Origin of the sequence: Mariniradius saccharolyticus AK6 (assembly GCF_000330725.2) — a bacterium.
GTDB classification, from domain to species: Bacteria; Bacteroidota; Bacteroidia; order Cytophagales; family Cyclobacteriaceae; genus Mariniradius; species Mariniradius saccharolyticus.
Genome location: NZ_AMZY02000009.1, coordinates 172123 through 287465, shown reverse-complemented (window position 1 = coordinate 287465; position 115343 = coordinate 172123). Strand labels below are relative to the sequence as shown.

At 46.4% G+C, this 115343-nt stretch carries 99 protein-coding genes (2 of these 99 only partly in view); 49 read left to right on the top strand and 50 right to left on the bottom strand.

Annotation, left to right across the window (positions count from 1 at the left end; all coding sequences use genetic code 11):
* The 7 genes from C943_RS21405 to C943_RS09005 all read left to right on the top strand — a co-directional run.
* Positions 1–336, top strand: partial view of an NAD-dependent epimerase/dehydratase family protein gene (locus C943_RS21405; protein WP_081610467.1) — the 3' end only. It extends 648 nt beyond the left edge of the window; 336 of the gene's 984 nt are visible here — the last part of the coding sequence; its start codon lies off the left edge, out of view; it ends in the stop codon at positions 334–336.
* A complete protein-coding gene (locus C943_RS09030; RefSeq protein WP_008626833.1) occupies positions 326–1138 on the top strand; it encodes an SDR family NAD(P)-dependent oxidoreductase in 813 nt (270 codons plus the stop codon). The genes C943_RS21405 and C943_RS09030 overlap by 11 nt, the downstream gene beginning before the upstream one ends.
* Before the next feature lie 253 nt (positions 1139–1391).
* A complete protein-coding gene (locus C943_RS09025; protein ID WP_008626827.1) occupies positions 1392–3677 on the top strand; it encodes a PD40 domain-containing protein in 2286 nt (761 codons plus the stop codon).
* A 701-nt stretch (positions 3678–4378) separates the two neighbouring features.
* The gene (locus C943_RS09020; RefSeq protein WP_008626822.1) at positions 4379–5119 is read left to right on the top strand and encodes a DUF3667 domain-containing protein; all 741 of its coding nucleotides are present in this window, start codon (positions 4379–4381) and stop codon (positions 5117–5119) included.
* 115 nt (positions 5120–5234) lie between these two features.
* Entirely contained in the window at positions 5235–5597 is a 363-nt protein-coding gene (locus C943_RS09015) for a DUF2200 domain-containing protein (protein WP_008626820.1), read from the top strand.
* 261 nt (positions 5598–5858) lie between these two features.
* A complete protein-coding gene (locus C943_RS09010) occupies positions 5859–8564 on the top strand; it encodes a phosphoenolpyruvate carboxylase (protein WP_008626814.1) in 2706 nt (901 codons plus the stop codon).
* A 371-nt stretch (positions 8565–8935) separates the two neighbouring features.
* Complete coding sequence (locus C943_RS09005) at positions 8936–9805, top strand: LamG domain-containing protein (protein ID WP_245545527.1); 870 nt, start codon at positions 8936–8938, stop codon at positions 9803–9805.
* A 58-nt stretch (positions 9806–9863) separates the two neighbouring features.
* On the opposite strand, the gene C943_RS09000 is transcribed toward C943_RS09005, so the two are convergent.
* Positions 9864–10862, bottom strand: coding sequence for a Gfo/Idh/MocA family protein (locus C943_RS09000; protein ID WP_008626809.1), 999 nt, complete (start codon positions 10860–10862; stop codon positions 9864–9866).
* Between the two features lie 169 nt (positions 10863–11031).
* Here C943_RS09000 and C943_RS08995 point away from each other — a divergent pair, with 169 nt between their 5' ends.
* The 4 genes from C943_RS08995 (at position 11032) to C943_RS08980 (ending at position 14561) form a co-directional block, all read left to right on the top strand.
* The gene (locus C943_RS08995) at positions 11032–11757 is read left to right on the top strand and encodes a 3-keto-disaccharide hydrolase (RefSeq protein WP_040479780.1); all 726 of its coding nucleotides are present in this window, start codon (positions 11032–11034) and stop codon (positions 11755–11757) included.
* A 117-nt stretch (positions 11758–11874) separates the two neighbouring features.
* Positions 11875–12687, top strand: coding sequence for a LytR/AlgR family response regulator transcription factor (locus C943_RS21400; protein WP_051069555.1), 813 nt, complete (start codon positions 11875–11877; stop codon positions 12685–12687).
* Positions 12688–12784: 97 nt separating this feature from the next.
* Complete coding sequence (locus C943_RS08985) at positions 12785–13405, top strand: hypothetical protein (RefSeq protein WP_008626804.1); 621 nt, start codon at positions 12785–12787, stop codon at positions 13403–13405.
* 4 nt (positions 13406–13409) lie between these two features.
* Entirely contained in the window at positions 13410–14561 is a 1152-nt protein-coding gene (locus C943_RS08980; protein ID WP_157198492.1) for a serine hydrolase domain-containing protein, read from the top strand.
* An 18-nt stretch (positions 14562–14579) separates the two neighbouring features.
* Here C943_RS08980 and C943_RS21395 read toward each other — a convergent pair whose 3' ends face one another.
* Together C943_RS21395 and C943_RS08970 are read right to left on the bottom strand one after the other, a co-directional pair.
* Entirely contained in the window at positions 14580–15437 is an 858-nt protein-coding gene (locus C943_RS21395; protein WP_008626788.1) for a PIG-L deacetylase family protein, read from the bottom strand.
* Entirely contained in the window at positions 15437–18853 is a 3417-nt protein-coding gene (locus tag C943_RS08970; RefSeq protein WP_008626785.1) for a HEAT repeat domain-containing protein, read from the bottom strand. Before C943_RS08970 ends, C943_RS21395 begins: the two co-directional genes overlap by 1 nt.
* A gap of 143 nt (positions 18854–18996) precedes the next feature.
* On the opposite strand from C943_RS08970, the gene C943_RS08965 reads away from it, so the two are divergent.
* Positions 18997–20106, top strand: a complete 1110-nt coding sequence (locus C943_RS08965) for an alanine racemase (RefSeq protein ID WP_008626781.1) — start codon at positions 18997–18999, stop codon at positions 20104–20106.
* Positions 20107–20182: 76 nt separating this feature from the next.
* Here the strand turns inward: C943_RS08965 and C943_RS08960 are convergent, their stop codons facing one another.
* The 5 genes from C943_RS08960 to C943_RS08940 form a co-directional block, all read right to left on the bottom strand.
* Complete coding sequence (locus C943_RS08960) at positions 20183–21571, bottom strand: arginine decarboxylase (RefSeq protein WP_008626779.1); 1389 nt, start codon at positions 21569–21571, stop codon at positions 20183–20185.
* Positions 21572–21695: 124 nt separating this feature from the next.
* Positions 21696–22187 (bottom strand): hypothetical protein, encoded by a 492-nt coding sequence (locus C943_RS08955; protein ID WP_008626775.1) that lies wholly within the window; start codon positions 22185–22187, stop codon positions 21696–21698.
* Between the two features lie 150 nt (positions 22188–22337).
* Positions 22338–22748, bottom strand: coding sequence for an RrF2 family transcriptional regulator (locus tag C943_RS08950; RefSeq protein ID WP_008626774.1), 411 nt, complete (start codon positions 22746–22748; stop codon positions 22338–22340).
* 61 nt (positions 22749–22809) lie between these two features.
* Positions 22810–23685, bottom strand: coding sequence for a sulfite exporter TauE/SafE family protein (locus C943_RS08945; protein WP_008626773.1), 876 nt, complete (start codon positions 23683–23685; stop codon positions 22810–22812).
* A 238-nt stretch (positions 23686–23923) separates the two neighbouring features.
* Positions 23924–26479, bottom strand: a complete 2556-nt coding sequence (locus C943_RS08940; protein ID WP_040479875.1) for a TonB-dependent receptor — start codon at positions 26477–26479, stop codon at positions 23924–23926.
* 283 nt (positions 26480–26762) lie between these two features.
* On the opposite strand from C943_RS08940, the gene glgX reads away from it, so the two are divergent.
* Entirely contained in the window at positions 26763–28868 is a 2106-nt protein-coding gene (glgX, locus tag C943_RS08935) for a glycogen debranching protein GlgX (protein ID WP_008626771.1), read from the top strand.
* Between the two features lie 3 nt (positions 28869–28871).
* Here the strand turns inward: glgX and C943_RS08930 are convergent, their stop codons facing one another.
* From C943_RS08930 to C943_RS08920, 3 genes are all read right to left on the bottom strand, one after another.
* Positions 28872–32072, bottom strand: coding sequence for a UvrD-helicase domain-containing protein (locus C943_RS08930; RefSeq protein WP_008626770.1), 3201 nt, complete (start codon positions 32070–32072; stop codon positions 28872–28874).
* Positions 32073–32180: 108 nt separating this feature from the next.
* On the bottom strand, positions 32181–32618 hold the full coding sequence (locus tag C943_RS08925) for a DoxX family protein (RefSeq protein WP_008626769.1): 438 nt from the start codon (positions 32616–32618) through the stop codon (positions 32181–32183).
* A gap of 81 nt (positions 32619–32699) precedes the next feature.
* Positions 32700–33416 (bottom strand): hypothetical protein, encoded by a 717-nt coding sequence (locus tag C943_RS08920; RefSeq protein WP_040479777.1) that lies wholly within the window; start codon positions 33414–33416, stop codon positions 32700–32702.
* Positions 33417–33656: 240 nt separating this feature from the next.
* On the opposite strand from C943_RS08920, the gene C943_RS08915 reads away from it, so the two are divergent.
* Positions 33657–34718, top strand: coding sequence for an alkane 1-monooxygenase (locus C943_RS08915; RefSeq protein WP_008626764.1), 1062 nt, complete (start codon positions 33657–33659; stop codon positions 34716–34718).
* A 10-nt stretch (positions 34719–34728) separates the two neighbouring features.
* On the opposite strand, the gene C943_RS08910 is transcribed toward C943_RS08915, so the two are convergent.
* Together C943_RS08910 and C943_RS08905 are read right to left on the bottom strand one after the other, a co-directional pair.
* Positions 34729–35241 carry a glutathione peroxidase gene (locus C943_RS08910; protein WP_008626763.1) on the bottom strand — a complete coding sequence of 171 codons (513 nt, stop codon included), beginning with the start codon at positions 35239–35241 and terminating at the stop codon, positions 34729–34731.
* A 60-nt stretch (positions 35242–35301) separates the two neighbouring features.
* The gene (locus C943_RS08905) at positions 35302–36354 is read right to left on the bottom strand and encodes a M42 family metallopeptidase (RefSeq protein WP_008626762.1); all 1053 of its coding nucleotides are present in this window, start codon (positions 36352–36354) and stop codon (positions 35302–35304) included.
* 189 nt (positions 36355–36543) lie between these two features.
* Between C943_RS08905 and C943_RS08900 the strand changes: the two genes are divergently transcribed.
* Positions 36544–36897: a response regulator gene (locus C943_RS08900; protein WP_008626761.1), complete on the top strand. Its 354-nt coding sequence runs from the start codon at positions 36544–36546 to the stop codon at positions 36895–36897.
* 49 nt (positions 36898–36946) lie between these two features.
* Here C943_RS08900 and C943_RS08895 read toward each other — a convergent pair whose 3' ends face one another.
* Positions 36947–38830 (bottom strand): amidophosphoribosyltransferase, encoded by a 1884-nt coding sequence (locus C943_RS08895; RefSeq protein WP_008626760.1) that lies wholly within the window; start codon positions 38828–38830, stop codon positions 36947–36949.
* A 284-nt stretch (positions 38831–39114) separates the two neighbouring features.
* Between C943_RS08895 and C943_RS08890 the strand changes: the two genes are divergently transcribed.
* The 3 genes from C943_RS08890 to C943_RS08880 all read left to right on the top strand — a co-directional run bounded on the left by C943_RS08890 (position 39115) and on the right by C943_RS08880 (position 41060).
* On the top strand, positions 39115–39273 hold the full coding sequence (locus C943_RS08890; protein ID WP_157198491.1) for a hypothetical protein: 159 nt from the start codon (positions 39115–39117) through the stop codon (positions 39271–39273).
* A 41-nt stretch (positions 39274–39314) separates the two neighbouring features.
* Positions 39315–39632: a hypothetical protein gene (locus C943_RS08885; RefSeq protein WP_008626758.1), complete on the top strand. Its 318-nt coding sequence runs from the start codon at positions 39315–39317 to the stop codon at positions 39630–39632.
* An 81-nt stretch (positions 39633–39713) separates the two neighbouring features.
* Positions 39714–41060: a sigma-54-dependent transcriptional regulator gene (locus C943_RS08880; protein ID WP_040479771.1), complete on the top strand. Its 1347-nt coding sequence runs from the start codon at positions 39714–39716 to the stop codon at positions 41058–41060.
* Between the two features lie 8 nt (positions 41061–41068).
* Here the strand turns inward: C943_RS08880 and C943_RS08875 are convergent, their stop codons facing one another.
* The 4 genes from C943_RS08875 to tsaD all read right to left on the bottom strand — a co-directional run bounded on the left by C943_RS08875 (position 41069) and on the right by tsaD (position 45803).
* Positions 41069–43573 carry an ATP-binding response regulator gene (locus C943_RS08875; protein WP_040479769.1) on the bottom strand — a complete coding sequence of 835 codons (2505 nt, stop codon included), beginning with the start codon at positions 43571–43573 and terminating at the stop codon, positions 41069–41071.
* Positions 43574–43638: 65 nt separating this feature from the next.
* Positions 43639–44145, bottom strand: coding sequence for an HNH endonuclease (locus tag C943_RS08870; protein WP_008626755.1), 507 nt, complete (start codon positions 44143–44145; stop codon positions 43639–43641).
* Positions 44146–44203: 58 nt separating this feature from the next.
* Entirely contained in the window at positions 44204–44674 is a 471-nt protein-coding gene (gene smpB, locus C943_RS08865; RefSeq protein ID WP_008626745.1) for an SsrA-binding protein, read from the bottom strand.
* 124 nt (positions 44675–44798) lie between these two features.
* Positions 44799–45803 (bottom strand): tRNA (adenosine(37)-N6)-threonylcarbamoyltransferase complex transferase subunit TsaD, encoded by a 1005-nt coding sequence (gene tsaD, locus C943_RS08860; protein WP_040479766.1) that lies wholly within the window; start codon positions 45801–45803, stop codon positions 44799–44801.
* A 13-nt stretch (positions 45804–45816) separates the two neighbouring features.
* Here tsaD and C943_RS08855 point away from each other — a divergent pair, with 13 nt between their 5' ends.
* The 6 genes from C943_RS08855 (at position 45817) to C943_RS08830 (ending at position 55241) form a co-directional block, all read left to right on the top strand.
* A complete protein-coding gene (locus C943_RS08855; RefSeq protein WP_051069553.1) occupies positions 45817–50460 on the top strand; it encodes a translocation/assembly module TamB domain-containing protein in 4644 nt (1547 codons plus the stop codon).
* 26 nt (positions 50461–50486) lie between these two features.
* Positions 50487–51791, top strand: a complete 1305-nt coding sequence (locus C943_RS08850) for a cryptochrome/photolyase family protein (protein ID WP_008626738.1) — start codon at positions 50487–50489, stop codon at positions 51789–51791.
* On the top strand, positions 51788–52732 hold the full coding sequence (locus tag C943_RS08845) for a Smr/MutS family protein (RefSeq protein WP_008626736.1): 945 nt from the start codon (positions 51788–51790) through the stop codon (positions 52730–52732). Before C943_RS08850 ends, C943_RS08845 begins: the two co-directional genes overlap by 4 nt.
* A gap of 3 nt (positions 52733–52735) precedes the next feature.
* On the top strand, positions 52736–53569 hold the full coding sequence (locus C943_RS08840; protein ID WP_008626734.1) for a hypothetical protein: 834 nt from the start codon (positions 52736–52738) through the stop codon (positions 53567–53569).
* 86 nt (positions 53570–53655) lie between these two features.
* Complete coding sequence (locus C943_RS08835) at positions 53656–54657, top strand: bestrophin family protein (RefSeq protein WP_040479757.1); 1002 nt, start codon at positions 53656–53658, stop codon at positions 54655–54657.
* 35 nt (positions 54658–54692) lie between these two features.
* Positions 54693–55241, top strand: a complete 549-nt coding sequence (locus C943_RS08830; RefSeq protein WP_008626732.1) for a GNAT family N-acetyltransferase — start codon at positions 54693–54695, stop codon at positions 55239–55241.
* Positions 55242–55532: 291 nt separating this feature from the next.
* On the opposite strand, the gene hisIE is transcribed toward C943_RS08830, so the two are convergent.
* The 4 genes from hisIE to C943_RS08805 all read right to left on the bottom strand — a co-directional run bounded on the left by hisIE (position 55533) and on the right by C943_RS08805 (position 59625).
* The gene (gene hisIE / locus C943_RS08820) at positions 55533–56138 is read right to left on the bottom strand and encodes a bifunctional phosphoribosyl-AMP cyclohydrolase/phosphoribosyl-ATP diphosphatase HisIE (RefSeq protein ID WP_008626731.1); all 606 of its coding nucleotides are present in this window, start codon (positions 56136–56138) and stop codon (positions 55533–55535) included.
* A gap of 31 nt (positions 56139–56169) precedes the next feature.
* Positions 56170–56928, bottom strand: coding sequence for an imidazole glycerol phosphate synthase subunit HisF (hisF, locus tag C943_RS08815; protein ID WP_008626730.1), 759 nt, complete (start codon positions 56926–56928; stop codon positions 56170–56172).
* 125 nt (positions 56929–57053) lie between these two features.
* On the bottom strand, positions 57054–58472 hold the full coding sequence (locus C943_RS08810) for a Glu/Leu/Phe/Val family dehydrogenase (protein WP_008626729.1): 1419 nt from the start codon (positions 58470–58472) through the stop codon (positions 57054–57056).
* Between the two features lie 58 nt (positions 58473–58530).
* Entirely contained in the window at positions 58531–59625 is a 1095-nt protein-coding gene (locus tag C943_RS08805; RefSeq protein ID WP_040479752.1) for a serine hydrolase domain-containing protein, read from the bottom strand.
* Positions 59626–59876: 251 nt separating this feature from the next.
* On the opposite strand from C943_RS08805, the gene C943_RS22020 reads away from it, so the two are divergent.
* From C943_RS22020 to C943_RS08790, 4 genes are all read left to right on the top strand, one after another.
* Positions 59877–60041, top strand: a complete 165-nt coding sequence (locus C943_RS22020; protein WP_157198490.1) for a hypothetical protein — start codon at positions 59877–59879, stop codon at positions 60039–60041.
* Positions 60042–60090: 49 nt separating this feature from the next.
* Entirely contained in the window at positions 60091–60879 is a 789-nt protein-coding gene (locus C943_RS21390; RefSeq protein ID WP_051069551.1) for a hypothetical protein, read from the top strand.
* Positions 60880–61048: 169 nt separating this feature from the next.
* A complete protein-coding gene (locus C943_RS08795; RefSeq protein WP_157198489.1) occupies positions 61049–61654 on the top strand; it encodes a hypothetical protein in 606 nt (201 codons plus the stop codon).
* A gap of 186 nt (positions 61655–61840) precedes the next feature.
* Complete coding sequence (locus C943_RS08790; RefSeq protein WP_157198488.1) at positions 61841–62440, top strand: hypothetical protein; 600 nt, start codon at positions 61841–61843, stop codon at positions 62438–62440.
* A gap of 273 nt (positions 62441–62713) precedes the next feature.
* Here the strand turns inward: C943_RS08790 and C943_RS08785 are convergent, their stop codons facing one another.
* Genes C943_RS08785 through C943_RS08770 form a run of 4 tightly spaced genes read right to left on the bottom strand, consistent with a single transcriptional unit; the run spans position 62714 to position 66880 of the window.
* Complete coding sequence (locus C943_RS08785) at positions 62714–64039, bottom strand: TolC family protein (RefSeq protein ID WP_008626722.1); 1326 nt, start codon at positions 64037–64039, stop codon at positions 62714–62716.
* Positions 64040–64051: 12 nt separating this feature from the next.
* Positions 64052–65191: an ABC transporter permease gene (locus tag C943_RS08780; protein WP_008626721.1), complete on the bottom strand. Its 1140-nt coding sequence runs from the start codon at positions 65189–65191 to the stop codon at positions 64052–64054.
* Between the two features lie 3 nt (positions 65192–65194).
* Positions 65195–66136: an HlyD family secretion protein gene (locus C943_RS08775; RefSeq protein ID WP_008626718.1), complete on the bottom strand. Its 942-nt coding sequence runs from the start codon at positions 66134–66136 to the stop codon at positions 65195–65197.
* A 45-nt stretch (positions 66137–66181) separates the two neighbouring features.
* Positions 66182–66880: an ABC transporter ATP-binding protein gene (locus tag C943_RS08770; protein ID WP_008626715.1), complete on the bottom strand. Its 699-nt coding sequence runs from the start codon at positions 66878–66880 to the stop codon at positions 66182–66184.
* Positions 66881–67003: 123 nt separating this feature from the next.
* Between C943_RS08770 and C943_RS08765 the strand changes: the two genes are divergently transcribed.
* Positions 67004–67684: a MarR family winged helix-turn-helix transcriptional regulator gene (locus C943_RS08765; RefSeq protein WP_008626713.1), complete on the top strand. Its 681-nt coding sequence runs from the start codon at positions 67004–67006 to the stop codon at positions 67682–67684.
* Between the two features lie 827 nt (positions 67685–68511).
* The gene (locus tag C943_RS08755) at positions 68512–69408 is read left to right on the top strand and encodes a hypothetical protein (protein WP_245545526.1); all 897 of its coding nucleotides are present in this window, start codon (positions 68512–68514) and stop codon (positions 69406–69408) included.
* A 287-nt stretch (positions 69409–69695) separates the two neighbouring features.
* Here the strand turns inward: C943_RS08755 and C943_RS08750 are convergent, their stop codons facing one another.
* The 9 genes from C943_RS08750 to C943_RS08710 form a co-directional block, all read right to left on the bottom strand.
* Positions 69696–70379, bottom strand: coding sequence for an ABC transporter ATP-binding protein (locus C943_RS08750; protein ID WP_008626707.1), 684 nt, complete (start codon positions 70377–70379; stop codon positions 69696–69698).
* Between the two features lie 2 nt (positions 70380–70381).
* Positions 70382–71641 carry an ABC transporter permease gene (locus C943_RS08745; RefSeq protein ID WP_008626705.1) on the bottom strand — a complete coding sequence of 420 codons (1260 nt, stop codon included), beginning with the start codon at positions 71639–71641 and terminating at the stop codon, positions 70382–70384.
* Positions 71638–72726 (bottom strand): efflux RND transporter periplasmic adaptor subunit, encoded by a 1089-nt coding sequence (locus C943_RS08740; protein ID WP_008626704.1) that lies wholly within the window; start codon positions 72724–72726, stop codon positions 71638–71640. Before C943_RS08740 ends, C943_RS08745 begins: the two co-directional genes overlap by 4 nt.
* A gap of 89 nt (positions 72727–72815) precedes the next feature.
* Entirely contained in the window at positions 72816–73604 is a 789-nt protein-coding gene (locus tag C943_RS08735) for an SDR family NAD(P)-dependent oxidoreductase (RefSeq protein ID WP_008626703.1), read from the bottom strand.
* Positions 73605–73672: 68 nt separating this feature from the next.
* Complete coding sequence (locus C943_RS08730; RefSeq protein WP_008626702.1) at positions 73673–75241, bottom strand: NFACT RNA binding domain-containing protein; 1569 nt, start codon at positions 75239–75241, stop codon at positions 73673–73675.
* A gap of 1 nt (position 75242) precedes the next feature.
* On the bottom strand, positions 75243–76004 hold the full coding sequence (locus C943_RS08725; protein WP_040479739.1) for an MBL fold metallo-hydrolase: 762 nt from the start codon (positions 76002–76004) through the stop codon (positions 75243–75245).
* The gene (locus tag C943_RS08720; RefSeq protein WP_008626700.1) at positions 76001–76279 is read right to left on the bottom strand and encodes a hypothetical protein; all 279 of its coding nucleotides are present in this window, start codon (positions 76277–76279) and stop codon (positions 76001–76003) included. Before C943_RS08720 ends, C943_RS08725 begins: the two co-directional genes overlap by 4 nt.
* A 20-nt stretch (positions 76280–76299) precedes the next feature.
* On the bottom strand, positions 76300–76677 hold the full coding sequence (locus C943_RS08715) for a response regulator (protein ID WP_008626699.1): 378 nt from the start codon (positions 76675–76677) through the stop codon (positions 76300–76302).
* Positions 76674–77429, bottom strand: coding sequence for an Hpt domain-containing response regulator (locus C943_RS08710; protein WP_008626698.1), 756 nt, complete (start codon positions 77427–77429; stop codon positions 76674–76676). Before C943_RS08710 ends, C943_RS08715 begins: the two co-directional genes overlap by 4 nt.
* Positions 77430–77495: 66 nt before the next feature.
* Here C943_RS08710 and miaA point away from each other — a divergent pair, with 66 nt between their 5' ends.
* Positions 77496–78407, top strand: coding sequence for a tRNA (adenosine(37)-N6)-dimethylallyltransferase MiaA (miaA, locus tag C943_RS08705; protein ID WP_245545525.1), 912 nt, complete (start codon positions 77496–77498; stop codon positions 78405–78407).
* A gap of 6 nt (positions 78408–78413) precedes the next feature.
* Here miaA and C943_RS08700 read toward each other — a convergent pair whose 3' ends face one another.
* The 3 genes from C943_RS08700 to C943_RS08690 form a co-directional block, all read right to left on the bottom strand.
* Positions 78414–78788: a hypothetical protein gene (locus tag C943_RS08700; RefSeq protein ID WP_008626696.1), complete on the bottom strand. Its 375-nt coding sequence runs from the start codon at positions 78786–78788 to the stop codon at positions 78414–78416.
* A 3-nt stretch (positions 78789–78791) separates the two neighbouring features.
* Positions 78792–79766 carry a 6-phosphofructokinase gene (gene pfkA / locus C943_RS08695; RefSeq protein WP_008626687.1) on the bottom strand — a complete coding sequence of 325 codons (975 nt, stop codon included), beginning with the start codon at positions 79764–79766 and terminating at the stop codon, positions 78792–78794.
* Between the two features lie 219 nt (positions 79767–79985).
* Positions 79986–80333, bottom strand: a complete 348-nt coding sequence (locus tag C943_RS08690) for a single-stranded DNA-binding protein (protein ID WP_008626685.1) — start codon at positions 80331–80333, stop codon at positions 79986–79988.
* 408 nt (positions 80334–80741) lie between these two features.
* On the opposite strand from C943_RS08690, the gene C943_RS08685 reads away from it, so the two are divergent.
* Together C943_RS08685 and C943_RS08680 are read left to right on the top strand one after the other, a co-directional pair.
* Complete coding sequence (locus C943_RS08685) at positions 80742–81056, top strand: protease inhibitor I42 family protein (RefSeq protein ID WP_008626673.1); 315 nt, start codon at positions 80742–80744, stop codon at positions 81054–81056.
* 207 nt (positions 81057–81263) lie between these two features.
* Complete coding sequence (locus C943_RS08680; RefSeq protein ID WP_008626671.1) at positions 81264–82772, top strand: S10 family peptidase; 1509 nt, start codon at positions 81264–81266, stop codon at positions 82770–82772.
* A gap of 219 nt (positions 82773–82991) precedes the next feature.
* Here C943_RS08680 and C943_RS08675 read toward each other — a convergent pair whose 3' ends face one another.
* The 7 genes from C943_RS08675 to C943_RS08645 form a co-directional block, all read right to left on the bottom strand.
* Complete coding sequence (locus tag C943_RS08675) at positions 82992–83654, bottom strand: hypothetical protein (protein ID WP_008626669.1); 663 nt, start codon at positions 83652–83654, stop codon at positions 82992–82994.
* A gap of 288 nt (positions 83655–83942) precedes the next feature.
* Positions 83943–84335, bottom strand: coding sequence for an HIT family protein (locus C943_RS08670; RefSeq protein ID WP_008626666.1), 393 nt, complete (start codon positions 84333–84335; stop codon positions 83943–83945).
* Positions 84336–84382: 47 nt separating this feature from the next.
* Complete coding sequence (gene greA, locus C943_RS08665; RefSeq protein WP_008626664.1) at positions 84383–84856, bottom strand: transcription elongation factor GreA; 474 nt, start codon at positions 84854–84856, stop codon at positions 84383–84385.
* A 166-nt stretch (positions 84857–85022) separates the two neighbouring features.
* Positions 85023–85952 carry a 2-hydroxyacid dehydrogenase gene (locus C943_RS08660; RefSeq protein WP_008626654.1) on the bottom strand — a complete coding sequence of 310 codons (930 nt, stop codon included), beginning with the start codon at positions 85950–85952 and terminating at the stop codon, positions 85023–85025.
* Between the two features lie 227 nt (positions 85953–86179).
* A complete protein-coding gene (locus C943_RS08655; RefSeq protein WP_008626652.1) occupies positions 86180–86929 on the bottom strand; it encodes a TerC family protein in 750 nt (249 codons plus the stop codon).
* Between the two features lie 115 nt (positions 86930–87044).
* Positions 87045–87953, bottom strand: coding sequence for a KPN_02809 family neutral zinc metallopeptidase (gene ypfJ / locus C943_RS08650; protein ID WP_008626650.1), 909 nt, complete (start codon positions 87951–87953; stop codon positions 87045–87047).
* A gap of 119 nt (positions 87954–88072) precedes the next feature.
* Complete coding sequence (locus tag C943_RS08645; RefSeq protein ID WP_008626649.1) at positions 88073–93217, bottom strand: adenylate/guanylate cyclase domain-containing protein; 5145 nt, start codon at positions 93215–93217, stop codon at positions 88073–88075.
* A 218-nt stretch (positions 93218–93435) separates the two neighbouring features.
* Here C943_RS08645 and C943_RS21385 point away from each other — a divergent pair, with 218 nt between their 5' ends.
* Positions 93436–94992 carry an SRPBCC family protein gene (locus tag C943_RS21385; RefSeq protein ID WP_008626647.1) on the top strand — a complete coding sequence of 519 codons (1557 nt, stop codon included), beginning with the start codon at positions 93436–93438 and terminating at the stop codon, positions 94990–94992.
* Positions 94993–95088: 96 nt separating this feature from the next.
* On the opposite strand, the gene C943_RS08635 is transcribed toward C943_RS21385, so the two are convergent.
* Positions 95089–96543, bottom strand: a complete 1455-nt coding sequence (locus C943_RS08635; RefSeq protein ID WP_008626645.1) for a Dyp-type peroxidase — start codon at positions 96541–96543, stop codon at positions 95089–95091.
* An 8-nt stretch (positions 96544–96551) separates the two neighbouring features.
* Complete coding sequence (locus tag C943_RS08630; protein WP_008626643.1) at positions 96552–97814, bottom strand: hypothetical protein; 1263 nt, start codon at positions 97812–97814, stop codon at positions 96552–96554.
* A gap of 518 nt (positions 97815–98332) precedes the next feature.
* Between C943_RS08630 and C943_RS08620 the strand changes: the two genes are divergently transcribed.
* From C943_RS08620 to C943_RS08595, 6 genes are all read left to right on the top strand, one after another.
* Entirely contained in the window at positions 98333–98761 is a 429-nt protein-coding gene (locus C943_RS08620; protein ID WP_040479724.1) for a VOC family protein, read from the top strand.
* A gap of 5 nt (positions 98762–98766) precedes the next feature.
* Positions 98767–99246 (top strand): DUF4199 domain-containing protein, encoded by a 480-nt coding sequence (locus C943_RS08615; protein ID WP_008626639.1) that lies wholly within the window; start codon positions 98767–98769, stop codon positions 99244–99246.
* A gap of 17 nt (positions 99247–99263) precedes the next feature.
* On the top strand, positions 99264–99812 hold the full coding sequence (locus C943_RS08610) for a DUF4287 domain-containing protein (protein WP_008626637.1): 549 nt from the start codon (positions 99264–99266) through the stop codon (positions 99810–99812).
* A gap of 42 nt (positions 99813–99854) precedes the next feature.
* Complete coding sequence (locus C943_RS08605) at positions 99855–100544, top strand: hypothetical protein (RefSeq protein ID WP_008626635.1); 690 nt, start codon at positions 99855–99857, stop codon at positions 100542–100544.
* Positions 100545–100752: 208 nt separating this feature from the next.
* A complete protein-coding gene (locus C943_RS08600; RefSeq protein ID WP_169334614.1) occupies positions 100753–102255 on the top strand; it encodes a PQQ-dependent sugar dehydrogenase in 1503 nt (500 codons plus the stop codon).
* Positions 102256–102775: 520 nt separating this feature from the next.
* Positions 102776–103192: a response regulator gene (locus C943_RS08595; protein WP_040479721.1), complete on the top strand. Its 417-nt coding sequence runs from the start codon at positions 102776–102778 to the stop codon at positions 103190–103192.
* Between the two features lie 35 nt (positions 103193–103227).
* Here the strand turns inward: C943_RS08595 and C943_RS08590 are convergent, their stop codons facing one another.
* Complete coding sequence (locus tag C943_RS08590; RefSeq protein ID WP_008626625.1) at positions 103228–103668, bottom strand: nuclear transport factor 2 family protein; 441 nt, start codon at positions 103666–103668, stop codon at positions 103228–103230.
* A gap of 147 nt (positions 103669–103815) precedes the next feature.
* On the opposite strand from C943_RS08590, the gene C943_RS08585 reads away from it, so the two are divergent.
* The 7 genes from C943_RS08585 to C943_RS08555 all read left to right on the top strand — a co-directional run bounded on the left by C943_RS08585 (position 103816) and on the right by C943_RS08555 (position 110065).
* Positions 103816–104271, top strand: a complete 456-nt coding sequence (locus C943_RS08585; protein ID WP_008626623.1) for an SRPBCC family protein — start codon at positions 103816–103818, stop codon at positions 104269–104271.
* A gap of 285 nt (positions 104272–104556) precedes the next feature.
* Entirely contained in the window at positions 104557–105417 is an 861-nt protein-coding gene (hisG, locus tag C943_RS08580) for an ATP phosphoribosyltransferase (RefSeq protein ID WP_040479718.1), read from the top strand.
* 36 nt (positions 105418–105453) lie between these two features.
* Positions 105454–106746 carry a histidinol dehydrogenase gene (hisD, locus tag C943_RS08575; RefSeq protein WP_008626610.1) on the top strand — a complete coding sequence of 431 codons (1293 nt, stop codon included), beginning with the start codon at positions 105454–105456 and terminating at the stop codon, positions 106744–106746.
* Complete coding sequence (gene hisC / locus C943_RS08570; protein WP_008626608.1) at positions 106746–107819, top strand: histidinol-phosphate transaminase; 1074 nt, start codon at positions 106746–106748, stop codon at positions 107817–107819. Before hisD ends, hisC begins: the two co-directional genes overlap by 1 nt.
* Complete coding sequence (gene hisB / locus C943_RS08565; RefSeq protein WP_008626606.1) at positions 107816–108910, top strand: bifunctional histidinol-phosphatase/imidazoleglycerol-phosphate dehydratase HisB; 1095 nt, start codon at positions 107816–107818, stop codon at positions 108908–108910. Before hisC ends, hisB begins: the two co-directional genes overlap by 4 nt.
* Before the next feature lie 171 nt (positions 108911–109081).
* Positions 109082–109870: a tetratricopeptide repeat protein gene (locus C943_RS08560; RefSeq protein ID WP_040479715.1), complete on the top strand. Its 789-nt coding sequence runs from the start codon at positions 109082–109084 to the stop codon at positions 109868–109870.
* Between the two features lie 57 nt (positions 109871–109927).
* Positions 109928–110065, top strand: coding sequence for a hypothetical protein (locus tag C943_RS08555; protein WP_157198486.1), 138 nt, complete (start codon positions 109928–109930; stop codon positions 110063–110065).
* On the opposite strand, the gene sppA is transcribed toward C943_RS08555, so the two are convergent.
* A complete protein-coding gene (gene sppA / locus C943_RS08550; RefSeq protein ID WP_008626595.1) occupies positions 110044–111801 on the bottom strand; it encodes a signal peptide peptidase SppA in 1758 nt (585 codons plus the stop codon). The genes C943_RS08555 and sppA overlap by 22 nt on opposite strands.
* Before the next feature lie 66 nt (positions 111802–111867).
* Here sppA and folK point away from each other — a divergent pair, with 66 nt between their 5' ends.
* Positions 111868–112356, top strand: coding sequence for a 2-amino-4-hydroxy-6-hydroxymethyldihydropteridine diphosphokinase (gene folK / locus C943_RS08545; protein ID WP_008626594.1), 489 nt, complete (start codon positions 111868–111870; stop codon positions 112354–112356).
* Between the two features lie 30 nt (positions 112357–112386).
* Here the strand turns inward: folK and fabD are convergent, their stop codons facing one another.
* Complete coding sequence (gene fabD / locus C943_RS08540) at positions 112387–113262, bottom strand: ACP S-malonyltransferase (protein ID WP_008626592.1); 876 nt, start codon at positions 113260–113262, stop codon at positions 112387–112389.
* Between the two features lie 161 nt (positions 113263–113423).
* Between fabD and C943_RS08535 the strand changes: the two genes are divergently transcribed.
* Positions 113424–115343, top strand: partial view of a penicillin acylase family protein gene (locus C943_RS08535; protein WP_008626589.1) — the 5' portion only. The gene runs 258 nt beyond the window's last position; the window shows 1920 of its 2178 coding nt (coding positions 1–1920); it begins with the start codon at positions 113424–113426; its stop codon lies off the right edge, out of view.

The window sequence follows — 115343 nt, the reverse complement described above, 5'->3', positions numbered from 1 at the left end:
GAAAAGGGGAAACCCGGTGAGCGCTATATTCTTGGCGGTGAGAACCACAGCTACAACAGCTTTTACAGCATCCTTGAATCCCAACTGAAACTCAAACGAAAAAGCTTCGGTATGCCCCAAGGAGTCATGAAGGCGGTTGGTTCGGTCTCCGAACTGATCACTAGGCTCTCTGGGCGGGCACCCTTCGTCACCAGCTCGATGGTACGCAAGCTGTATTCCAACCGCATGCTGTCGATAGAAAAAGCAGTTAAGGAACTCGGCTATCGGCCGATACCGCTGTCAGAGGGCCTGCGCAGAACGATTGAATCAATTCAAGGACAAAACCATGGAAAATAATACATACGCCATCATCACCGGTGCCTGCGGTGGACTGGGCACTTCCTTTGCACTCGAATGTGCCGAGCGCGGCTATAATCTTCTCCTCGTTGACCTGCCTGCCGCCCATCCGGAGAAACTGGAGCGGTTTCTGCAAGAAAACTATCCTGTGCGGGTGAAATCCATCGCCTTGGACTTGACCGCTCCCGAGGCTCCTGCGCAGCTATTGCAGCGGGTGAGGAACGAGGGAATGGCTGTAAGCCTGCTGGTGAACAATGCTGGACTGCCCCAGAATGATTTTTTTGAAAATACAGACAGCGACTACATGCGCAAGATGGTTGAGGTCAATTGCATCTCCTATGTCTCGCTGACCAGTGCCTTGCTGCCTGATTTGAAAAAGCATCCGCAATCCCATATCATCAACGTAAGCAGTTTGGGCGGATTCTACACGCTTCCGCGAAAGACCTGCTATTCGGCCACGAAAGGTTTTGTCAGACAATATTCTCAGGCATTGAATATGGAGATCAACCGCTATGGTGTGCATGTCAGCTCCCTATGCCCCGGCCCGATGACCACCAATATCAACAACTATATGCTGCACCGTGATTTGAACTGGTTTTCGCAGCAGATGCTGGTGCATCCCAGGGAAGTGGCCCGCTACACGATGGACAAGGCGCTGAAAGGAAAAGAAATCATCATCCCCGGTCGGCTGAACAGGATTTTGCACCGATTTTCCTCCGCGATACCATCAGCCATCAGCAAAAGAATGATCATAAATTCCATGAAGCAGCTGGATAAAAAAGGAAAGGTAAGCCCTGCTTGATATTAATTGGGATGGATGGATCCAACCGGTCCGGGAAACCAAAACATTGTCAGCAAGTGAATAGATTCCTTTTTTGGCAGGAAATCGAAGGGACATACTTGTCCAAAAATCGGGTCACATGGAGAACGTTGGTGGCAAAAATCCACGCGTGTAAAATGCAGGAATATCGACAATGTCTTTGAATAAATACCAGAAAGGCTTAATTTCTACAATTAATTGAAAAACAGAATGTTATCAACTAATTTATAACAGAATGAAACAAAGCATCTGCTATTCTCTCCTGCTGACCTTTGCCCTTTTTAGCAATAGCTTTGGACAGTCTCTCGAAAGGATCTTTTATTCGACATTTAGCCCACAAGGTTGGGATATATACATTTCAAAAGACAAAGGAAAAAGTTATAAAAATTTCACTGACAATCCTTCTTTAGATTATGATGCCGTTATCAGTCCGGATGGCAAATGGGTTGTATTTACGTCCGAAAGGTCAGGCATACCTCAACTCTATGTACAGGCCATCGATGGGAACTACCCTCCTTCGCTTTTGATCAAAAGCAAGTCCTTTCAGGACCAGGCAACATTTTCGCCTGATGGCAGTCAATTAGCATTTGTGGCTTCCCATGAAGGAAACTCAGAAATTTATCTCATCCCTTTCCTTCCAGACTCGATTCAGGATATCCAGATAGCCAAAAATCTGACCAACCACCCAAGTGGGGATTTTCGGCCCGCATTTTCACCGGATGGACAGCGAATTGCCTTTAGCAGTGACAGGGATCACGAGATTGTCCCACACCCCCAATTTCCATTCGCCCGTCAGCGAATAGGAGATATATATTCGGTAGACATATCTGGCGAAAACCCCACTCGGCTGACTAATTCGGAATTCTGGGACGGCAGTCCGAGATGGTCAGCCGATGGAGCAAAGATCATTTTTTATTCGGGCCGCAATGGTCAGAATTCAATTTTTGAAATGGATGCCGACGGATCCAATCAACATCAAATCATCGAGTTTTCCGGACCGGCTGTTTCGCCAGACTATCTGCCGGATGGGACCATCGTATTTACGACTTGGCAAAACGAGAAAGACTTCAAAGTCATGAAGTTTGACCCCAATTCGAAAGAAATTACCCCTTTGATTTCCAACGGCCCCGATTTGATGTTCAATTTAGACAGTCATCTGAATGGCACGATGGTGTTTCACGGTGGCCCCTATGCGGCCAACCATGGGGTACCGGGAAATTTCGGTTTTGACGGAAATGTTCTTGCTAAGCTTCCAGACACCGTTTCATTTGCTGGTCGGCAGGTGAATGTATACGGAGTAAGAAGGGCTTTTGTAGCTCCCCCACAAAAAGGAAATACTTTACTCTTCTATGATGCAAATGATATTCAAAGTTTTTGGGAATTTCTCAAGCCACTGGGCTACGGTGTTTTTTGGCTCCCGATTCTTGTGCTTGGTATGTTTCTTTCAGGCTTATTTTTAGGAGTTAGACATAGGAAAAAGATTTCGTTTTGGAGATTTCTTTTGTTCAGCCTATTGGCCATTGTCTTTGGATTGATTACAGGAGGCATTTTCCTTTGGGTAGATACCATCAGCCCCATGCCTATCAGTTCGATTCGGTGGATAATGGGCTTGATGACAATTGTTTTGCTTGGTTTAACATTGTGGGCATACAAAAGAGCGATTCGAAGTAGGAGGAACGGAAACGAGGCCTACATTCTTTCCCTGTCATACAGCGTTCTTTTCGGAGGATTATCACTATTCTCAGTATTCTGTACAATTTTCATCAATCAAATGGTAAATTCTACCTTACATTTTTATCAAGTTGATTACGTGACAGGGGAAAAAAAGCAACTATTCGTTTTTGAGAAAGAATCCGACACAAATCCAGCAAATTTTTCAGTATTGGACAGCAAAGTCAGCCATGATGGAAAAGCATTTATCTTCACGACAGGGAGCTTTCGAGCCAATGCAAGGATGCAGGGTGACCTTTGGAAATATGACTTTGAAACCAGACTTATTGAAAAACTATCTGACTCGCCGTACAATGATGGATTTGGAGATATCAGCGAAGACGGCAAAATGGTTTTTAGGAGCGGCAGAAGCGGTTACTTTGACATCTACTTAAAGACAAATGACGAAACCATAAATCTGACTCAGGATTCCCACCGGGATAATTTTCCAGCCATTTCCAAACAAGGCGATAAAATTGTATTCTCTTCCGACCGGCTAAGAACGGAACAAGAATACAAAACAATGGACATTTTCCTCATGAGCTTAAAGCCCGATGGTACTTGGACCGAGCCGGAAATCATTTCAATCGGCAGCGGACAAAATGCACATGCACATTTCTCACCCGATGGCGAATGGGTAATTTATACCACCGAAGGATACGGTATAAATGATGAGCAAGCTTTGATTCAACCCATCATTTTTTCACCGCAGATGTATGGGGAAATCGTGGCATACAACGTTCAGACAAAAGAACGAATACGGCTCACTCACAATAAATGGGAAGAAGGGACTCCACTTTGGGTTGAATGAAATTCATTCGAAATGGCCGTCTTTTGATTTAGCGCTTCCTGCTTGCTGAGCAAAGCATAAAACAAACCTTTCAGCTGTTGCATACGACGATAATGACCACGCTTGGTGCGTGTATGGTACCCGATGAACCAAACAAGGGAGACCAGGAACAAAAGCAAACAACCTACCAATGCATCATCCATAAAAAGTCATTGTATCGTCCACAAAGGTGGGGGCTCGAAGTAGTTTCCCCAATACGAAAAAATGCGTAATTATCGGAAGCTGTTGGCCTCGTCGAATACATGGATAACGAGAATCGCGTTTTGTGTTATTGGATTTTTAGGAATAAAGCGTCAAAGTTAACATCGGTTGCCGTTTCGTAATCTACCTTTGAACCTTGGAAATGGCCATTTTTGGAGAACTGGAGGATTTTTGAATTTTCGATTCTCCAAGCGGGCAATACAGTAGCCTCCCGTGGTTTGGCATACGGAAAATCAAATCCTCTTCTGAAAAGACCCTGATATTATTTCACTAAATTCAGCAGATCGAAGAAAAGGGTGTGCAGTGAATTCTTGGGGCTTTTTCTCCACGTTCTGCACCAGTACAATGGATCTTGAAGCCGATACCTATCGGATACAATTCGAGAAATTATGGAAGCAAAGATCAAAACCTTCTCGGTCTAATTCGCTTGAACGGTTTCGGACAAACTGACGAAGAAAAAAATGCACTGCAAAAACTGTGGACATACAATAGATGGAAATTACTGTAGCCAATGTGGCCAAAATTCAAAGGTTGCCCGAATTACATTCGGTATCATTGCCCAAGAGATATCCGAAAGTCTATTCCAAGTCAACCGAGGGCTGTTTTTCACCATCAGGGAACTGTTTCTAAGCCCGGGGCAGAGTATCGATGATTTTCTCCACGGCAAAAGGAAAAACCACTTCAAGCCGATTGCCTACGCGCTTACCTTGTCGACCCTGTATTTTTTGGTCACGAAACTCACCGGTCAAAACACTTATTTGGATGATTTTATCGCTGGTCTAAGATCAGGCGTTTCCGAAACCACTTCGGGTTTTGAATTACTCGACATCGTGACTTGGCTGGCGCAAAACTACGCCTACGCTGCCTTGTTGCTTTTACCGGTTTTTTCGCTCGCTTCCTATCTGGCTTTTTTTGGTTTTGGGAAAAACTATCTCGAGCACATCGTCCTCAACTCTTATGTCACGGGACAGCAGGCGATTTTCTACGCGGTCTTCGCGATTGGGGGCAAGTTGATCGACTATTACATCTTGGAGTTGTTTCCATTTGTGTTTTCAATCGGCTACGCTTATTGGGTCTTTTGGCAGTTTTTTTCCAGGGGAAGTCGATGGGGAAATCTCCTGCGATCTACTGCGTCCTATCTATTGTACCTGCTCTTCAATTTGGTGTTTTTCTTTTTGATCGCGCTTGTGGTGAGGTGGTGAATAAATTACCCAGATTGGTTCGAGGAAAAATATGCCTTTGAGATAAAAATGTGAAGTTTTAAATTCAGCGAAATTCCGTTTAACCCGATTACCGTACTGTGTAAAAAAAACCACTATGAACTCCACAGCCCATCACGACGAGCGCATCGCTAAAATGACTTTCTCTTCAGTCTATCCGCACTACGTAACGAAGGTGCAGAAAAAAGGTCGGACGAAGCAGGAATTGCATGAAGTCATCGAGTGGCTGACGGGCTTTGATGAGTCTAGGCTGCAAAACCTGATAGAAAGCAGGGCGACTTTTGAGGAATTTTTCGGCCACGCCAAATTGAACCCCAACGCGAAGTTGATCACGGGCCTGATATGCGGGTATCGCGTCGAGGAAATCGAAAATCCCCTGACCCAGCAAGTGCGGTACTTGGACAAGATCGTCGACGAGTTGGCAAAAGGAAAGCCTTTGGAGAAGATCATGAGGGGGTGAAATGGGCACTCTGGAAAAAAAAAAAGTAACCTCTATTCTCCTTTTCCAATCCATCCAATCAGTTTTTAAGGCAGCGCTCGGCAGACATCAAGAAGTGAGTGTCCAGAAAAGCGATTAGATAGAAACTTCTTATCCCAGGCAGAATAATCTCTTATCCATTTTGCCAAGGGAAAAATTACGATCCCAATTTTTTGTTTTCGAAATTGCGTACCGACGCCAGCCAAAAAGTCAATTTTTCCAAAAAAGCCACAGAATCAAGCCATGCAAAGCATCAAGGACCCATTTCAAAAAATCGCCCAGGACAGGAAGTTCATAATCGAGTGCTACGGCGAGATGCTGACCAGAATTCAAGAAGAAAAGGTTGCCGCACAGATCATTCAATCGGAACCTGAGGGTAGCTGGGAATCAAGTGAAATCCCCATTGAGAAAACGATCCAATCCCTGAGCATTTACTTCCAGTTGATGACATTGGTGGAGGAAAATGCTGCAACCCAATACCGGAGAAAATTGGAGGATAGGGAAAGCATCGCTTCAATCAGAGGTTCTTGGGCCGAGGCACTGTCAATTTGGAAATCGCAAGGAGTATCTGAAGATGAAATGTTGAAGGCCATTTCGGCAACTTCCGTCAATCCTGTACTTACGGCACATCCCACCGAAGCGAAGAGGATTACAGTCATCGAAATACACAGAGAGCTTTACCTGCTGCTCGTCCAGCGGGAAAACCCCTCGCTCAGCCAATTGGAGCAGCTTGCAATCCGGGAAAAAATCATTCAACTACTGGAGCGGTGGTGGAGGACTGGTGAAATCTATCTAGAGAAACCCGACATCAGGGATGAACGCGCAAATGTCATCCACTACCTCAGCAAGGTATTCCCGATGGTAATCCAAAGAAGCGATCAGCAGTTGAAAAATTCCTGGATTGCCTTGGGTTTTGACCCCAAAAAGATCAAGGATGTCGACGCTTTTCCAAAAATAAAATTCGGCAGCTGGGTCGGGGGTGATCGGGACGGACATCCCTTTGTCACGCCTTCGGTAACCCAAGAGACTCTTTTGATCCACCGCAAAACCGCATTGGGCCTCATTCGGGAGGAATTGATGGTATTGGCAAAGAAACTCTCGATATCAGGCATCACCAATCCCCCTCCCGCGCAGCTTCAGGAAGCAATTGCCCAAAAATCCAGAACGCTCGGCGAGTCGGCGACAACCGCAATTAAAAGAAACCCCATCGAACCCTGGCGCCAGTTTGTCAACCTGATCATCCTACAATTAGAAAACACAGTTTCTGAAAAAAATGCTGACTCAGGTGCCTATTTCAAATCAGCCCAGGCATTGGAAACTGATCTTGCTGTTCTTAAAGAGTCTTTACTGCAAAATGGCATGGCCATGATAGTAGAGGACTTGATTTTCCCGGTGGAAAGGGCATTGAAGTGCTTTGGATTCCACTTGGCCAAATTGGACATCAGGCAAAACAGCGCATTTCACGACAAGGCGATTTCCCAAATCCTCGCTGGAGCTGGCTATACAAATGTAGATTTTGCAAATTGGGCCGAGGAAGAGCGGGCTGAGTTCCTGAGCGAACTTCTTAGCAGGCAAACCCCAATTACAGACATTACAATATCCTATGGCGCTGAAGCAGACAATATCCTCGACTGTTATCGGGTAGTCCGTCAGCACATCAACGCGTATGGTTCTGCAGGTATTGGATCGTTTATCGTCAGTATGACAAGAAGCCTCAGTGATCTTCTTGCGGTTTATTTTTTTATGCAGGAGACGCAATTACTGCAAACGGATATTCGCGTAGTGCCATTGTTCGAAACGATTGAAGACCTGCAACACGGACCTGTGATTTTGGAACAATTCCTACAACACCCGATCACCCAACTGCGTGCCGGCAAGCTTCATCGTCAGCAAGAGGTAATGCTGGGCTACAGTGACAGCAACAAAGATGGTGGCACGATTGCGAGCAAATGGAATCTTTACAAAGCAGAACAATCACTTTCGGAAGTGGGACGAAGAAATAACTTTGAGGTTCATTTCTTCCACGGCACCGGGGGTACCATCAGCCGAGGAGGGGGAAAATACCACCGTTTTTTGGAGAGTATGCCAAAAAATTCTGTCAATGGGAGCATCAAAATCACGGTACAAGGCGAATCCGTGGCGCAGCTTTTTGGAAACCCACTTACAGCTACCCATAATATCAATGCGCTCGCCTCGGGAGTTGCACGTCATATTGTCACTAGCAAAAAAGGCACTGCAGAAAATGGGACTGCAAGCACCACGATGGAATTTTTGGCTGAGAGGTCCTTTAGACACTACAGGGAATTGATCGAAACGCCCGGCTTTATCAACTTCTATGGAAAGGCTACTTCCATTGATGTATTGGAGCGCAGTAAAATAGGTTCCCGCCCCGCTCGAAGGACAGGCACCAGAACACTCAATGACCTGAGGGCCATTCCATGGGTCTTTAGCTGGAACCTTTCCAGAATTTCCCTCACAGGATGGTATGGACTTGGCCAGGCTTTACTGGAATTAAAGACCGAAAAACCAGATGCTTTCCGAGAGTTAAAGCGAAGCGCCATTGATTGGAGTTTTTTGAAATTCCTGTTGATACAAACCGAAACCAACCTGATACTTGCAAACGATGCGGTAATGAACTGGTACGCCGCGTTGGACGAAAATGAGTCAGAAAGGAACCTTTTCATGCAGAAGATTTTGAATGATTATCGAAACGGACTGGCAATGATCGAGGAGGTATTTGATGAGCCTGCCGCAAGCCGGCGGGACGGACAATACGACAATCTCAAATGGAGGGAATCCAAGTTGCGGCTTTTGCACCAGTTGCATATCCATTACTTAAAGGAATGGAGAGCAATTCCAGATGAATCCAGCGCAGAAAAGGAAAAATTACTTACCACGCTGTTGAGTCTGGTAAATGCGCTGTCCAGTGGATTGAAAAATACGGGGTGATTACTGTCCCTTGATTTTGATTTATCCGAAATTAGGCAGATTAAGGAATCCAAAGAACCAAGGATATTGTGCTGTCCGCGACGTGGAAAGAAAATCGTTTTCAGGTTTGGTTCGGAAATACGGCATTCATTTCCGGGTTCTTCAAGATTGCGATACTGGAGGAGGTGACCGTAAATGGAGGGATATTGATCTCGATCGGATAGGCTGGTTGCGCCTTCATCAAATTTACATTAGCTAATTCCTATCGTAAATTGAAACGCGTCAGATTATCGATCTCGGGAATTCGAGTTCACTTTCCTGGCCGCTTGATTAAAAATGTACCTAGGCTTTAAAAAGGGGATTTTCCTAGACTTCGAAACAATATGGAAAAAATGAGCTGGATCTTGACCACAACGATCATCTGCTTTTTCACCCTATGCACGATCTCTGCACAAGGACAGAATCAGGCTCTAGAAAAGACAATTCAATCCACGCGAAATCTGGTTGCCCTGTGGAAATTTGATGAGCCCAGCGGCAAACCCCGAAAAGCCAGGGGAAAGGGGAAATTTCGGCTTTATGAACAGGGTGGAAAGGTGGAAAGAGTGGAGGACGGTCCAGTTTCCGGATATTCGATCAAGCTTGATGGCACAAACTTCCTTAGCCTACCAAACGACAAAACCGGAAAATTGAATATTCATGGACCAGGCAGTACGGTGACCGTAGTCGCTTGGGTAAAATGGAGCGGCGAACAAACCGGCTTTGTAGGCGGCATGTGGAACGAATATCAGGACGGTGGCAAACGCCAATATGGTTTGTTTATATCGTTGCCGCACTACAACGGAAGAAACCAGGTCTGTGGGCATATTTCCAAAACAGGTAAACCAACTCCCCCATTCCCCTATTCAATTGACTATTCCGCAAGTGCCCAAGAAGTGCCTGCAGATGAGTGGTGCTTGGCTGCATTTACCTATGATGGCACCCATATCAGATCATATCTCAACGGGAAGTTTATTGCCCGTGATCCCGAACTGATAGAACATACCGCCGGGTTTGAAGGGTATCCGGATGGATTGGTCCAAAGTAAAAATCCTTACTTTTTTCCCGAGGGGCTTGGCAACAATGGATCGGATTTCACCGTCGGCGCTGTTCTGCTACGAAGGGGCATGGGCAATTTCTTCAAAGGGTCTATCGGAGGGCTTGCGGTTTTTGATCGAGCACTAGAGGAAGAGGAATTGCAAAAATTCGCTGATCTTAGTTTTTAATCCACTATCCTGCAGCAGGTGATGAGGGAAAAGACCTATGCTGCCTTCCCTTTTATTGCTAGTCTCTCCCCACCAACCTATCCATCACCAAATTGGTCCTGGCTGCACTGTGACCCGTCGATGGACAATTTCCCGTCCCCAAAAGATCGGACACAATGCTGCTGATCAATGGCTGCTGGATATGTTTTGGCAGCTCCAACTCGTGAATGGTGGGAGAATCCCCTTCGTCCCAAAGCTCAAATGCTCCTTTCCCAAAGGTTTCAAATCTGATCATGCCCTTGTTTCCGTAGATGAGGATTTCATCCACCTCGGAATGACGGGAAGTGGTAAAGCACCAGTTTCCTGTACCGAGCACGCCATTTTGGAATACAAAAGAGCCCGTGACAATATCTTCGGCGGCATAGGCTTTGGCTTGGTTGGCAGAAAATCCCTTTGCTGAAATGACTGGTCCAAAAAAGAAATCCAGCAGGTCCAACTGGTGGGAAGCCAAATCGAAGAAATACCCCCCTCCTGCTATCTCGGGATCAACCCGCCAATTGTTTTCCAAATGGACGATCAAATCGGGTTTCAGGACCTGCTTGAGGTTGATATGGACGCTGCGGACCTCGCCAATCGAACCCCTGTCCAAAAGTCCCTTGATCTTCAGAAAATGGGGCAAGGCCCTTCGGTAGTACGCCACATAAAGCGGCACATGTGCCTTTTCACAAGCGGCGATCATTTCCACACATTCGGCATAGTTCCTCGCCATCGGTTTTTCGACATAGACTGGCTTACCTGCCCCAGCGACCATTTTGGTCAGGGGAAGGTGCATGTGCGGGGGTGTAGCGATGTAGATGGCATTGACTTCCGGGTCCTCCACCAATGCCTGGGCATCGGTATACCATTTCTGTACGCCATGGCGAAGGGCATAATCCCGTACCTTCTCCTCGCTGCGGCGCATGACAGCGACCAATTTGCTATGGGGGACGATCTGCATGGCAGGTGCGGACTTGACCTCACAGACGTTGCCAACACCCAAAATACCCCAACGGACTTCCGAATCTTCGATTTTTTTCATGGTATACCAATCTAAAATGAAATCCACATTTTTCTCGCAATCAATTTAAATTTCTGAAGGAAAAATTCCTGTACATCACCTTCCCGATGCCCATCTACCCGTGTAAATTGGATTTGAATTTCCCTCAAACCTAATTATCCTTGCCATCATCCCTAACCCAGACCGAAAAATGAAATGTACAACAGGCCATCGACTCCTACTTTTGTCGACCATCCTCTTGCTCCATGCATGTGGAAAAAAGGCAGAAGGCCCCAATTCCCTCAGCAAAGCGGAGATAAACGAAGGCTGGGAATTGCTTTTTGATGGAGAAACCACCAATGGCTGGCATGTCTACAACAAAGGCAAAGTAGCCTCTATCTGGCAGGTAAAGGATGGCGAACTCTACAGCAACCCTGAAAACATGTCCTTGGAGACGGGCGACTTGGTCTCAGATCGTCAGTTCGAGGATTTTGAGCTGAAATTTGATTGGAAAATGACCGAAGGCGGCAACAGCGGCGTCTTCATCAACGTGCTCGAGCGGGAAGATATCCCAACGCCTTGGGCTTCAGGTCCAGAGTACCAACTTTTGGAAAATTCCCATCAGGACTACACCAATGATGTCAAGCGTCCGGGTTGCTTATATGGATTTGATGCGCAGAAAAACAGGGTAGAATCCCTCCCTTTTGGACAATGGAACCAATCCCGCATCCGGCAGGTCGACGGTAAAATCGAGTTTTACCTCAACGGTGTCCTCACCGCGGAGAAAGACCTTACCTCCGCAGAATGGCAGGCAAGCGTGGCTGAAAGCAACTTCAAGGGATTTCCGGAATTTGGGAAACGGATCAGCGGACATATCGTGCTGCAGGATTGGGCAAAGGGTGTTGCGTTTAGGAACATCAAGGTAAAGGTTCTTTAGAATGAGGACCTGAATTGGGAATTCACTATCAAAGCTTGGTCGAACCTGTTTTTGGGTATCAAAATTCATCATTTTTATCTCCTAAATTGCCCAAAAATCGATTGACCTCTAAGACCAATGGAGAAAAACTCGGCAAATAGGCGATTCTACTCACCGGAAGTATGGATCTTCCTGCTTGCCATTCCCGTGATTTCCGCAATCAATTTTTACCTCACCTATTCCAATATCAAGTTCAACAGCTTCTTTGCAATCCGCTATCTCATAGATACGCTCCAAGGCTACGCCGCTTGGCTGATTGTCCGCGAGATTATCTTTTGGTTGGATCGCAGGCTCCCCTACCAAGCCGGCATAGGTAAACGAATCCTGTTACAGGTTATGCTCACGACGCTAGCGGGTCTGGCATTTATTGCCATTTCGACGGAGATCCTGAGTATCCTTATCAAAAACGAACCTGCCCCGATCGACTTCTACTCCATGGACCTGGTTATCATCGGGATTTGGTTTTTTGTGATCAACGGTGTGTACATTGGGATTTACTTTTACAAAAGCCTGGAAATCGCCGGGCAGAAGAAGCCCGAAAGTGAAAAAAAAGGGATTTTGGTCAAGACTGGCAATCAAAGCCTGTTGGTGCAGGACTCGGAAATCGCCATGCTCATCGTTGAAGACGACTATGTCAGCCTCGTTTCCTTTGCAGGGAAAAAATACCTCCTCGACAAGTCACTCGACAATTTGGAACAAACGCTTCCGCCCGATTCATTTTTCCGCATCAACAGACAGGCCATTCTCCATCGGCAGGCGATCAAAGGATTTTCCCGCATTGACAATGGAAAATTGAAAATCCAACTTGCCATGGAGACCAAATCCCTTCCAGAACTCAGCATCAGCAGGATCAAAGCAGCTGCATTTCGGGCTTGGTTTATTCCTGCATGATGCATTTCAGGGTGAAAATCCTATCATTTCAAGCTTTTCGACCATTCCGGTCCTGCATCGGGCTATTTTCAGCTTTTACTTTTGGGGAAAAAATACAATGAAAAAAACCCTCATTTTAATCTTGCTCCTCGCGGGCAGCCTCCTCCCGGAAGTTTCCGCACAAGCGGATTTTCAAAAAGATTGGCGCAATTTCCCCATTGTTGTATCGCTGCAATTCCACGCCATCAGCATGCCGTTCCGGAATATGGGCTCCAACTTCAAGAACTTCGGCCTGGGCATCGGAACCGAAGTCAGCCACAACGGAAGCCAAAATTGGGTACAGCAATTTGAAGTCGTTTGGTTCAAAAACAAAGCGAGCGGCAATGGTATCCACCTGAGCACCCAAGTTGCTTGGAGGCCAGGTTTTGGATCGGGTGTATTTGGCGAGCTGAAGGCCGGTATAGGGTATCTGATTGCCAAGCGGCCGGGCGATGCTTGGGCAATGAAGGATGGTCAATGGGAAAAACTATCCCACGGCAGAAAAGGCAAGTTGACGATTCCGATCGGTATCGGCGGCGGATATTATTCCTACAGCGACAACACCTTTGTTTCTCCATTTGTAGGCTATCAGGTATTGTTTGTGTCCAAATACAACGCAAGCATTCCCATCATGCCGCAATCCCTGGTCCAATTTGGCGGCCGCATCCATCCCAACTATTCCAACACCATTGTTGACTAGATCCATGAAAACATACGCTATTTCTATCCTATTGAGCATTTTTTGCATGCAGGTACATGCGCAGGACTGGTCTGTCAGGGCCTGTGCCGACAAACCCAACGAAGCTGCCAATCCGGCCTTGCAGGATGCGCTGGAAACGCTGGTGAAAACCGGGATCCCCGGAGCTGTAGCGGTCGTGTACAAAAAAGGGAAACTTGAGCACTATGCCGCAGGATATGCCAGCATTGAGGACAGGGTTCCCATGGGGACTTGCCAAGGCCACTATCTCCAAAGTATCGCCAAGCTCTACCTAGCGGTCACCGTGATGCAACTGTCGGAAATGGGAAAGGTGGAATTGGACCAAAAGATCGGCCAATACCTTCCTGCGGAGGTTTTGGATTTGCTGCCCGATTCGCAACAAATCACGGTGCGCATGCTCCTCAACCACACGTCTGGACTTCCCGAATACAACGACGTACCGCTGTATGTCACCCGATTGCTTCAAAACCCCGACAGAGTCTTTGAGCCCATGGAGCTATTGGGCTATGTAAATTCGAAAAAGCTCGATTTCGAGCCGGGAAGCAGGTATTCTTACCGGAATACCAACTACCTCGTATTGGCACTGATGATGGACCACTTGACCTTAGACCATGTAGCTTTCATGAAAACCCAAATCTTCGACAAATTGGGTCTTCAAAATACATTCTATCGGATTTCCCCTGCATCACCAGCCAAAGAGGCCATTGTCCAAAGTTATTGGGACCGGTTCAGTGATGGAAAAATCGAGAACATCTCCCAATTCCAGTGGAACAATGTGGCTTCCATGATCGGCGACGACGGCATTGTCAGTACGCCCGAGGATGCCATTCTATTCTTGAGAGCGCTGATGGAAGGAAGATTGATTTCCGAAAACTCCCTTCGGGAAATGAAGTCTTGGGTCAAAACCGCAAAGGGCGTCGAAGAATACGGTCTCGGCTTGGACTTGGGGAGATTTGCTGGACAGGAGGGAATGGGTCACAGTGGCGGAGGTTTAGGATCCGGAACACAGCTCTACTATTTTCCAGAAAAAGACCTGTATGTATTTATGGGCATCAACCTGGGCACCGTGACTGCGAGCCCTATTCATGAGAAAGCCGAGGAAATTTTGGAGCATATCTATCAAGTCCTTCTCAAGTAGGGGAATTGATAGCGCGCCTTAAGGTTTCTTTCCGAATTCCCAAAAGTACTCCCGATCAAATACCCTGGAGTAGACAAACTGAGGCAATTCTTCGCGATACGGCATCAAGTCCCTGAATACCTGCTGCTGTGTGGCATGGGCTTCCATCATATGGACCAAGGTCGGAAAGTACTGGGTCGTACGGACCGAAAAGTCTGGAGGGGGCAATCCCCTCCCCTCCTTTTGATAGTTTTTTTGGAAGCCCGGGGAGATTTCCAGTGCGATGGCAATCTGCTTGGGAGAGAGCGTCAGTTGAAAATACTGTTTCGGAGAAAATCCGGGATGCCCATTTCCTTCCAGGTACACTTCTTCCAACGCCCTGGAGGCTGCCCGATGATCGGGATGTCCATACAAACCCACCTCGCTGTCAAAACTCAACAGGATATCGGGCAGGTGTTTGGTGATCATTTCCCGTGCTACCTGCTTGATGGTGTCCATCGAGACATCCTTCAGCCCGCTGTCGGGAAAATCAAACAATTCGAGTGCATGTAGGCCCAAAATCTTGCCCACCTGTTGAATTTCATTTGTTCTCGTGGACCCCAATTCGGATTGAGGTACGAGGCCGTTGGTAGGACCCGCCTCACCCCGAGTCAGGTATACCAACACGATCTCATGCCCAGCTTCCGAAAGCCCGATGAGGGTGCCACCCATCGCAATCTCATCATCGGGGTGGGCAAAAAACGCCAAAAACCGTTGTTTGGGCTCATCAGGTACCAAGCTGGCCTTCACCGGAATATCGCCCGGGTGAAGCATCCAGCGCCCCAGAAGCATTCCGCCCGCTGTCAGCAGGATCATCACCAAGACGGCAATGAGGAATATCAGCCCGACAGATTTCATCAGAAATCCTCCTTCAGGGTGGCGAGGTAGCTGACCAAATCCCGGATTTCCCTGCGACTCAGTACCGCCTTCATATCCGGCATGCTGGATGGTGCGTCTTTTCTGGTTTTGACATTTGCCTTCATGACAAGGGTGTCAGGACTTGCACCTTTTTTGACCAAAATAGACTTACTGTTTTCCTCGGCAAGGACACCTACTACCTTTTTTCCGTTGTCAAGTTCCAAGGTGACCACCCCGTATCCCGGTGCAATCCGCTTGCTCGGGTCGATAAGAGATTCCAGGATTTCCTGCTTGCTCAGCCGCTTCGCAATTCCATTCATGGCTGGACCTACATTTCCGCCCATGTCATCATACGCATGGCAGCGCATGCATTGTCCAGTTTGGGATTGGAAAAAGATGCTGCGTCCTTTGGCGATATCACCCCCATTGAGGCTGCTTTGATAGGAAGCCAGAGCGTCACCCTTCCAAAGTTGGTTGGAAGCGTGCTCGTACTTCTCCATTAAAACGCTATCTTTTGTAGAATCCACAGCCTCCGACAATTCCAACAAGATATCTGTCGGCAATTTCCCGGCGGACATTTGTGCCAATAACTTTTCGAAACTAGCCGAGGTGTTTTCTACGGGTACTTTACCCAATGCGACCAAGGCAGCTTGCTTCTCTTCTGTAGTCCGCTTTTCGATGACTTCCATCAACAGCTTGACTTTGAGTTCCTTATCCAAGTCCAATTGATCCAACAACGTAAGTCCGGCCACCCGCACCGATTTGTCCGTATCAGCCAAAGCCGATTCAATGCCTTTTGCGGTCGTACTTGCATTCATCTTCGCGAGGGATTGAATGGCTGCGATTTTCACCTCGGGGAAACGGTCGGATTTCACCATGGCCAACAGCGGCTCAGCACCTTCTACGATACCCAGTCTCCCGATCGCCTTTGCAGCGGAAATCCGCAACTGAGGTTCTTTGTTGGCCAACATTTGCAGTAATGCCGGCGATGAAGCAGTTCTGACCAAAGCGCCATCCCGTGTCACCTCGCCCCGGTAGTGGCCGTCCACCCTATCCAAAACGGAGGGCTTGGTCCAAGTGCCCAAAGCATCGATCGCCTCCTGACGCAGTGGCAAGGGTACATCCGGCTTTTGGATGTAAGCCACCAGGTTTTGCATGGATTTCTCCGTCCCGACACGCAGGTTGGCGCTGATCGCGCGACGGATAAGGGCTTCATTGGAAAAGGAAGTCGTCACCAACAGGTCGCCCAATGCAGGGAGTGCGGCTTCGATGGAATAATCATCGTTGATGGCTCGGGCAGCTTCAGTCACGATGTATTCATTTGGATCTTTGAGGAATTGCTCAATCCCCGGATGTTCCAGCCGTCTCAATGCCAATACAGCACCCAACCTGACCGCATTGCTGGGTTCAGTGGCCAATTTCACCAATTCATCAGGCTGATTCAACCTTGCCAAAGCCAAGGAAGCTGCATGACGGATATAGGCATCTTGGTCGTCGTTGTTTTCCAAGAGCGCAACCAAGGATGGAAAACCGGGTTGATAACCGATTCTACCGATTGCCTCCGCACCAAAGAACCTTGCCCTCGGATACTCATCTACCAAAAGTGCCAGCATAAATTGGCCAGCAGGTTCATATTTGATATCTCCGAGCCACTTGGCAGCTTGGGCACGGATTTCAGGATCCGAATCCTTCAACAATGGGATGATCTTTTCCGCGTATTTCTTGTCCTTCATCCTAGCGATTTGGCTCATACCTACGATCGCATTGACCCGGGCAAGTTGGTTGGAAGTCTGGTTCATGGCTTTTTCAAAAACCTTGGCACCTTTGTCTCCCCTTTTTGCCAATTCAAACTGTGCCTTGCGACGGATCCGCATGTCTTCGTAGTACAGATGGTCTTCCAATTCGGCTTCGTCCATTTTCGAGTAATCCAACTTGATGCGGCGTTCAGTTTCTTTTCTTGCGGCCCAATTTTGTCCTTCCTCATCGTCGAGCTTCCAGATTCGGCCGTAATTCTTGGCTCCCCAGCCATTGATCCAGTCCGCCACATACATTGATCCATCTGGTCCAAAATCAATTCCAGTTGGCAACACACCTCCTCTTTGAATCGCTTCGGTCTTTGCCAATTCGAAGGTGGCCCCGTTGGGTTTCAGCTGGAATGCATGGATTCCCGAACGAACGGGGTTCCCGACGAACTCTACCACGAAAAAGTGGTTTTTCCAGCGCTCAGCAAGCGCGGTGCCCGGATTGTAGATCATCCCCGTGGGTCCGTTGACATAATTGATGATACACGGCGTAATGTAGGCAGCCTGACCCTCGTGTCTTGGCGTGTACATTTTCTCGTCCATCCAGACTTTGTAGGTATTGTTGTCAGGATCACGGTACTTGCCAAACTGCCAATTGATACGCCACCCGGTGTCTGAACCATTGACAAGGTAGACCAAGCGCTCGCTTTCGCCGCGATGGTCTCCATCGTTGTCGACTGAGATGAGGTTGTTGTACTCATCCCAAGTGAACTCGTGGGTATTGCGCACACCCATCGCGAAAACCTCAAAGTCGCTGCCATCAGGATTGGCCCTGACGACGACACCGCGGTTGGGATACTTGTGGACATTGCCGTCCTTATCGGTGCCATTGAATCCAATATCGCCGATTCCCCAATAGATCTTTCCGTCAGGGCCGACTTTTGCACCCGACATGCCATGTGAACCAAAGCCCACATGTACACCATAGCCATTGGAAATCGATGTTTTCTTCTCAAAAATACCGTCGCCGTTCTCATCCTGAAGTCTCCAAAAATCGGGAGCGACACCGACGAAAAGATCGCCTTCGTGTTTGGTGACCGCAAGCGCCAAGTCCGTGATTTCCTCATGAAAATCATATACCGCCCGCTGTGTCCAATCTGCCCGTCCATCGCCGTCAGTGTCCCTGACCTTGAACACGCTCTCCTTCTCGATCATCAAATCCTTCCAATCGTGAGAGCCGTCTTTATTGAGATCCGTGAGCCATTCGTTTTCAGCGCTTCTCTCTGGTGCAAATTCCTTCCGTAGAAAAGCCCTCCGATCCTCAAAGGTCTGCCAGCTGATCGAGGGGATTTCCCACTTTTGATGGCCGCGGATGTCAAATTCAGATATTCCAAGGCGCTCAGAGCTTACATAGTACAATGCACCTTCCTCGTCTACATAAATGGAAACCGGATCGATAATCATCGAATCCACTGCCCAAACAGACATTTTGAGGCCTTCCTTCAGCGTCGGTACAACGGTCGCCTCTAATTCGGAGGCCCTTTGATTCACAATTCCTGAATCAAATTGGGTAATTCTTAGATCAACTGGCTCTTCCTGCTTTTTCTTGCAAGAACCAAACATGGATCCGACTACAACAAAAATGGAAACGACTAAGGGTAAATTGGGTCTCATAGGTTTTTGGATGTTTTACGATGGATTTCCGAAAACAATTTACCAAAATAGGAAAATGGCAGTTGACAATTTTGATAATCGGCGAAGAAATTCATTTTCTGATTGCCATGATTTTCCTACTTTCAAACCAATCAACATGAACTATGTCCTATCTGAACCATATCACTTCGCCCACGCTCCTGATCGATGAGCAGATTTGCCGAAAAAACCTCCAAAAAATGGCCGAAAAGGCCAAGAGAAATGGAATGAAACTCGTGCCGCATTTCAAGACAGCGCAATCTCACGTCATTGGTGAATGGGCCAAGGATTATGGAATCAAGGAAATTACCGTCTCCTCCATCAAAATGGCGGAATACTTCTGTGGGCACGGTTGGGAAAATATCCACATTGCATTTCCGTTTAATCCGCTCGAGGCGAAACGGCTGAACAGATTGGCCAAAAACCAATCCCTTTCCGTCCAACTGATCAACGAAACCACGACCCAAACACTGGTCGACGCACTCGAAAACCCCGTGGGATTTTTCATTGAAATCGATGCGGGCTACGGCAGGACAGGCGTGCAGTTTTCGGATTTTGGGAAAATGGAAGCCATCCTGCGTACCGCCAAAAAATCCGACAAACTCAAGTTCAGGGGCTTCTATCTGCATGCTGGACATACCTATTATGAAAAAGACAAGGAAGCGGTCTATGACCAAACCCGGGCAGCTTTGGGCATGCTCAAAGCCAAATACCGCAGCGAGTACCCAAACCTAATCACCAGAACTGGAGATACGCCGGGATGTGCGGTGATGGAAAACTTTGGGGACATTGACGAAATGGGTCCTGGCAATTTTGTATTCTTTGATATGATGCAAGTGGCTTTGGGCAGTTGTACAAGAGAGGAAGTCGCCGTCGCTCTTGCGGTTCCCGTGGTGGATATCCAGAAAGAAAGGGGTGAAATCCTGGTCCATGGCGGCGGAGTGCACCTTTCAAAAGACTATCTCCCTGGGCCTGACGGAGGAAAAAACTTCGGCGAAGTGGTATTCTTGACTGAAAACGGCTGGACAATTCCCAAGGAAAGATCGTATCTGAAAAGTATCTCCCAAGAACACGGCCTGATAAAGGCCTCATCGGAGCTTTTGAAAAGAGTCAAAATCGGGGATTTGCTAGGCATTCTTCCGATCCATTCATGCATGACAGCGGATTGTATGGAAAGCTACATGAGTATTGGCGGGGAGGTGATTGACCATGCCGAAGGCGCACGTCAAGGCTGATTAAAATACGCTCGATAAAAAAGAATGCGTGCTGATTGGCGGCACGCATTTTTTTTGAATCGTCTTTAACCGGATGCTAATAACCCAGGATCTTGAGCATGCTTTCGCTTTTTTGCTCCGGAGCAAAAAGCCAATGCTTGATGCTGCCGTCCTTTTCCCGGTCAATGATAACGTGCTTCGGCGCTGGAATCAGACAATGCTGAATCCCTCCGTAGCCGCCAAGTGATTCTTGATAAGCGCCAGTGTGGAAGAAGCCGATGTATTGTTTTCTCCCCTGTTCGATTTTTGGAAGGTAAATGTTGAATTGGTGCGCCTCGGAGTTGTAGTAATCCATGCTGTCGCAAGTCAAACCGCCGAGGTTGATGTTGTGGTATTCCTCATCCCAATTGTTGACCGCAAGCATGATATACTTTTGGTTCAAACCCCAGCTATCCGGCAATTGGGTGATGAAGCTCCCATCAATCATGTACCAAAGTTCCTTGTCGTTTTGGAGCTTTTCATCCAAAATCGAATACAAGACCGCACCGCTCTCGCCTACCGTGTAGCTGCCAAATTCGGTGAAAATGTGCGGCTCGTCCGTATGGTTTTTGGCACACATCCACTTGATGTTTTTGACGATCTGCTCTGCCATATATTGGTAGTCATAGTCAAAAAACACGTTGTACTTGATCGGCCAACCTCCACCGATATCCATCGTGTCGAGGCTCGGCGCGATCTTCTTGAGGTCCACGTACTTTTGAATAAACCGCGTCAACTCTGACCAATAATAGGCAGTGTCCTTGATGCCTGAGTTGATGAAAAAATGGAGCATTTTCAAGGATACCTTTGGGTTATCCTTAATCTTTTCTTCATAGAGTTTGATGATGTCGTTGTATCGGACTCCCAAGCGGGAAGTATAGAAACCAAATTTGGGTTCCTCGTCGGCAGCGATACGGATACCAACTTGGAATGGCACTTTGACATGCTCGAGGTAATAGTCGATTTCAGTCAGGTTGTCCAAAACTGGAATGCAGTTCACAAATCCGTCGTTCAACAACTCTGTTATGTATTGGCGGTAAAGCTCGCGCTTGAAGCCGTTGCAGACGATGTAGGTCTCTTTTGTGATTTTCCCTTTCTCATACAGGCTACGCACCAATGGGATATCAAAGGTGGAGGAAGTCTCGATGTGGATGTCGTTTTTCAAAGCCTCATCCAATACAAAGCTGAAATGGGATGACTTTGTGCAATAGCAGTAGGTATAGTTTCCCTTGTAGTCGTGCTTCTCGATCGCGTTGTTGAAGTAGGTCTTTGCATTCTGGATATTCTCGGAAATCTTGGGCAAATACGTCAACTTCAACGGAGTTCCATAAGCCTTGATAATCTCCATCAGGTTCACACCGTTGAAATGAAGCTCATTGTTTTCAACGTGAAATTCTTTTGTGGGGAAATCAAAGGTCTGCTGGATGAGATCAATGTACTTGTTCATGGGAAATGGGGGAACGGTTTGAAAACGAGTCGCAAAAATTGCGGATTATGATGGTTATTCCAATGAAAAAAGGGAAAATCCCGCAGGACTTTCCCTCAATTTAACATTCAGATCATATGTCCAATCAGTTACCTGCAAACAGCTCTCTTTTCAGAAGTTGGCTTTCCCTACCAAACCGCTCCTGATTTTCGATCACGCGCTTCAGAATCTGCTTGAATCTCATCTCCTCTTTCAGTACTGAAAAAACTCTTTCCAAAAACGCTACTGTGTCTTGCTCCTCAGATTGATAGAATTTGACAGCAAACGTATCCAATTCACTGTAAAACTCCACTGACCCTTTACCAGGCTGACCAATCGCCAACAATCCATTGAGCAATGGCTGTATCGACTTGTAGGACTCACTTACTTTGAAATATGCTACCTGGAATACTTTCTTCGACTCGGGGAAATTTGGGAAGCCAAATCCAGCGAGTCCAGCAATCTCGACCATAGACTCTTCAGCGAGTATATCCCTGACACCTTTAGTAGTCTTGCCGGAAAAGTCTTTTTTGGAAATCTCCCTGAATGGGTATGTTTCTTGGATTTGGGTGCCGGATTGGAGATGCTGAACTGCCATGACGCTAATCTTTTTGTGGAATCGAATAGATGTTTCAAATGTAGAAAAGGATTTTTTATTATCCTAATTACCCTATAATTTTTATAGGGTTATTATCCATTTTTTTTTCCTTCCATGAAAAAGAGTTCGCTAAATGTGCGAAAATTCGGCTCAAAGGCCCGCCAACTCCACGATGGACTTATCGAGCACGGGCAGCATCTCGGTACGTAGTTCCGCAAAAAGCTTTCTGATTCGACAGGTATCTTCGTCCACGCATTCCCCGCAGGCCTCATAAAATCGCTCGGACACGCAAGGTATCAATGCTATCGGCCCATCGATGATGCGCATGAGGTGGGCTACGGTGATCTGTTTTGGATCTTTTGCCAAAGAGTACCCCCCTTCAGCCCCGCGAAGGCTTTTCACCACCTGATGGGTTTTCAGCTCGCGTAGGATATTCTCCAAGAATTTATAGGGAATACGCTCGTTTTCGGCAATTGTCTTTGCCGAAATCGGGACATTTTGTTGGTGCTCGTACAAATACAAAATGGTCTTGATGGCGTACTTGGCTCTTTTTGACAGCATGAGGTAGATCTTGTGCCGCCAAAATAACAAAAAATCACCGCCGATCAGTCCATCCCATTCATTATTGAACCGCTAGGTAAAATGTGCGGATGCTCAAGATGATCACAAGCAAGCCGACCAAAGTCAACAACACTCTTGGATTAATCACTTTAACAATCCTTGCAGCAAAAGGTGCAGCCATCACACCGCCTAAGATAAGGCCTAAAACCGGAGCCAAACTCAATTCTTTCACAAAAAACAAGAAAGTGCTGGCACTAGCCAATGAAACGAATATCTCTACAAAATTGCCTGTACCGATCGCGAATCTGGGAACGTGGCCTTTGCCCAACAAAGTCGAGTTGACAATTGGACCCCAACCTCCGCCGCCAATGGCATCCGCAAAGCCTCCAACTCCTGCCAAATAGGGCAAGCTCCTGCTTTGGGCATTGAATTCGCGCTTTTTTCTCCGGATTACTTTTGAGAGAATGATCAAACCCATCAAAAGCAAATAGGCGGCTATAAACGGCTTGATTGCGTTGCCGTCGATATTTGAAAGGAAATAAGCGCCGAGAATCGCTCCAACCACACCAGGAATCAACAGCTTTTTTGCAAGAGACCACTGCACGTTGCCCAATCTCCAATGTGAAAACCCGGAAGCAAGGCTTGTAAATACCTGTGCAAAATGTACCCAAGCACTTGCCACTGCCGGCGGGATTCCAATCCCCAATAAAATGGAATTAGAACTCACTCCATACGCCATACCCAAAGCACCATCTATAGTCTGAGCTACAAATCCTACCAACAAAAACCAGAAAAACATCTCGTAATCCATACCGGCAAACCCGTCAATAGCCCCTGAGAAGGATTTGAAACTGATGAGGATGACAAGTACAAAGCAGAAAGCAAAGAACGCTGACCATAATGGTTCCTCTTTCAGTTTGATGATTACTTTTTCCATATATCCGATTTTTTTGGTAGGAATTATTCTCCAAATGTAAAGCCAAAAAAAATTCAAAACAACATTTCCTATAATTTTTGTAGGGAATTAATTTACCAGGAAGTTTAGCCTTCACCAAATACGAAGTATTCAAATCGTCAAACTATTGTTATACAACGTATTAAAGGATCAAAAACAAAATAAAAACCCCGAAATCCATCCGGGGTTCTTTTCCCAAATTAAAAACCTATTGAATCAATTATTGTGTCAAAATATTGAAGCGAACCGTGAATCCGAAAGTCCGCGGATCCCCGAGTACAGCAGCATACTGTCCCGAATTGCCTGCGCCCGGCAACAGCTGCTCGAAGTATTGGGCATCAAAGAGGTTTCTGGACCAGACAAAGAAGGATAACCCGGAGCTGGCTCTAAAGCCGGTTCTTGCATTGACCAGGGCGTAACCGTCTATGTTCATGAACTCCGAAGGTGATGGGCTCGAAGAAAACTCAGACCTGAAAAACAACTCAGAACCGATGAAATACTCACCACTCAATCCGAGGAACCTGCCCTTGGTTGATGACCATTCGGTCCCAAAGGATCCAGCCCATTTGGAAACTCCGGGCAAGCGGCCACCTGAGATGTCTTTGTAAGTCTCACCTCCCACTTCCTCCAAAGGCACAGGCGCATTGGTGAACTTGACATATTTGGCATCAGTGTACGCCAAGGCACCGAAAAAGGAAAGGTTTTTCAATGCCCTCCAATTGGCATCCAACTCGAGACCATTCACATTCACTTCCTCGGCATTGGCCAGATAGCCTCTGTTGACGGAGAGATCAGGTGTCTGGACCAAGGTTTGGTAATTTTTGATATCGGTGTTGTGGTACACCAAGTTGAGGGTTGTATTCTTGGTGGGGCTTGTCTTCAGCCCAAATTCGTAATGATATACTTCCTCTGGGGCAATCCGGGCAAGTTCGATCATGGTCCTTCCGTTTTCCCTAGGTAGTCCACCCAGGTTGACGCCCACGGGCTTGTAGCTGGAAGAATAGGTACCAAAGGCATTGATCCGCTCGTTTGGTCTGTATGAAAGGGTAATCTGACCCGAGAAATTGGATTCATCCACATCCACGATAAAGTCCTGGTCATTGTACACGGAGTTTTTCAAAGCCAGTAAGGCAGGGTCTGTTGTCTGCAGCCCGCCGTATGTTTCGCGGTCATATACCACGCTTTTTTCGTCATAATTCCACCTCAACCCAGGCAATACGTGAAACTTGTCAAACACCTCCCAATCCAATTGACCAAAAACAGCACCGCCAAAGGACTCCAGCACACTGGTGGTCCTGATGCCGTATCCGTCCAAAAGGCCCGGTGTTCTCCACAGTGGATTTTGGTTGTTTTGTACGAATCGCCACTGGTGAATCCCTGATTCTTCGGTATGGTAAGGACTGGTCTTTAGGTTTTGCCACAATCCAAACACGCCAATCACACCGCTCAGCTTGGAATTGAAGTCTCCGGCATACCTGATTTCCTGTGACCATTGGTCATGTCGGGAGGGTGCTTGTGAAAGGGCCAAGGCCTGGAGGCCGGTAAAATCCCGGTCATTGGATGGACCCCAATTCCAATACCGCCAAGCGGAGGTTGAAGTCAGGGTACCGCCGCCGACTTCAGCGTCGATGTTGAGCGAAACACCGCCAATGTCGTTGTTGGACCGCCAAGGCGTATCATGGTCAATCACACGATCAAAGGGATTAGTCGTCGGAAGCTGGTAGTCGAATTCGGCTATGATTTGGTCAAACTGTCTAAAAGGCGCACGCTTAGTCTGAACTACTCCCGCGACGACTTGTGCATATCCATCAGGTCGCTGCCGGGTAGCATCTGCTGCCAACAGGATCTCCAATTTGCTCGAGGGGACAAAAAGCAACTGACCGCGCACACCCAGGTTGTTCAGCGTATTTGTGTTTTTCTGCGTCGCCTCGTTGTAGACCAAGCCGTCCCTGGTAGTTCCCGAGAATGAAAGCCTTGCCGCCATGGTTTTTGACAAGGGTCCGGTGACAGAGCCTTTGGTCTGGATAAATCCGTAATTGCCGAAGCTTGATTCTACCGTAGCATCATTTTGGAACCTTGGCCTTCTGGTGCTGATATTGAATGCTCCGGCTGTCGTGTTTTTCCCGAACAAAGTACCCTGTGGCCCCCTCAGCACCTCAATCTGATCGATATCGATAAAGTCAAGGGTAGTCACGGCAGGTCTCGCATAATACACACCGTCCACATAGAATCCTACCCCCGGATCGATGCCATCGTTGGTCAATCCAAAAGTGGATCCCAAACCTCTGATGTTAAGCGTAGTGTTTCGGGGATTTGAGGTGTAAAGCTGAACCGAAGGAACAAGCTCCTTCAATCTGTTGACGTTAAAGGCCTGGGTTTCCTCGAGCAATGCCCCGCCTACCACGGTGATCGGGATTGGCACGGCTTGGATTTCTTCCTGTCGACGGCGGGAAGTCACCATCACCTCGGCCAAAATCAGGTCTTCTTCCAACAAGAAATCAAGGGCACTTGCGGCGGGCGCATTCAAAATCAGCGACTGGGCCTTGAAGCCCACAAAGCTCACCTTTAAGGAAAGTGGAAAGGATTTGGAGGTGGTGATCGAAAACTTGCCTGTATCGTCGGAAATACTGAAGTCGTTGGTTCCCTCCAAGACGACTGCCGCCCCGATGATGGGATTTCCCGCGGTATCCTTTACTGAACCCTCGATGGCCTGCTGCGCGATCGCATAGCCGAGGATGAATTGGCTGAGCAAAAATGAGAGTATGGTTCTTTTCATATTGGAAGATTTTGAATAGTTGATGGCCTTGAGAGACATAGTTATAATTTATATATATTATATCTTTTTAGTATGATATTGATTCAGTATTAGTGGAAAGTTTTGATAGGCCCAAAAGTAATTGGTGAAAATTTATTTTCCTACATTTCCTATAATTTTTATAGGATTTAAAATAACATTTTTAACCAGCCTTGGAACATGAGTATCATGGACGAACCGATTTAAACTCATAAACATTTGTTTTGCTCGGTTTTTCTCCAATATTTACATGATTAATCACACCATGCATCGGCAACAATCAGGTTTTTTGGTCCACAAAGGACTCAGTTTCCCAATCGGGCCTTCCATCCACCACGAATCGTTCAATTTTTGCCTTTTCTCCAAAAATGCAGAATGGGTAGAATTGCTGTTCTTCGATTCGGTCGAAGATATGGAGCCCAGCCATGTGTTCCGATTGGATCCAAATTTCAACAAAACCTACCACTACTGGCATATTGGCATCCACGGATTGAAAAGCGGGCAACTCTATGGATACCGCATCCAAGGTCCCTATCAGCCTGAGAAAGGACATCGGTTTGATGCTTCTAAGGTTCTTTTGGATCCTTACTCCAAAGCCGTTGCCATCCCAAAAAATTACAACCGCAAAGCGCTCAACAAATTTGGCAACAGTGACGCACCGTTTTTGAAAAGTGTCTTGGTGGATCTTTCGACTTACGACTGGAATGGAGATGTCCATCCAAGGCGTCCTTTTTCCAAGACCGTTATATACGAAATGCATGTCGGCGGATTTACCAAAAACCCCAACTCCGGGCTTCCACCAGAGAAGCGTGGGACGTTCTTGGGTTTGATAGAAAAAATCCCTTACCTCGTAGATTTGGGTATCACTGCTGTGGAGCTCTTGCCTGTATTCCAATTTGACGACCAGGATGCGCCCGAAGGATTAACCAATTATTGGGGATACTCCCCGATATCGTTTTTTGCACCCCACCAAGGGTACAGCACCTCAAATGATCCATTGGCGGTTTTGGATGAATTCAGGGACATGGTCAAAGCCTTGCACCAAGCCGGCATTGAGGTGATTTTGGATGTGGTATTCAACCACACCTCGGAAAATGATGATACCGGACCGACTTACACTTTTCGGGGGATTGACAACAGCATCTATTACATCTTGGACGAGGACAAGTCCAAATACAAAAACTACTCCGGAACGGGCAATACCCTAAACGCCAACCAATCGATCGTCAGACGGATGATCTTGTCCAGCTTGCATTTCTGGGTAAGGGACATGCATGTGGACGGCTTCAGGTTTGACTTGGCTTCGGTATTGTCCAGAAATGAAAAAGGCGTCCCGATCGAAAACCCACCGATTCTTTGGGATATCGAATCCGATCCGGTTTTGGCTGGCACCAAATTGATCGCCGAGGCCTGGGATGCCGCCGGACTCTACCAAGTCGGTAATTTCACCGGTGATAGTTGGAAAGAATGGAACGGAAAATTCCGGGATGATATCAGGAGTTTTCTCCGAGGGGATAAGGGAAAAGTCGGACTTTTCGCGACGCGGCTCATCGGTAGCCCGGACATGTATGAAAAGATGAACCGAGAGCTCGAAAAGTCCATCAATTTCGTGACATGCCACGACGGATTCACTTTGAATGACCTCGTCAGTTATAACAAAAAGCGGAACCTCGCCAACGGCGAAAACAACCGCGACGGGCATAATGATAACCTAAGCTGGAACTGTGGCGTCGAAGGACCGACTGACAACCCAAAAGTCCTTGGACTCCGGAAACGTCAGATCAAAAACTTCTTGGCTTCCAACATGCTTGCACTCGGTGCACCCATGTTGCTCATGGGTGACGAAGTATGCCACACGCAACAAGGAAACAACAACGCCTACTGCCAAGACAACGAACTGACATGGTTTGATTGGGAACTGGTGGAAAAAAATGCTGACATATTCCGTTTTGTGAAAATCCTGATCAAAAAACGACTCTTGCGTGAAACATCAAAAGCCACGTTCAACATGAGTCTCAGGGAGCTTTTGGGACAATCCTTGATTTTTTGGCATGGCACCAAACTCAACCAACCTGATTGGTCTGAGCATTCCCGTAGTATCGCGCTGACGGTTTTGGCGCTGAGCCGCAAGTTTGCAACCCACTACCTGATCAATGCATACGACCGCGAGTTGTTGTTCCAGCTACCGGAAAACATTGAATCAAAACCTGTGGCCTGGAAGCGGTGGATAGATACCAACCTTGAATCGCCGGAAGATATATGCCTGTGGGCGGATGCAAAGCCCTACGTGGGATACAGCTACAATGTGGCACCGCATTCGATGGTGGTGTTGATTACGGGATTAAAAGAAGGGGGATTGAACGGTCAATAGGTTTCATCCCGCCACCTCGACAATCTCGGCGGACTCGAGATAACAGATAAACCCTTTGGCAGGGAGTCCCGTCATCTCTCCCACGAGAGCCATGTACTCAAGCAGCTGGATCATATACTTTTCCTGGGCCTCTCCCGTTTTGAAATCAACAACTCTCACGCAATCTTTGCCGACCAAGATCCTGTCAGGACGCTTTTGCTGGCCACCGGGAAGGATGATGCCCTGCTCGACCATTGTCGGATATTCACCCGAAAACCAAGACGCAAAAACGGGATTATCGAAAAGTCTATCCAATTGAGACTTTACTGTCTCCTGTTCTACCTGGTCAAGCCTTCCCTCAAAATGAAGTTCCTCCAAACCGATCATCACCTCCGCTTTCGATCCTGATTTCTCCAACAACTCATGGATCATACTTCCAAACTCACGTTTCCTTCGCCGTTCCAAACCACTTTCTGAAAAGTCACCGGCAAATTCCCGTACCTGTAACAACTCATCCCAAGCTTGGTATTCCCAACGCAGGGGAACAACTGGAGGGGAAGGAACCGTTTGTTGGGACTTTTTAGGCCATATACCCAATTCATAAACCCGAGACTCGGCATCGTATGAACCATTTTCGCCCTTTCCGACCCGTTCAACATATTGCTGAACAAAATTCTGAATACTGTTTCCCTTTGGCTCTTTTTGAAAAGGCAAAAGTCCCCAAAGCACTTCTTCCGCCCGGGTAAACGCCACGTAAAGCATGTTGAGTGAGTCCAGATAGGACATTACCGCCTCGTTCCTATAAAGTTCCGCAAACTCCGATTCCCCCAGACTCTTTTCCAGGCGAACCGGAATTATCGCCGAAGTTCCCGTTCCCTCCGGTTGAAATGGGGCCCAAAGGATATTGTTTTTCGTCGTGTCAAAAATCGTCCATTTCAAAAATGGCATAAGAACGACCTTAAACTGTAATCCCTTCGACTTGTGAATCGTCAAAATCCGCATTGCTTCATGGCTCTCCGGGATTTTTACAGTACGTTTCCCTTTTTCCTGCTCCCACCATTCCAAGAATCCCGCCAAATCGGCACGGTTGAATTGGGTGAAATCATATACTGCTTCCTTGAATGCCGCGATATATGCCATCTCCAGACCTTCCCCTTTGATACCAAGCTGCTCAATCAACTCCTCCACCAGCTCCATAAGAGGCAATTTGATCCATCCTGATATCTCGTTTTCAAAACCAGCTATTCCCCTCTCAACCCAATCGGGCCCATTTCCGGAGGAAAAAAGCGCATGTCCGATTGCATTTCCCTGACCGACTGCATAGTAATACCACATCGTCTTCCAGGCCAACTCGTCCTTTGGATCCGACAAGTAGCGCAAAGCAGCTTCCAAGGCGACTACCGCCACGCTTTTGGTCAGAAACATCGATTCATCGGAAAGCACGTCAAAACGATATCGTGTGTCCGGGTGGAGATGGGCATATTCCATCAGGCAATCGGCAATCTGCTCGCCCTCGGCCTTGGTCCTCACCAAAAAGGCAATATCCCTCAGTCCATAGCCTTTTTCCTGCAATTCGATGACCATTTGGGGAACCTTAGCCAAAACCTGGCCCAAGAATTTCCCTTCCTCGTCATCCTTGTCGCTTTCTAATACCTCAAACCTTACCAAACCATCCAAATCCAGCTTGGATTTGCGGTCTGAGACATTTTGAAACACCTCGCTGTATGCTTTGGAAATAATGCCCTGTCCGTTGGTACCAAAATCCCTTTCAAGTTTGGATTCAAATGCTTGGGGCAAATGCTTGAATAGAGCGTTGTTGAAATCAATGATATTTGGAAGGCTTCTGAAATTGGTATCCAGATTTTTCTCTTGAATATAGTCCAGACCTATTTCGGATTCGACTTCCTCGAGCATCAGCCGCATATCCCCTCCCCTCCAGCGATAGATCGACTGCTTGACATCGCCTACGAGCAGATTGGCGTTCCCTTGTGCCAGACTATTTTGTAAAAGCGGCTTGAAGCTGGCCCACTGGAATCCCGAAGTATCCTGGAATTCATCGATCAGGAAATGTCGGAATTGGTTTCCCACTTTTTCATAGATAAATGGCGCGTCAGTCTCGGCGGTAATCTCCTTCAGAAATTCGTTGGCATCGGATATCAACAGGATGTTTTCCTCGTCTTTGACGGCAGCAAGTTCATCCAAAATGTACCGAAATAGTCCAAAAACGTAAATGTTACGCCCGAGAGCGATGATCGTGTTCCAGCGCTGTTCCAGTTCTAAGGCCTTGCCAATCAAACTTCCCAATCCCTCCTCATAGGCCGAAATGATTGCCTGAGCACTTTTGCTTGTTTTTGTATACCATTCATTGACTGATGGTGGAAGTTCACCTTTTGTATTTCTGAGATCAGCGATTGGATTGGGCATTTCACCAAATCGGTCAAACTTATTGGCAAATGACCTTGAACCACCTTTGAAATCCGTCCACTCCAAACCATGCCTTTGTCGGATTTGATTGGCTTGTACTTTCAGGTTTTTAGCTTCGGCAATGATCTCTGCCCTGCCCGTTTTAATGTATTTTTTTAAAGCTTCAATGGATTCCCTCTCATCCAGAAAAGCCCTGATTTCATGGCCATACTTCTTGAAGTCCTCTTGAAAAATCTGTTTGGCCAAATCACGGATGTTTTTCCTGATATCCCAAGATTTACCTTCCTGGATCTGTTCGATAGCATATTCGACCATCCATTGGTGCAATTCCGCATCGGAAACAGCTTTTTCCACGACCCTGTCCACTGTTTTTGACAGCACCGCGTCTTGATCCAATTCCAATTCAAATTGGGCGTTGAGATCCATTTCGCGTGCAAATGCGCGGACAATTTTTTGGAAAAAACTATCGATTGTGCTTACGGAAAAACGTCCATAATCATGCAGGATCGCAGAAAGCGCCAGATCTGCTTTTTCCTTTAATCCCTCTTCCCCACAGCCCAATGCCTCCATGAGCTCGGCATCCATTGTTTCCTCAGGCATGACCTCGACGCGCAGCCTTGCGAGCTGGCTTAAGATACGCTCCTTCATCTCATGCGTTGCCTTGTTGGTAAAGGTGACCGCCAAAATGCTGCGGAAGGAAATCGGGTTTCGCAAAGCCAGTTTCAGGTATTCCTTGGTCAGGGTGTAGGTTTTTCCCGATCCCGCGGAAGATTTGTAGATGACAAATGGCTTGGTTTGCATGAGTTGTTCTTTTTAAAAATGACGCACCATCACCCTATAAAAAAACCTCAAAATGTCTGGAATAAAAAATCGATGACGGAGAATGTCGGGATTTTGTTAAGAGATACTTCAATCCGCCTTTTTACCAAAAAGCCAAAAATCCACGGAAAACCTCCCTGGCCCAATCAGGAAAATCGCCCAATAGGCCACCATGTACAGGTAGGGCAGCTCCTTGGTCCCGAAATCATCTGCGCCGTGCACGACCAACACCGCAACGGAGAAGCCAACCGCAAGCATCAGCGACGCCGGCCTGGCCAAAATCCCGACCACAATCATCAGCGTGGCTACTGCCTCCAAACTTCCCATCATCACCATAGTCAGGTTCTGGCCCAAACCCAAAGGATCGGGATAGCTGATTTCCCCCCTCCACCAATTGGCAAGCGTAGGCCATCCGTGTCGAATGCTCATCGGCAAAGCCACGCCGACGCGCAACAAAACCTTTCCGAAATCAGATAGCCTTTCGGAATTGGTGTTTCTTGAAAGCAACCAATCAATAAAATTCTTCATTGCCAATTTGGCTTTTTAACAAAAAACTAATCGGAAAATATGGTCAAATCGGGGCTATTGACGCCTGGTCTTTTCCCGAAATCAAAACGTGGATTGCAGCAGATCAGCCTTGCTGATCCGCGAAAAATCCAGTTCCATTTCATAGCGCAACCAAAACGCATCCTCAATCCGATCCGCATCACTGATATTTGGAAACCGTACATAGGAAGTTCCCGCACCAGGAGGCCAAGCAGCCGCGACTGCCCGCAGCACGATCCTGCCGTTTGAAAATCCGATCTGCGGTACCAGCAGGGCATTGGTATTGCCATCGGTAAGACGGGCCGTGATAAAGGTGCCCTTTTTGATCTTGCCTGTTTCGGTATCTATTTCCATGACCAAACTCACCCTCGGCCCGCCACCGACTCCATATCCACTTTGGAATACACCTTCAAATGCCCCCGGCACCACCTGATGCCGCGTGATCGAATTGGTGGTGACGCTACCCCCATCGACCGTCATAACAGCGTACAACCTGCCCTCGTTCCAGGCAACCAAAACGGCCCTGCCATCCACAGGTGTCTCTTCATAACGTAACCTCCAAAGCGTCTCGCCTCGGGAGTTTTTCTTATGGATAAATGGGTCTTGATTATTGCTGCTGACTTGGTCAAAACCGGCAAGATAAGTATTGCCGGCAGCATCTACCGCAAAATGGTCGGTGACAAAGGGAATATCGTTTTCTGTATTTGGATTCCCTGAATCATCGGAACAGGACGCAAACAAGAACAACGTAATAACCCAAAATGCGGGAAAATATTTCATCGACTGAAAGACTGAATGCAGTCAAAGATAGGGAAACATCTTCATCCGGAAAAAAAGGGCACCCTGATCGTGCGAATCATATCTATTTAGCAATTTTTCAAGCTATCAAAAAATCGAATCTTTGATCTAGTTTGTATCATCCTCTTGTTAAATCATCGGTCAATTGCATGAAACGGGCCAAATGACTACCTTGAGGCTGAGAAAAGAACAGAATTCTCGATTGAATCATTGGGTTAGAAAATGAATTTCGAAGCAAAAGATCTCAAATATCTGACAGCCTACACCATCCCTCTTTCGGCTTGGCTTGCGCTCGAATGGCAAGGTGCATGGTCTTGGGCCACTTTGATATTGGCATTTGGTATTTTCCCTGTTTTGGATGCGATTCTCCCCGCTTCGACCAAAAACCCAAGTCCTGAGGAGGAAGTTTCCAGATTAAAGAATCGGATTTACGATGTGTTGCTCTACGCCTGTGCGCCGATCTGCTATTTGCTGCTGGCCGGATATTTTGGCGTCATCCAAAAAGGAGGGCTAACAGGAATGGAAGTGGTGGGGCTCACGGTCAGCATCGGGATCGTACTGGGCGCACTTGGTATCAACGTAGCGCATGAGCTCGGCCATCGTTCAAATCCTTGGGAGCAAATGTTGGCGAAATGGGGACTGCTTCCCGTACTTTACCAGCATTTTTTTATCGAGCATAATCGCGGCCACCACAAGCACGTGTCGACAGACAAAGACCCAGCAACCGCAAGAAAAAACGAAACCGTTTACGCATTTTTCCTGCGGTCGATTATCGGACAATATATAAACGCATGGAAGTTAGAAGGGGAGCTTCTGGAACGAAAAGGACAAAAATTCTGGTCCTGGCAAAATGAGATGCTGCGTTTCCAGATTTACCAAATCGCCTATTTAACCACGATTGGTTTGATTTTCGGATTAACCGTCGTGCCTTACGCTTTGGCTGTTGCGCTCATTGGCGTAATACTGCTGGAGACCATCAATTACATCGAGCATTATGGACTCCGTAGAAAAAAACTTCCAAATGGGAATTTTGAGCGGGTTTTACCGATTCATTCATGGAATTCAGACCATGAAATGGGGCGAATTGTGTTGTTTGAATTGACGAGACATAGCGACCACCACTACCTCGCGTCGCGTAAATACCAAATTCTCCGCCACATGGACGAAAGTCCACAGCTGCCCACGGGATATCCCGGCAGCATGCTTATGGCCTTGGTTCCCCCGCTTTGGTTCGCGGTGATCAATCAAAGGCTGGAGCAAAATCAGCGAATAGCGGAGGTTTGATGCTCCCAGACTACTTTTCGGCGATTTTTTCGGAGGATTTTTGGAAGACCTTTTCCAAATATCCATCGATACTTTCAGGTTTGGTCCAAGGGGAAAATCTCTTCACAGGTCTTCCCTTTTCATCCACTAGGAACTTTGCGAAGTTCCATTTGATTCGGGAGCTAAAGATTCCGCGTAACTTACTCTTCAAGTACTTAAAGATTGGATGAGCGTTGTCGCCATTGACGTCCACCTTGGCAAACATGGGAAAAGTCACACCATAATTGAGTACGCAGCCTTGGGCAATGGATTTTTCATCACCAGGTTCTTGGTTTCCAAATTGGTTGCAGGGAAAACCAAGGATCACCAATCCCTTGTCTTGGTACTTTTTGTATAATTTTTCAAGACCTTCAAATTGGGGGGTCAGGCCGCATTTACTCGCGGTATTGACGACGAGTACTTTTTTCCCTTTAAAATCAGCCATGGAAACTTCCTTTCCTTGAAGTGTCTTGGCAGAGAAATCGTGAAATGATTGCATGGACATCGTTTTTTTAATGAAGTCTCTAGAATCCGAAAATGTTTGGATAAGCTGGGAAAAAGTTTCCTAATGGGACCAGTCATACTTTCCAAAATCTTCCAAACAGGCCTTGAGTAGGCTGACACTATGGATGATGTCCTCCTTGTGTGCCATTTCAATGACCTGGTGCAGGTGCCTGGTCGGAATGGAGATCGCCCCAGCGATAGCGCCCTGCTTACCCATACGTTGTACTCCAGCGGTATCAGTTCCGCCCGCAGTAAGGATTTCGGGCTGCCATTTGATTTGATGGGTGTCGGCTGTCTTTTTCATGTAAGCTACCATCCTGTAGTCGCAGATGGTGGACGCATCCATGATCTTTATTGCAGTGCCTTTGCCCAACTCGGTGATTTTTTCATGTGGCTGTGCTCCAGGCACATCAAAAGCAATCGTGGTATCCAATGCAATCCCAAAATCAGGATTGATGCCATGGGCGGCCACATTGGCGCCCCTAAGTCCTACCTCCTCCTGCACGGTAAATGTAGCGTAAACATCATAGGCCGGGTTTTCCAGCAACCTCAGTGTCTCGATCAAAATATATACTGCAATGCGGTTGTCAATGGATTTGCAGTTTACACAATTACCCATTTCGATCAACTCGCGATCGCGGGTAATGGGATCTCCGACCGTAACGTATTTTTCTACCTCCTCCTTGGTCATACCCAAGTCGATAAAGAAATCAGTGGTTTGCGGCAGTTTGTTTTTCTCCTCTGCCGTCATCACGTGGATTGGCTTGCTGCCCATCACGCCAATCAGGTCTTTTTTTCCGTGAACAATCACACGCTGGGCCGTCAAAGTCTTTGGGTCAAAACCACCCAAGGTATGGAACCGTACGAATCCTTTGTCATCAATATGGGTCACAATAAATCCGATCTCATCCATATGGGCAGCGACCATCACCCGCTTGCCTTCTGGGTTTTCCTTTGCTTTTTTGATGGCGATAACGTTGCCGAGATTGTCGGCCTTGACTTCGTCTGCCAAGGGAGTCACCAAAGAAACGACAAGGTCCCGGATTCTTTTTTCATAGCCCGGGGCGCCAGGCGTTTCGCAGATTTGTTTGAGCAAAGTCACATTGACATCCATATCGTTTGGGTTTGGTTTTTCAAGCTAGCCTGCGAATTTGCTCAAATTCAACGAATATTGAAACCGGGATTTTAATCCAATACATATTCAATGAATATTGAACACTGCTATCCGCCATTGGTATAAATCGGAAATTATTCCTTGAATGCACTCGGACAAATAGTTAATTTGAAACCTACAATTAGAGATATGGGAAAAAAATTATTGCTCGTTGAAGACGATATTGTGTTCAGCAAGTTGATCTCAAAATTTCTCGACAAGAACGGTTTTGAGGTTTCAGACGCAAAAAACGGAAAAGACGCGCTTCAGATTTTGGAAGCCGACCATTTCGAGTTGGCAATCCTGGACTACAGATTGCCGGACATGAATGGACTGGACGTATTGACTTTGTTGAAGGAAAAAAGTCCGAAGGCAAAGGTCGTGCTGATGACCCGATTTGGGGAAGAAGCCGCGGCAAAAGCCATTGGCGCAGGTGCCGACGCGTTTATTTCCAAGCCAATCAATCCTGAAGAGCTCCTGGAAGTAGTCAACCGTCTCCAATAGCTACCACCTATTCCTTAAGATTTTTTGAATTTCTAAGTGAAAGGCTATCCTAATACGCCCTGACGGCTTTGCCCTCCATATAGTTTGCAAATGCCCTGTTCACGACACGCATTCCGCCCGAGGTAGGAAAATCTCCCGTAAAATACCAGTCGCCCAAATGGTCTGGAATACACTTGTGAAGGTTTTCGACAGTTTGGAACACAACCTTCACTTCAGCCTTGATTTCATCTGAGGTAATGATTTCGGCGATTTTGTCGGAAATCTCTTGGTCGGTGAAAGGTTCGTAGATCGCTTTCACATAGTTTTCGGTCAAAATCTGCTGAGACGTACATTGGTCATAGGTCTTTTCCAAAAGGTAAGACATTCCCCGGTCCTTCAACAACTCTACCGTGGCGCGGAAGGCCACAAACTCCTTCATCCTCGACATGTCAATGCCGTAGCAATCCGGAAAGCGAATCTGAGGCGCAGATGACACGATGATGATACGTTTGGGGTTTAGTTTATCGAGTGTTGTCAAGATACTTTTCTCCAAAGTCGTTCCCCTCACGATGCTGTCGTCAATCACCACCAAAGTGTCGATTCCGGCGCGTACGACTTCATAAGTGGTATCGTATACATTGGCCACCATCGCATCACGGTCGGAGTCATTGGTGATGAATGTCCTGAGCTTCACGTCCTTGCTGACGAGTTTCTCAACTCTTGGCCTGAAACTCAGAAGCGCTTCCAAGTCTTCCAAATGAGGTTTCCCGTCCAACAACACCTCTTTCCGCTTCGCTGAAAGGTAATCTTCGAGCCCTTCAATCATTCCAAGAAAAGCTGTCTCGGCGGTGTTGGGTATATAGGAAAAAACGGTATTCTTCAAATCAAAATCGATAGCCTTCAGCACTTGTGGGATCAAGGCCTTTCCGAGTAATTTTCTCTCCCGATAGATATCAGGGTCGGTGCCTCGGGAAAAATAGATGCGTTCGAAGCTGCAGGATTTCTTTTCTCTCGCGGGGAGGATTTCATGCTCCGCAAATGATCCGTCCTTATTGATGACCAAGGCGTGGCCAGGCTGGATTTCCTTGATTTGCTTGTAGTCTATGTTGAACGCGGATTTGATCGCCGGCTTTTCCGACGCCACGACGACGATTTCCTCGTCGGCGTAATAATATGCAGGCCTGATGCCCGATGGATCCCGGACCACGAAACTGGAACCGTTCCCAATTATCCCTGCCATGGCATATCCCCCATCAAAATCCCGGCAAGAGCGGCGGAGAATCCGAGCGACATCCAATTCGTTTTCTATGACATGGGTAATCTGCTCGTTGGTGTAATGCAGTTTGTATTTGTCAAAAAGCCGCTGATTCTCCTCATCCAAGAAGTGGCCGATTTTTTCCATGACGGTCACGGTATCCGTTTTTTCCTTTGGGTGCTGACCGAGTTGGACGAGCTTGCTGAACAACTCCTCCACGTTGGTCATGTTGAAGTTGCCCGCCATGACCAAGTTCCGGCTTCGCCAGTTGTTTTGTTTCAAAAAGGGATGGCAAGTCTCGATGCTGTTTTCGCCGTGCGTGCCATACCGCAAATGACCCAACCAAACTTCTCCCGTAAACGCGATATTTTCCTTTAGCCAGTCGGCGTCCAAGATGGCATCTTCCCCTCCCTGCTTTTTGGCTTTTTTATATTTCTTCTGGATTTTATCAAAAATTTCATTGACCGCAGAGGGCTCAATAGAGCGATAACGGCTAATATATCTTGTCCCAGGCTTCGTATTGATTTTGATGTTTGCCACACCAGCCCCATCCTGACCACGATTGATCTGTTTCTGCATCAACACATAAAGCCTATTGGGAATATAGAGGGGTGAACCGTATTTGTCGATGAAGTATTGAGGGTTTTTCCTCATTCGGATCATCGCGATACCACATTCGTGTTTGATTTGGTCACTCATGGGGGTGGTGAAGTTATATTGGAGAGCACAAAGGTAGCGCTTTTTGAGAAGTTAATTGAAGTAAAAAAAGTTCTGTCTAAACAATATTTTGTGAAAGGGCGAAAATCATTTGGGAAATTTCTCGCAGAAAATCCAGCACCCTTCGACCCCATTATTCTACGATTGGGGTGTGGTAAAACTCCACATATGTGGAAGATTTCCACAAGCGAAAAAACCCAAAACCCCAATTCTGGCGTTTCTGGGCACTTTTTGATTTCGGCATGGTGCGTGCATTCCTATTTGGCATGAAAAAAACACTCACGGTTTTCCTCCTCGGACTTCATATCATGATTCTTTCGATCTTGGCTTACGGAAAGGTAAGTACCAAATATTGGGAGCATTGCCCTGAGGCGGAAAGCGAGTTTTATGCACTCGAATTAGAGCACAGACTGTATGTGCCCTGAGATAAACAAAAAACAATTTCTAACCTAAACCAACAAAAACCATGAAAAAGCACCTCTTTTTCGGAATTATCTTCGCAGCAGGATTAGCTGCAAGTCCAGTCTTCGCGCAGGAATCAGCACTGTCACAGGCAACTGAAATGGCACAAGACCAGGAGAAGACCAAGTTAGATCCAGAGCAACTTCCGGATCCAATCAAGGCAACCATCATGAACAATGAAAGCCTTAAAGGACTTCAAATCAAGGAAGCTTGGCAAATCGTAGATCCATCAGGCGAGGCCCACTTCAAGGTAGTTTTTGATGAAAACGGCAGCGACTTGACCAAAAAATTCAAGGCTGACGGCACCGAAATCAAGGAATAACCAATCCAATTTACCTAATTGAAAGGCATCAGATCATTTCTGGTGCCTTTTTTGTTTGATGGGAAGTCCAACTTACCTACCATGTCTAAAATACTTCTCGTCGAAGACGATCTCAGCTATTCCAGGATCATCAAGACTTTCCTTGAAAGGAACAATTTTGAGGTGCTTTCTGCCAATTCCGTCAGCAAGGGTTTACAGTTGATTGGCAAAGAACAACCGAATTTGGTGATTGTGGACTATAGACTGCCCGACGGTACCGGTTTGCAACTTTTGGAGACAAGTTTGAATGAGAACGATACGCTTCCTTTCATTCTGATCACAAGCTATATCGATATCAGGACAGCCGTAAAGGCCATGAAACTTGGGGCGTTTGAATACATCACCAAGCCGATCAATCCGGACGAATTATTGGCCACCGTGAGGGATGCGCTGCGGCAGGAAACACCAAATCCCCAATCCAAGAAAAATGAAGCACCTGATCCGAAAGATCACCTGGTGGGAAAAAGTCGGGCCTCGCAACAAATTGATGCGCATATTTCAATCGTAGCAGCTACCGACCTCAGCGTTTTGATTCTAGGTGAAACCGGTACTGGAAAGGAATATGCTGCGCGAAAAATTCATCTCCAATCTCCCCGCAGCAGCAAGCCATTCGTCGCGGTGGATTGTGGGGCACTCAGCAAGGAACTCGCTGCCTCTGAATTATTCGGTCATCTAAAGGGCTCATTTACGGGTGCTTTGGATGATAAGACTGGTCACTTTGAGTTCGCCAATGGCGGAACTATCTTTTTGGACGAGGTTGGAAACTTGTCCTACGAAGTGCAGGTCAAATTACTCAGGGCAATAGAGGAAAGAAAAATCCGAAAGATTGGTGCCAACACGGAGATACCACTTGACATCCGAATCATCGCCGCAACAAACGAAGACATCCGATCTGGTATTCAAAATGGCAGCTTCCGTGAAGACCTTTTTCACCGACTCAACGAATTTCAGATCATCTTGGAGCCGCTGCGCCGACGCAGAGAGGATATCATGCAGTTTGCTGAATTCTTTGTGAACCAAAGCAATGTGCGCTTGGGAAAAAGTGTCACGGATTTTGCCCCTGCCGTAAAGGAAATATTTGAGTCTTATTCTTGGCCAGGCAATTTGAGGGAATTGAAAAATATCGTCAGGCGGGGAGTTCTCCTCGCTCCGGGTTCGATGTTCGAAAAGGACTTGCTGCCCTTGGAGTTAATAGCGTATGCCAATTGTTCTAAAATTGAAATCGAAGGACCTGAAGCGCTAAAAATCGAGAGCCAAGAATCCGACCTGATCCGCAAAGCACTGCAAGAATCAAACAACAACAAGTCACTTGCGGCGAAGTTATTAGGCATAGATCGGAAAACATTGTATAACAAGTTGGCAAAACTCCGGATTTCTCAGCAAGGATAAATTCGTTGCTATTTCCCAATCGCCTCAGGATACTTGGCATGCAGTTGGGCGAGCAAATGCTCCAAATCAGGGAAGATTTTTTTCAACTTCCGACCCAGGCCTTCAATGCGATTTTCGCTGATCGCCAACTCGATTTCGCGAACCTCTCCCGAAAATGGCGCTTTGATCTGGGCCAGTCTGCTTGCCAATTGATGGCAGATTTCCCGAATTTTGGAATAATCGGACGTTGCCAATGCTTCCCGGAGCGTATCCAAGTCCGTGGTAGTGTTTTGGATCAAATCATGGATGACTTCCTGCATGAGCTGCTCGTCTCCCAAGCAGAACTTCCTTATATCTTTCAGGTCAAAAAACTTGGTTTTGTCGGCCGCACTTTCTCCAATAGACCTGTCAGAAATCGTTATTTTTTTATTGATTATCAGTTGCTTATCAATTTCCCTGAACAAGGACTTTTCATCAAAGGGCTTCAAAACTACCCCGTCAAAACCCTGCTCCCCAAGTGAATTTTTCTCATTAGCAAATACATTGGCTGTCATGGCGAGTACTGGGAGTTTCTTGTACTTCTTATTCGATTTCAATGCTTTAAGCACATCCAATCCGCTGACTTCGGGCATTTGTATATCCAAAATCGCGAGATCCAAGGGCACTTGCTTGAAGTTTTCCCGCCAGGATAAGCCTCCAGCAAAGTCGATAACCGTTGCCCCTGCAGATTCCAGCAGCAGTCTCATCAACTTAAGTCCAACCGTATCATCATCCACCACGAGCACATTCAAACCCGACAGATCATAATTCACTTCCTGTGACAACTCCTTCTCAACGGGATCTACGACTTCAAAAGGAAGCTGCACCGTCACCTTTGTCCCCACCCCGATTTCACTCCAAACGTCGACAGTTCCGCCCAAGCGATCGATCAATTTTCGGATAATCGCCAAACCAAGGCCGGTACCACCAAATTTCCTTGTGATGGAAGCATCGCCCTGATTGAATTCTTTGAAGAGATTTTTCTTGACCTCCGGGCCCATGCCCATGCCGGTATCCGCTACTTCCAGCACCAATTTCTCCTCCTCAAATCCAATTCTGACGTTGATGCTGCCTTCCGATGTGAACTTGAAGGCATTGCTCAAAAGGTTGTTCAATATCTGATTGAGGCGCAATTGGTCGCCGAGCAGCCATTTGTTTTTTGGCAAATCGATATTCCAATTGAAGCCCAGTCTTTTTTCCTCAGCCTTAAAGTCATAGAAACTCTTCAGCGACAGAAAAAGCTTGAAAGGCTCGAAAGGTGCCCGCTCCACGTTGATGTGGCCAGCCTCAAGTTTCGAAAAGTCGAGTATGTCATTGACAATAGAAATTAGTGTCCGTGAGGCAAAGCCGATCATTTCCACAAATTCCTTTTGTTGAGCATTGAGCCCCGATTGGTCGAGCGCGCGCTGATAGCCTTGAATTGCGTGCAAAGGATTGCGGATTTCGTGACTCATGTTTGCCAAAAAGTCCTGCTTTGCCTTGGCCAGCTGATCGGACTTCTTCTTGGCTTCTTCGAGTTTTTCGCGATAAGTATTTGCTTGGTTGACCTCTTTCAGGATGCTGAAAATGAAGCCCAAGGAACCGACCACCCCAAGAAAAACCAAAAATCCCAACACAATCGACACCGTGTAGGTCAGCCTATAGGCCGATTGGTTTTGATCGTTGTATTCAGTCAAAAGATCTTGTTGAAGAGTCGAAATCGCACCCTGTATCTGGGCATAGATTTCCTTGTTTTTCTCGATCAACCTTGATTCCAGGGCGATGAAATTGCTCTGCTGTCTTTTTTCATCTTGATAGATTTCCTCGACCACTGTCTTGATTGCTTGAATCGCTGAATCTGACCTGGCCTTCGGCCTGGCTGAAGCCTTGCTTTCTGCCTGTATCTCACGCACGATCTCCATCAACTCCTCCTGCACATCCAACTCGTTTCTTGCGCTGAAGTCGCTCAACGGGTCTTCATTTCCAAAGGATTTGCTTCCGGAATTTTCACTTTTTTGCTTCGTTTTGACTCGGGACAAGAACTCCAACTCGTTCAATTCCTGCTGTCGCTTGGTCCTCAATTCAATATTCTTGAGTGCCTCCTCCGAAAAATTCCTGTTGGTGAGGATGTACCGCACTTCCTCCAAGCCAGCATAAACGACCATGATCTCGGCGATATTAAGCCCGACCTGTTCGAATGTCTGGTACTCGGCAGAATCCGCAGCATTGTCCTTGAGCCATTCCAGTCGAGACTTGGCACTGCTCAGCGTCGCTTCCAAGGTGGAGTCACGATCGGAAGTCCTCTCGGTCTTGGTCACATCCAAGAGGTAAATGTCCGCCAGGAGCCCGTTCAACTGCGAGAGCCGTTGATTTGGCTCGGTGAGGTTTTCGACGGTCATAAGAAGCTTGCGGATACTCACAAATGTGATGATGCTGACGCCAAGCACCAGCAAACCAGCCAAGATGAACCCAAGGACTACTTTGTTGCCGAGTTGATATTTTCTCTTTTTTAACACTTGGAAGGGCTGAAAAGGAAAGCGAATATAAAGGCCAAGTTAAGAAAAATCGCTGGAAGCAGTTCCTAAACTGTCCTCACATCCAAAAAAGGAATCCATTCTTCCGCATGCCTTTCGGCGTAATCAGCCAAGAAAAAAGAGAGTGTCGGCTTAAATGGTTCAGTCCTCAGAGCCAGCCCAGCCTGGTCGGGTGTCTTATCTCCCTTGTACACATTGCACCTGTGGCAGGCAGTGATGAGGTTGTACCAATTGGTCTTGCCACCTTTGGAACGGGGAATGATATGGTCGATTGTCAGGTGTTTCCGGGAACCGCAATATTGGCATTCGTGCCCATCACGTCTGAAAAGGTTGGCCCGATTTAGCAAAACGCCCTTGTAGGGGATATTTCGGTACTCGTTGAGACGGATCACCGCGGGGTAGCGGTACTCTTTGGTCACGGTTCGGATGATGAGGGATTCATAAAAAGACAGGCAACTTACTTTGTCCAAAAATGTCAGGACCAACGCCTTTTGAACGGGCACGACCGCAACCGGACTATGATCCAAATTCAAAACCAAAACACGTTTTTCCATAGCTCCTAATATAAATTCATTAGGGCAAAAAACCCGTTGTTTGGCGGGATTGTTTTTTTCAGAATCTCATTCGATCAAGTTCACGCTTGACATCTTTTTCCTTGATATCCTGGCGTTTGTCGTGAATCTTCTTGCCACGGGCAAGTGCGATTTCCATCTTGGCGAGGCCACGGTCGTTGATAAATACCCGTACGGGAATGATGGAAAGCCCCTTCTCGGCAAATTTAGCTTCCATCTTCTCCAATTCCCTTTTGTTGAGGAGCAATTTCCGCTCACGTACCGGGTCGTGGTTGTAACTCGCAGCCATGGTGTAGGGTGCAATATGCATTTGCTTAACATAAAGCTCGCCCCGGCGAAAGTAACAATACGCCTCCGTCAAGGAAACTTTTCCTTCTCGTACGGATTTGATCTCCGTACCGCTGAGCATCAATCCGGCCACAAAAGTATCGATGAACTCAAATTCGAATGAGGCCTTCTTGTTTTTTATATTGATGATCTTGTCGAATTTGTTTTTTGTGTCCTTGCTCATGAAGTGAATCCTTATTTTTTTAATGGGACAAAAGCCTTCGGTATTCGATGTTCGAATTTCTTACTTTTTTAATCAAAATTTGGAATATCGAATGACGAATACCAAACAACTCTTACCCGGCCACTCAGAAACTCATTCTCGCCTCAGGCACGACGTCGATGGAGGAAAACTCTCCTGCCAAATATTTGAAATGCGCAGCCATGGCAATCATCGCGGCGTTGTCGGTACAGTATTCGAACTTGGGAATATAGGTGTTCCAACCCAATTTCTTGGCTTCTTCCTGAAGCGTTTGCCTCAGTCCCGAGTTGGCTGAAACCCCTCCCGCGATTGCAATTTCTTTTATCCTGTACTCTCTCGCTGCCTTTTTGAGCTTTTGCATCAGCGTTTTGATCAGTGTGTATTGGATAGAGGCACAGATATCATGAAGGTTTTCCTCGATGAACTTGGGGTTTTCCTTTAGGTTGTCACGTAGGAAATACATCACGGCAGTCTTGATACCGGAGAATGAGAAACTCAGCGCCGGCATGTCCGAGATGGGAAACTGAAACGCCTTGGGATTCCCGAGTTGGGCATACTTGTCGATCAAAGGACCTCCAGGATAAGGCAATCCCATCAGCTTCGCCGTCTTGTCAAAAGCCTCTCCTACCGCATCATCGGTCGTTTCGCCTATGATTTCCATATCCAAATAACCCCTAACGAGTACAAGTTGCGTATGACCACCACTGACTGTGAGGCAGATAAACGGAAAGTTCGGCTTTGGGTCCTCGATAAAATGCGCAAGGATATGTGCCTGCATGTGGTTGACTTCGATGAGCGGAATCCCCAGGCTAAACGCCATCGCCTTTGCAAATGACACTCCGACCAATAAGGATCCCATTAAACCTGGGCCTTTGGTAAATGCAATGGCCGACAAATCCGACTTATGCAGGCCGGAAGATCGCATGGCCTCATGCACGACCGGAATCAGGTGTTGCTGATGTGCACGCGAAGCAAGCTCCGGAACGACTCCCCCATATTTTTCGTGTACGGATTGCGTGGCGATGATATTATTAAGTATTTTGCCATCAGAAATTACTGCCGCCGACGTTTCATCACAGGAAGACTCAATAGCCAGAATATTCAATTTCATTCGCGTGTAGTCCTTGGAAAAGAGCCCCAAAGTTACGGAATTTTTGATCAAAGCCTTTCGGCTATTATCAAGGCTCGTCCTTTTTGTCCTGATACTCTTCCTACTCGTCGCGCTTTCGATCCAAATCCCATTTGTGCAAACTCGGATAACAAAGGCGCTCACCGAATTCATCACAAAGAACACCCAATTCCAGACGAGCATTTCCAAAGTCCGAATCAGGTGGTGGGATGCCGTCAGCCTCAATGACGTGGTAGTCAGGGATCACCATGACAGCTTGATGGTTGACTTAAGGGAAGTTTACATCGACTTTTCGATTCGTAGTCTATTAAATACCCAAAACCCATCCATAGATCAGATCAAACTTGAAGAAGGAAACGTCCGGCTACTTTTCCATGCAGACGAGTCGTTTATAAACCTCGCAGAATTTATAGCTAGAATCAATGACCTCTTTCCACGTGCACCCAGGGATCCAAACAAAAAACCTTCGAAGTTCAGCATCGAAAACATCCACCTCGACAAAACCTCCCTTGATATCATCAACTATGGGGCGATCCCGATCACCGAGGGTTTCGATTTCAACAACCTCAAATTCAGGGACCTGATCGCCGATGCAGACGGGTTTTACGTACAAGGCCCCGAAATCGGCGTAAAGGTGAATTATATGCGAGGCGAAGAGTTGACTTCGGGACTTGTCTTCCAACAGCTCAAGACCGTTTTCACCTATACCCCGACTTTCATGGAGTTTGATGATCTGTTTTTGAGATCCAATCAAACCGAGGTAAAAAACTACCTCAAATTCAGCTATGATTCCGTGGCCTCGCTTTCCTATTTCAATTCGCGGGTGACGATTTTGGCACGATTGGAGGAAACGGCCCTAAACATCCAGGATTTGCGATATTTTGCGGAAAACCTCCCAAACTACGAGGATCGCATTTACCTAAGTGGGGAAATCGAAGGAACCGTCGACAATCTCTCCTCGGAAGAATTGTTGATCAGGTTTGGGACTCAAAGTGCGCTTTTTGGGAAGTTCAAAATCGATGGCCTGCCGGATTTGGACAACTCGTTTTTTGAGCTTTCGCTGCAAAATTCCGTCCTCACGAGCAATGACCTTGCACCCTACATCAGCGAACCGGCGAGAAAGGAACTCAATAAGTTTCGGACGATCCGGTTTGACTCGGATTTTTCCGGTTACCTCCACTACTTCACAGCCAATGGAAGATTTCGGACAGGAATCGGAAATGCCATTGGTAGGCTGAATTATCAAACGGTCAACAACGAACCCACGTATAGCGGCCGCCTCGAACTCCAAAATCTCGATGTAGGCGTGCTCGTCGAAGACCCTGAAAAATTCCAAAAAGTCACGATGACCGGCAATATCCAGGGCAAAGGCCTGACAGCGGAAACCGCCCTCCTGCAGGTGGATGCAGAGATCAAAAGTGCGGGAATAAATGGCTATGATTTCAAAAACATTACGACCGATGCGACTTATGGAAAAGACCTTTTCTCCGGGAAACTAAAAGTCAACGACCAAAATCTCAAGGGAGAAATGTCCGGAGTTTTGGATTTAAGGGATGGGAAAGATTCTGTGAGATTGCAGGTTCAGGTTGATACAGCTTTTCTGCACGAGATAAAGCTGGTGGAGAAAGAAACCTTCGTAAGTGGCAAAGTCGACCTCGACACCCGGGGAATCACTTTGGACGATGTGGAAGGCATTGCGAGATTCAGCGAAATAAACTTCAGCTATGAGGGGCGAAATCTCTATTTGGACAATTTCTTTTTCCAATCCTTGTTTACGGATGACCTCCGCGCCATCAGGCTCAATTCAGATTTGCTGGTGGCGGGAATTTCCGGAAACTTCAAAGTCAACCAACTGATTGATGACCTGGCCGAATTATCGGACGATTATATCAACATTCTCACCAACAACAGTCTTACCCCAAGAACCAAATCAAAAAAACAGATCGATCCCTATCAGATTGACATCAATCTGAATTTCATCGACATCAATCCCATCATCAATCTGCTCGAACCGCGCGCCACAATTTCCAAAAACACGATCATCGAAGGGGCTTTTTACCAAACACCTGAAAATACGGTTTTCAACTTTTTCTCCAGCATCGATACGGTGTATTTTAATGGAAACCTGCTGTACAATACAAATCTCGATTTCAATACTTCCAAGCTCAACGAGGCCGATGACGTTTTGGCTTCCTTGTATTTGTTTTCGAAAAAACAGGAATTGTCGTCCGGATTGACATTCAACAACCTGGCGTTAGAGGCTATTTGGGATGGCTCGTCGATAGACTTGTCCTATGAGCAGGACCAATTGGGAACAGGGAGCTATGTCCGTGTGAAGAATGATATCACGCTTTTCAAAGACCACACCTCGATCGTTTTTCAGCCCTCTGAACTGAAAATACTGGACAAAATCTGGCGATTTGATTCAGACAACGAGATCATTGTTGCTGACAAAACCGTCCTTTTTGACAACCTGAAGCTTTTCAACGCCGATCAATACCTTTCCCTGAACGGTACGATTTCTCCGAATCCAAAAGATGTTTTGGAACTGGTAATCCATGACGTCAATGTTGATTTTATCAATACCCTGAGTACACGCGAATACCGGGGCAATGCAAACGGAAATTTTGGTTTGAGTAATTTATATGACGTCCCGGAGCTTCTCGGCCAGCTGTTTATCGAGGATTTACATGTCAACGGTTTCTTGGTCGGCGAAATCGACGCCGCGACCTACATCGAAAACAAACGCGTCAACATTGAACTGAGCAATACCAGAAACGGCAAAAAGGTCATAGCCGTAGACGGTTATTTGGGCAGTCTGGATGATGGACTGGAACTTAACGCCAAACTCAATGAAGCAGACTTGTCCATTTTGGAACCCTTCATTTCCAATTACCTGACGCGAATCGGTGGTACGGTGACGGGCGATTTGGTCATCAACGGAACTTTGAATTTCCCCGTAGTGATGGGCACTGGCAGATTGGAAGGCGGAAAGTTCCTGATCAACTATCTCAACACGTTCTACGTCGTGGACGGAAATATCCTTTTCAATACAAACGAAATCAGTTTTCGTGAGCTTGTGCTTCGGGATGTGCGGGGAAATCGGGCTCGCCTTCGGGGAGGTATTTCCCATGATTATTTTTCTGACTTTATCCTTGATATAAGTTCCAACCTTGAAAATTTCCAGGTGCTCAACACAGGCTCAAAGGACAACGACACATTCTATGGAACAGCCTACGCCACGGGAACCTTGAATGTATTCGGCGCAGCCAACAACTTGGACATCACCGCACGGGCCACGTCCATGCCGGATACCAGGATTTACATTCCCTTTGGGTCCACGACTACAGTCGCCCAAGAGGAATATATCAAAATCATCAACGTCCGAGACACCAGCAGACTTGTCCAATTTGAAGAGCAGGTCGAACAACTTGCAATCAACAATCTCCGGATGAATTTCACATTTGACGTGACGCCGGACGCCTATGTCGAAATCCAAATCGATCCTCGGACGGGAGAAAGTATCCAAGGAAAAGGCAGTGGCGTGCTTGGCATGAACATCGATACGCAGGGAAATTTCACCATGTCCGGCAACTATGAAATCTCCGAGGCTCGGTATAACTTCTCGCTTTATAACCTGATCAGAAAGGAATTTATCGTGGAGCCTGGCGGACGGATCAGTTGGTTTGGCGACCCCTATCAAGGCATCATGGACATCAAGGCCTTTTATCAGGAAAATGTCAATCTGCAAGCGCTCCAATCCAACCAAAACGCTACCATCGAAGATCCGATGATGCGCCGCAGGTTTCCGCTCAAAGTGCTCATGAACCTAAAGGGAAATCTCCTTTCTCCGGAAATCACCTTCAACTTTGACTTCAACGAGTTTCCAAAGGAGGGCAACTTGCAGACCTACATTTCGGCATTCCAAAACCGAATCGCCAATGACGAGCAGGAGAAAAATAGACAGGTTTTCTCGGTCATCATGATGCGTGCGCTGTCACCAGAAGGGCAGTTCAGCGGCGTGGGCAATATTGCTACGTCCAACCTCAGCCAACTGCTTTCCTCCCAACTCAACAGCTTCATCGCCCAGGTGGACCAAAACTTGGAGGTCGATTTGGACTTGGCAAATCTCGACCAAAATGCCTTGGAAACCTTCCAACTCCGTGTGGCATATACTTTCCTTGACGGCAGGCTGCGGGTGAGTCGGGACGGTGGCTTCACTGATATGCGTGGCAACGCCGACTTTAACAGTATCGCCGGTGACTGGCAGGCCGAATACATGATTACCGAAGACGGACGCTACCGCATGCGGATTTACAACAGAAACAACTTCAACACCTTCACCTCCCTTTCCCTGACACGGAATGTGGCTACCTATGGGGTTTCAGTTTCCCAAAACATCCAGTTCAATTCCTTCGGGGAGCTATGGAACCAAATCCGGAGAAAAGAAAATGAAAAGCTCCGAATCAACGACACGGATGATTTTCTCAGGTATCAGATGGAGGAAGACCAAAATTGGAACAATATCCCCTTGGAAAATCTCGACAAAAGAGTCAATCCACTCGACCTGCAGACGGACCAACCGCTCGGACTTCCCAGAAAAGAAGAAAAAGAGAAAAACAATTCAAGCAAGAATTGACTTGATTAGCTGAAAATAAACCCTTGATGGAAAAAGTCAGCTTATTTTGGTTTCGAAGAGACCTTCGGCTAGAGGACAATACCGGACTCTTTTACGCCTACCAACAGGAAAAAAATGTCTTGCCCCTATTTGTTTTTGACAGGAACATCCTCGATAAACTTGAGGACAAAGACGATGCGCGAGTCACTTTCATTCACGACCAAATTCAACGGTTATCATCAGAGCTCCAGCATTTTGGCAGTAGTATTTTGGTGAAATATGGAAGCCCCTTGGATGTCTACCGGGAATTGTTGGAGACCTATGACATCCAAGTCGTCTACACCAATAGGGACTATGAACCCTACGCCAAAGAGCGTGACGCAGCGGCGGCGGCACTCCTGAAGAGAAAAGGAATCCAATTCTTGGACTTCAAGGATCAGGTCATATTCGAAAAAGACGAGATACTCAACGGGAGTGGTGACTTTTATAAAGTTTTTACACCCTACAGCAGGGCTTGGATGGATCGTTTTCAGAAATCCAACATCCAAACTTTGGCGCTTGACGCCAGAAAAAACAACTTCTACCAGACCTCTCCCCTTCCGATTCCGAGTTTGGAAGAGATGGGATTTGAGCGGAGCAAAATCACGATTCCCCCTTTGAAAGTGGATGAAAGCCTGATAGCCAAGTATGACAAAACCCGGGATTTCCCTGCAGTGGCAGGCACTTCGCGACTTGGGGTCCACTTGCGTTTTGGCACGATTTCAGTCAGGCAGCTCGCACTCAAAGCTGTGAAACTCAATCAGACTTACCTCAACGAGTTGATTTGGCGGGAATTTTATATGATGATTCTTTTCCACAACCCACAAGTCGTAGACCATGCGTTCAAGCCAGCCTACGACCAAATTACTTGGAGGAGATCAGAGGAAGATTTCAAAAAATGGTGTGATGGCAGAACCGGATTCCCGATCGTGGATGCCGGTATGCGAGAACTCAACGCAACTGGCTACATGCACAACCGTGTCCGTATGATCGTGGCGAGTTTTTTGACAAAACACCTCTTGATCGATTGGAGATGGGGTGAGGCGTATTTTGCAAAGAAACTCCTCGACTTTGAGCTTTCCTCCAACAATGGCGGATGGCAATGGGCGGCGGGCACTGGTACAGACGCCCAGCCGTACTTTCGGGTTTTCAATCCCGAATCCCAAACGGAGAAATTTGACAAAGAATTGAAATATATCCGCAAATGGATACCAGAATTTGGCACGTCGGACTATCCAAAACCGATGGTAGATCATAAATTTGCCAGACAAAGAGCCATCGACACATATCAGGCGGCGCTGCAGGCAACATGAATATAGGCGACAAAGTAAGAATCCTTCATGGCAACGAATCAGGAGTAATCACCAAGATTTCGTCCGGGGGAATGGTGGAAATAGAAATCGAAGACGGATTCCGTATTCCCGTCCACCGGCGTGAGGTCGTCGTAGTTTCTGCTGTAGAAAAGCAATATTTCGGCGGCGCGCAAGCTCCCAGCCAAACCCCATCCGTTCTGGACGGCGGCACAGTCAGCGGAGAAGGCGTTTTTTTGGGCTACATCCCGCTTAACGACAAGGACCACAGCATTTACATCTGCAACGACAGCGTACGGACCTATTTCGTACTGGTTGCAGAGATTTTCGGCGAAAACTGCAAGACGCTTTTGGCTGACAAAATTGGCCCGAACGGCTCCATGAAGGTTGGCGAGAAATCAATTGCGGACTTCGAAGAATGGCCGATGCTTTTGGTGCAGCTTTTTCCGATCCATGAAAAAATCGAAAAACAGCTTCCCTCGATCGAACGGCGGATCAAGTTCAAGGCTAGCTCTTTCTTCAGGAGCAAAGGCAAAATCCCCGTCCTTGGAAAGAATGGCTATGTTTTTAAGCTTTCGGAAAACACCAAGGAAATCAATGTACAGGAGCTCAATGCCGAATTGAACGAGGGAAAAATGGTCGAGCAGCCCACCTTCAAGAAACCGCCTCGCGAAATCGACCTGCACATCGAGAAGCTCGTCGAAGACCATTCCAAAATGAGCAATTCAGAAATGCTCAGGCTGCAACTCAAGACATTCGAAACCAACCTGAACCAAGCCATTGCCTCCGGCATGGATGAGATCACTTTTGTGCATGGCATAGGCAACGGCGTACTGAGAAAAGAAATCCACAAGATTCTCAGCCAAATGGGAAATATTAAGTATTTTCAAGACAGCCAGAAAGACCGCTTCGGTTATGGCGCCACTTTGGTAAGAATTTCTTGAGCCATGATCGGAAAACTATCCCCTGTATTCAGATTATTTGCCCAGCAGTACGCAGATGCGAAGGAGGCTTTTCTCGCACTTGGGAAAAAGTACCGTGGAAAGAAAGCCATGGAGCTGGAGCAAAGATTGATATTCCTTGAAATATACACGGATCTATTGTCGCGGATATACTTTGAAGAGGAAAAGCTCCAATTCAAGCTATTTTCCCCTTTCAAAAAGATTTTCAAAGGCCTGAAAAAGACCAAACACCTCAAATTCATCATGCGCCAACTCGATGAAATCGAGGAAAAAAACAACCTGAGTTTTAACTCTTACAGAAAACAACTCGAAAACGAGAAGTCGATCCTTTACACTGACGTGTACGACCAAATAGTAGCCACGCCGCTCAAGGTCTGGGAGCAGCTATTTGAGGAGGTCCATCAGTACAGCAAGGGACTGAAGCCACTGATGATCAACACCTCTACCACTCAGATCATCAACGAGGAACTGGAGTTTTTTAACCTCGACAACAAAGAAAAACTGACAAGTGGGGCACTGAAGGACATCTACGAGGGGCTACGGGTGATTACGGCGCTCGAAAACCTCAGGATCGAATCGGGATTCAACTCGATCTTTGTGCAGGAAGTCCACGACCGAATGGCTGAATTGCAACGCTCCCTCAACGATTGGTACCAAAACCACCTATTTCTGCAGCACCTGACCGGTTTTCTTGCCGACCGTGAGCATATTTCGAAGAAATACCTAGAGCTCCTTTCCCAACTTCAGGCAAACAAAAAAACCTATACCCAAAAAGTGGAATCCCAATGCAAGCAATTGTTTGAGCGGATTTTGGAGTAGAAATGTATCGGCGGGATGCGATTTTGGATTGACAGGTTTTTTACGATAAATTATCTTTTTATTGACTTCGCCTTAAACCCTGTACCATGTACACCAAAAGAAATTACAGTCTTTGGATGACTTTTAGATGGTCCCGAAAATCGTTTATCAGGGGGATGTTGTATGCCACAGCCGTTACCTTACTGTATAAATTTACCGGTTGGGCGATTTTCACACTTCCTTGGGAACCTATCAGTGTCATCGGTATTGCAGTGGCCTTTTACCTCGGCTTCAAGAACAACTCCTCCTACGACCGTACATGGGAAGCGCGCAAAGCCTGGGGTGGGATCGTCAATGACAGCCGTACCTTTGCCACCGGAATCCTGAGCCTGATCGATAAGGGTTCGCACGGCGATTTGGAAGCAAGAAAAAAACGCATCATTTACAGGCATTTGGCTTGGGCAATCGCGCTGAAAAGACTTCTGCGCGACACCAGAAAATCCTGGGAACACAAGTATGGGCCAAAGGATCTTTTTTTCGTCCCTCAGTACGCCAAAATCATGGAAGATGGTGTGGCCAAGGAACTGGCTCCCTATCTGGCGGCGGATGAACTAGAGTGTTTTATTAAGGTCAAGAATATTCCAGTCCAGATCCTGAAAAAGCAAACCGAGGAACTCGCCGCACTGAAAGAAGAGGGCCTGATCTCGGACTACAAGCAGGTATGGTTTCACCAGCTTATCGGCAATTTTTATGACAACCAAGGCACTTGTGAACGGATCAAAAACTTTCCCCTTCCCAGACAATATGCCTCAGTCGCATTGTGGATGAACTATTTCTTTTGCGCCCTGATTCCGTTTGGGCTCTTGGATATTTTTGAAGCCAGCAATGAACTCTGGGTGTGGATGACTATTCCGTTTTCAGGACTGATCATTTGGATATTTTTCTTGATGGAAAGGATCGGCGACTATTCCGAAAATCCCTTCGAAAGCGCCTACAACGACATCCCGATCTCAGCAATCACGAGGTCCATCGAAATCGACCTGCGTGAAATGCTAAAGGACGAAAATATCCCCGAACCCTATCCCGTCGAAAACGGATTTTTGATGTAAAAAGGCCGTACATTCGCAGATAATTCCCCCACGCCATGTCGATCCAAATCCAAACCGCCCAAACCGTCGAAGACCTCGAGGGCATCCTTGAATTGCAGGAAGAAAATCACATCACCAACCTGGAAGACCTCGACCAAGGCTTTGTGTTTGCAAGGCATGACGTCGAATCTCTGGCCAAAATGCATGGATTTGCACCGCATGTGGTCGCCAAATACGGCGATACGATAGCAGCATATGTCCTTGCGATGACAGAGGACACCAAATATGACATTCCCGAATTGATGCCGATGTTTGAAATGCTAGAGTCCTTGGAATACGATGGAAAAAGGCTCAGCGAATACCGCTTTTTGGTCGTTGGGCAGGTATGTGTAAGCAAAGACTATCGGGGAATGGGCATCTTCGACGCCATTTATCAGGCCTACCGGGAGGTCCACTCGCAAAATTTCGAAATGGTGGTGACCGAGATCAACGCCATGAACGGCCGCTCACTCCGCGCCCACGAGCGGGTTGGGTTCCAGGAAATAGCCCGCTATGAAGCCGAAGATGGGCAGATTTGGTGTATCGTGGTTTGGGATTGGAGGTAGGGAATTGGGAATTGGCTATTGGTATTGGTTATAAGTTATTGGTTATTGGTTTTTCGATATTCGATGTTCGATATTCGACATTCGATATTCTAGGAAAAAAAGAATTTCGAATGATGAACGCCGAATACCGAATCATGAATGATGGAACATTTCGATTCCGGGTTAGAAAGGGTGTTGTACGATCGGTATTCGACATTCGATATTCTAGGAAAAAGAATTTCGAACCCGCCTGCGGTGGGCAGGTGATGAACGCCGAATACTGAATCATGAATGATGGGGCGGCTTTCTCCCTTATTTTTGGTGCCGTTTGATCAGCACATCCATCACCTCATCGAGCTCGTAGCCCTTGGCTTCCAACAAAACCAAGTAGTGGAAAAGCAAATCGGCCGCCTCGCCTAAAAACAGTTCTTTGTTGTCATCTTTGGCTTCGATGACGATCTCGACTGCCTCCTCTCCTACCTTTTGGGCGATTTTATTGATGCCCTTGGCAAACAGAGATGCTGTATAGGATTGCTGGTTGGGATTGTTTTTGCGGTCCTTGATGATGCCGCGCAGGTGGTCGATGAAATGGGTCTTGCTTTTGTTTTCCTGCTCAAAGCAAGTATCATCGCCTTTGTGGCAGACGGGACCGACGGGTTTTGCCTGGATCAAGAGCGTATCGTTGTCGCAGTCGAGCTTGATGGATTTCAACAAGAGGAAATTCCCCGAAGTCTCACCCTTTGTCCATAACCTCTCCTTGGTGCGGCTGTAGAATGTCACCTTGCCCGTCTCGAGGGTTTGATCCAACGCCTCTTGGTTCATATAGCCCAACATCAGCACGGCACCTGTATCCACGTCCTGGATAATCGCGGGTACAAGCCCGTTTACCTTTTCAAAATCTATCTCCAGTTTTTCCATCTGATAAGTCTTTTCGATTGCCAATTGCGGCTCATTGAATTCTCATGCTGATTCCCTCCTTTGCCAAGTAAGCTTTTAGGTCAGGAATCGGTATTTCCTTGAAGTGGAAAATACTGGCAGCCAATGCGGCATCAGCCTTTCCAAAGGTAAAAACATCCTTGAAATGCGACATATTTCCCGCACCACCTGATGCTATCACGGGAATGGACAGTGCTGCCGAAATCTCCGCGGTAATTTCGTTGGCGAAACCGGATTTGGTACCGTCGTTGTCCATGGACGTCAGGAGGATTTCCCCCGCACCCCGGTCCGCCACTTCCTTGGCCCAAGCCTGTGTCCGCAGCAAGGTAGGCTTGCGGCCTCCATGGGTATGGACAAAATCAATCCCATCCACATTGCGGGTATCGATCGCCACGACGACGCATTGCGAACCAAATTCCAGCGCCATTTCATTGATAATCTGTGGGTTCTTGACCGCGGCAGAGTTGATCGAAATCTTGTCGGCGCCGGCACCGAGGAGCACCTTGACGTCCTCGACCGTCGAGATTCCCCCGCCGACCGTAAAGGGAATATTGATCGCCTTTGCCACTTTGGTAACCAAATCGGTCAAGGTTTTCCGCTTGTCGACCGTCGCGGTGATATCGAGAAATACCAGTTCATCCGCACCTTCGTCCGAATAGACTTTCGCCAGTTCGACGGGGTCGCCCGCGTCGCGGAGTTGCACAAAATTCACGCCTTTCACGGTTCTGCCGTCTTTGATATCCAGGCAGGGGATGATTCTTTTGGTCAGCATAATCGATTTTCAAAATCCCCATGTACAAATCGACATGGTACATACCCTCTTCAAAAAAGAAGGCTCCCCGCCTATTGGGTAGGGAGCCCAAATTTCCGCTTTTGGAACCTATACAACCAAGCCCATCATGGAAAAATTCCCAGATCGGTATAGCTTTGGGCGATTCTTTGCAACGCCAGTATAAATCCCGCCGTGCGCAGGCTTTTGATGTTTTTCTCTTTGCGGACCCTGTTGATGGCGTGATAGGCTGTGACCATCGTTTCCTCCAAACCCGACAACACCAAATCCCGCTCCGAGGCCCCTTGGATCAATTGGGTTTTCTCGTCTTCGGTAAACTCCTCCCCTGTCGCGTTTTCGATCGTGCCGAGCAGGCGCCTGAACTTTTCCTGGTCATACCTTCTTTCCAACTTGCCGAAGGAAACGCGGGACAGGTTTTTGAGCCATTCGAAGTAAGACACCGTCACGCCCCCTGCATTCAGGTACATATCGGGGATGACCATGATACCTTTTTCCAAGAGGATTTTCTCTGCCTCCTTGGTCACGGGACCGTTTGCGGCCTCGCCGATGATCTTTGCTTGGATTTTGGGAGCATTGTCCTTGGTGATCTGGTTTTCCAGCGCGGCCGGAATCAGTATATCGCAGGGATAGGTCAGCATCTCGATGCTGTTTTCGATAAATTCCCCTTTTGGAAAGCCTTTGAATCCCTTGTTTTTCAATTGGTATTCTTTCAAGGCCTCGATATCGATGCCTTTTTCATCCCAAATTCCACCGTTCCACTCCGCCACGCCGATCACTTTGGCCCCTGCTTCGGCGATATACTTGGCGGAATAGTAACCCACATTCCCCAATCCCTGTACGATGACCGTTTTTCCACGATACCCCGTCGTCAATCCCAATTCCCGCATATCCTCCTCGACGGCAAGTGCTTCGCGAATCCCGAAGAAAACACCCTGTCCGGTAGCTTCCGTCCTCCCTTCAATGCCATGTTGGGAAAGCGGCTTGCCCGTCACACAGCCTTTGGCATTGATGACTTCGGGATTGAAGGCCTCATAGGTATCCACGATCCAGGCCATTTCCCTGGCCCCGGTACCGTAATCCGGCGCCGGCACGTCAATGGCCGGTCCGATGAATTTCTTCTTGATGAGTTCTGAAGTATAGCGGCGCGTGATTTTCTCCAGCATCCGCTCGTTGTAATTTTTGGGCTCGACACTCACGCCGCCTTTTGCACCGCCAAAGGGCACATTGACCAAGGCGCATTTGTAAGTCATCAGCGCAGCAAGTCCCTTGACTTCCTCTTCGTCCACAAAGCTGCTGAAGCGAATTCCCCCCTTCACCGGCAACTTGTGGTGGGAATGCTGGATACGGTATCCGGTAAGCACCTCATAGGTACCGTCCTCGTGGCGGATCGGAAAATGGAACTTATAGATGCTGTTGCAAGCCTTGATCTGGTCCAAAAGTCCCTGATGGATATCCAAATACTGCGCGGCTTCATCCACGAAACCGCAAACATCATCAAAAAGGCTGTAGCTGGAAGTCTTGCTCATAATCTTGGGATTTATTGTCATGCCCAAGTTACAAATGAAACAAGAGAACTAGGTGGTTTTAGGGGATGATATTTGTCAGGACTCCCCAGATATCGTCGAGAAACATGAAAGGCACCAAGGATTGATCCGGAGAGCTTCCCATGCGTACAAGCACCAAATTTTTGGAGGGGACCACACAAACGTACTGGCCATCTTTGCCCATCCCGCAGTACATATCGTCCGGGGCATTGGGTGTGGGCGAACCCGGGAACCTTGTCTGAAGACCCGGAACCATAAAAGTAGACTTGCCATTGAGCCACCAAAGGTAGCCATAGCTTTCGTTGATGTTTTGGGAGGTGTTGATCATGGACTGGAGAAATTCCTTGTCCTGGATGATCTGCTCACGGTTCCAGGAGCCATTGGCGGATACCATTAGGCCAAACCTTGCCATCGAGCGGGCATTGGAGAAGTAGACGTTGTTGAAGTCCACCTTCTGCCAGGAACCCGTCATGCCGATCTTGGAAGCCAGCTTGGCATCAAAATAGGTAGCAAAATTTTGACTTGTGGCCCCTTCGATGACCTTGTCGAGGAGTGTGTAGGGCGCATTGTGGTAGGCCCACCGGGTTCCGGGTTCAGCCTTGAATACCAAGGCAACGGGGCGTGTGTCGAATGGGTCCGCAACACCATCATCCAGGCCCGAGGTCATCGTCAACTGATGCCAAACGGTGATTTTGGACTCTTGGGCAGGACTCAGTGAAGTCCAACCCGTGCCAAGATAGGTCGCCGAGGGCTTGGTGACATCCAGTTTGCCTTCGTGCTTGGCAATCCCGGCCAAGGTCGCGGTGAGCGTTTTGCCCGCCGATGCCCAATACCACAGGGCATTTTGGTCAAAAGGTTGCCCGCCCGTAAGGCGCTGACCGAAATATTCCTCCATGACGATGCGGCCGTTGTGCAGGATGATAAAGGCACGGGTGCCGTTGGACGCGAGGAGTGTCTTGAGTTCCGGGATTTTGGCCGTATTCCAGCCGAGTTTCTGAGGATCGGTGGTTTCCCATTCGCTGCCCGTAAGCGGGGGAAAGTACATCGCGGGTTGGATGGGCGTGGGGTCTTCTTTTTCCGAGCAAGACACAAAAAACAGGACCGCAAGAGCGGCAAAAAGGAATCTTGAATACATACAAAATGGATGAAGGGTGAAGAACAAGTACAGTGCGAGATTCGATAATTGATATTTTACACCCGAAATGTAAGAAAAAGTGAATAATGAATGAAAAGCGCAGCCTCACGATTTGGGTTACCAATCGGATGTTTCATAAAAAAACAATAAAGTACCCGTCTGTGGTGATGCGGATGACAACTACCGTATCATGAACCGAGGCCCAAGGCCCGTCTGCAGTTTGCTGAGGGCAAACCCATGCAATATCCAATATGAAATCAAAGACCTCTGCCCCAGCGCAGGCCAACGAAAATGGTCAAAAAAATGGTGGATATGCGGATTGGATTTTTAGAGCTTTAGGTTTAAGTTTAGGTAATCGAAAAATATCCGCAACTCTTGCGATGTATAATCCAACACATAGCGGGATGATTGCGTGAAGGAAATTGTTATCTGTGATTTTTAAAAGACAAATCAATATTCAATAACATGGACAAATTAAAAGTTTTTATGGTTATGCCTTTTTCTGACGAAGTAGCAAACCAAAACTATGAGCATTCCATAAGACCGATTTGCGACACCTTTTATCTAGAAGTCAGAAGAGCTGATGAAATATTTAGCACAAGTCCAATCTACGATGATATTGTAAAGGAAATTCAAGAGGCTAGTATTGTTATTGTTGACATCACAAATAAAAACCCAAATGTCTTTTATGAATTAGGAATGGCTCATACTTTAAAACAAGGAAGAACAATAATGGTAACGAAAGACGGATTAAAGGATATGCCGTTTGATATTGCCCATTTTCGAATTATTCCATACGAAAATACAATTGCTGGGAAAGTTAAATTTGAAAAGCAACTTTCTTCTACGTTGACAAACCTTTTATCTGACAGAAAGGAGACTTTTAAAGACGAGTTTGAATTGACTTTTGAAATATTTTTATCATCAGGAAAACACAGTGATTTATTTGGACTAATTGGTTTAAAGAAATATAAAGGGACTATAAATAAATTCGATAGAATTCATATGGAAGGGAAATATCCTGACGGAGAATCAACTAATAAATCTGTTTCCGCAGAGAATTCATTTAAAACAATGAAAAAGCTTGGTTACATAAAGTTCGAAAATGATATTGTAATGCTTACTGAAAAAGGAAACGCATTTGTTGACTTTTTAATTGGAAAAGATGTTGATTGCTATCAATTAAACGACCAAGTATTTGTTGACAATTATGTGCCCTTGTTTGAGAGAAGAGGAGAAAAAAACCACAGCTAACGGGATTCTGCGTCATGCTGCCTGACGTGCATCCCGATAGTTATTGGGATTGGAGCTTTGTACTTCTATCATACTTTGTGCTTTGCTGACAGTGAAGTGCTCCGATTCCGATCGCGATCGGAACCGCCCGAACGTAAAGCCCGAAACTGTTACAGCCGATAGGAAAAAAATGCATACAACAGAAAGACTTTTTTTAACCATAATCTTTGTTACGATACTGGGTTGCGATTTTAAACCAGGTCGAAACAATTTTTGGACCGAGCAATCAAAAATAGATGAAGTCGTAAAGTTTGAAAAAACATTAAATAAAAACATTCAGATTATTGAACAAAAGGTTTTTCTGTCTTCAAGCGTATTTCCAAAAGTTGACCAACTTGATATTGCCCTTCCATTGATTGTAAAAAGAGGAGGAAAATTTATCCCTTTGTATGCGGAGTATTTTTTTACAAGTGAAGATTCCATTCTTCGATATATAAGCTATGATTGGGAGCACGACCGGTACGGCAGTTACCAAGCGAAACAAGAATTATGGAAATCGGAAAGTGAAAAGTTAACACAGTATGACTCAGCCTATCAAAAAATAAAAGAAGATTTAATTAGAGTGCTGTCATTGCCTTTGATCGAAGATAAAGAATTGGAAAAAAGCATAAATCAAAATGGAGTAGAAGTTTATACAAGAGAAGCAATTTGGGAGGATGAAAAAACCAAATCAAAACTAAAACTCTTCTTTGGAGACCAAACCTTTCGAATCAGATGGAACCATTATTGGAAATAAGGAACTACCGGTTGTAACATCACCTTGGATACAGCGGGCGGTTAAGAGTCAATTTAAATTTCTGTATATTAAAGAAGTTAGCGGTAAGCTTGAAGATAACGACTCCGAATGCCCGCCGTCTCCAAGCTGAATCCCGTTGTAAAACATACTAAGAGCGACACTGCACAATAAATAACATGATGTAAAATGATTAAAAGAAAATTGTCAATTATTACACTTTTTGGCTTCTTGACTTTTTTGATTTCATGTAATAGCCCGACAAATAACAATGTGAATGATGATAAGTCCACAAAAGATAAAGAAATGGTTGATGAAACCGTCATTGACTCAAAGATTAAGAATGAGTCAGCGACGGAAATAAAAACTCAAACTAATTCAAAAGCATCAGGATTTTTAACGAATCTCAAAACTCAAGAAAAACTGAGTTCATTCTTCGATGGTAATTGGATTTTAATTTATCACGAGGATAACAGATGTGATGGCTCGACAGATGGACAAATTGACAATTTAAAAAGCACACAGATTGATTCAATAATTAAATTGCAAGTTAAAAATGATGGAAATGGATGGGCATGTGAAAAAAGAGAACCAAAAACCTATGACTTGGATTTTGACTTAAGAAAAAAAATCAACGGTTGGGACAGATTTGAAATAACGAATCACGAAAATCAGGAAGAAAACATTGTTTATGTCGTTGGTGCTGGAGAATCTGATTATCTTAAATTGTACTACAACGATAAAAACCTGATTGTTAAATTAGAATATAGAAGTGAAGACCCAGGATAAGAAATGAATAAAGTAGGTTTTTCAATCGAATAGCCGGCCACACCAACCCTTAAGCTGACGAGGCACGCCCCTGCGGTCGGGCAGATCTTAGACCACTGTCGATAGCTATAGGATGCGATTGTAGGCAATCGGAAAACATGCACGCTCCCGATACCTGCGGCTGGAGATTTTTCACAGCCCCAGCCGCAATGCGCTTGGAGTTTCCGGCGAGGCAGGTCTAGGCGATTTCTTCGAGGGATCAAAAATGCATGCCAGCTCGATTGCCTTCGTGGTCTAGAGCGTCTTCAGTTCCCTGCCCAGCGCCCCGGTGATTTGTAAGCGCTCGGTGCGTGATGTATTCAGTTGCGCTTTCAATTGGTTCAATTGGGCGAGCACTTTCTGGAGCTCCGCTTCCTGCACATTCAATTCGGCGGCAGCAAACTGGCCGTTCAGCAATCGTTCCCGGTAGAGTGCGACATTTTCCTTCAGCAGTGTCACATTGTTTTCCATGAAACTGATTTCTACCGCCAGTCTTTTTATATCGGTATTGATCTGAAGCAGTTCTTTGCTTTTTTCCGCTTTCAGATCCTCCTTTTTGGAATCCAATTGGACCAATTGGGTCTGCAATTGCTTATCGGCATTGTACGACTTGTCCGTGCCAAAAATCGGCATCTTTACCGACAGTCCCACATAGCTGATTCCATACCAGGAGTTGGCCAGAAATGGATCAAACTGCTGGCTGAATTGATTTGCCCCAATAAATCCATCCAAGCCAATCACCGGCGTGTACTTTTTTCGGTCAGTCTTTATCTGTTGATTGATCAGCTCTTCCTCAAACAAAAGTCGCTGAAAATCAACTGTTGATTCTATTTGAAAAGATGCTTCTCCGCTGTCAAAAAGCCGCTCGGGTATTTCGGCCAGGCTTTCGTCAAGTAATCTCTCGAGCGAAATTCCGGTAAGGTAATGCAGGTATATCTTTTCGTTGACAAGTGAAGCAGCGGCACGTTCAAAACTCCGCTGATTGTTGTTGTGGTTGACAAGCGCATTGTTCAATTCCGTTTTCAGCACTTTTCCTTCCTTAAACCTGGCTGCCACAATGCTGAGCGATTCGAAGCTTCTCAATGTGTCGGCGATTGCCTCGTCCATCTGATAGGCATAGTCGAGCGCGTTGCTGTAGGTTTTGACGATTTCAAATTGAAGATCCTCTTCCGCTTTTTTTAGATCCACGCCCGAAAGTGATTCATTCAGCTTGCTTTCCTTGACGCGGTTTCTCAAAGTCAGATCAATGATTGGCTGAAAAACCGTCAGACCGGCATCCTGTTGCCAGTTGGTTCCAAATCGGATGCCGCGAATTTCATCGGTAGGCACGGGACTGAACTGGCCCACGGGCACCACTTGGGTGGCAATAATCGGGTTGAACCTGTACTGATACGCCAATGAAATCTGCGGAAGGTATTTGGCCTTGGCCTCAATGCTCTTCAGGCTGGCCAGGACTACTTCCGTATTCGCAGACTTAATGGTCGCTTTATTGGCCAATCCACTTTCCACGCATTCTTTGAGGGTGACTTGGCCGATTGTCGATTGACTGATAAACAATAGGATGGCAAGTATTTTCTTCATGGTTTGAAACGTTTAGCCTCTGAAAACAGAAGCAGGTTCTACACTGTTGATTTTTTTGATAGCGAAAAATGATCCGCCTACCGAGATAAAGACGGTGATGATGAATAAAGCCGAAATCTCAATCGCCGAATAGCTGATCACGAGGCCGGCGTTTTCGACACCTTTCTTGAAGGCCAGCAGCAAGCTGAGGGCCAATGCAAACCCCAGCAATGCGAAGATGAATGACTGCAACAATATCAGGTTGCGTACATAGCTGTTGGTTGCACCGATAGCTTTGAGGGTGCCATAGTCCTTGATGCGATCGAGCGCGGAGGAGTACAGCGTAAGCCCAATGATGAAGAATCCGCTGATGATGGCAAACACGACAAGCGAGCCCACACTTGTTCCGATATTTGAGGAGATGGTGATGAAGCTGATGGTGGATTGCTGCAGCTCGTTGGCATCCCATGCCTTTACGCCGTAAATGGCTGCATTGATGTTTCTGACGACCGTGGCAACTTCATAGCCTGGTTTGACCTTTACCGCTATCGCACTTACCTTGTTTTGAGCGAAATTGCTGTAGAAGCGCGCCTTGCTTAGGGTGGTGTAGAAAAAAGCACCGGCAAAGCCCCGTGCATTTTTTGTTTGCATGCGGATAAAAGCCTCTTTGCCGTTGATCTCCACGCGGTTTCCGATCTCGAGCGAGTTGTCAAAGATTTTCTCATCAAAAAGCTCTGCCGACACAGCACCATCCATCAGCAAGTCATCGATTGAGCCTTTGTGGATTTTGCTTTCGTTGGGTCCTGCCACAAACACCGGTGCCTCACTGCCTACCAACAGTACAGAGGCGGTCTTTCCATTCTTGAATTTTACAAGGCCGTTGGAGGCAATGATGGCGTAAGTGTTTTCCACACCCTCAATGCTGCGAATCTCACGCACCAGGCGCTCGTCCAATTGACCCAACTCATTTGCATTCTGCGTGATGTTGTCGATCACCCATATCTGGCCCACATCTTTGCGGGAGTTTTCGATTAGCCCTCCCATCAGACCGGTAAGGAAGCCGAGTATGCCGATTTGCTGACCGATGAGGAAAATGCTGATCACGATACCTATCACCACACCGATGCTCTTCGATTTGTCGTAGCGTATAAATTTGATGGCCGTTTGTATCATGGCTTATAGCTTTATGATGCACTCTACCTTTGAGTTGATAATGAGGGTACCGGGATTACTCAATATGATTTGCACTTCACGTACCCTGCGGTCCTCTTGGTCGCTTGAACTTTCGGAAAACAGCGATTTCTTTTTCAGATACGGTGAAACCAACTTGATCTCACCAGTGGCCACTACCTTGTCGGTGCCGGTGAACACGATGTCTACTTTTTGTCCGGGTTTTACCCTATCGCTGAACAATTCGTCGACTTCAGCCCGCACGATCAGATTGCCGCTGGGGGCAAATTCCGCATAGGTAGAGAATTGTGTTGTGGCTTCACCTTTGGCGAGTTGCATGTCGAGCAGTACACCTGCATGGGGAGACTTGAAGCGCTTTTTTTCTGCTTCTATCTCGGCACTTCTCAGTTGGGCATTCAGTTCAGCCAGTTTGTTTTTTGATTGGTCCACCGTAGCTTTTGCTTTCTGCACATTCACTTCAAGCACCTTTGTTTCGGTGAAAAGATCGTCGTACACCTGCTGCGCTTCGGCACCGCTATCGATCAGCCGCTTCGTCTTCCCGAGCAATAGATTTTTGTTGTCAAAATTGAGTTGAGTTTCCCTCAACTGTAATTGATCGGCTTCAATCTGTGAGCGTTGTGATTGCATCTGCATCTTGATCTCGTTGATTCTGCTTTGCTCGGCATCGTCGTCCAATTGCACAAGCGGTTCACCTTCCGAGACATTGTCACCATCATTTTTGAACACGGATTTTACAACGCCACTTGCGGTGGCGGAGAGGTTGATGATCTGATTTTCCGGCTCTACCCTTCCTACCGCGACCACCAAGGATGGTTGGATTTCGGAGGCTTGTTGGGTAGTGGCCGCATTGGACGCTTCTCCGGTTTCTTCTTTACTGCAGCTAGCCAGCGTAGCGAAGGCAAATAATAGGATGAGACTCTTTTTCATTTTTTCGGGTTTGAAGGTGGTATATGCTGTCGTTTGATTTTGGTATCAGTGGAATGAATCCTCTTCCGAGGGTTGCTCTGAGGCGACTCCGTTGTTCACATAGATGATGCGATCGGCAAAGGGCTTTAGGCGCAGGTCGTGCGTGACCACGGCTACGGATTTACCGGTGGTTGAAAGCATTTTCAGTTCTTCCATGACGATGGCCACACTCTTTATATCCAGCGCCGCCGTAGGTTCATCGCACAGCATCAGGGAGGGATTGGTTACCAGCGCGCGGGCGATGGCGACACGTTGTTGCTGTCCGCCACTGAGCATTTTGGGTAGGTTGTACATGCGGTCGAGCATGTTTACTTTTTGCAAAGCGTCCTCTGCGCGCTGTCGGGCTTCCTTTTTATTGACACGCTGAAGCAGTAGTGGCTGCATCACATTCTCGAGGCCATTGAGTGGTGCCAGCAGATTAAAGCTTTGAAAGACAAAACCGATGTTTCGCAGCCTGACTTCGGCAAGCTCGTTTTGGCCCAGGTCATTGATTTTCTGATTGCAGATTGTCACTTCACCCGTGGTCGGGAATATGACGCAGCCCAAGAGTGACAGGAGCGTGGTTTTGCCCGAACCCGAAGGACCGATGATCAAAGTGAGTTCATCCTTTCGAAACTCACAGGTTGTCGGCTGCAGGGCGGTAATGACAGTATCGCCTGTTTTGTACTGTTTTGACGCATTTGTAAGGCTAGCTACAACTTCCATTTTATATGTTTTCGTATTATTTGCAACAAATTAAGTATGTTAAAATATTATATACAAGAAAATATTTACGTTTCCGTATTAAAATTTTACTTTTGTAATGAAATAGAACAAACCTAAAGTTGAATGAACAAGGCAGTATTAGTTCAATTGATTGATTTACTGGATCGGTTTGAGGCCGAGAACCCGGCTGGAATGACCTATAACTTGAAGGATTTCGTAGGCTATTTAAATGCCCAGTCCGGATTTGGGCAGTCGGCGATGCGCGAAATATCGGGGCAGAATAATGCCGAGCTTGAAAATGTCCGCATCGAAAACAACAGCGACATTTCCATATTCATTACGCTGATGTTTCGCTATGCAAAGAGTTATATCAAGAAAGCATTGCAAAACAGCATCATTCAGACAGCGGATGAATTTGCATTTCTCATTACCCTGATTTCCTCGGGTAGCCTCACAAAAACCGAATTGATCAATCAACACATCATGGAAAAGACTTCCGGTATAGAGGTGATCAAGCGACTTTTGAGCCAGGGTATGATACAGGAGTTTGCCGATGAGACCGACAAACGGAGTGTGCGCGTGGCGGTGACGGACAAGGGAAAAATGGAGTTTTTCCGGGTGTTGCCAGAAATGGGAAAGGTTTCAAAGCTAGTGGTTGGCAACCTGAGCGAAACGGAGATCAACACACTTGGTTTTCTGCTCAAAAAACTGGACCTATTCCACAACGACATATACAAGAATATGCGATCAGCAACATTGGAAGAAATCTTGAATCAAAGCGCTGCGGTTCAGCAACCAAGCTGACTCGTACCGCAAAGCATGTAAGCGACTCGTCAGTCTCCCCGAAAAAGGTATGAAAGTGCCCAACAGCCCGCTGAATCAAGCGGGAGGGAATTTTTGAGAATAGATGGGAAGCGGGGTCGTTTTTTCAGAGGCTGGGATTGGCATCGGAATCTTGCGGATATTGATCCTGAAAAAGCGTACTTCCTTACCTTTTTGGATGGCATGGGGATGTGCATGCCGTGGAGTTTGATTCCATATATCAAAAAATGAACTAAATTTACTAAATTGACCATGTCCTTGAAAGGGTTGTGTTGGCAACCCTTCATGGGCACCAACAATGTATCAATTTAGATCAATAGCGCGGAAAATGGATGAGACATGAAAGCGTTTACTAGGTCATTTTCATACAGAGAAATTCTTTCTTCCCTATTCGCCGCACTGATGTTGGTATCTACAGGATTTTTGTGCAGGAGTCTGGGGCTTTTCGACCGGAGATTTATAGTAGCAGCTGTGATAACGATTATTCCGATTCTACTTCAGCATCGATTTTATCTGTTAGAACACAAAAAGAGAAATCGAATCCTTGGAAGACTGCTTCACAATCTCATTACAGCCCTCTTTATTTTTATCCTGATCGCAACCAGTTTGAAACTAGTTGATAGGTTTCACCACATTGGTAGCTATTCAAACCTCATGATATTGTCCATTTTTTTAGTCTACTCTGCGGAGCTTATCCTTTCTCCAATCAATCTAATCTTATCACGGGTTTTTAAACTGAAATTATGGTAAGGACTTTCAGGTTGGTTGGGATTTTTATCTTTTTGGCACTACTTGTGGCTTGCTATATCATGGAAAGCTTCTACGGGTCAAGTGGCCAACAACGGTATAAAGTCTGGGACGAGGAATCAACTCTCAAGCCGGCCGATTTTTTACTACAAGCACCACTTCTTCAGGGCAAAGCATCTGCAAGGATATCCTACCAGTTCAAGGTATCTGAAGATCCCAGCGTAAGGGTTGATGTAGTTGTTGACAGGTTTAAATCCTTCATCCATAAAGAACACATAAGCGAGTATTTGATTAGGCATGAGGAATATCACCTGAAGCTTGCGCATTCTTTCGCCAAAGAGATCAATCAATCCATCGAGGAAAAAAATCTCACTTTTTCACAAGCTCTTGATTTCGTACAGGACAGAATCCAAAGGGATAGACAATTTCAAAAAATGTATGACAAGGAAACAAACCACAGTCTCATAAGGCCCAAACAAGGCTACTGGGAATACAAAATCGACTCCATGCTTAATAAATCCATTGATTATCAATTATTTCAAGATACTCAAAATATCGAAGTATATTTTCCCGACAAGCCGAGGAATCTAGTGGTCTCTATTGATGATGAAAGATTCAATGGATATCTGCTGGAAAAGTATGGGGTGAAATTTTCGATTGTTGACCTGAAATTCATCAGTGAGGACAAGGCGGCCCATGAGAGCGATTTTATTGAGATCCTGTTCGCTGAGGAGCGATCAAAGATCATCGTGAATAGAGATCTATCCCATCCAAACGCAATTTTTGAGTCCTATAGCCAAGATACCGTTGAGAAGAAGGTAATACTGGACAAGCTACTGTTGGGTAAGAATACGACGTATTGGTTAAGACACGAGTACCCGATCGTTGGGGAACATGAAGAAACGTATAAAAGAATGGCTGATCAATTCTTCATCTCGTTTAAAGTCATTGATGAATGATTCCTGATCTAGGCAAAAACCGCAGCCGTATAAAGACTATATTCAAGACACACACATCGTATTGGCAAGGTTTAACAAACCAACAGCGCCGAAGGTAAACGACTGAAAACAGTGACTTTTTTCGTATCATCATCAAATCTAAACGTATCAAGTCGTATCGATTCTCATATACAGTTTCGAATCACAATCGTGTCAAAGGGCATCAACACAGAAGGTGATCTTTTTCCAACTTCAAATGCAGCAGTACCCAATCCCCATTATTCCTTTCCATGGAGGGTTGTTAACCCTCACATCCTTAAAATCCTCCCATCCTCCATCTCGATGACCCGATCCGTGCCGGCAGCAAACTCCGGATCGTGGGTGACAATCAGCATGGTCTGTTTGAATTCGGCTGCCAGTTCCTTAAAAATGTTGAACACTATGTCCGAGTTTTTCTTATCCAAATTCCCCGTGGGTTCGTCGCCCATGATCAACAAGGGATCGTTCATCAGCGAGCGGGCTATGGCCACCCGCTGTTTTTGGCCACCGGAAAGTTGGTTGGGTGTCTTGAGCATATGGTCCTGCATGTCAAAGATCCGAAGTTTTTGTTCCGCCTTGTGTTCCAATGCCTGCCGCTGTTCCTTGCCAAGTTTGAGTCCGGGAATCATCACGTTTTCCAAAACCGAGAACTCATTGAGCAGGTAATGGAACTGGAAGACAAAGCCAATCTTTTGGTTCCTGACCTGCGCCAGGTGGTTGGGGCTTTTCCCAGTCAACAGCTCCCCATCCATGATCAAATCCCCCTCGTAGTCCGTATCCATGGTCGAGAGGATATACAGCAGCGTGGACTTTCCGCAGCCGGATTTGCCCATCACCGAAACGAATTCACCTTTTTGGATCTGGAAACTGACTTCTCTCAGCACCTGTGTCTTTTGGGGGCTGTAGAAATATTTGCTGATTTGTCGGGCTTCGAGTACGATATCCTGTTTCATGGTTATTTTCCTCTTATGATGTCCACAGGATCGACCCCACTTGCTTTCCTGGCGGGAAAATACCCGGCAAAATAGGTTGTGACAATGCTAAATATCCCTGCGATGATGTAATACTTCGGGTTGAAGTCGACCGGAAATGTCTTGATGGTCGGCAAAGCCGCTGTTTCAAATGGAATTTGGTCGATGCCCAAGCCCGCCAAAAATCCAAGAATAAGACCGATGGTACCCCCTGCTACCCCAATTGTAATCGCAATCGTAATAAATATCCTATTGACATCCTTCCCCGAAAAACCTATTGCCTTCAGAATGGCAATCGTGTCCATCTTTTCATAGATCATCATGTTGAGGATATTGTATATCCCGAATCCCGACACAATCAAGAGTGTGATGCCCACCGCATAGCTGATCAAAGTCCGGATGCTGGTACCTGTTTCGAATTGGGCGTTGACAGTTTGGATGTCGTCTGCATCAATCCCGAAGATCTTTCGATAGTCCCGGGCCATGGCCGGCGCGAGGTTGAAGTCATGGAGTTTGACTTGGATATCAGTCACGTAATTGGACGGCTCGCCGATCATCTTCTGCACCGTACTGATCGAGGCATAGGATTGTACGTTGTCCAATTCGCCCAAACCTGACTGGTAGTATCCCACCACCTTGAGTTGGACGCGGTTGCCTTGGGAAGTGGTCGCCTGGATCACATCCCCGATTTCCGCCATAATGCGGTCAGCAGCACCTTTTCCGAGGATAATGCTGTTGGAGACATTTTTCAGGTCAATGAAATTCCCTGTCGTGACGTAGTCCTGAAATGCAAAAAGCCGATTCTCTTCCTCCACATCGATGCCATTGATGACACCTGATACATCGATCGTTCCGATATTGTAAAATACCTGTGCGGATATCTTCGGAGAAACGCCCAAGACCCTTTCGTCTTGTTTCAAAGTCTCCATGATTGCCGCACTGTTGTGGATACTCACGCGGCTCGCGGAGGGCTTGACGGAGCGAATGATGTTGTATGAATCTGCCAGGCCTTGAAAAATATCCACCGGCTGGTTTTCGGTGGGCTTCACTTCATTGTAAAATCGGATATGCGGTGTTCGGTTCAGAATCAATCCGTCAAGCAGTTGATTCAATCCATTCATAAAGCCCAACAAAGCGACAAACATGGTGATACTGAACACCACCCCCGTCGCTGCAATCAGTGTCTGCTTCAGCCTGGCCAGCATCAGTGCCCGGGCGATTTCCAAGATCAGGGAAAACTTCATGGCGCGGGCTTGATGATTTCCGTCTTTTCATCCAACCCTTCCAGTACCTCCACCTTTTCGTAGTCCATCAGGCCCAGCTTGAGGGATAAGGTATCGCCACCCACAGTGATGACGGAACTATCCTTTAGGAGAAATGCACGCGGGATCGTGAGTGCCGCCGCCTTGGATTGGATCACAATATTTGCCTCCAAGGTCAAGTTTGGGTACAGCCTCGGGGGTGGGTTTCGGAATATGCCTTCAACCGTAAATGTCTTGCTTTTCTCATCCATAATCGGAAAGATCCGGCTAACGGTGGCCTCAAAAACCTGCCCACGATAACTGTCCATCGTCACCAATATTTCCTGTCCTTGGCGGACTTTGACAATGTCGAATTCATCAACTTTCATTTCCAAAAGAAATCCTTGGGCGCTGCCAACGATCGCCAAGGGCATTTGAGGCGTTACCATTTCCCCTTTTTCTTTCAAAAGAGAATACACGATCCCGTTCATTTCGCTTTTCAGCACAAGTTCACTTTCCAGCGCTTTACTGATAGCCAGATTTTTGCTGGCATTTCGCTCGTTGAATTCGATATCCCTCTTGAGGTCCTGGTAGCGGAAAACACTGTTTTGATAGGATGTGCGCGCATTTTCAAAATTGAGCTTGCGCTGCTCCAATTCCACCGCAGACCCAATGCCTTGGTTGCGAAGCGATTGCTGTCTGGCATAAAGGAGCGAATCATTCAGCAATTTGTTTTTGGCCAAATCTATGGCGCGCTCCAGATCCCTCAACTTGGATTGGTTGGCGCGCTGATCCGCATATTCCCTGCCCACTTCCGCCAACTCTCGGTTTATCCGCGTGGATTCGTTGTACAGGGACAAAATCGGCATACCGATCGCAACCGTGTCCCCTTCCTTGACAAATATTTCCTGTACCGTCCCGCTGGCATTCACAAAGGCCTGGTATTGTCCTTCAGCTTTGATCAGACCCGAGGCATAGACGGATTCTGAAATATTCTCGACTTTGGGGAAGGTGGTTTCCGTGGACGGTTTGCAGGCTGCAAAACAAAAAATACTGCAGGCGAAAATCAGCAAAACTGGTCTATTCATAGCGCTGTGCTTTGGTACTGAAATTTATGTCTTATGGAACAATTCCGACTACGGTTTCGGAATAATTCCTGATCGGAAGGGAAAAAAGTTTACATCTTCATCTTGCCCATCATCCAAACTGCCAAAATCGGAAAATGCCGTCCAATAAACGCCATGAAACGCCCATGACCGGTAAACACAAACGACTGCCTGCGCTTGGCGATTGCGCCGACCATTACTTTGGCGGCTTTGTCGGTTGGCCACATCAGGTTTTTGGGCCGGGGATCTTTAGCTTCCGGGTGCAGCACGCCGTCGTTGTCAACCCGCGCGATGTCTGAGTCCACAAATCCGGGATGGATGACGGTACAGCTCACCCCAGTTCCCTTCAGCTCGACGTGCAATGTCTGCGCAATCGATCGGACAGCCGCCTTGGAAACGCCATAGGCGCCGACTTGCGGATTGGGAAGATAAGCCGCGACTGATCCGATCAGCACCAAGCGTCCTCCCGTCTGCTTCAAGAAGGGTAGCGCAAACTTGGCTGTCATTGCCAATCCAACAACATTTACATCCAACTGTTTCCGCCAATTTGCCGCACTGAGGCTTTCAATTTTGCCAAATACGCCAAATCCTGCGTTGGCAATGGTAACATCCAATTTGCCAAAATGCCCGACAATAACCTTTACAGTTTCCTCCAAAGCTGCTTCATCCGTCACTTCACAGGGGAAAATCTCCCCTACCCCGCCTGCGGCAATCACCGCTGTACGAACGGCTTCAAGCTGCTCGATCCTGCGGCCCGAAAGCGCAAGCTGTGCACCTTGCCTGGCAAATTCTATGGCCATAAACTTGCCCAAGCCCGAAGAGGCACCGGTAATCCAAACTACTTTGTCTTGAAAAGTCATGGAATGATGGGATTTGGTTGTATTTGAAAAGTACTGGAAAACAGGATCAAAAAAAAGTGATTTCCGATTCAATGCGCTTCCTGAGGTCCTCGTGGTACGACCATGATGACAGATTCCTTGTCCACCATAACAGATCCATCCGCTGATCCCTTTACCTTCCGCACATATTTGGCGGGGGTGTAGATCACGGGAGCCAAGGAGTCATTTTTGATTTTTGAATAGTAGGCGGCCAATTCAGCCGCCCTTTCCAAGACAGTTTTGGGAAAAGACAGCCCTGATTTGAACTTGATAAGTACGTGCGACCCAGCCACGTCTTTGGCATGCAGCCACAAATCCTCCTTCCAAGCGAATCTTCGGAGCATCTCATCATTTGCCTTGGCTGATTTTCCAACCAAGACATCAAAACCCTCAACCTCAAACCGCTTGAATGGAACCTGTTCTTCCTGCTCTTGGGACTTGGGAATCAAATGGTGATTTCTGACAAAATTTTTGAGTCCACGATGGTCATTGATTTCCATGAGTTCCGCCAACATATTTTCGGTCAATGTCAAAAGTTGCTCTTTATCGGAAAGATTCTGATAAAGTTGATCAATCTCCCGCTTTCTGTTTTTGGACTTACGATAGAGCGTTTCGGCCAGTTTTTGGGGAGTTTGGCCCCGTTTGAAATTGAAATTCTCCTTCTGCTGTGTATAAAAATTGAACAGGGAAATCGTCTCGGTTTCAGGACCGATTTGGTGCAGATTGGCCATGATGACATCGGCCTTTTGGGAAGGCGAAGGCCCGTCCTCCAATTCCTCCAACCTTGCAGTGGTTTTCTCGATGTAGGCTTTCGTCCGTTTGAGTTGCTCCTCGAGCTTTTTCTGGATGGCAATTTTCTCCATTTCAAAACCCTGCACCACGACCCGGTAGCGAAACAGCACATTCACAGCTTCGATCGGATCGGATGTCTGAAAAAGCGGCTTTTCCGTTGGCAGCATGCTCAGCAGATATTGATTGTCGTCATGAATAATGGAAAACCAGGGCAAATCCAGCATTTCCAAGATTTTTTGCATCAAGCTCCACTTTGACTCTATACTCGCGTCAATGTAGCCTTGGGCTTTGAGCCAGTCCCGGGGAATTTTCCCAAGAGTTGGAAGAAATTGGGAAGCATTTCCCTGAAGGGCGATAAAGGCGGCGTGGTCCAAGACCAGGTTTTTTTCGAGACTTTGAGGTAGCAGGACCTTGTCATCCTTCAATTCGTTTCGGAAAATCCGGACCGGTACCTCGTCGTCCTGTCTGTAATAAATCAGATTGCTCCTTGTCCCGTGCAACTTGAACAGCAGCCGATCTCCCGACACAAACTGAATCCAAAATGCACGCTCAAAATTGACCAAATGGATTCCTTCCACCCTTTGGCCAATGAGTTCCGGAAATAGCGAAATCGTGTTTTTCTTGCTCCTTTTGAAAGCATCCGCAACCGCCAAGCAGGAAATCACCGGCAGGAAATTGGCTCTCAGGTAGCACTCATTTTCACCCTGAGCTAATCCTATCACGAGTTCGTCCTTGTTTTGGGAAAAGCATTCAATCACCGACCAGCCTTTGATTTTGGATTCAAGGGCTGGACAGAAGAACTTCAAAAAATGGAAGTTGAAATGCATGTCAAATGATGATTTTTAGGCCATCGTAACCGAGCCGGATATTTGAAGGAAGCCTGGCCTCCACTTCGGCGTGCGTCCCCAATTTATGGCTGATATGCGTGAAATAGGCCATTTCGGGCCGGATTCGCTCAACCAATTCGATGGCTTCCTCCAATGTAAAGTGGGAAATGTGGTGGTTCAATTGCAGTGCGTTAAGGACAAGGATTTTGCTTCCTTTGACTTTCTCCAGTTCCCTTTCCTCTATGTATTTGGCATCGGTGATATAGGTAAAATCACCAAACCGGAACCCCAACACCGGCAACCGGTAGTGCATGACCTGGATCGGAATCACGCGAATGCCTTCCACGGAGAATGGATCGGAGCCAATTTCATGAATCTTTACGGTCGGTACGCCGGGATATTTTACTTCCTCAAATACATAGGCAAATTCCCGCTTGAGTTGCTGAATAACGGAATGGGTAGCGTAGACTGGCATATCCTTTTTTTGCAAAAAATTGTAGGACCGGATATCGTCCATTCCCGCAGTGTGATCTTTGTGCTCGTGGGTAAATATTATGGCATCCAAGGTCTTGACCTTCTCCCTCAGCATTTGCTGCCTGAAATCCGGACCCGTGTCCACGACCAGACTTTTTTCGCCAATCTCCAAATGTATAGAACTCCGAAGGCGCTTGTCCCGGTAGTCCAAGGAACTGCAAACCGGACAATCGCAGGCAATGACGGGTACGCCTTGGGAAGTGCCGGTTCCTAAAAATGTCACTTTCAAAGTTTCAGCTCGGTTTGTTGGAGTTCAATCAATAAATCTTGGATCTTCTTGTCGGAAAAATCCTTGGGCATAAAACCAAGTTCCTTGATGATATCCACAAGGGCATTGATCTTGCCTTCCAAGGTATAATATTTATTGATGATGACGATCTTGTTTTCCTTGAGGACACAATATCCCGATTTGAAATTCCCCTTCTCGTACCTCAGGATGTATTCCGAAGACGCGAAGAGGTTTTCTAGTTTGTCCAGGAAATTTTTGGTGTATTTGATCGTCATTTCCGGGAGAAATCGGCAGTTTAGGAGAGGTGCTTTTTGACCGTGGCTAGCAGCAGGTCGTAGTCCAAAGGCTTTTGGATATAATCATTCAGGCCGGCCTTCTTGAAATCATCCATGGTGTAGTTTTTGTAGTTTCCAGTGATCGCTACGATTGGTATGTTTGCTTTTTGCTTGTCTTCCAATGCCCGTACAGCTTTTGTGCATTCAATACCGTCCATGACTGGCATGTTGATATCCATCAGGATCATGTCAAAGTCTTCCACCGCCAGCCTGTCCAAGACCTGTTTTCCGTTTTTGACCGCCACGATATCGTAGTTTTCAAACATGAGTACATTCTTGGTGAGGTTGATAATTACTGAACTGTCTTCAGCGACCAATACCTTTTTGTTTCCCGTCATGGATTTAGCAATTCTGAATGTTGAATTTTTGTTTTAAAGGAATCAATCAACCAGCCCAAGTACACGGATTCCTCGGCCGTGTGCTCAAAGTTGTGGGATTTAATGTTCTTTTCAAATTTTTGGCAGTAAGTATATATCGCCATTGCCCCAAAGGTGCCCGAATTGCCTTTGATAATGTGCAGCTTATCCCCGATGGCTTCAAAATCTTTTTTCACCGCCAGCACTTTGATCTCTGCCAGTAGGGTTTCACATTCTTGGACAAATTCCTCGTAGACCTGTTTGATATTCGCAGAGGAATTATATTTCAGCAATTGCCGTACCTTATTTTGATCAAACTCATCGTCTGACAACTGTTCATCTGCTTCAATATTTGCGGATTCAGCGTTTTTCTTTTTCAAATAAAGCTCCAGCGTCTCAAGCAACATTTTCGGTTTGATTGGCTTGGGGATGAAATCATCGAAACCCATCGAGATGAAGTAATCCCTATCCTTTTGGTTGGCAAATGCCGATACTGCAACGACCGGAGCATCAGTGAGATTCTCGGACTTGATGGCCTTCAAGGTATTGATGCCATCCAAAACGGGCATCTGTATATCCATCAGAATCAAATCAAAATGCCCATTGCGGATTTTGTCTAAGGCCACCTGTCCGTTTTCAGCAATATCAAACTGGTACATCAAGCCGATGATATGCTCAAACACCTTTCTGTTGAGGTTATTGTCATCAACGATCAGCACCTTGTTGGCTTTCATTCGTTTTTATTAATAATTTGGAAAAGTTTACTTTGCCCCGAGTTGAAATCGAAAAATAAACATTTATTGGCAATTGCCGGTCCGACGGCGGTTGGAAAAACTGAAATTTGCCTCAAACTCGCCGATTATTTCCATACTGAGATCGTATCGTCGGATAGTCGGCAATTCTACAGGGAAATGGAAATCGGGACGGCCAAGCCCAGTCCAGAGGAATTAGCGCGCGTGCCCCACCATTTCATCAATTCCCTCAGTATTTGGGATTCCTTCGATGTGAAAAGGTTCGAAAAGGAGGCCATAGAACTACTCCATGTGCTATTCAATAACCATGACCTGGTGATCATGACTGGTGGTTCGGGTTTGTTTTTGGACGTAATCATGCATGGAATGGATGAAATTCCTGACGTGGATCCGGCGATCCGCCAATCGCTGATTTTGTCTTTTGAGGAAAAAGGAATCGCCTATCTACAAGATGAACTCAAAAAACGCGATGCCGTCTATTTTGGATCGGTCGATCTGAACAATCCCCAACGATTGATGCGTGCACTTGAAGTTTGTATAGGCACTGGCAAACCTTACAGTGCCTTTAGACAGAAAAAAACGGCTAAAAGAGAGTTTGAGACGATCTTGGTTGGGTTGGAGCGGGAAAGAGAAGTGCTTTACCAGCGGATTGACCAACGCATGGACCAAATGATCGCAGCAGGTTTGTTTGCGGAAGCCGAGGCTTTATTTCCCAATCGACACCTTAACGCCCTCCAGACATTGGGATATTCAGAGATCTTCTCTTATCTGGAAGGGGAGTATGACTATGAGGAGGCGGTGAGACTTCTGAAGAGAAACTCGAGAAGGTATGCCAAAAGGCAACTGACTTGGTTTAAGCGCTATCCCGAAATGAAATGGTTTCACCCAGACCAATTTGAGGCGATTGTCCAATATGTGCAGTCGAAATTGGAGGCAGATAAATCAAAGGGGGAATCCTGATTCCAGCTACTTTACGATCGCTCTGTGTCCCATTGCTTTGGCCACAAAGCTGTAGGGTTTCTTTTTGACCAAACGGTTATACTGATCAATGGTGACTTTCATATCCCTGTAAGGGATTTTCACTTTCGCTTCAAATTGAGCGTTATTCTTTGCATCTGTTTTGGCTTTGAGTATACGGAAACCTTCGTCGATCTGATCGACAACGTCCGGTGAGATCGCAGGCAGCAGGGAATAACTGGCACCAAAGACCTTGAATCCCTCAAAAACAGCTGCTTGAAGCCTTAGGATCGCGTTTTTCTTAGCGATCATACTTTGGTGGACCGCCATAAAAAACAGGAGGATCGCTCCTCCCATCGTGAGAATAATCGGAATAAATCCCATAAATCAGATACTCAATATTTCAATCAATTTCAAATGGTCCTCTTTGAGAGGCTTGGTCTTTCCGATGCAATCCGCAAAGGGCGTATACACGACATCGCCATTGACAACACCAGCCATGCAATTGGTCTTTCCCTCGATCAGGCCATCGACGGCCGCCATGCCGCATCGAGACGCCAATACTCGATCCCTCGCGGTGGGGCGACCTCCTCTTTGGATATGGCCGAGTGTGGTTACTTTGAATTCCTTTTCTGGATCTTGGATTTTTTGCTTTACTTTTTCCAGTATTGTCTCGGCACCTCCCTCATCGCCGCCTTCTGCAACGACGATGATGCTTGAGGATTTGGTTTTTCGAAGGTTTTTGAGCGCTTTCACGACCTTTTTTAAGTCTGTTTGGGTTTCGGGGACCATCACAAATTCCGCTCCACCGCCGATTCCGCATTCTATTGCGATGTACCCGCTATCCCGACCCATGACTTCCACGAAGAAAATCCGGTCGTGCGCTGCGGCTGTATCCCGAATCTTATCGATGGCTTCCAGAGCCGTATTTACAGCCGTATCAAACCCTATGGTATAGTCTGTGCCATAAATATCATTGTCGATCGTGCCGGGACAGCCAATCACCTGGATTCCAAACTCTTCGTGCAAAATCTTAGCTCCCGTGAACGTACCATCGCCACCAATCGCCACCAACCCCTCGATACCGAATTCCTTCAATTGGTCAAAGGCCTTTTGTCTTCCTTCTTTGGTCCGAAATTCCTCAGAACGAGCTGTTTTCAGAATCGTCCCGCCCCTCTGGATGATGTTGCTCACTGAGTGTGATTGCATCTTTTTGATACTGCCTTTGATCATCCCATCATATCCATGGGAAATTCCGTACACTTCCAATCCTCTAAAAATCGCCGTCCTGACGACGGCTCTGATACAGGCGTTCATACCCGGGGCATCACCTCCAGAAGTAAAAACAGCTATTTTTTTCATGTTTAATAGGTCGTTGAGCTGCAAAAATAGGCAATAATGGATGCTTTTGTTAGGCCGCCGCAAAGTTTTCGGGACCTAAATTTGACCCTCAAGCTAAACCAAAAACCAATAGACCCTAGTCTGAATCTTAGAGGATGAAAAAAAACGCAGTAAAAAATGTAAAAACTAACGACAAGTACCCCAAATCTTTGGAGCTACTTGTCGTTACTTTACTGAATATCAGGGTGTCGATACTTTATCGCCGAGCAAAAGAACATCATCCACCTGGACTTCGGTGATGTACTTCTTGTTTCCATCTTTATCATTGTATGAGCGGTTGGCAAGCTTGCCCGAAATCATGATCTCGCTCCCTTTGTCTGTGTACTTTTCGATGATTTCGGCGGCAGATCCCCATGCCACGAGACTATGCCAAGTGGTTTCCTCGACCTTTTCTCCTTTTGTATTCTTGTAGATCTCCTTGGTGGCGAGCTTAAATGAAGCCTTCACCCTGCCGCTCTCAAAATGGTTAATTTCTGCCTTGGCGCCCAATCTCCCGATCAACTGCACCTGATTTCTCATTCTGTTCATTGTCATTATGGTTTGATTAAAACTTTTTCAGATTTGGTCATTAAACCAATGGTCCAAAGTTGGGAAAGGCAAACCCAACTTATCGGTATCTTGTCGTTTATAGTCGGGTGTAGTCGTTTGTGAAACGGATAATCGGCCAAGAATGAAAAAGCTGCGGAAATGAGCCTGCAAGCTTAGCATTTGATGGAAAAAATTTTTACCTTTTAAGAATTATTCAAAGAAAAAATAGAATCATTTCAGGTTTACTTTGATGGGAAATTGCCGAAGATCAATAGGCTGGGTACGCTCTTTCCCAGGTTTAGAGTTCGGATTTCGCCGAAAAACAAGGTTTTTCCTTTTGCAATTGTGGGAACCTGTCTAAAAAGGGATCTTGAGGATTATTGAACACATACTTTTGACACTAAGCGCATGAAGACTTTGAGCGAACCAAACCACGGATCCGAACAGCTTTTCCAACCAAAAGAGCATTTCAAGATTGAACTCACAAGTAATCCGAGCACAGGATACATTTGGGAAGTCACGAAAATTGATCCTTCGATGCTGTTGATGGTCTATGAGGACCAAATACGCTATACAAGCGAAAAAATCGGTTTGGGGAGTCTGATGATATTTGAATTCGAGGCGCTCAAGTCAGGCGAAACCGATTTGGAACTGATTTATCGCAGAACTTGGGATCCAAATTCCGTTATGAACAGGTTTTACATAAAAATCCAGATTCAGTAATCTTGAGTTGATGCTCTCTGCGCAAGAATATTATTCCGACTAAAGAGGCATTCCCACAGACGACTCTTTCAATCGGGAATTTCGAGAATCCGGAATCCAACCTTCATACCCGATCCAGCAGCCAAACCAATCTCCATTTTCATTCCCATCCGAATTTTTCTATTTTCAAGGAAATTAGACCTGAATCCTTTTTGACAAAAACCACCAATGAGAAAAAAACTACTCGTGCTGCTGCTCTACATCTTGATTGTAGGCACTGCGAATGCGCAAGAAAAACCCCAAGACGCGCCGATTCCCGAAGCAGAAGTATTTACTTCCACACAAACGGTCCGCATCAATGGAACGACCCACTCGCTCAAAACACGCGCAGGTACGCTCCAATTGAAGGATGAAAACAACAATCCGATCGCATTACATGGATTTACCGCCTACTTCAAGGAAGACGGACCATCCAAGAGGCCCATTATTTTCGCGTACAATGGCGGTCCGGGCTCCTCTTCCTATTGGTTGCACATGGGCGTAATGGGTCCAAAACGTATCGTGGTTAATGACCCTGGCTACACCAAAGCTGCCCCCTATGAGTTGGTCAACAACGACTACTCGATCTTGGACATAGCGGATGTGGTGATGATGGACCCCATCGGGACGGGATTGAGTATTCCAATTGGCAAGGCTGAGGGCAAAGATTTTTGGGGCGTAGATCAAGATATCCGAGCCACGAGTCTTTTTATCATGCAGTTTTTGAAGGAATATGATCGGCTCCAGTCCCCCAAATATATCCTGGGCGAAAGCTATGGCACATTCCGAAATGCGGGCGTAATGAGCTATTTGCTTGACAAAGGAATCGCCCTTAATGGGGTCATCATGGTCTCGGCCGTTTTTGACCTGAGGACTCTGACGTTTCCACCCAATGACGACATTCCCTATGTTGTTTATGTCCCTACCTATGCAGCCACGGCATGGTACCACAACAAGATTGCCAACAAAAACCCAAACCTTGAGGCATTCGTTGATGAGGTGAGGAAATTTACTGAAGAGGAATATATGCCTGCCCTCTACAAGGGCACCCGGATATCCGAAGCTGAGAAAAACCAGATTGCAGAAAAACTTGTAAAGTACGCAGGATGCAGCAAGGAATTCTGGATGCGGGCGAATCTGCGGGTCCAAGCGAGCGAATTTTTCAACGAGCTTCTGCGCGATGAAGGCATGACTGCCGGAAGGTTGGATTCGCGGTGGAAAGGCATCAATGAAAACCTCCTCAACCAGTTTGCTACGACCGACCCACAGAGTGATGCGATTTCTCCCGCCTACACGACTGGTTTTCTAGATTATTTCTACCGGGACCTGGGAGTCAGTAAAAAACTGAATTACAAAACCTCTGCTTATTCTTCGCCTGGTTTCAAATGGGATTGGTCCCATCAGGGTAACCAAGGCTGGGGCACCCAAATCGCCATCAACACATCCATCGACATGGCCAACGCCATGAATAAAGACCCCAACGTCAAGGTGCTGATCATGAACGGGTACTATGATTTGGCTACCGTGTTCTATGGCGTCGAGCATTCTATCGACCACATGGGACTCAGGCCGGAAATCCGCAACAACATCATTATGACCTACTACGAAGCGGGCCACATGATGTACACCCACATGCCGTCGCTGGTCAAATTCAAGAAAGATCTGGCGGATTTTATTCAGGACACAAGCAAAAGATAGAAGTCAATAAATCTGTCTACAAAAGCCAGCGGGCGATTTCAGTTGATTACGCGATCATCTGAAATCGCCCGCTGGAATATTGAATTGAAACCTCTTGTGAACAGAAATCAGCTGTTTTTTTGAAATCGATACCGCTAGCCAAGAGGATACTGATGGAAAATGAGTTTTTCTGGAATCTAACGATATCAGTTCGATTTTGGCATTAAGTCTCGGCTAGTCCTAATCCTTTGGATTTCCCATCCTTCGGGAAATACCCAAACCAAAATTGAAAAAAGTACCCTCTTCGCCTGGTAAAAACATCAATCCGAGCTCAGGCCTCAGTACCCATTGTTCAGAAAATCCAATTCCAGCACCAAGATTGAGCGCCAAAAAGCTATCACTGAATTCAGAGCCCTCGTCCAGTGAAATTAAATATTTTGGCGAAAACGTTAGATTCATTTTTTCCAAACGAAGAATCGAAACCAAAACTGTAGGGTGGATCTGGAAAGACTGATCGCCTTCGGCAAATGCCATGACAATTGGTAGCATAAAGGCGAATCGACCATCTTCTTTGCCAAGTTTAGGTGCCAATGTCAGATTATTGAATCCTCCATCACCTATACCGAGTCCGTCAAACCACAGGCGCTCATAGCGGGTACGGAGCTCAAACCTTTCCCCCAAGCCGAATCCAGCCTGCAAGCCAAGGCCGTTAAATGTATAAGCAGATTCACCGCCGTAGGAAGTACTTACTCCTGTGAAGTGGGTGGACGCCTCGATCTTGCCCTTTCCCAATAAACCAGCACTTTGATACTCACCAAAAATCTGGGCCTGGGCTTGATTCGACAGGAATAACAAGCCCATTGCAATCATTCCAGCAGCTGTAATCTTCCGAAAATTTTTCATAGCATTTTGTCAGAGTTTATTGTGCTGACACCGCACAATTGTAGTTAAAAATTGACGTGTTGTTAGTCAAAAATACCCACATCAAACCCTAACCTATAATTGAAAAATGGACCCAACTATATGTCTAAAACTATTAAAAGCAATACCAATCGTCGGAGAAGGCGTCTTTACCGCAAAAAACACAAAAGACGAATGCCTCAATTCCCAAGAATTGAAAACCAATAAAAAACCCAATAATAATAGGGATTTATGCAAAAAAGGACACCTCTATTCCGATGCATTGACGCCTCAAAACCCTTTCCTGATAGTCTCCGCAATCACTGCAAGTTCCTCTTGGCTGAGTTTGAGTTTTGGTCGGGAAAAGTTGATGTCGTCCATGGTGCGTAATGGGACTAAATGAACATGGACATGGGGAACTTCCAAACCGATAACCGCAACGCCTACCCGGGTACATTTGATGGTCTTGTCGATGGCTTTTGCAACCTTTTTTGCAAAAAGATGAAGACCTGATAGTGTAGCATCATCCAAATCAAAAATGTAATCCACTTCTTTTTTGGGGACCACAAGCACATGGCCCTTGGCCAAAGGCATGATGTCCAGGAATGCGATATAGTGCTCATCCTCAGCCACGATATGGGCGGGGATTTCTCTGTTGATGATTTTGGTGAAGATGGTTGCCATGGGTATCAATAAAAAAACCCGGAGCAGGGCCCCGGGAAAAAAACGCCTTAATATGTGATATCGAGGATTTCAAATTCCAATGTGCCGGCCGGAGCCTTGATCTGGGCGATTTCACCCACGGCCTTTCCCACCAGTCCTTTACCAAATGGAGAGCCAAGGGAGATTTTCCCGTTTTTCAAATCAGCTTCCTCTTCCGATACCAAAGTATAGGAAACCGTCATTCCGTTTTTGACATTCTTGATTTTGACGGTACTCAAAATGCCCACCTTGGATGTATCCAATTTGGAATTGTCCATCACCCGTGCGTTGCCGACGATCTCCTCCAGTTTGGAAATTTTCAGTTCCAGCAGACCCTGCGCATCCTTGGCAGCATCGTACTCGGCGTTTTCACTCAAATCCCCTTTATCTCGCGCCTCGGCGATCTGACGGGCGATATCTATCCTTCCCTTGGTCTTCAATTCCTGAAGTTCATCCTTCAGTTTTTTCAGGCCTTCCTCAGTGTAATACTGCACTTTTCCCATTTTCTTTCAATTTACTAAGCCGTAGAAAAACAAAAGAACGGTCTCATTGCTGAAACCGTTTCTTTGTCTCCTTTTAAATTTTGGATATCCAAAGGTAAGAAGATTAGCCCGACAAAGCAATCCAATACCAAAAAAGTGTCTTTTGCAAATTTCGCCAAATGACGATTTAGGAGAAATGGGCACGGATTTTTTCCACCAATACCTCGTTGATTCTTTGGTATGATTGGTGCGTCCAGCCTGCTATGTGTGGGCTGAAGATGACGTTTTCCCTTGCTGCCAATCGTTCAAACCCCAGCTTTTGCCCCTGAGTGAAAGTCTCGAATTTCTCGTTTTCCAAGACATCCAAAACTGCCCCGCGAACCAAGCCCTCATCCAGCGCCCTGTTCAAGGTTTCAAATGTAATAATCTCACCACGGGCCGTGTTGATCAGGTAAATGGGCTTCTGAAATTTTCTAAGGACATCGATTGTAAACCAGTTTTTGGTTTCGGGTGTCAAGGGCACATGAAGGCTGACCACGTCTGCTTCAGCTTGCAATGTTTCAAAGCTGACTTCCTGTACAAAAGCATCGCCAAATCCGCTCTTGTATTTATCATAGGCCAACACCCTAACCCCAAATCCTCTCAATTTATGAGAAAAAGCGGAGCCCATATTGCCGTATCCAATGATGCCGACGGTCTTTCCACCCAATTCCTCTCCCCTATTTTCTTCCCTTTTCCAAATGCCTTTCCGCACCTGTTGGTCTGCCCGGACGGAATGATTGAACAAAGCCAAAAGCATTCCAATGGCCTGCTCTCCGACTGCATCACGATTGCCCTCCGCAGCGTGGAAAAGCCGGATTTCGCGCTGGGCAAGGTAATCCAAGTCGATTTTCTCTAGGCCTGCGCCAGCCCTACCAATAAACTTCAGCCGGCTTGCCTGGCCCAACAGCGGCCGATCCATCGGGGTTTTGGAACGAATTAGGATGCCTTCGTAGTCTCCGATTATCGCAAGGATCTCCTCCCTTTTTATCTCCGGCCGATAGTGTACCTCATGCCCATCCTGCTCAAGCATAGGGATGATCGAAAGGTGCATATCGTCGATGATGAGGATTTTCATGGGAGATGGGATAGTTATTGGTTATTGAGTTATTGGATAATGAGTGGACAGGCAGGGAGACAATATGATGAAAGGGATTTTGGTTGAGATATGATTCATAGGTATGCTGAATTGACGCGTAGACTGATATACAAATACCATTACTTCTACATCATGCATTCAAATAGCTGATTGCAGCCAAACAATAACTGGCCACTACTTGCCTCCCGACCTCCGCCAACTGAACGCTACTTTGACTCCTTCAATCGCGGATTGAGCTCCACAGGATGTGTGTCGGACTTTCCGCGCATGCGCATGTTGACAAGTTCCACAGCCAAAGAAAAGAATACGGCGAAATAGATGTAGCCCTTTTCGATCTCTTTGTGGAAGCCTTCAAGCAACAGCATAAATCCGATCAGCATCAAGAAGGAAAGTGCCAAAATCTGCAATGTCGGATGCTTGTTGATAAAGCGGCTGATTTTTCCGGCAAAGGCCATCATCACGCCGATCGATATGGTCACCGCAATGATCATGATGGAGACTTCCTTGACCAATCCTATGGCAGTCAGGATACTGTCGAAGGAGAAAACCAAATCCAACAAGATGATCTGGAACACAACTTTCGCAAATCCGTTGGCTGAGTTCTTTTTGACTTCCTGTGGCTTACCCTCCATCTTGTGGTGGATTTCTAGCGTGGCTTTGAAAAGTAAAAACAAGCCGCCAAATGCCAAAATCAAGTCCCTACCGCTCATTTCGAAGTCGTAAACCGTCAAGATCGGTTGGGTAAACTGTATGATATAGCTGATACCCAACAAAAGCATAATCCTAAATACCAGTGCAAACAGCAAGCCCAGGTTTCTGGCCTTCGCCTGTTGTGACTCGGGAAGTTTGTTGGATACAATTGAAATGAAAATGATATTGTCCACGCCAAGGACGATTTCCAAAAATGTCAATGTAGCAAGCGCAATCCAAGTTTCTGTTTGAAGGAAAATTTCCATAATAGATGTGGTTTAGACGCTGCGAATATAATTGAAAAAGAACCGTCAAAACATTCCTATTTGCCACTCTTCAGGCAAAAAAAGTACATAACTTTTGTTGTACGCCAAGTCTAGGTCAAAGCCTGCTGGCATTGAAGGTATCCCCTTGGCTAGGATCGCCGGTCTCATACCCCTTTTTGAACCAACGCATCCGCTGTTCCGATGTACCGTGGGTAAAGGAATCAGGGACAACCCTTCCGTTGGCTTGCTTCTGAAGCCGATCATCTCCGACTGAGGAAGCCGCATTGAGCGCCTCCTCAATATCTCCGGGTTCCAGGATATTGGAATACTTATCGGCATAATGTGCCCACACCCCTGCGTAAAAATCCGCCTGCAGTTCCAGCCTGACCATCAGTCGATTGAATTCCGGTTCCGGTAACTTATTGCGCATGGACTGCACCCTTTCGAGTGTGCCGTCAAGCAGCTGTACGTGATGGCCCACCTCGTGTGCGATCACATAGGCCTGCGCAAAATCCCCATGTGCACCGAGCTTCCTTCCCATATCCTGAAAGAAACTCAAATCGATGTACACCTTCTCGTCGCCTGGACAATAAAATGGCCCCGAAGCCGAAGAGGCAAATCCGCATGCAGATTCAATGTTTTCCGAAAACAAAACCAATTTTGGTTCTCTATATCCCTCCATCAGTTGGTTCCAAACGTTTTCTGTCTCGGCAAGCACCACAGCAGTCATTTGTGCAAGTTCCTCCTCCTCGGGACTGGCTTGGAAATTGGTAGACTGTTGGGCGATTGGCGCGCCACCACCCGCAAACTGTCCAATCAAGGTCAATGGATTGGTGCCCGTAAGCCACATCACCAAAAAGAACCCAGCGACCAGAATCAGACCTGTTTTAGAAAAAAGCAACCTGCCCAATGCGCCAATCAGTAAGGGATTCATCCCACCACCTGCCCTGCCCATTCCGCCACCTGCCGACTGACCCCGACGGTCCTCCACATTTGTGCTTTGACGTCTGCCTTGCCATTTCATAATTGTAAGACTTTTAGTATTTGAAAAGCTACAAATTACGAATCAGGGATTGATTATTTCTAAGGCTTCAATTCTTTATTACAAAAAAATTCAATCCCCTCCTCCTGCCATCTAAAAACTCAATTTGCTGACACCAACTCAGGCTTTGGTGCTTCGATGAAGTACATATCCACTTCGCCTTTGTTCTTTGCCAAAATCTTGCCGCGGTAATGGCACTGGAAATAGTCTTTCACGAGCTGATAGGTGGTTCCTGATATGTTGATTTTGCCTTCCTCACTGCTGCTTTCCATCCTTGCGGCAAGGTTCACGGTATCTCCCCAAATATCGTAGGCAAATTTCTTCAGTCCCACTATGCCTGCCACCACGTTTCCGGTATGTATCCCTATCCTAACCTCGAAAACAGGTTTGTTTTGGGCCGCCCGCTTTTTGCCATGTTGGTCCATGAAATCCCTGATCTCAAGCGCTGCACGCACGACATTCACGGCGTGGCTATCATTGACTACCGGGAGTCCGCCGACCGCCATGTAGGCGTCGCCGATTGTCTTGATCTTCTCGATGCCGTAGCGCTGTATAATTCGATCGAATTCCTTAAAACAAAAATCGAGTTCCGAAACCAAATCGTCGGCGCTCATATTTTCCGCAATGATCGAAAACCCTTTGAAATCGGTAAACATCACCGTCACGCTGCCGTATTTCTGCGCCTGCGCTGTACCTTTTTCCTTCAGTTCCTTCGCGATATCGCTAGGGAGGATGTTCAACAAGAGCTCATCTGATTTTTCCTTTTCGGACTGCAGATCGATAGTCCTTTCCATCACTTTGGATTCCAGATTGGCGTTGTATTCCTCGAGTCGCTTTTCGTTGATACGGAGATTGGTCTCGGCGGCCTTTCGAACCTCGACCTCCTGCATTAGCTGCTTGTTGAGTTGGGTCGTACGCTCAAGTAGCATGGCGTTTTGTAGGGAAATGGCTGTTTGGGAGGCCATCACCTGGATAATTTCGACACGTTCATCCGTGAAAGCCCCTGGGAGAAGGCGATTTTCCAAGTACAAGTAGGCAAAAGCATCCCCCGCATGTTTCAATGGCATACAGACTACCGATTTCAATTGGTGCTGCAACACATAGGCCTCATTCGAATATGGCAACTTTGACCTAGCGTCTTCCAATACCAAAGTATCTCCTGTGCGCGCGACGTAATTGACCACGGCGTGGCTGATTTCATCAAACTGGTCAAAATGGATTTCCTGCATGACCTTGACCTCGTTTTTCGATACGTCCAACGATGCTTTGATGATTTTGGTCCCATTCTCCTCTACAATCAAAAACGCCCGGTCGGCACCTGCGTTTTCCGTAATCAGATCCATAAGTCCCCTAAGAATATTTCCAAGGACCATTTCCCCCGAAATGAGGTTGATGGTCTTCAGGATTGTATTTAGGTCCAGATTCGTGGACTTGGCACCAATTTCCTCGGTAGATATTACTCCGTGATACAAATCCTTCATCTGCTGAAGCTTCGCTTTCGCTCCCCATTTTGAATAAGCCTTGTAGGCATTTGAAAAATAGAACTCTGCGGCTTCATCCTGATTTTGGCGTCTCAGAAACTGTCCCGCTCGTTCCCATATGATGGCCTCGTCCTGGATATACCTGTTTTGCCGCGCAAACCTCAGCGCATAAGTAAACGACTTGAGCGCCCCATCATAATTGCCCAGCAAGCTTTCATACTCGGCATTCATCACTTCATATCTGTGCCGGTAATTAGACTCAGAGTACTTCAACAAACCCTTAAAGAACTTGAGGTTCTTTTTGGCGATCTTCAGGAGTTGCTTTTGTTCGTCCTTTGACCGTCTGCCAAATATCGGTGTGATGCAGAGGTTTTCATAAAAATAAAACAGAGTCTCCGTCACGGAACCTTTCACGGGTATCAGACAAGTCTTCTCCAGCGCACAATATTTCCAGGCGATTTCATCCTGATTGAAAACCAAGGCGATCAGCTTTTTTTGTGCATAGAGATTGTGGTAGTAGAGTCCAAATTCGGCTACGTTTGGAAAACCGACCTCCTGCTCGTCGAATATCGGTCCCTTTAGAATATCATAATCAGAAACGCCATCTACCAGGGAAGCTGCCGATTGTCTAAATAGGGCGATCCGCTTTATTTGCATGATTTGGTTTAGCGGAGCGATCTGAAGGCTCAACAACTCGCCTCTGCGGAGCAATTTTTCAAGCGGCATCCCTCCGTAGAAATACCAATAGATAATCAGTTGGCCAATAATTGAAGTAAATTCAAAATTACCCGTTTCGAGTCCTTTTTTGAAAGCCTCCTCCAAATCCGGAATGCTGTCTGCCAGATGCTTGAGCCACTGGGCAATGAACATGATGTAGGCTTGCTTGTTGAAAACAAACTGGCTTTCGTCACCTAGGATATCCCCCAGTCTATTGCCCAATTGCCCCATTTCCAAGCCTTTTTCAATTTTGCCCATAAAGGCAATGTTGATATAGCCAAATACGACGAGGGCTACTGCTGACTTTGGCCCCAACCCAAACTTTAATGTCAGCCTAATCAACTCAAACATGAACAAAGGCACCAGATTCGGCTCAAGGAAATAAGCAGCCAGCGACAGGTGATGCATGATGGACATGCAGATGATCGTCTTTTCATCAGTGATCCTCGGCAGCTTTTCGATTTCTCCTTCCTTGAATCGGGATAAGCGGATATTGGTCATCAAATATCCAATCAGCACATCAACTTGGGATGGGTGCAGTTTTAAATTTATGTCACACTTTCTGAGGGCTTCTATTCCAACCTCAATGACCCTTTTCTGATTGTTGGCTACGTTTGCGTTGAGGATTTTAAGCTCAGCAAGTTTGAGCATATCCAGCACATCGGAGACGTGCCTATCCAAAAGTCCTGTAAATTGGTCAAAAAGCTCCTGTTTATTGCACTGGTTGGCTGCAATAGCCGCATGCAGGTACAAATCGTAGGTGAATTTCCGATCGAGTTCCAAGGAATTTTCAGGAAGCAGCTGGATGGCATTTTGAAAATATTGCAGTGCAAAAAGATAGGCAGTTGCATTTTGGGCCCTGACACCCGCCATGATATTCAATTCACAAAGCCGGTGCAACTCCGAAGGCTCGGTGATTAGGGCTTTTCCGAAATTCAACTGATTGGCGATATCAAAGATGCTTTCAGCCAACTCTTGGTCTGAAGCGTTTTCCAGGAGCAAGCGGCCGATTTTGAGGTGATGGCGTTGTTTGCCCAAGTCATCATTTAGGGAATAAAAAGCCTGTTGGACCCTGTCGTGTACAAAATACATGTATCCATCGTGACTTTCTATGACGAGATCAAGATCAACAGCGGGCTGCAAATCCTTTGAGATATTCGCCTTTTTTGAGCCAGTGATCACTTCCAGTTCCTCCAAGCGAAATTTGTTTCCTCTGCAGGATGCAAGTTTGAGGAGTGTCGCCGTGTCTTTGGGAAGTTCCTTGATGGTGTCCAAAAAAAGGTCTACAATATCACCATCCACATTGAAGTTGATCAACTCCTGTTCATCCCATTTCCAACTTCCCGAAGCACTATCAAAGAAGAGCCTTTCACTGTTGTAAATGGCCTTTAAAAACTGAATCGCAAGCAAGACGTTTCCACCGGATTTCTTGTCCACAATTTTCACCAAGTCATCCAAGGGCTTTTTTGACTTACCGAGACTGCTCGTTACAAGACGATAAATGTCCCCATATTGAAGGTTAGTGAGGTGGATTTCCTCAGGTTGGAAGCCCATCTCCCCGATTTCCATCTTGAATTGGAGAAACAAATGCCCTGTAGTGACCTCATTGTCGCGATAGGCTCCGACCAACAGGATGTTTTGAATTTCATTGCTTGTAAGAATATTTCGCATCAAAGACAATGATGAGACATCGCTCCACTGCAAGTCATCAATGAAAATCACGAGCGGAGTTCCGGTTCTTGAAAATACCTGAAAGAAATTATTCATCGCATAATTGAACCGCAGTTGGGCCTCAAGACCATTCAATACAGGTAATTCGGGTTCATTTTCAAGAATACTTTCCAGTCCAGGAATCACATCATAAAGAACCCTGCCGACCGGATGTAGCAGCCGGTGGAATTCCTCTTTCCACTTGGCGAGGTTTTCCTGATTCATCATTAGCAGCTGCGCCATGAGCCTGCCCAAAGCCTGTGAAAAAGCCGCATAGGGCGTATCTGTTTTCAATTGATCAAACTTGCCCGAAGTAAAAAGTCCGCCCTCACTGAGTACCCTGCCATAAATGCTTTCGACCAAGGCTGACTTTCCTACACCTGAATTTCCGTAAACCAGTGTCAATATCTTCTCCCCTTCCATCACACGATGGAATGATTGTAGTAATTGGTTGATTTGAACTTCCCTTCCAAACAATTGATCGGTCGTCCTCAAGACACCTGATGCGTCATTGGTACCGAGTTCAAACTTTTCGGCTACACCTCTAGACTCAAGTTGATGCAATACTTCTTCTAAGTCATGCAACACGCCTATCGCCGAATGGTATCTGTTTTGCAGGTCCTTTTCTAGCATTTTGAGAATGATATCTGCCAACGCTAGTGGCATATCAACGGACTCAGCAGGATTTCTTGGTGTCAATGCGATATGTGCATGGATTTTTGCCGCTCCTTCTTTGGATTCGAAGGGTGCAAAACCGGTAAAAAGCCAATAGAACACCGCTCCCAAAGAATAGATATCGGTATAAAATCCGATGGAAGCACCTATTCTTCCGGTTTGTTCGGGCGCGATGTAATCTTGGTCGGCCTCGGGGAATGTCAGTCGATGTTGAAGGCCAATCTTCCCTCTAATCTTGGCAGCCATGCCAAGACTGATGAAATAGATCCGGTGTGTGCTCTTCTCAATCAGGATATGGTCGGGATTGAGGTTGAGATGGACCATGTCCTGCCGTTGAACTTCCGCAAGTCGCTTGGAAATTGCTATACATACCCTCAGTTTTTCCCCGAAGCTTGGATTGGTAGCTGCAAACTCACGAAGCGTTTTCCCATGCACAAACTGGAGCTTTAGGCGGATTTCAGCATTATCTCCCTCACTTCCCAAGACTTTCCTGAAGCCATCTATTTGTTGCCCAACGAATGAAGCTTCGTTATTGGACTTCATCAGGGCAACTTGGGAAATCGACACCTGCGAAGCCTTTTTTAGGGCAATGTTTTGTTCCAGAAATGATTCTGAATGCAGAATATCGAAGAATTTGCCTTCATAGAGGACCTGCCACTCCATCGGATATTGAAATAAGATGACTGTTTTTTCATATTGGCCAGGCGAGCACAAGGTTGCCAAAAATTCTACACTTAGCCAGAAATAAATATAGTATGATTTTCTTTCGAATACACTTAAAATAAAATTCTGCCACGAAAATAAGTTGCCTAATTTTTACCTACCTTCATGATGTTTCCACTATAAATCCTAGCTATTAAATTTTTTTTCCAATCGAAAAAATGGCAACCACAGCTTCCAAAAAAATTGGCCACGAGTATCCTTCCGCCGACGAAGATACTATCGCAGCGAGAATGGTCGGGGAATTTGAGGCACAGGTCACGCGCCTATACAAAGACAAAAAAATGCTGAGGCAAGTACATACCAAGATGCATGGCTGCGTCAAGGCAACTTTCAGTGTCGAAAAAAACCTGCCTAAAGACCTGAAAGTGGGCGTATTTGCCGAGGAAAAAGATTACCATGCCTGGGTGCGATTCTCCAATGGCATTACCATCCCCCAAAAAGACAGCAAAAAGGATATCCGCGGAGTCGCCATCAAGCTGCTGGGAGTGCCGGGTGAAAAGCTACTTCCCGATGAGCGACAGTACCAAACCCAGGACTTTCTCTTGATGAGCACGGAGACATTTTTTGCAAAAACCATCAAGGAACTTGATACACTGCTCAAGGCAGTGACAGCTGCCAGTAAGATCAAGTCACTTTTGTATTTCATCAATCCATTGCACCTGTCAACTGTCCTCAGGGTTAAAAAAAGTATGGTCGCCTGTGAAAATCCACTTTCCATCCCCTATTGGAGTACACAGCCTTACCAGTTTGGCACAGTCAACCAAGCTGTAAAATACCATCTTCGTCCTTCGCCCAACAACAATATCGTGGTCGAAAATACCAAGGACTACAATTACCTACGCTACAATCTTGCGCAAACCCTTACCGATAACATCGCCAAATTTGACTTTTTTGTCCAGTTCCAGACCGATGCGGATGCCATGCCGATCGAGGACCCTACGGTGGCCTGGACGTCGCAGTTTGTCAAAGTCGCCACGCTAACCATCTACGCGCAGACTTTTGACTCCGAAGGCCAGCTCGAGTTTGGGGACAATCTGTCCTTCAATCCATGGCATTCGCTGCCCGAACACCGCCCGTTGGGAAGTTTCAATCGGGTAAGAAAACGTGTATATGAAGTAATGTCCAAGTTCAGGCATGACGCCAACAAACTGCCGATGTTCGAGCCCGTTGACTCTGATGATTTCTTGTCCGATATCAACAAACCCAATACAAAGGTCACGATTGATCAACAAGTCCCAAAGAAGCATACCATCAGCACAACTGCCGAAGTGATCGTGAATTGCAGCAAGGAAAAGGCCTACATGTATGTATCAAGCGTCAAGGAGTTGCCCAATTGGCTGCTTAAAACGGGGCCGATCTATGGCATCATCAACGTGACAACCCTGCGTGGAAACTGGGAAAATGTAGGCGACAACAGGTTGGTCAAGCGGGGAGACGGAGCCACCCTGATTGAGGAACTCATTACGGTCCATCACTATTCCCACTATGCCTATCAGTCCACTGATTTCAGCGATATTTTCCAGCGGTTTACGAACAAGACCTACGGGCAAATGTGGTTTGACACCGTGGATGGCAAAACGAGGTTACGTTGGACTTATACGTTTACCTACAAGAACTTCTTTGCCCGCCTATTCCTCTCGTTTTTTGCACCGGTTTTCTTAAAAAAATACCTGCAAAACGGCCTCAACAACGCAAAAGCATATCTGGAGGAATGACGACTAGGAAAGTCCAAGCTGGTTTTCCCAAAAGAGAATTATCCCTATCAACTCCAAATGAGCAAAATTGAGTGAATTAGGCGAAAAATGCTTCGTCTAAATCGTCCCCAAGTATCTGATTGCGCTGATAGACGGAAAAAAGAAGTAAGCCCCTCCCCTTACGGTGATAAATCTTTGCAATCCTGAAATCGTCCGATTCACCGGTACATCTTGAATCGTGAAATTCTGTTCCTCTCCAGGTTTGGGGTTTTCCTTGACTCCAATGATCGGATCGGGATCATTGTAGAGCTCTTTGATTTTGGGAAGATTTCCCCAGGTGTATTGCAAAAACTCAAATTGGCGACTGATATCGGCATTGAAACAAGTGAAAAGCAAGCCGACCTCACCCTTTGGCTTCCTATTTGTCGGCGAGCCCTCAAAAATCTCCCCATAAAGCCTTGCTCTCCGAATGATCCTATGCTGATTGCTGAGCTTCAGGGATTCTTTCACCCCATGGTCATCGACACTGTCCCTGGGGTTGGTTCTTCGCAGGTGTGAACCAAAGGGACACTTAAGTCCGTCGCTATCAAATTTCGCATAGCCAAAATCGTTGATATCGCTGATGACACCGGGATCTTTTTCGGGAAACAGCGTAATCGGTGCCCCGCTTTGCCACCTGCCCATAATCTTTGCTCCGAGCTTAAGGCTCTCAGCTTCATTGATCGACCCATCAGCATTTTTTGTCTTTTCATTCAGAAATGTCCAAAAACCTTCTACATCCTGCTGTAGCTGCCGCATCACCATCATGGTACCGTTTCGTCCAAAGTCCTTCTTTCCACTCCCTTCGGCATCCGTTGAAAGCAGGTTCATATTGCCTTGGTTTTCTGTCAACAATGGGGTATCCGGATAAACCCCAAACTCGTTGCGGTAGCCATATATAAACTCGCCAGCCTTGACCACATCGTCTTTTGACCCTACTCTTCCTGAGCCCTCGATGATAGGTTGGGAGATGCCGTCCCGAAATCCAAAATGTTCCTTGTTGTCTGGCTGGGTTGCTCCATCGAGAGAATAAACGACCTCCACGCCCATATCTGGGAAACGGGATTCCAATTGCTCGAAATAGCGGATACAAACAGCTTTATCCCGCTCCAAATCATCCTTATGTCCTTTATCCCTACCAAAAACCATCAGGCAAAGGTGAATTTCATCTGTCTTCGGGCCACCCCAAATCCAGTTCTCCGGCGCGCTGCTGTCCGAGTCTCCAAGAATTCGGGTCCGATGGGGAGAAACCATGCCCTCACGAAACTCCCTCGAAAAGGCAGCGAGATTTTGAGCTTTCATTCCCAATTTCTTTAAACCCGCGTGGGTAAACCCAATATTCAAATGGGTGTCATTGATTTTGGATTTGTCAGGGACATGTTGCGCAGTCGTAAAATCTGGCCATGATAAAGACAACCATTTCCTAAATGCCCTAGGATCCGTGATCTTCATATAGGCAAACCTGGAATACATCATGTGCGCATAGCCACGGACCACGTAACCTTGGATGTCTTCGAGTTCTAATACGTTCATGGCTTCGTCTAAATAAGTTTGAGGAATTTCTTGGCCTGCCTTTCAGAAAGCGACTGCATCAAAAGCGACCGGATTTTTGTGTTGTTGTTGACGTTTTTGATAGATAGGTCGGGATAGGCAGCATACCACGCCTGGGTGACAACCTGGGAATTTCTACTCCAGGCAAGAAAATGCTCCTCGTCATAGGCACCGCCGGTCAGCAGGAAATTTGTCTTCGGAAACACCTTTGTATTGGAAAAAATCCCCGTCAAGCCCCAACCGCTGTTATCGATAAAATCGCCCAAATACTGTTGCCAACTCCCATCAAAATTGCTGAAAAACAAAACCCTGGAATTGTCCTCAAACATGACCCATTTCGCAAAGTGGATCGTCGGTATTCCCATGAGTTTGCCCTGTACGAATACTGTCTTGATCAATCCTCTGGAAAGCAGAAACATAGCCTTGATGGTAGCCAATCTGACCCAGCCGGTCTTCATGTCTACCAGCTGGCTAAACTGATTTTGGTACTTAAAATCCTCATAGGACTCCAATTCTGTCATATAGGCGCTGTCGAGCCCACTACGTTTCATAGTGAAATTTTTATCCTTCACCTCATAGAAGAAGTGGACAATCAGCAACCAAACGATGATCAAAGGAAGCAACAAAATCAAAATCAATCCGACCAAGACCAGTCCGGGAATGTTTATTTTCGGCAGGCTGACCGTTGATTTGTTCAAAAAATCAAACCGAGAATCTGCCAGCACATGTGATTTTACCTGTTGATGGATTGATTTGGCGGAAACACCTACCCAGGACTTTGAATCGAGAAAGGACCGGATTGCGTCCCGCAGTTCCCGCTCTTGTTTTATCTGCTTGACAGTGCGCCCCGGAGCCCCGATGTACACCGCAGCGTCCTTTACCAAGTTTCTTTGCAAATACGAAGTCCGGTTTTGAGGATTCCTGTTTTCAGCGGAAGGATAACCCTCACAAAAGCAAAAAACACTATCAATGGTGTTGGATGACTCGGAGCAGAACTTTGCAACGAACTCAGCCAAGTTCCCATCAAAATCAACGACAAAGACCAATTTTGGATGACGTTTGGTCGGGTCATCGATGTACGACTTGCCGTGGTCGATGACAAGCCATCTGGCAAAATGCACCACTCCCAATTGCTCAAATTCCGAAGCAGTTCCACGATCTATTTCTTTGTTGATTTCGGCCAGTCGCAGCAGCAATTCCCAAACCTTACCCTGAACAATCGGAACGACAACGGTAATCGAGTTTTGGCGCATAAAACACTATTTTGAGATTTCTGTTCAAAAAATAAACACTACCTAATTTTCAAAATCCAACGTAAACCACTTTGGCAAAAAGGAGCATTCCAAACGCGATGCACAAAATCCAGCCATCTTTAGTGCGAAACATTCCTAACATCCAATCATGAATGTAAGGAATCTTAATGAGTGAACAAACTGGCCAACAGTCAGGGACAAAAAAAACAATGGTGTCTTCGAAAATCACCCTTTGTGGCTCAAATTCACTAAGAATGAAATCCCAAAATCCTGACCTGTAGTTACATAATAAAGAGACTCAAAATTTCATAGATTTTCAGGCTCCTGCCTTCATAATCCTTACCAATCGGAATATGTGACTCCTCCTCTTTCGAATTGTCTGTCGATCAAAAAAACTTCGCCCGAGAATTCGATTTGGAAAAAATCGGCCTACCCAAATCATTGTAATCCAACGTAGGATTTTCAACAATATTTAGCTTAATTTCAGGTATGTATTGAAAAACTAAACCCAACCAACCATGGCTATTGTTAACATTTACCTGACCTTTAACGGAAATTGCAAAGAAGCATTTGAGTTCTACGCTAGCGTACTTCAACAGAAAATCTCCGATTTCAACCTATTTGGAGAAATGCCGCCACAGCCCGGATTTGAGCTGTCGGAAGCGGACAAAAACCGAGTTATGCATGTAACACTTCCCATCAGTAAGGAGACATCACTCATGGGTTCAGATACTTTTCCGCATCAGCCGGTCAGTTTTGGTGACAACTTTTCGATTTCAATCAGTCCTGATTCCAAGAAAGAAGCAGACAGGATCTTTAAGGAACTAGGCGAGGCAGGAAATGTCGTGATGCCGATGGCGGACACATTCTGGAACGCCTACTTTGGGATGGTCAAGGACAAATTCGGCGTTAATTGGATGATCAATTTTGACTCTTCACATTCCTAATAATCATGAAAAAATACAGCATCGAACTGAAATGGGCCCTGGCGTTTGCAGGAATGTCACTCGTATGGATGGCATTGGAGCGCATGGTTGGCTTGCACGATACGCATATCGACAAGCATGCGGTTTACACCAATTTTATCGCCATCCCAGCCATTACCGTATATGTATTGGCGCTCCTTGACAAGCGAAAAAACTACTACGGTGGCAAAATGACTTATATGGAAGGATTCGTTGCGGGCATGGTGGTAACCCTGATCGTAACCATCATTAGCCCACTTACTCAATTGATCACTTCTTCGATCATCACACCATACTACTTCGAAAACGCCATCCAATATGCCGTGTCTAATGACAAATCAACGCTGGCAGCTGCGGAGGATTATTTCAACCTCAAAAGCTATATCATCCAGGGTTTGATTGGCGCTCCCATTATGGGTCTAATCACCACAGCTATCGTGGCATTCTTCACCAAAAACTCCAAATAACCCCCACAAAAAGTACCATGGACAAGGCAGAACAAACCATGCTGGACAACCTCCGGAAAAACACTGGAAAAACCCTCGAAGAGTGGATCGAATCCGTCAAGGGCAAATCCTTCGCGAAACACGGGGAGATAATGAAGTACCTCAAAGAGGAAATCGGGCTTACCCATGGATTTGCAAACCTAATCGCGCTGAAAACGCTCAAATCCGATGCAGGGTCTGTTGAAAACAAAGACGATCTGATTCAAAACCAATACAAAGGAAAAGAGCATTTTCTTCCGATTTATGAAAAGCTTGTTTCTGAAATCCAAAAGTTCGGATCAGACATTGAACTTGCCCCGAAAATGGCCAACGTCAGCGTGCGGAGAAAAAAGCAATTCGCATTACTCCATCCAATCACCAAGACCCGCTTCGAAATTGGCATCAACTATAAAGGTCAAGAACCAAGTGGGAAGCTGCTGGCTAGCGGCAACGCGATGTGCACCCATAAAATCAATATCGGCACTTTGGATGATATCGATGCTGAGGTAATCGGCTGGCTGAAGCAGGCCTACGAGCATGCTGGTTAGTAAACTTTTTTTGTAATCGATCAATCTTCGCCTAGCCCATTCATGGAATCTGCCTGCCTTATTCAAACCCCAACTCCCAACCTACAACAAAGCCAAGATTTTTATGAGCAAATCGGTTTTGTCCCCTTAGATAATTCGCGCCTCATTTGGACCGATGCTAAGGCCCATATCGAAATAAATCCGGATCGATTCGCACGGGCTGGGATCAAACTATTCAAGTCTGATTGGAGCAAAGAAGTCGGGCATTTGCAACTTATAACAAAAGTGATTGCTGTTGGCGGTGGATATGTCCTTGCGGATCCATCAGGTACTTGGATTTACCTGATTGAAAAGGAACCACCCATTCAAACTGGAAAGCGTGGCGACTCTATTGGAATGCTCGGCAATTTTCACGGGGTGAGCCTAGAAACCATGGATTTGGACAAGTCTATTTTGATTTTTGAGAATTTGGGACTTAGCCATACGGGAGGTTCGACAGAACAAGGATACATTGTCTGTTCGTTAGGAGATTTTTCTGTGAGTCTGATGAAGCCACTGTCCTGCCCCCACCTTTTCTTCAACCCCTCACTCACCTATTTCAATAGCAAAAACAACCTTTCGATAATCGCCAAACTTCGCGAAGTTGGCGTATCTTTTTCAGAAGAGATCACAATTTTCAACGAGGAAGGCCTGGTGGACAATGTCACAATCAGAGATCCGGGTGGCATCGGGTTTTTCATATTTAGTGATTGACCGATTATCGAAAACCCGTGGGAAAAACAAAGTAAATCTCCAATTTTAAGGGATTGAAAGATCCGTTATGTCCGATTTCTCCTCCCAATTCTGCCATAAAATCCATATCAAAACCTTTGGCTCAGCTTTTTTAGCATCCATTCTTCTCTTTTTATACTCTTGTCAACCGAGCTCCGAAAAACTTGCCTCTGGTACACTATTGGGCTATTTGCAATTAGATAATTCTCTCTTGGAGATTTCGGAGGTAGCAACGGGCTTGGAAGTCCCATGGGATTTGGAAGCTTCAGAGGAGGGAAAACTTTGGTTTACCGAAGTAAGTGGAAGGCTTTTTTGTTTGGATTTGCAAACATTGGAAAAAAGGGAAATCTTGAAGCTAGACGATGTTCTGGCTAAGAAATCCTATGGATTGCTCGGAATGGCGGTTCACCCTGAAAAAGGGTATGTTTTCCTCCACTACACCTTTGGCATTCCAAAAAATGCCAACGAGGAATCGGTGATGTCCCGCTTGGTACGGTATGATATTTCGGAAAGCGGATTGGAGAACAGGTTGATTCTGCTGGACAGCCTGCCCGGCAATACTTTCCACAATGGCTCGCGAATACTGATTGAAGGAGATTTGATTTATTTTTCACTTGGGGATGTTGGTAAAGTTGATCAATCGCAATCCGTAGACTTCCTCGGAGGAAAAATCATGAGAATTGGGCTTGACGGAAGTATACCTGAAGACAATCCTTTTCCAGGAAATCCAGTATGGGCTGCTGGCTTTAGAAACTCACAAGGGCTGACCTTGGGAAAGAACGGACATCTCTATGCTTCCGACCATGGCCCTATCAATGACGATGAAATCAACTTGATCGTGAAAGGAGGAAATTATGGTTGGCCTAATGTTGCAGGATTCTGTGACACATCCGAGGAGTCTGAGTATTGTACAGACCATACCGTGATTGAGCCGCTTCGAGCCTGGACACCAACGATTGCGACAGCTGGATTGGAATATTATCGCAGTAAAACCATACCAGATTGGGAAAACAGCCTCCTACTTGCGACAATGAAGGGCCGCTCGCTTCGGGTCCTCCACCTCAACACCAACGGTGATGAAATCGAGTCTGAGGACATTTATCTACAACAGGTTTTTGGAAGGATTCGGGACATCTCAATCGGCCACGCCGGAGAAATCTATCTGAGCACCTCCAATCGGGATTGGCATCCCAGGTTCCAGCCATGGATGTACGAAGGCTTACCCGAAGGCCCAGACAGGATCATTCGATTGAGAAAAATACCAGATCAGGAGCAGGACAAAAGCCTTCCGGTCTTTTCATTGGAAAAAGAACCCATCCGCTTGTTGGACGAAAACTGGAATCCAGAAGTACCAGCCGAACTCACAAAAGGCAGGAATCTATATGCGACCCATTGCCTCGCCTGTCACGGACCTGATGGCATGGGTTCAGAAGACCTGATCCCGCCACTTGCAAATACTCCTTGGGTCACTGGCGACAAAGGGAAACTCATTCGGACAATGCTTAAGGGTATCAGCGGTGAAATTGAAGTCAATGGTAAGATTTTCAATCAGGAAATGCCTGCTTTTGCCCACCTCCAAGACGCTGAGTTGGCGGAAATCCTAACGTTCATCAGAAACCAATTCGGAAATAAGGCTTCAGCTGTGATTCCCGGCGAGGTGTTTGAGGAACGAAAAGGTCTAAATCGGCAATAAAAAACAATTCATAAAAATTCAGATTTATTGAACCCACGGTGGCTCGGAATTCATCACCGGAATTTCAACACTGGCCTGAACCAATGCGGAAAACAGAAATTAAGGTAAATGATTTTTTCCCCGAATTCAGGATAATTCAGGCATAAAGGCAACAAAATCGGCTTGCTTATCTAGGCTTGGTAAAATTGACCTCTTTTCGGTAGAATTATCGGAATAGGTCTATATTTTTCATAAAAAGTTTAATTTAATTTTTTAATCATAAGTTTCCAGACGCAGAATTATTTGGCTGTGTTACATTTTACAATCCATGAAATGCAATAAGTGAGCCGAAAATTTCTGTTCATCCTTGAATTGGAATATTTTATTTATCTGTTTTTCAGTTACTTATATTTTTAAAAAAAATATTATCAGGAAAAGTCCAATTTAAATTTCCATTATTAGAAAGTATTTATTTACATTTAACAGCCAGATAGAAGAGAATCGCGCAGATTCACCCCCAGTAACGTTTAATGATTCACCCATGGATCACCAAAAAAAATGGAATAAGATCATTTTGGTTGATGACGATGTCGTAACCAATCATGTACACAAAAAACTCATCAATCACCTTGGCTTTCAAGGTGAGGTGATCACCCTCCCAGATGGCGGGCATGCAATGAGTTATATCAATTCTAAATTGGAACAACCGGAAGCAAAGAAACGGGGGGACAAGGAATTGGTACTTTTAGACCTCCACATGCCAAAAACCAACGGGTGGTCGTTTTTGCAGCAGTTCAAACAGTTTGACAAAAAGACTAAAAATAAGTTCAGGATCGTGATGGTCAGTAGTTCGATCCATCCTGACGATATAGAGCCGATCAAAGAAATTTCAGAAATAGCCGAATACATAATCAAGCCAATCTCGGTCGACCACATGAAAAAACTCATCTACGGATAAAAAAAGAGGCTATCGGATTCGATAGCCTCTTTTTTTTAAGCAGGTAGTCTAAAACCTTGCCGGGCGTACAGCTTCCATTGTTTCTTTTCCTTTTTCCAAACCATCAAAGTCGCAAGCCTTAGGTTGATCGGATCACCCGTAGGGCTCAGACCACGGATGATCAATAGGTTGCGCATGATGGCTGTATTTCCAGAGACTTGTACCGTCTCGCTTTCTCTTTCGATTGTTTGATAGGAAATTGGATTTTCACTTACAACCTCCTGTAAAAACGCTGCCTTATCCTGGATCACGCCGGAGGAATGGCCATAGCTAAGGTCTTCCGAAACCACGGAGGACAAATCCATCGCATCAGCTTTGATCATCCCGACAATAAGCTTGTCGAATGCCTGCGAAACCATTTTTTCTTCGGTATTCTGGCCTTGAATTTCCCCGAAAAACAAGCCTGAAATAAATATAAGTGTCAACAATTTTTTCATAATTGAAAATTACCCCAATCATAAACTCCTCCCAAACCGTCGATACAATAATTGATTCCTTTATGGATAAAATCAAAATGACCTCATCATTGTCGACCATAAAGAGCCTAAAAATCACTAGATTTCCTTCAAACTCGATATTCGAAAATGGTACCGACACTGAAAGTTCAAGTCGCCTATCAGATTCAACGACCCGCAGAGGAGATATTTGAAGCAATCGTGGATCCTGATAAGATGGCCAAGTATTTCATTTCCAAGGGGAGCGCCCGAATGGAAGAAGGGAAGACAGTTTACTGGTCGTTTCCCGAGTTTCCGGACGAGGAACCTGTGCAAGTCGGCAAAATCGAGCAAGACCGATTGGTGTCCTTTTCATGGAAAATAGACGGCTTGGACCATTTTGTGGAAATATCGCTCGAGCCAAAAGGCCCTGCAGATACCCTGGTGAAAATCACAGAAAGGGAAAGGCCAAATGACGAAGCGGGAATTCGCTGGCTGAAGGGCAACACCGAAGGATGGATGAATTTCCTGTGCTGCCTGAAAGCCTACCTGGAGTACGGCATCAATCTTCGGAAGGGTGGCTACGATTTCTACATGAAAAAGTGAGATCCTTTACGTACATCCTTTCATGTAAATCATGTTAAAGTTGGCGAGGACAAATTTGGATGTTGGCAGGCCTCTCTTAACTTTGCGCACTCAATGAACGGGACATTTACCGATACCGCCGCTTGTTTCTCCAACACCTTTTTCGGTGGCGTCCATCATTTCCACCATTCCTCCTAAGGAGGAACTTTTAACACATACCGCCCATGGAGGGCTATGCAAGGGATGCATCAGCCTATATCTCCAAAATGATCATCAGCATTTTGATTCTAACCGTATATTGCATCCATGAATTCAGTTTTGAAAATAGCCGTCCAAAAAAGTGGCAGATTGAGTGACGATTCCCTATCGCTTGTCAAGGAATGTGGGATCAAATTTTATAATGGGACCGGAAAGCTTATTTCCGCTTCCACAAACTTCCCTGTAGAGTTTTTGTTCCTACGCGACGATGATATTCCCGGCTATGTAGCCGACGGCGTGGCTGACTTAGGCATAGTCGGGGAAAATGAGATGGTCGAAAAAGCCAAGGACGTAGCCGTTCTCAAGAAGCTTGGCTTCTCCAAATGCCGCCTTTCTTTGGCAATTCCAAGGGGAGTCGCGTATGAGGATGTTTCCTATTTCCATGGCAAGAGCATTGCCACCTCCTACCCTAGAATTCTTCAGGATTATCTCGAATCACATGGAATCAGGGCAGACATCCACGAAATCAGCGGCTCGGTTGAAATTGCACCAAGTATCGGACTGGCGGATGGGATTTGTGATATCGTCAGCTCGGGATCGACCTTGATGATGAACGGCCTGAAAGAAGTGGAGGAAATCTTCAAATCAGAGGCGGTTCTTATTGCCAACAAAAACCTTTCCGCAGAAAAACTATCCATTGTTGACCGCTTGCTCTTCAGGATCAACGCGGTTCAAAAGGGCAAAAGCAACAAGTATGTCCTGCTCAACGCCCCCAACCATGCATTGGAAAAAATCATTGCCTTGATTCCCGGAATGCGTAGCCCTACGATTCTGCCCCTCGCGCAGCCAGGCTGGTCATCCGTCCACTCTGTGTTGAGCGAGGACCAGTTTTGGGAGAACATCGAGGAACTCCGTGCCGCTGGTGCGGAGGGAATATTGGTCGTCCCAATTGAAAAAATGGTTGTCTGATTCAAAAAAAGCTTCTACATATTTTTCATTCCAATTATGAAACTGATCGTCAATCCTTCCAGGTCCGAATGGGCAAAAGAACTACAGCGTCCAATCCATAAGACCAAGGAAATCGAAAAAATCGTCAAGCCAATCATGCGGAAGGTCAAACGCATGGGCGACAAGGCGTTGAAGAAATTTGCGCTGGAATACGACCATGTCCAGATCAAAACCCTTTTGGTATCTGCTGAGGAAGTCCAAAAGGCCAAATCTCTTGTCGATCCCGACCTACAGGCCGCGATCCTGCAAGCCAAAGAAAATATTGAAACATTCCATGCGGCACAGGCCACCCCTGATCTCGTGATGGAAACAATGGAGGGAGTCACCTGTATGCGCCGCTCAGTGCCTATCCAGCGGGTTGGTCTGTACGTTCCCGGCGGTACGGCGCCACTTTTCTCGACTGTGCTGATGCTCGGAATTCCAGCCAATTTAGCTGGATGCGACGAGATCATCTTATGTACCCCCCCCGACAAAGAAGGCAACATCCATCCGGCAATCCTATTCACCGCGGATTTGATCGGGATAGACAAAATCGTGAAGGCAGGTGGCGCCCAGGCGGTAGCGGCTTTGACCTTTGGTACCGAATCCGTGCCCAAGGTCGACAAGATCTTTGGCCCAGGAAACCAGTATGTAACCGCAGCAAAACAATTGGCCACTAAAAACGGCGTCGCGATCGACATGCCGGCGGGTCCCTCAGAGGTGTTGGTGTATGCCGACAGCAGCGCAGTGCCGGCTTTTGTCGCCGCTGACCTGCTTTCCCAGGCCGAACACGGGGTAGATTCCCAGGTTGTTTTAGTCGCAGCCTCCGAAAAAATCGCCAAGAAAGTCGAGGAGGAAATCGCAGAACAAGTCGGGAAACTGCCAAGAAAAGACATTGCGAAAAAAGCCTTGGACAATTCTGTGATCGTTGTGATGCCCAAACAAGAAAAGGCAATCGAGCTGATCAACGACTATGCGCCCGAGCACTTGATCATCTGCGTAGAAAATGAAGACGAAGTCGTTTCCCAGATTATCAACGCTGGTTCGGTTTTCATCGGCAACTTCACGCCGGAATCTGCGGGAGACTATGCCTCAGGCACGAACCACACCCTTCCTACCTATGGATATGCAAGGAATTACAGTGGCGTGTCTTTAGATAGTTTTTTGAAGAAAATCACTTACCAAAAAATTACAGAAAAAGGAATCAAAAATCTCGGACCCACCATAGAGAAAATGGCTGAAGCCGAACACCTAGACGCCCACAAGCGTGCGGTAAGTATTCGGTTGAAATACCTCAAAGAAAAGAAATAATGGCATTTGATATAAAAAAACTGCTGAGGCCACACATCCTCAGCATCAAACCCTATTCTTCCGCAAGGGACGAGTATTCGGGAAAGGAGGGAATTTTCTTGGATGCCAATGAAAATCCCTACAGTGCACCGACCGGGGAAGCTTTCAACCGCTACCCCGACCCCTACCAACACCTGATCAAAGAAAGACTTGGTCCCATCAAGGGCGTGGGAAAGGAACAAATTTTTCTCGGAAACGGAAGCGACGAAGCGATAGACCTGTTGATGCGGGCATTTTGTGTGCCGGGCAAGGACAATGTCCTTTTATTACCGCCAACATATGGGATGTACGAAGTATCCGCCTCAATCAATGACATAGCCATCAAACGTGTGAGCTTGACGGAAGACTTCCAATTGAAACCGAAGGAAATCCTCGAGGCGGTGGACGAGCATACCAAAATCATTTTCATCTGCTCACCCAATAATCCGAGTGGTAACAAAATGCGAAGGAGTGATATCTTGGCCATTCTCAATGGTTTTGAAGGCCTGGTGGTGATAGATGAGGCATATGTTGACTTCTCGGATGAACCTAGCTTCACAACGGAGTTAAACGAGTTCCCAAACCTACTTGTAATGCAGACCTTCTCAAAGGCCTGGGGATTGGCAAATTTGAGGATTGGGATGGCCTTTGCATCGGCGGAAATCATTCGGGTCCTAAACCTCATCAAACCGCCCTACAACATCTCCGGTCTCACCCAAGAAAGGGTATTGGCATCATTGGAAAACGCTGAAAAGGTCAAGGAAGTAGTAGCTTCGATCCTAAAGGAGCGCGAAGTTTTGGAAAAATCATTGAAGCGAATCCCTTTAGTTCAAAAGATCTACCCTTCCCATGCCAATTTTCTCCTGGTAAAAGTACCGGCCGCCAAGGAAATGTACGATTACCTAACCCGAGAAAAAATCATCGTGCGCGACCGGTCCAAAGTAACACTGTGTGACAACTGCCTCAGGATTACCGTGGGCACGCAGGATGAAAATCGTCGTCTTCTGGAAGCTATGTCCGAATTCCAGTCATTAGTAAAAACTCTCAAACCATGAAAAAAGTACTTTTTATAGACCGTGACGGCACCATCATAGTCGAGCCGCAAACCGACTTCCAGATTGATAGCTTGGAGGACTTGGAATTTATCCCTGGGGCAATTTCAAACCTTCGGAAGATCGCGGAGGAAACGGACTTTGAGCTTGTTATTGTCACCAACCAAGACGGCTTGGGCACTGACTCCTTGCCGGAGGAAAACTTCTGGCCCGCCCACAACAAGATGATGCTTACTCTGGCGAATGAAAATATCCATTTCGCAGATGTGCATATCGATCGGTCTTTTGAACATGAAAACCTTCCCACAAGGAAGCCGCGGACGGGACTACTCACCAAATACATGCAAGGAGGATATGACCTTGCCAATTCGTATGTGATCGGAGATCGAAAAACGGACGTACAACTGGCCAAAAATCTGGGGGCAAAGGCAATCTTCATCGGCAAACCTACCGAAGGTGCCGATTTCTGCACCGAGAGTTGGGATGAGATTTACCGCTTCCTGCGAATGCCTCCACGCATAGGGGACGTGAGAAGGAAAACCTCGGAAACAGACATCCATGTCAACGTCAACCTGGACGGTACCGGCAAATGTGAAATCTTCACAGGTCTGCCCTTTTTCGACCATATGTTGGAGCAATTGGGAAAACACGGCGGGACCGATCTGCACATTGAAGTGAAGGGCGATCTGCATATCGATGAGCACCATACAATTGAGGACACGGCTTTGGCGCTGGGTGAAGCTTATCTGAAGGCACTTGGCGACAAAAAGGGGATTTACCGATATGGATTCCTTTTGCCGATGGATGACGTGCTTGCGCAGGTTGCCATTGATTTTGGCGGTAGGCCTTGGATAGTCTGGGACGCGGAATTCAAGAGGGAAAAAATAGGCGACATGCCTACGGAGATGTTTTTCCATTTCTTCAAGTCATTTTCAGACACTGCCAAATGCAACCTCAACATCAAAGCTGAAGGCCAAAACGAGCACCACAAGATCGAGGCGATATTCAAAGGCCTTGCCCGTGCGATCAAAATGGCCGTCAAACGCGATATTGCGGCGCTCAATCAACTGCCTAGCACGAAGGGAACGCTTTGATGCAGTCCCGTAATCATGGAACAAGACTATTTCCAACAGACGTGGGTTGAATTTGGACAGCTTTTTCTGATGGAGTGTTTAACGTATCAAAAAAGGTAGGTTTTCAAATTCTACAAATAGAATTAAATTAAGGTATTGCATATTATTACGATTTTTTCGTAGATTGCCGACATGGTAAGGAAATCTTTTTGTCTTGCGGCGGTATTGATGTTTTGTAATGCTTGCCTTGGTAGCTATTCGGAAGGTGAGCGACTGTTTCGCAGCGCGCGATACCAAGAGGCAATCGGTGAGTTTTCCCGAAGTCTCTTTCTCAATGTCAACGATCTAAAGACCCTTCATTTGAGGGCAAGGTCCTACGAGGAGTTGGGGGAGTTTGAAAAAGCCGTGGAAGACTACCGAACGATTCTTTACCACGAGCCAACTTACGCACAGGCTTTGGCTGGAATCGGTAAGATATTCTGGAAGAAAGAGGACTATAAAAATGCCGAGAAATATCTCCTGCTGGCCGCCAAACAGGACGGTGAGGATTTTGAAATCCTACTGCTACTCGGCCGGGCCATGTTGATGAATGAAAACTACAACAGTGCTGATGAATTTCTCCAACTCGCCAAAGAACTCAATCCAAAACACGCGGGGGTGTATTTTTACCAAGGAATGGCACGGTCCCAAATCGGTGATGTACTCGGTGCGGCTGGTTCATTTAACATGTGTCTGAAATACGACCCCGAAAACCTTACTGCCCGCTACAACCGAGGACTGGTACTTTTACTCATTGGCCATACGACTTGGGCATTGGAGGATTTTGAAACCATTTTGCAGAGCAACCCAAGCCATATTGAAGCCCTTGCGCGACGGGGCCATGCCAAAATTCGACTTCAGGATCCTTCCGGCTGCGCAGACCTACAGCAAGCCGCGCATAAGGGAAGTCTTTACGCGCAATTGCATCTGGACGGGTGCTAGGAAGTAAGGATGTTGGGAAGATGGGAAGCGGCGAAGCAAGTTGAGGATTTGAAAATCATGTTGAGACTGCCTGATGGTTTCAGGGCTTCAACTTCTAGGAAAATGAGCTATCCCGGAAAACAAACAGCCACCCATTTCGAGGTGGCTGCAGATTTTCAAAAAAGGCTTTACGATTACCTGATTGTCATGTCGTAGGGCATACGGACCATCAAACCTTCGTAGGTCTTGAGTTTCTCGACCTGATTGTATATCGGATAAAGATCACCCATTTGGTGTTTTCTGTACATGACCTGCACATCATTGGTGAATTGGCTCATGAAGCGCTCAAACCAGGGTTTTTGGATTGGGTAATAGACTACCCGATAGTCATCAGCAACACCAGCTTTCTTGGCAGCGATTTCGATAGCGTCTTCCAAATCTCCCAAGATATCCACAAGCCCATTTTCCTTTGCCTGATTGCCCGTCCAAACGCGTCCGGACGCTATTTTCATGATTTCTTCCTTCGTTTTATTTCTGCCTTCGGCAACCCTCGTCAAGAAAACATCATACCCTTCTTCCACCTGCGCCTGGAAAATCGAGCGTTCGACATCGGTGATCTTCCGGGTGGGTGTGAGCATATCAGAAAGCTCGCCGGTCTTGACCACGTCGGTCGTGATACCTAGCTTGTTGTTCAGCAATCCCTGGGCATTGAACCACATCGCAAAAATACCGATCGAACCGGTAATCGTATTTGGCTGGGCAACAATCGTGTCTGCGGCAGCAGCGATGTAATAACCACCGGAAGCAGCTACCTCGCCCATAGACGCGATCACCGGTTTTTCCTTACTCGCCAATTCCAATTCCCTCCAAATCACTTCCGAAGCCAATGCCGAACCTCCTGGGGAGTTGACCCGTAGGACAATGGCCTTCACGTCCTTGTTTTTACGCGCATCGCGGATTTCCTTTTGAAAGGTTTCGGATCCTATTGAGCCCTCTGACCTTCCGCTCATGATGTCGCCCTCTGCCACTACCACCGCGATTCTATTTTTTGAAGTCCTATTTTTAGTCTTGACTGTGCTGTTGAGGTTGCTAACGTTTATAGTAGGTACTTTGTCATCTTGGGTGAGTCCTAGTTTCTCCTTCATGGCATCGATAACTTGGTCTTCGTACCATAGGTCATCGACCAGCTTGAAGTCTACAGCGTCCTTGACCTTCCTCACCAGCATTTTGTTACTGATATTGAAAAGCGTGTCGGCAGGTATCCCGCGGCTTTCCGCGATTTCTCCAATCATTACCTTATTGAGGTCGTTGAGGAAGGATTGGGTTTGGAGTCGGTTTTCCTCGCTCATTTTGTCCAAAATGAATGGCTCTACGGCGCTCTTGAAATCCCCTACCCTGAATACCTCGGGCTGCACTTCAAGTTTCTCGAACATCCCTTTGAAAAATACAATCTCAGAGGCAAAGCCGTTGAGCTCGATCAAACCCGATGGGTTCATGTACACTTTGTCAGCAACGGAAGACAGGTAATAGGCAGGCTCCGTGTAGTATTCACCATAACTATAGATGAATTTTCCCGACTCCTTGAAATCCAACAAGGCATCACGTAGTTCCTTCAGACCAGCTTGGCCAGCTGAGAACGTTCCAGCCTTCATGTAAATACCTTTGATATTTTCATTTTCCTTAGCGGCTTCGATCGCGGTCTTTAGACTAATCAGGCCTACCGTTGGCATTCCCCCGAAGCCAAAAGAGGAAAAGTCGGGTTCATCTTCATTGGCCCTTTCGACTAGGACCCTTCCCTCCAAGTTGAGCAAAAAGACAGAATTTTCACTGACACTGACTTCCTGTTCGGAAGAAGCAATCATTGCAATAAAGCCCGCCATGATGAAAAAGCTGATGACCGAAAAGACCAACAAGCCGACAATCACTGCGAGGACGTTTCCAAGAAATTTCATACAAGTTTCTATTTTGAGGCTAAAATACTCGTTTTTTGTAAATGCGCTTAATACACAATTTTCAACATGCAAAGTAAGCAAGTGGTTTTGATCATCGGTGGAAATTTGTACGACCGCATGGCTTTGATTGACCAATGCAGGAAATTACTGGCTGACTTTTTGGGTCCGGCATCTAAAGCAACTGCCGTTTACGAATCCGAAGCTTGGGGAGGAAAATCCTCCGGAAATTACCTCAATCAGGTTTTGGCATTCGATACGGAACTTTCTGCCATGGAAATCCTGGAGGGAATTCAATCCATCGAACAACAGCTGGGTCGCAGCAGGGAGGAGAAATGGGGAAACAGAACCATGGACATCGATATTCTCGCCTTAGGTGAAGAAGTCATCGAAACGGATTTGCTTTCCATTCCCCATCCTTTCCTCCACTTGAGGCGATTTGTATTGGTTCCCTTGGCGGAGATCCTGCCAAATTGGATACATCCTTTGCTGAGAAAATCCGCGAGTGAACTCTTGGAAGAGTGCCCGGACAACAGCCAAGTCTGGAAATTGAAATAAAAAAACCCGGCTGAACCGGGCTTTGTGAAGTCAAATGCTGGAAACTTCGGCTTCCTTGTGGATTTTTTTCACCAATCCCTGGAGCACCTTACCTGGGCCGCATTCGATAAAATGCGTCGCGCCATCAGCGACCATGTTTTGGACACTTTGAGTCCACTTCACCGGACCTGTCAGTTGCGCGATCAGGTTTTTCTTGATGGTATCTACGTCTGAGACAGCTATTGTGCTTACGTTTTGGTAAACCGGACAAATGGGCTTGCTAAAATGGGTGTTTTCGATGGCTTTTTGTAGTTTCTCCCGCGCAGGTTCCATCAAGGGAGAGTGGAAAGCACCGCCAACCGGAAGGGGAAGCGCACGCTTTGCACCAGCGTTTTTCATGACTTCGCAGGCAAGCTCAATGCCTCTATTGCTACCTGAAATTACGAGTTGACCTGGGCAATTGTAGTTGGCAGGAACCACGATCTCCTCTGTGATGCCCGCGCAAAGTTCCTCCACTTTTTCATCCTCCAATCCCAAAATGGCCGCCATTCCCGAAGGATTGATTTCGCAGGCTTCCTGCATGGCTAATGCCCGTTGGTAGACGAGTTTCAAACCGTCTTCGAATGCCAATGCGCCATTGGCTACCAAAGCGGAAAACTCGCCCAAGGAATGACCTGCCACCATATCGGGCTTGAAATCCGGGGAGCACTTTGCCAGAATTACTGAGTGGAGGAAAATCGCGGGTTGGGTCACCCTAGTTTGCTTCAGTTCCTCCTCAGTACCATTGAACATGATATCCGAAATCCTGAATCCAAGAATATCGTTGGCTGATTCGAAAAGCCTTTTTGCTTCCTCATTGCCTTCGTAAAGTTCCTTTCCCATACCGGGAAATTGTGCTCCTTGTCCAGGAAAAACATATGCTTTCATAATTGGTGGTTTTTGGATAAGGCGCAAATATACCAAAATCTCGCTGAAGCACATTTACCAGCATTCGGCCGTAGTAGCCTCCCCGGCAATTTCAATTGAATAATTCTCGTTTGGAGGGGAATGACTTTCGGTTAATTTTAGCAACACAAACCCAAATTCCCATGAGCGTTTTCCCTCGATTTTTGATCTTCAGCTTTCTCCTTTTCTTATCGTTTGCTGGTTTTGCGCAAACTGACCTTGCGCGCTGGCAGCAACGTGCCGCACAGACGGAAATCATCCGCGATCAATGGGGAGTCCCACATGTGTATGGGAAAACAGATGCGGATGCTGTTTTTGGGATGGTCTACGCCCAATGCGAAGATGATTTCACCCGGGTTGAAAGCAACTACATCAACGCCATGGGAAGAATGGCGGAGGTAAAAGGGGTCAGCCACGTCTATCATGACCTTCGGATGAAGCTGTTTATCGACGAGGACATTGTGAAGGAGGAATTCAAAAACTCCCCGAAATGGCTGCAGGAATTGATGGTCGCATGGGCTGACGGGATCAATTTCTACCTCCATTCCAATCCGGAGGTGAAGCCACTTTTGATCACAAAATTTGAGCCTTGGATGGCGCTGACCTTTAGCGAAGGAAGCATCGGCGGGGACATTGAAACCATTGCCTTGAATCCGCTGCGCTCATTCTACGAAAAAGGCGAACCTTCTGCAATTGCCTTGGAAGAACGGGATTTCGAAATTGAACCAAAAGGCTCCAACGGATTTGCCATCGCACCGCAGCTTACCCAAAACGGGGATGCCTTGCTTCTGATCAATCCGCATACGTCCTTCTACTTCAGGCCGGAAATGCATATGGTCAGCGAAGAAGGATTGAACGCTTATGGTGCCGTGACTTGGGGACAGTTCTTTATTTATCAGGGGTTCAATGAGTACAACAGCTGGATACATACGTCCAGCAAGGCCGACGCGATCGATCATTATGCCTTGACTATGGAAGAAAAGGAGGGGAAGTATCACTATCGCTTCGGTGAGGACTGGCGACCTCTAAAGGAAAAAACGATCACACTGAAATACAAAGATGGAGATGGGTTTTCCGAAAAGAAGATCGTCGCCTACTACAGCCATCATGGCCCTGTGATTCGGGAAGAAAACGGAAAGTGGATTGCCATTTCACTGATGGTCGAACGGGTGAAAGCATTGACACAATCCTACACACGTACCAAAACCAAAAACCATCAGGAATTTCGCTCGACCATGGACCTGAAGACAAACTCATCCAACAACACGGTCTATGCCGACCGGGATGGAAATATTGCCTACTATCACGGCAACTTTATCCCGAAGAGAAACCCCGATTTCGACTGGCGTAATACAGTGGATGGCAGCAATCCCGATACAGATTGGCAGGGACTGCATAGCCTTGATGAGATGATTTTCATCTTCAACCCAAGGAATGGATGGATTCAAAACTGTAACTCTACTCCGTTTACTGCAGCAGGCCGATTCAGCCCAAAGAAGGAAAATTTCCCCGCCTATATGGCTTGGGATTTGGAAAACGCGCGGGGCCTGAATGCCGTGAGGGTGCTCGAAGACCAAAAAAACCTTACCCTTGAATCACTGATTACCATTGCTTATGAACCCACCCTGATGGCATTCAAGCCGCTGGTTCCATCCTTGGTCAAGGCCTTTGAAAACCTTCCTGATACGGATCTTCGCAAAATCCTATTGCTCCAGCCACTCGGAGTCTTGGCTTCTTGGGATTTGAAAACAGGGGTAGAATCCGTTGGAACGACCTTGGGCGTCTTTTGGGCAAATCAATTGATGGCAGATGCACGTGATCTGGAACGTCCCTGGGATGCCTATATCTTTGATTTTTTGGCCAAAGAGACTTCAGATGAAATGAAAATCGCAGCATTTGAAAAGGCCTTGGAAAGACTGAAATCCGACTTTGGAACCTGGGAAATGCCATGGGGCGAAGTGAATCGATTCCAGCGCATTTCAGGAGAGATCGAACCACGCTTTGATGACACACAAGCCAGTTTCCCCGTCGGAATGAACTCATCCATGTGGGGTTCACTGGCA

Bases quoted from the DNA above. Each gene is read 5' to 3' on its own strand.
- C943_RS09030 (WP_008626833.1), top strand. From the start codon at position 326: ATGGAAAATAATACATACGCCATCATCACCGGTGCCTGCGGTGGACTG.
- C943_RS09025 (WP_008626827.1), top strand. From the start codon at position 1,392: ATGAAACAAAGCATCTGCTATTCTCTCCTGCTGACCTTTGCCCTTTTT.
- C943_RS09020 (WP_008626822.1), top strand. From the start codon at position 4,379: ATGCACTGCAAAAACTGTGGACATACAATAGATGGAAATTACTGTAGC.
- C943_RS09015 (WP_008626820.1), top strand. From the start codon at position 5,235: ATGAACTCCACAGCCCATCACGACGAGCGCATCGCTAAAATGACTTTC.
- C943_RS09010 (WP_008626814.1), top strand. From the start codon at position 5,859: ATGCAAAGCATCAAGGACCCATTTCAAAAAATCGCCCAGGACAGGAAG.
- C943_RS09005 (WP_245545527.1), top strand. From the start codon at position 8,936: ATGAGCTGGATCTTGACCACAACGATCATCTGCTTTTTCACCCTATGC.
- C943_RS09000 (WP_008626809.1), bottom strand. From the start codon at position 10,862: ATGAAAAAAATCGAAGATTCGGAAGTCCGTTGGGGTATTTTGGGTGTT.
- C943_RS08995 (WP_040479780.1), top strand. From the start codon at position 11,032: ATGAAATGTACAACAGGCCATCGACTCCTACTTTTGTCGACCATCCTC.
- C943_RS21400 (WP_051069555.1), top strand. From the start codon at position 11,875: ATGGAGAAAAACTCGGCAAATAGGCGATTCTACTCACCGGAAGTATGG.
- C943_RS08985 (WP_008626804.1), top strand. From the start codon at position 12,785: ATGAAAAAAACCCTCATTTTAATCTTGCTCCTCGCGGGCAGCCTCCTC.
- C943_RS08980 (WP_157198492.1), top strand. From the start codon at position 13,410: ATGAAAACATACGCTATTTCTATCCTATTGAGCATTTTTTGCATGCAG.
- C943_RS21395 (WP_008626788.1), bottom strand. From the start codon at position 15,437: ATGAAATCTGTCGGGCTGATATTCCTCATTGCCGTCTTGGTGATGATC.
- C943_RS08970 (WP_008626785.1), bottom strand. From the start codon at position 18,853: ATGAGACCCAATTTACCCTTAGTCGTTTCCATTTTTGTTGTAGTCGGA.
- C943_RS08965 (WP_008626781.1), top strand. From the start codon at position 18,997: ATGTCCTATCTGAACCATATCACTTCGCCCACGCTCCTGATCGATGAG.
- C943_RS08960 (WP_008626779.1), bottom strand. From the start codon at position 21,571: ATGAACAAGTACATTGATCTCATCCAGCAGACCTTTGATTTCCCCACA.
- C943_RS08955 (WP_008626775.1), bottom strand. From the start codon at position 22,187: ATGGCAGTTCAGCATCTCCAATCCGGCACCCAAATCCAAGAAACATAC.
- C943_RS08950 (WP_008626774.1), bottom strand. From the start codon at position 22,748: ATGCTGTCAAAAAGAGCCAAGTACGCCATCAAGACCATTTTGTATTTG.
- C943_RS08945 (WP_008626773.1), bottom strand. From the start codon at position 23,685: ATGGAAAAAGTAATCATCAAACTGAAAGAGGAACCATTATGGTCAGCG.
- C943_RS08940 (WP_040479875.1), bottom strand. From the start codon at position 26,479: ATGAAAAGAACCATACTCTCATTTTTGCTCAGCCAATTCATCCTCGGC.
- glgX (WP_008626771.1), top strand. From the start codon at position 26,763: ATGCATCGGCAACAATCAGGTTTTTTGGTCCACAAAGGACTCAGTTTC.
- C943_RS08930 (WP_008626770.1), bottom strand. From the start codon at position 32,072: ATGCAAACCAAGCCATTTGTCATCTACAAATCTTCCGCGGGATCGGGA.
- C943_RS08925 (WP_008626769.1), bottom strand. From the start codon at position 32,618: ATGAAGAATTTTATTGATTGGTTGCTTTCAAGAAACACCAATTCCGAA.
- C943_RS08920 (WP_040479777.1), bottom strand. From the start codon at position 33,416: ATGAAATATTTTCCCGCATTTTGGGTTATTACGTTGTTCTTGTTTGCG.
- C943_RS08915 (WP_008626764.1), top strand. From the start codon at position 33,657: ATGAATTTCGAAGCAAAAGATCTCAAATATCTGACAGCCTACACCATC.
- C943_RS08910 (WP_008626763.1), bottom strand. From the start codon at position 35,241: ATGTCCATGCAATCATTTCACGATTTCTCTGCCAAGACACTTCAAGGA.
- C943_RS08905 (WP_008626762.1), bottom strand. From the start codon at position 36,354: ATGGATGTCAATGTGACTTTGCTCAAACAAATCTGCGAAACGCCTGGC.
- C943_RS08900 (WP_008626761.1), top strand. From the start codon at position 36,544: ATGGGAAAAAAATTATTGCTCGTTGAAGACGATATTGTGTTCAGCAAG.
- C943_RS08895 (WP_008626760.1), bottom strand. From the start codon at position 38,830: ATGAGTGACCAAATCAAACACGAATGTGGTATCGCGATGATCCGAATG.
- C943_RS08890 (WP_157198491.1), top strand. From the start codon at position 39,115: ATGAAAAAAACACTCACGGTTTTCCTCCTCGGACTTCATATCATGATT.
- C943_RS08885 (WP_008626758.1), top strand. From the start codon at position 39,315: ATGAAAAAGCACCTCTTTTTCGGAATTATCTTCGCAGCAGGATTAGCT.
- C943_RS08880 (WP_040479771.1), top strand. From the start codon at position 39,714: ATGTCTAAAATACTTCTCGTCGAAGACGATCTCAGCTATTCCAGGATC.
- C943_RS08870 (WP_008626755.1), bottom strand. From the start codon at position 44,145: ATGGAAAAACGTGTTTTGGTTTTGAATTTGGATCATAGTCCGGTTGCG.
- smpB (WP_008626745.1), bottom strand. From the start codon at position 44,674: ATGAGCAAGGACACAAAAAACAAATTCGACAAGATCATCAATATAAAA.
- tsaD (WP_040479766.1), bottom strand. From the start codon at position 45,803: ATGAAATTGAATATTCTGGCTATTGAGTCTTCCTGTGATGAAACGTCG.
- C943_RS08850 (WP_008626738.1), top strand. From the start codon at position 50,487: ATGGAAAAAGTCAGCTTATTTTGGTTTCGAAGAGACCTTCGGCTAGAG.
- C943_RS08845 (WP_008626736.1), top strand. From the start codon at position 51,788: ATGAATATAGGCGACAAAGTAAGAATCCTTCATGGCAACGAATCAGGA.
- C943_RS08840 (WP_008626734.1), top strand. From the start codon at position 52,736: ATGATCGGAAAACTATCCCCTGTATTCAGATTATTTGCCCAGCAGTAC.
- C943_RS08835 (WP_040479757.1), top strand. From the start codon at position 53,656: ATGTACACCAAAAGAAATTACAGTCTTTGGATGACTTTTAGATGGTCC.
- C943_RS08830 (WP_008626732.1), top strand. From the start codon at position 54,693: ATGTCGATCCAAATCCAAACCGCCCAAACCGTCGAAGACCTCGAGGGC.
- hisIE (WP_008626731.1), bottom strand. From the start codon at position 56,138: ATGGAAAAACTGGAGATAGATTTTGAAAAGGTAAACGGGCTTGTACCC.
- hisF (WP_008626730.1), bottom strand. From the start codon at position 56,928: ATGCTGACCAAAAGAATCATCCCCTGCCTGGATATCAAAGACGGCAGA.
- C943_RS08810 (WP_008626729.1), bottom strand. From the start codon at position 58,472: ATGAGCAAGACTTCCAGCTACAGCCTTTTTGATGATGTTTGCGGTTTC.
- C943_RS08805 (WP_040479752.1), bottom strand. From the start codon at position 59,625: ATGTATTCAAGATTCCTTTTTGCCGCTCTTGCGGTCCTGTTTTTTGTG.
- C943_RS22020 (WP_157198490.1), top strand. From the start codon at position 59,877: ATGAAATCAAAGACCTCTGCCCCAGCGCAGGCCAACGAAAATGGTCAA.
- C943_RS21390 (WP_051069551.1), top strand. From the start codon at position 60,091: ATGGACAAATTAAAAGTTTTTATGGTTATGCCTTTTTCTGACGAAGTA.
- C943_RS08795 (WP_157198489.1), top strand. From the start codon at position 61,049: ATGCATACAACAGAAAGACTTTTTTTAACCATAATCTTTGTTACGATA.
- C943_RS08790 (WP_157198488.1), top strand. From the start codon at position 61,841: ATGATTAAAAGAAAATTGTCAATTATTACACTTTTTGGCTTCTTGACT.
- C943_RS08785 (WP_008626722.1), bottom strand. From the start codon at position 64,039: ATGAAGAAAATACTTGCCATCCTATTGTTTATCAGTCAATCGACAATC.
- C943_RS08780 (WP_008626721.1), bottom strand. From the start codon at position 65,191: ATGATACAAACGGCCATCAAATTTATACGCTACGACAAATCGAAGAGC.
- C943_RS08775 (WP_008626718.1), bottom strand. From the start codon at position 66,136: ATGAAAAAGAGTCTCATCCTATTATTTGCCTTCGCTACGCTGGCTAGC.
- C943_RS08770 (WP_008626715.1), bottom strand. From the start codon at position 66,880: ATGGAAGTTGTAGCTAGCCTTACAAATGCGTCAAAACAGTACAAAACA.
- C943_RS08765 (WP_008626713.1), top strand. From the start codon at position 67,004: ATGAACAAGGCAGTATTAGTTCAATTGATTGATTTACTGGATCGGTTT.
- C943_RS08755 (WP_245545526.1), top strand. From the start codon at position 68,512: ATGGAAAGCTTCTACGGGTCAAGTGGCCAACAACGGTATAAAGTCTGG.
- C943_RS08750 (WP_008626707.1), bottom strand. From the start codon at position 70,379: ATGAAACAGGATATCGTACTCGAAGCCCGACAAATCAGCAAATATTTC.
- C943_RS08745 (WP_008626705.1), bottom strand. From the start codon at position 71,641: ATGAAGTTTTCCCTGATCTTGGAAATCGCCCGGGCACTGATGCTGGCC.
- C943_RS08740 (WP_008626704.1), bottom strand. From the start codon at position 72,726: ATGAATAGACCAGTTTTGCTGATTTTCGCCTGCAGTATTTTTTGTTTT.
- C943_RS08735 (WP_008626703.1), bottom strand. From the start codon at position 73,604: ATGACTTTTCAAGACAAAGTAGTTTGGATTACCGGTGCCTCTTCGGGC.
- C943_RS08730 (WP_008626702.1), bottom strand. From the start codon at position 75,241: ATGCATTTCAACTTCCATTTTTTGAAGTTCTTCTGTCCAGCCCTTGAA.
- C943_RS08720 (WP_008626700.1), bottom strand. From the start codon at position 76,279: ATGACGATCAAATACACCAAAAATTTCCTGGACAAACTAGAAAACCTC.
- C943_RS08715 (WP_008626699.1), bottom strand. From the start codon at position 76,677: ATGACGGGAAACAAAAAGGTATTGGTCGCTGAAGACAGTTCAGTAATT.
- C943_RS08710 (WP_008626698.1), bottom strand. From the start codon at position 77,429: ATGAAAGCCAACAAGGTGCTGATCGTTGATGACAATAACCTCAACAGA.
- C943_RS08700 (WP_008626696.1), bottom strand. From the start codon at position 78,788: ATGGGATTTATTCCGATTATTCTCACGATGGGAGGAGCGATCCTCCTG.
- pfkA (WP_008626687.1), bottom strand. From the start codon at position 79,766: ATGAAAAAAATAGCTGTTTTTACTTCTGGAGGTGATGCCCCGGGTATG.
- C943_RS08690 (WP_008626685.1), bottom strand. From the start codon at position 80,333: ATGAACAGAATGAGAAATCAGGTGCAGTTGATCGGGAGATTGGGCGCC.
- C943_RS08685 (WP_008626673.1), top strand. From the start codon at position 80,742: ATGAAGACTTTGAGCGAACCAAACCACGGATCCGAACAGCTTTTCCAA.
- C943_RS08680 (WP_008626671.1), top strand. From the start codon at position 81,264: ATGAGAAAAAAACTACTCGTGCTGCTGCTCTACATCTTGATTGTAGGC.
- C943_RS08675 (WP_008626669.1), bottom strand. From the start codon at position 83,654: ATGAAAAATTTTCGGAAGATTACAGCTGCTGGAATGATTGCAATGGGC.
- C943_RS08670 (WP_008626666.1), bottom strand. From the start codon at position 84,335: ATGGCAACCATCTTCACCAAAATCATCAACAGAGAAATCCCCGCCCAT.
- greA (WP_008626664.1), bottom strand. From the start codon at position 84,856: ATGGGAAAAGTGCAGTATTACACTGAGGAAGGCCTGAAAAAACTGAAG.
- C943_RS08660 (WP_008626654.1), bottom strand. From the start codon at position 85,952: ATGAAAATCCTCATCATCGACGATATGCACCTTTCGATCATCCCTATG.
- C943_RS08655 (WP_008626652.1), bottom strand. From the start codon at position 86,929: ATGGAAATTTTCCTTCAAACAGAAACTTGGATTGCGCTTGCTACATTG.
- ypfJ (WP_008626650.1), bottom strand. From the start codon at position 87,953: ATGAAATGGCAAGGCAGACGTCAAAGCACAAATGTGGAGGACCGTCGG.
- C943_RS08645 (WP_008626649.1), bottom strand. From the start codon at position 93,217: ATGGAGTGGCAGGTCCTCTATGAAGGCAAATTCTTCGATATTCTGCAT.
- C943_RS21385 (WP_008626647.1), top strand. From the start codon at position 93,436: ATGGCAACCACAGCTTCCAAAAAAATTGGCCACGAGTATCCTTCCGCC.
- C943_RS08635 (WP_008626645.1), bottom strand. From the start codon at position 96,543: ATGAACGTATTAGAACTCGAAGACATCCAAGGTTACGTGGTCCGTGGC.
- C943_RS08630 (WP_008626643.1), bottom strand. From the start codon at position 97,814: ATGCGCCAAAACTCGATTACCGTTGTCGTTCCGATTGTTCAGGGTAAG.
- C943_RS08620 (WP_040479724.1), top strand. From the start codon at position 98,333: ATGGCTATTGTTAACATTTACCTGACCTTTAACGGAAATTGCAAAGAA.
- C943_RS08615 (WP_008626639.1), top strand. From the start codon at position 98,767: ATGAAAAAATACAGCATCGAACTGAAATGGGCCCTGGCGTTTGCAGGA.
- C943_RS08610 (WP_008626637.1), top strand. From the start codon at position 99,264: ATGGACAAGGCAGAACAAACCATGCTGGACAACCTCCGGAAAAACACT.
- C943_RS08605 (WP_008626635.1), top strand. From the start codon at position 99,855: ATGGAATCTGCCTGCCTTATTCAAACCCCAACTCCCAACCTACAACAA.
- C943_RS08595 (WP_040479721.1), top strand. From the start codon at position 102,776: ATGGATCACCAAAAAAAATGGAATAAGATCATTTTGGTTGATGACGAT.
- C943_RS08590 (WP_008626625.1), bottom strand. From the start codon at position 103,668: ATGAAAAAATTGTTGACACTTATATTTATTTCAGGCTTGTTTTTCGGG.
- C943_RS08585 (WP_008626623.1), top strand. From the start codon at position 103,816: ATGGTACCGACACTGAAAGTTCAAGTCGCCTATCAGATTCAACGACCC.
- hisG (WP_040479718.1), top strand. From the start codon at position 104,557: ATGAATTCAGTTTTGAAAATAGCCGTCCAAAAAAGTGGCAGATTGAGT.
- hisD (WP_008626610.1), top strand. From the start codon at position 105,454: ATGAAACTGATCGTCAATCCTTCCAGGTCCGAATGGGCAAAAGAACTA.
- hisC (WP_008626608.1), top strand. From the start codon at position 106,746: ATGGCATTTGATATAAAAAAACTGCTGAGGCCACACATCCTCAGCATC.
- hisB (WP_008626606.1), top strand. From the start codon at position 107,816: ATGAAAAAAGTACTTTTTATAGACCGTGACGGCACCATCATAGTCGAG.
- C943_RS08560 (WP_040479715.1), top strand. From the start codon at position 109,082: ATGGTAAGGAAATCTTTTTGTCTTGCGGCGGTATTGATGTTTTGTAAT.
- C943_RS08555 (WP_157198486.1), top strand. From the start codon at position 109,928: ATGTTGAGACTGCCTGATGGTTTCAGGGCTTCAACTTCTAGGAAAATG.
- sppA (WP_008626595.1), bottom strand. From the start codon at position 111,801: ATGAAATTTCTTGGAAACGTCCTCGCAGTGATTGTCGGCTTGTTGGTC.
- folK (WP_008626594.1), top strand. From the start codon at position 111,868: ATGCAAAGTAAGCAAGTGGTTTTGATCATCGGTGGAAATTTGTACGAC.
- fabD (WP_008626592.1), bottom strand. From the start codon at position 113,262: ATGAAAGCATATGTTTTTCCTGGACAAGGAGCACAATTTCCCGGTATG.